The sequence below is a fragment of the Pseudarthrobacter sp. MOO13 genome, from assembly GCF_058267655.1.
Genome location: NZ_CM177848.1, coordinates 1,300,531 through 1,415,873 on the forward strand (window position 1 = coordinate 1,300,531; position 115,343 = coordinate 1,415,873).

The window sequence follows — 115,343 nt, forward strand, 5'->3', positions numbered from 1 at the left end:
GGCAGGGGATCGGTCATCCAGCGGCGCTACGTTTTTGAAGCGATGCCCAACCAGACCAAACCCCGCAACCGCTGGGTGGAGTCCCGCGCCTCTGACCAGCTCACTGTCAGCGTCATCCCGCCGGACCTGCGCAAGGCTGTACAGGAATCGGGCAAGGAACAGTTCTGGGCGTCCACCGTTATTCCGGTGGGCACCGAAGACCGGCCGGGAATCGCCGTCGGAAACAAAGTGACCTTTAACGGCACCGTCTATGAGCTCTACCTTATTTACGACCTGAACACGGCACAGCAGACGCTCAATGAGATCCAAAGCGTCCTTTGGGCAGGCGGCGCCGTCCTGGTGCTCCTGATCGGCGCGGTCGCCTGGTACGTCACCCGCAATGTGGTCAGCCCGGTCAGCCACGCCGCGATGGTGTCGGAAAAGCTGGCCGCCGGGCAACTGCAGGAACGCATGGTGGTCCGGGGCGAGGACGAGGTGGCCCGCCTGGGCGCCTCCTTCAACCACATGGCCGCCAGCCTGCAGGAACAAATCACCCAGCTAGCCACCCTTTCACAGATGCAGCAGCGCTTTGTTTCGGACGTCTCGCACGAACTGCGGACACCCCTGACCACCGTGCGCATGGCGGCCGAAGTCCTGTACGACGCGCGCGACGACTTCGACCCCATCAACAAGCGCTCGGCCGAGCTGCTCTACAACCAGGTGGAGCGTTTCCAGTCCCTTCTCTCGGACCTGCTTGAGATCAGCCGCTTCGATGCAGGCGTCGCGGTGCTGGACGCTGAACCCGAGGACCTGCTCCATGTGATTTCGCACGTCATCGAAGGTGCGGCCCCCGTGGCTGCCGAGTACGGCTCGGACATCGTCTTCGCGGCCCCGGAAGGCTCGATGGTGGTGGAAATGGATGCCCGCCGGATCGACAGGATCCTGCGGAACCTGATCCTGAACGCCGTGGAGCATGGCGAAGGAAAACCGGTGACGGTGACGGTCGCGGCCAACGAGACGGCTGTTGGCGTTTCCGTGCGGGACCACGGTATCGGGATGGACCCGGCTGAAGCTGCCCGCGTCTTCGACAGGTTCTGGCGGGCGGACCCCGCCCGCGCCCGGACGACGGGAGGCAGCGGACTGGGCCTGTCCATCGCCATGGAGGACACCAAGCTGCACCACGGCTGGCTGCAGGCCTGGGGCCGGAAAGGCAGCGGGGCGAACTTCCGCCTGACCCTGCCGTTGCGCCAGGATGGCGCGATCACCGAGTCACCCGTGCAGCTCGAACCCAGGGACGTCACCATCCCGGGCGCGCCAGGGAACATCCCCGCAGAACAGGACAACAAGAACATGCTGGTGCTGCAGACAGATGCCGCCAAGCCCGCTCCGTCCCGGGGCCCCGAGGAGACACCATGACCCGGCACGGACGGCACGCACAGTACGCTGCGGCTTTCCTGGTTCTGCTGATCGTCCTCCTGTCCGGGTGTGCCCGGATCCCGACGTCCGGGCCGGTGGGAAAAAGCAGCGAAAGCAGCGCCGGAAATGTCAGTGCCCCGGTGTTCCTTCCTGCAGCGCCGCAACCGGGCGCCACACCGGAGACGATCATCGACTACTTCTACCGGGCGGGCAGCGGCTACGAGGACGACTACGCAGTGGCCCGGCAGTACCTCACCCAGGCATCGGCGGTGTCCTGGAAACCCGACAAGCGGGCGCTGGTTTACCGGGAAGCGCGGGTGGTACCGACCGGCACGGAAAACGTCTACAACTATGAGCTCGATGTCGCCTACACCGTGGACGCCGACGGTATTGCCACCCAGTCACCGCCGGGAACGGTGGAACGGATTCCCGTCACCGTGACACAGGTTGACAGCGAGTGGCGGATTTCCGCGATACCGGATGGGACCGCCATCGCCGAGGAAACCTTCAAGGTGATCTACGGCGCCTACCCGATCTACTTCTACGACCCGACGTTCACCTATGCCGTACCGGACGTGCGGTGGTTCCTGAAGAACAAGACGGTCAAAGCCATGACCAGTGCCCTGCTGGCCGGGCCCGCTCCCTACCTTCGCGGCGCCGTCGTCAGTGCCTTTCCTTCCGGGATCAAACTGGCCCGTGAATCGGTGCCGGTGGTGTCTGGAGCAGCCCAGGTTGATTTGACGGCAAAAGAGCTCACGGAAACATCAGCCGAAGACCGGCTCCGCATGCAAATGCAGTTGACGTTGACGTTCCGGACCCAGCCTGATGTGGTCAACGTGGAGCTTCGTGCCAACCAGGACCTGGTGCGCGTGGAGGACAACGGTTCGGTTCTTCCCCCGGTGCTGGATAAGACGGTGCCGTCCCGCCAGATTGCCATCAGCGGCGGCGAACTGGTGCGGTACGAAAACAACCGGGTTTCCCCGTTGCCCGACATGCAGTCCGTCTCGGCCCTCAACCCGCGGTTCCCCGCGGAATCACCCGTGTCCCAGGCTGCCGCGTTCCTGAACGAAGGACGCACCACGCTGTACAGCATCAGCCCGGGCCAGCCCGCCCGCGCCCTGACCACACGGAGCACCCTCAGCCGTCCGTCCTTCAGCCTCAATGACTGGGTGTGGACGGCGGGCCCCGGCGCCACCGGGGCAACCGAAGTGGTGGCGTTCCGTCCCGGTGGAGTGGCTGAAGGTGCACCCGTCCCCTCCGTGACGTTGGCGCCGTCGTGGCTTGCCGGCCGTACGGTGAAGGAATTCCGGATCTCGCGTGACGGTGTCCGTGCCCTGGTGATCTCCGAACAGAACGGAAAATCCAAAGTGCAGGTGACGGGCGTGATCCGCGGCGGCGACGGCACCCCGCGCGAACTGACGGCGCCCATCACGCTGGTCGCCGCCACCGATCCCGACCAGGGGGTCTGGGTCAACAGCACCTCGGTCGCCGTGATGAAAGCGGCAGCTGGCTCCAACGTTACGCCGGAGCTGCTGTCCCTGACCTCGGGCCAGCCGCAGCAGCTTGCCCCCTGGCCAGGGGTGGTGTCCATCAGCGCAGGCAACGGTGCCGATGACATTTACGTGCAGTCCGGCGAAGGGATTTTCCAGCGCCTGGGCAATGGCTGGTCACCGCAAATCAAGGGCCCGGTGGATCCCTCGTTCCCCGGCTGAGGGCGGGCGGACCTGGCCCACCTGGTATCCACATAGGTGGGCCCGGTCCTTCCCCATGCGGAACCGACCGGTGATGGTGGAAAGGTGAACGGCACCAGACGACCCGCCGGAACATCGAGGTCCCCTGACAGGGAACCTGCGCGTGACCCGGACCTTCATCCGCCGCCGCGGTGGGCTGCAAAGCACCGCGCGAATCAAGCGAGTGCCCTTTTGCGGCTTGTCGACTGGGTGGCGGGGGCCGGAGGTGAACTCCTGGCCTTGGCCGTCCCGGTGGACTGTGTGTGCTGCGGTGCGGAGGACAGTGCCCTCTGCCCAGCCTGCACCAGCCGTATCCGGCACCTGGCCAGGGAGCCGTTCCGGGCTGAGGGCGGCGCCCCCGCGCTGATGGATGTATCCGGGACCATCCTGCTCCCCGTCGTGGCGGCCGCTGTTTACCGGGACGAGGTGGCGCAGGGCCTGCTCTCGTTCAAACGGCACGGCCAGCACCAGCTTGGTGCAAGCCTGGCCCGGGCTTTGGCCGGGGCCGTCCGGGCGGCAACAGCGGACGCTGACGGGTTCGTGCTGGTGCCCGTCCCCACCAGCACGGCGGCCTACGTCAACCGGGGCTTCAGCCCGGTCCACCTGCTCCTCAAGAAGGCGGCCGGGCACCTGCCGGGCGTTGCCGTCGTCGATGCCCTGCGAAAGGTCCGGCCGTCGGGGGCCCAAGCGCTCAGGTGGACAGGACTGTCCGGCGGCCAGAAGGGGCTGGGCAGGGGCGCCCGCTCCCAGCGGGTCAGGGGGTCCATGCGGGTCGGCGTCCGGTCCCGTCCAGCGGTTGCGGGGAGGCCGTGCATCATCGTCGACGACGTCCTGACGACGGGTGCCACGATCGGGGAAGCAGCCCGTGCCTTGCACCAGGCAGGGGCCAAGGTGAGGGGCGCCGTCGTGCTTGCCGCGACACGCCCGCCGGATGCTGCGGACCCCGCGCCCGGCGCCCGCATGGAACCGCCGAAGCGACCATGACTTAGAAAAAAATAAACCGGGAAAGGATGAATAACAGGTGGCTATGAACTAACGTCGAAGGTGGGTACCAAGAACAGAATGTACCTTTCGATGGCGGCTCGGAGAGGGGCTCGACTGTCAGACAGCTGGGCCCAGGGAAGTGCCGCCGTCGTGTCACCGAAGTCATTTGGAGGGCACCATGGAGTTTATGATCAGCGGACGAAATCTGACCGTTTCAGACCGGTTCCGCGAATATGCCGGGGAAAAGATCGCAAAAATCGAATCGCTGGGTGACAAGGTCCAGCGTGTCGACGCGAAAGTCTCCAAGGAGACCAATGCCCGGCAAACCGGCGACCAGCTGACCGTAGAGGTGACAGTGCTGGGCCGCGGACCCGTGATCCGTGCCGAAGCGAGCGCCGCAGACAAATTTGCTGCCTTTGACCTCGCCTACAACAAACTTCTTGAGCGGCTCCGCCGGGCCAAGGACCGCAAGAAGGTCCACCACGGGCGCCACACCCCCAAGGCCGTTCGCGAGGCCACCGCATCGCTTGAACCCGCCAGCGCGCACGAGCCGCTGTACCTTGAGGCAAACCACCGGGATGAAACCGTACAGGCCGCCGACAACAAGTCTCCCTATGATGTTGACAACGACATCCCGGCGGGAAGCTCACCGGTGCTGATCCGGCGCAAGGTCTTCCCCGCGGCGTCGCTCTCCCTCGATGACGCCGTGGACAACATGGAACTGGTGGGACACGACTTCTACCTCTTCGTGGACAAAGCCACCAACACGCCCTCCGTCGTGTACCGCCGTCGTGGCTGGACCTACGGGGTCATCACCCTGGACCACGAGTGCGAGCCCGGCGACACCGTCGTGGAGGAAAAGATCCTCGCGTACCGCTCCGACGACGCACCCGCCAACGCGTAAGGTGGAATACACCACCACGTGAGAGGACTGAATGTCAGCATCGCTGAGCCTTGACCAGGCACGGCGCATCGCATTGGCAGCACAGGGACTCCACAAAGGACGGCCCGCCGGCCCCGTGACAGCACGGGCGGTGGGCCGTACCTTTGCCCGTCTCCAGCTCGTCCAAATCGATTCCGTCAACGTCTTGGTCCGCAGTCACTACTTGCCCTTCTTTTCGCGCCTTGGCAATTACGACCGCGAAATCCTGCACCGCATGTCCGCGCAGCGGCCACGCCGCATGGTGGAGTACTGGGCGCACGAGGCCAGTTATATCCGGCCCGAGCACTACGGTGACCTCCTGCAATGGCAGAAGCGGTCATGGGTGGGTGCCTCACGCATGGACCCGGAGCTCCGCAGCGACCTGGCCGGCAGGATCCTTTCCGTCCTCGCCACGTCCCGGCCCATGACGGCCTCGGAACTTACAGCCAGGATCGGCCACGTCGAGGAACGGCAGACCGAGAACTGGGGGTGGAACTGGAACGCTGTGAAACGGGTCCTGGAACACCTTTTCGAAGAAGGGGCAGTGTCAGCTGCCGCCAGGACCGGGCAGTTCGAGCGCAAGTACACCCTGACGGCCAAGGTCCTGCCATTTTCTTCGAACGAAGCCACGGCGTCCGATCCGGCCGCCGCGCTCCAGCGGCTGACAGAGGCGGCGGCCATGGCGCACGGGATCGGAAGCGTCCGTTGCTTCGCCGACTACTTCCGGACACCTGTGAAGGCGACCGCGCTGGCCGTCGAGAACCTGGTGTCGGAAGGCAGACTGGAACGCGTCAACGTGAACGGCTGGAACCGCGAAGTCTTCCGGCACGTGGAAGCCGCCATGCCAAGGCGCGCCAACGGCCGGGCCCTGCTGAGCCCGTTCGACTCCCTGGTCTTCGAGCGGCGGCGCCTGTTGGAACTGTTCGGCTTCCACTACCGGATTGAGATCTACACCCCGGAGCCCAAACGGCGTTTCGGGTACTACGTGCTGCCTTTTCTGCTGCGGGACAGAATTGTGGCCCGGGTGGACGTGAAAGCGGACCGCGCCGGGGGCAGGCTGCTGGTGAGGTCCGCTTTTGCCGAGCCGGACGCCCCCGGGGACACCGCCGCCGAACTGGCTGCAGAGCTGAAGCTCATGGGCCAATGGCTTGGCCTGCCCGACGTGGAAGCCGGCCCGGCGGGAGATCTCGCCGCATGCCTGACACAGGAGCTTGGGCGGCTGCAGGACTATCCGCTCTCAGGGAAAAGGGAGTAACGGCCGGGTGTCTCTCCCGTAGACTGAACACGCCAGAATTCGGCGGCATGAGACTGGGAGCATCTTCACGTGGCATCACTTATCGAAAAAATCCTCCGCACGGGTGACAAAAAGACACTCCGGCAGTTGCGGAACTATGCCGACTCCATCAATGCCCTCGAAGACTCGTTCAAGACGTTCACCGACGCGGAACTGCGGGAGGAGACCGACCGCCTCCGCGAGCGGCACCAGGATGGCGAGAAACTCGACGACCTTCTTCCCGAAGCCTTCGCCGCCGTCCGCGAGGCCTCCTCGCGGACACTCGGAATGCGACACTTCGACGTCCAGCTCATGGGCGGCGCCGCCCTGCACCTGGGCAACATCGCGGAAATGAAGACCGGTGAAGGCAAGACCCTGGTGGCGACCGCTCCCGCTTACCTGAACGCGCTTTCCGGCAAGGGTGTCCACGTGGTTACCGTGAACGACTACCTCGCCGAATACCAGTCCGAACTCATGGGCCGTGTGTACCGCTTCCTGGGCCTGACCAGCGGCGTCATCCTGGCCAACCAGGATCCGGCCGTACGCCGCCAGCAGTACGCCGCGGACATCACCTACGGCACCAACAATGAATTCGGCTTCGACTACCTGCGCGACAACATGGCGTGGGACAGGAGCGAACTGGTCCAGCGCGGCCACCACTTCGCCATCGTCGACGAAGTGGACTCCATCCTTATCGACGAAGCCCGTACGCCGCTGATCATCTCCGGCCCGGCGCAGGGTGACACCAACCGCTGGTACAGCGAATTCGCCAAGGTAGTGCTCCGGCTGCAGCCCGAGAAGGACTACGAAGTGGACGAGAAGAAGCGTACGGTGGGCGTCCTGGAGAGCGGCATCGAAAAAGTCGAGGACTACCTCGGCATCTCAAATCTGTACGAGTCCGCGAACACCCCGCTGATCGGGTTCCTGAACAATGCCATCAAGGCCAAGGAACTCTTCAAGCGGGACAAGGACTACGTCATCCTGGACGGCGAGGTGCTGATCGTCGACGAGCACACCGGACGCATCCTGGCCGGGCGGCGCTACAACGAAGGCATGCACCAGGCAATCGAGGCCAAGGAAGGCGTCGAGATCAAGGCGGAAAACCAGACCCTGGCTACCGTCACGCTCCAGAACTACTTCCGCATGTACGGCAAGCTGTCTGGCATGACCGGCACCGCCGAAACGGAAGCTGCCGAGTTCATGAGCACCTACAAGCTCGGTGTCGTGGCGATTCCCACCAACCGGGACATGCAGCGGATCGACCAGCCTGACCTTGTGTTCAAGAATGAGGTCGTCAAGTTCGACGCCGTCGTGAAGGACATCGCCGAGCGGCACGAAAAAGGCCAGCCCGTCCTGGTGGGCACCACCAGCGTGGAGAAGAGCGAGTACCTCTCCAAGCTGCTCGCCAAGGAAGGGATCCGCCACGAGGTCCTGAACGCCAAGAACCACGCCCGTGAAGCGGCCATCGTTGCCCAGGCCGGCCGCAAGGGCGCCGTCACGGTGGCCACCAACATGGCCGGCCGCGGTACTGACATCATGCTGGGCGGCAATGCCGAATTCACCGCAGTGGCCGAGCTCGCCAAGCGCGGCCTGGACCCGGAGGAGAACTCCGAAGAGTACGAAGCCGCGTGGCCGGCAGCCCTTGAGGCAGCCAAGCAGTCCGTAAAGGACGAACACGAGGAAGTGCTGGATCTGGGAGGCCTGTACGTCCTGGGCACCGAACGCCACGAGTCCCGGCGCATCGACAACCAGCTTCGCGGCCGGTCCGGCCGCCAGGGTGACCCCGGAGAATCCCGTTTCTACCTTTCCCTGACGGACGACCTCATGCGGCTTTTCAACTCTGGGGCCGCCGAACGACTGATGAACAGCTCGGTTCCGGACGACGTTGCGCTGGAATCCAAGCTGGTGTCGCGGGCCATCGCCTCGGCCCAGGGCCAGGTGGAAGGCCGCAACGCCGAACAGCGCAAGAACGTCCTCAAGTACGACGACGTCCTGAACCGCCAGCGCGAAGCCATTTACAGCGACCGCCGCCGCATCCTTGAGGGCGATGACCTGCACGAGAAGGTGCAGTTCTTCGTCGAGGACACCATTGTGGCCCTGATTGATGCCGCCACGGCGGAGGGCAACGGTGACGACTGGGACTTCCACCAGCTGTGGACCAACCTCAAGACGCTCTACCCCGTCAGTGTCACGGCGGAAGACATCATCGAAGAAGCCGGCGGCAAGGCACGGGTTACCGTGGAGCTGCTGAAGGAGGAGATCCTCTCTGACGCCCGCCTGGTCTACCAGGCGCGGGAGGAAGCGATTGGCTCCGAGAGCATGCGCGAACTTGAGCGCCGTGTGGTCCTGTCGGTCATAGGACGCAAGTGGCAGGAACACCTCTACGAGATGGACTACCTCAAGGAGGGCATCGGCCTGCGGGCCATGGCTCAGCGCGATCCACTCGTGGAATACCAGCGTGAAGGCTTCGCCATGTTCCAGGCCATGATGGAAGCCATCCGGGAGGAAAGCGTCGGCTTCCTCTTCAACCTCGAGGTGGAAGTCACTCCCGCCCAGGACGTCGTGGTCCAGGATGCTTCCGGCGGCCACACCGAGCACGTGGATCCGCAACTGCGGGCGGCCGGTCTCGAAGCACCCGAGAAGCCTGCCCAGCTCCAGTACACGGCACCCAGCGAAGGCGGCGGAACCGAGACACGCGTGGAAACCCGCTCAGGCGGACGTTCCGGCAATCCGGCCAAGGCGGCCGCCCAGGACGCAGCAAAGCGCCCCGCAAAGAAGAAGAAGCGTTAGCCCGCCGGGCTTACCAAGGGCGCTGGCATCCGCCGACAGGGCAGGGAACCTCTTGTTCCCTGCCCTGTCGGCTTCTCCGGGCGCTCTCTCACCCGATGACAAGTTCGACCACCCGCCACACCTGTTTGCTCCGTTCGATGCGCACAGCAACGGCGCGGGCGCGCACGTCATCCACAACGACGGCGCTGGCCTCGTAGATTCCATCGGACACCTCACAGACGCGTACCGAGCGGACCACTGAATTCCGGTGAAGCCGGGCCAGTGCCGGATTGCCAGTCCGGGTCAGTTCACGCCTGATCAATGCTGCCCGGTGTTGAAGGGCCGACAGGCACCGTGGATCCAGCCGGCGTGCAAGCTGGTGGACGGGCCGGATTCCGGCCAGGACCTCCATGGAGGCCTGGATGGTCCCGCGGGTGATGGCCCGCACTTCCGCGGCCTCGTCGACTGGTCGCAGCGGTGCCGGACGTACTCCCCGGAAACGCCCTGCGGACGAGGTCCCGCTGGCGGCAATCCCGGGCCCACCGGTCTTGTTCCCGGGAAGCGCCGTCAAGTCCTGCTTGGCGCGAATTGGTGTCACAGCAATCATTGGATTCCCCTTCATTTAGTTGGCTGGTTCCACTGCCAGGTAGCAAAAAGGCAGTTACGACGGCTGTGGCGCCCGGAGGATTTGGCCTGGCAGCAGGACATCCGGGTTCCCGCCGATTTGCCCGCGGTTCACCGAGTACCAGCGCGGCCATTCGAGGGCTATGTCCACATCCGAGGCACCGGGGCCAAGCTGGTTGGCTACGATGGCCCATAGCGTGTCCCCGGACAGTACGGTCACGGTTGCAGCCCCGGTCCCGGGAGCAGCTCCACTTGCTGCCCTGCTCCCTGGCGCGGCGAGCAGGCCGGGTTCCACTACCTGAGGAGCGGGACGCCATCCGGGTGCCGGCATGGCGGCGGGCGGTTGGGGCCCAGGTTGTCCTTCCGTTGCGGCGATGCTCCCTGGCGGTTCCACTGCGGACTGTTCCTTCACGGTTCCTCCTCCCGTGTCTGGAATGCTGCTCGTGGGTGGTGGGCTGAAGGGGGCCGACGACGAGTGGCTGGGTGTGGGGCCCCATGCGGGCCCCGGATCGGTTGCGGCGGCTTGCGCGGCCGCTCCTGCGAGGAGCTGGATCGAAAGGGCGGCAACCAAGGCCCGTTGCATGAATGCAGGAGAGAACCTGCGCACGGCTGCCGCGGACCGACGCCGGCCAAGGCGCTCGAGTAGGACTCCTGAACCGGCGCATACGATCGCAAACGTCCACCACAGCAAAATGCCGGCACCGGCCGCTGATGCGGCGGCCGCCAACAGGACTTCCACGGATGGTTCCTGGTTGCGCGCTGCGGAAGCCTGCCATTGGGCGACAAGTCCGGAGCCCAGGAACCAAAGTGCGACGCCGAGCACGAGCAAGGCAAATGCCGACACGATGTCCGACCACCGTGCTTCTTCCCTGCAATTCATTATCGTCCCTTTTGATGTCATTTGATGTTGTTTGATTCAGTTTGGACCGATGTACGATCTTTTGTCTAGACGTTGGAGAGAAAATCCTGGCTGCGTTGACCGGGGCGGAAGGGCAACTTACGCTGGCGGAATGCGCTGGGATGCACTCTTCAATGACATCGAAAGCCAACTTGCTGAAATTGACCGGTTGTCGTTGGACGCCGAAATCAATGAGCGGGCCCGCGCCGAGTTGGTAAGCCTGCCGGTTGAGGACAGGCTGCGGGCATCGGTGGGCTACCGGATTGGCGTCCATCTTCTCTGCGGGGAATCCGTACACGGTGAGCTCACACATGCCGGGGCCGATGCGCTGGTCCTGGACGATGAGCAGAGCCAAGTGCTTGTTCCCTACGCGGCCGTGGCGCGTTATGTCGGACTGGGGCGGCACGCGCAAGCAGAAAATTCCGCGGTTCGCCGATCGATTGGGCTCGCGCATTCCTTGCGTGGCCTTGCACGCGACAGGGCGGAGCTGGCGGTGACCGTTGGCGGTGCTGCAGGTCTCGTCCGCCTGGCAGGAGTGATCGACCGCGTGGGCAGTGACTACATCGACCTGGCCGTGGTCACGCCCGGCGAGGTCCGCAGGAGCCAGGGCGTGAGCCAGGTCTCTGCCATACCCTTCGCCGGGCTTGCCATGATCAGGTCACGCAAGATGGGCGGTCTGTAGCGGCGGCGCAGTCGGTCCTGCTGCTTTTGCGGCTGGAAGGTGCGCTAGCCGGTCACATCGACTTGGCGCGGGACTCCTGGATCATGCGGCTGGCCTCGGCATAGCGTTCCTGGATGTACTGCTCCAGCATCTTTTCTTCGACCCGCCACTGGCCCCTGCCACCCACCTGGATGGCCTTCAGCTCGCCGCTGCGCACCAAGGCATACGCGGCTGGAGAATTAATCTGAAGCTGCTCAGCGACGTCTGCGAGCGTGAGAAACCTTGGCATGGACTCATTTTGCCATCAAGTGGCGCAGTTTGTTCCCGTTATCCACATATTGGCAGGTTTTAGCCAAATGACTTTTGTTCCATCGGCCTTCCGGTAACAATGAGGAGTCCGGCCCCCGTGGGGAGGGTCCGGGATGCCAAGGGGGAGGACGGTATGGTTCCTGATTCAAGCGTCGGTGCTGCACGGCTCAAGCGTCCCTCGTGGAGAGACCCCCGGCTGTTGGTTGGCGTACTCCTGGTCCTGGTATCCATAGCGGGTGTCGTCTTTCTCGTAGGCAGCGCAGACCGGACAACCGAGGTCTACGCCGCCAGGGACGGCATTGCGGTGGGCGAACGCCTCACTCCCGAGAACGTGGTGCGCGCCAAGGTCAGGCTGGGAGATACCGAGCAGCATTACATCACCGTGGCGGACGGGTTGCCGCAGGACGTGGTTGCCATGCAGCGCATTGGGAAAGACCAGCTCGTTCCGCGGTCAAGCCTCGGCGAAGTGGACCGGCTGGACCGGAAGCCTGTAGCTCTCACCATTGATCAGACGTTGCCGGCACAAGCCGTTGCCGGCGCCCGCGTCGATGTTTGGGTGGCGCAGCCGGATGCCAAGAACGGTTTCAGTGAGCCGAAGCTCCTCCTGCCCGGTGCGGAGATCACCGAAGTGGCCACGGGGTCCACGGCCCTCGGATCGTCGAAGACGACGGTTCTGATGGTATTGGTGGAGGACAAGCAGATGCCGGCGTTGCTGGGCGCGCAGGCAAATGAAGCAAAGATCTCGGTCGTCTGGAACCCCGGTGGCGCCCGATGAGCATTCCGGTGGTCACTGTGGGCCAAAGCCGGGAGGATGTGGTGGGCGGCCTGGAACGGCTGCACGGCCCCGTCACTGTGGTTCGGCGATGCGCTGAACTTCCGGAATTGCTGGCAGCCTGCCAGAGCGGCCTCGCCAGGGCTGCCGTCGTGGCCGAAGGTTCAGAAGGGCTGACTGCGTCCCTGGTTGACCGCCTTGGCGCGGTGGGGGTGGCAATCATTGCCCTGACGGACAACGCCGATGAGGCGGACAGGCTCCGCAAGATCGGGGTGGCCTCTGCACTGACCGGGGTTCATTCCGCGGAGCTTTCGGACAGGATAGCGGACGCTGTTGCCCGCCTGACCGGTCTGGGTCGTCCTCCGGCGTTGAGCGCGGAAGCTGATACTGGAGCTGCGCTCGCCATCACTCCGGTTGAACCCAAGCCCGGCCCGGAGAATGCCGGGACGGGGAAGATCATCGCCGTATGGGGTCCGGCGGGGTCGCCCGGAAGGACCACGGTTGCAGCCAACATCGCTGGAGAAATGGCGGCTGACGGCCGGGAGGTCCTCCTTGTCGATGCCGACACCTACGGCGCAAGCGTAGCGGCAGTCCTGGGATTGCTGGATGAGTCGGCCGGGCTTGCCCAGGCGTGCAGGCTCGCCGACCAGGGGGCGCTGGACGCTGATGCGCTTCGGAAAGTGGCCTCAACCGTTGCCACCGCGTCAGGGACGTTCAAAGTCCTGACGGGGATAACCCGCGCTGACCGGTGGACCGAACTCAGGGCCACAGCTCTGGCCTTGGTCCTCGAGCGGGCCAGGCACATGGCGGACGTGGTGGTGGTCGATACCGGCTTCTGTCTTGAGGCTGATGAAGAACTCAGCTTCGACACCATGGCGCCGCGGCGGAATGCGGCGACGCTTTGCCCCCTTGAAGTGGCTGACACGGTCTATGCGGTCGGGGCAGCGGATCCGGTAGGGGTGCCCAGGCTGGTGCGGGCGCTCGCCGAACTGGAAACAGCGGTCCCACAGGCCGCGCCCATCGTGATCATGAACAAAGTGCGGGCCTCCTCCGTTGGCAGAAGTCCCGAGCGCCAGCTGAGGGATGCCTGGGAACGATACGGCCCGGCTTCCGGGCTCACCGCGTTTCTGCCCTACGACCCCGCTGCAGCCGACGCAGCGCTCTTGGCTGGATCCCTGTTGCACGAAGCTGCGCCGGAGTCGACGCTCCGCAGGGCGATCAGGGAACTGGTTTGTGCACCCGTCCAGCAAAAGTCCAAATCCTCTGTATTTTCTTCCACACCACGGCGCAAGGCAAAGGACTAGGCTCGCCATAAGAGCTGCAAAGGTGCGGCGAATTTCTCAAGTGGAGGCGTTGTCGATGTCGTCTGGATCCGGTGTGGAGGATCAGCCCCTCTCCATTGAAGGCCTTGAAGGTTTCATGGGGGACTACTACCAGCACTTGGCGGAGGAGGACGCCCGGAGCTACCCTCGCGAGGTACTGGAGTCCCGGGCACGGGAGCACCACACGACGGCGTCGGTCCGGCTGCCCGGGCAGGCAAAGATCTCAATCGCCGACGAGGAGGACAGCACCGTCATCTTCGTCGTTACTGACGACATGCCCTTCCTCGTCGATTCCGTGAACGCGGAACTGGTCCGGCAGCACGCAGCCATCAAACTGGTGGTCCACCCGCTGTTTGTCGCCACCAGGAATCGGGAAACCGGCGAGTTGGTAGAGGTTAACAGGGTCCCGGCCCACCTGGGCATTTCAAGTGGGGACACGGCCGCCATGCCGAACCTGTCGCACCTCATCGCCCAAGGTGAAAACGCCTCCCACATGGAGTCGTGGATCGCCGTCGAAATCCAGCGTATTCCGGACGACGCGAAGTCGTCCCTGCTTGCCGGGCTGACCAGGGTACTCAAGGACGTCCGGGCCGCTGTCGAGGACTGGCCGAAGATGCGCCAAAAGGCGCTGGAAATCGCCAGAAGCCTGGACCAGGTGGCCAACCCCGCACAGATCGCCGAATTGCGCCAGGCCAAGGACCTGCTCCGCTGGCTCGACGACGGTAACTTCACGTTCCTCGGCTACCGCGAATACGACCTCTTGAACGTCGACGGGGAAGATGTCCTCGAGCTGCGCGAAGACAGCGGGCTTGGACTGTTGCGGGCGTCCGCCGATTCCCCCCACATCCAGCACCTCACCGATACCGGCCGGAAGAAGGCACGGGAAAAACGCGCCCTGGTCATTACGAAAGCCAATTCCCGCTCGACCGTGCACCGCTCGGCTTACCTCGACTACATCGGAATCAAGAGTTTCGATGCCGCAGGCAACGTCAACGGCGAGCGCCGCTTCATCGGACTTTTCGCCACGAGCGCTTACGCCGGCTCCGTCCGGGATATTCCGATCGTCCGCGAAAAGGTCGACGCTGTGCTGCAAACCGCGGGCTTCCCGCCGGACTCGCATTCCGGGAAGGATTTGCTGGGGATCCTCGAGACTTATCCGCGCGATGAGCTGTTCCAGATCGAAATTCCCGACCTCGCCGCAACGGCTTTGGGTATCCAGAAGCTTCAGGAACGTCGCCGTACCCGGTTGTTCCTCAGGCCCGACATCTACGGCCGCTTCATGTCCGCCGTCGTCTACCTGCCCCGTGACCGGTACACCACCAATGTCAGGCTGCGCATTGAGCAGGAACTGCGGGAAACGTTCCAGGCGGTTTCGATCGACTACGAAGCACGCATGACGGAGTCGGCCCTTGCCCGCCTGTTCTTCCGCATCCGCTTGCCCAAGAACGCCGATGTCAGCCACGTCAACAGCGAGGAGCTGGAAACGCGGCTGGTCCGGGCCGCGAGGTCCTGGAGTGAGGGCATCACCGAGGTCCTGCGCGAAGGGCGGGACCCGGCCGAGGCCAAGGAACTCGCCGCCATCTGGGCCGAGGCGTTTCCCGCCAGCTACCGGGTGGACTACGAGGTAGAGGACGCGCTTGAGGATATTGCGCGCTTCGAGAAGTACGGAGCCGCCGCCGAACGGAGTGCGGACGCGCGGCAGGACCGTCCCGGCGTCCACGTCTACCTGCCCGAGGGGGCAGGCGCGACCTTGGAAGAGGACGCCCGGGTCAAGCTCTACATGCTGGAGCCCAAGAGCCTGAGCCAGATCCTTCCCTACTTCCACAACCTGGGTCTGGAAGTCCTGGACGAACGCCCGTTCGAGATCGAAACCGCCGACCACAGGGACTTCTTCCTTTACGACCTTGGGTTGAAATACCCTGCCGGCGTGGATCCGGTCAGCACGGGGGAACTCCTGGCCGAATCCTTTGGCGCCGCCGTCACAGGAGCGGCGGAGTCTGACAGCTTCGACCGCCTGGTGCTGCGGGAGGGCCTGCACTGGCGGCAGATCACGGTGCTGCGGGCTTACGCACGCTACATGCGCCAGATGGGCAGCAGCAGTTCCTTCGGGTTCATGGCGGACACGCTCCTGGCCAACGCCGACGTGACCAAGGCCCTGATCGCGCTTTTCGCTGCCCGCTTTGACCCGGCCATGGACGACGACGGCCGCGCCGCCGCCCAGGCGTCCGTACGCCAGGACCTGGCAGCTGCCATTGAGAAGGTTGCCACACTGGACGCAGACCGCGTGCTGCGCACATTCGGCAACCTCATTGAGGCCACCCTGCGCACCAACTTCTTCCAGGACAAGCCGCATCTGAGCTTCAAGCTGGACCCGCCGCAGATCGAGGGGCTGCCGTTCCCGCGGCCGATGTTCGAAATCTGGGTCTATTCGCCCCGGGTGGAGGGCGTGCACCTGCGGTTCGGCAAGGTCGCCCGCGGTGGCCTTCGCTGGTCTGACCGGCGGGAGGACTTCCGTACCGAAGTCCTGGGCCTGGTGAAAGCGCAGACGGTCAAGAACGCCGTCATCGTTCCCACCGGAGCCAAGGGCGGCTTCTTCGCCAAGCAGCTCCCGGATCCGGCCGCCGACCGCGCGGCCTGGATGGCGGAAGGCGTCGAAAGCTACAAGACCTTCATCCGCGGCCTGCTGGACCTCACCGACAACCTGCTCACGGAAGGTAGCGGCGAGCGGCTTGTGCCGCCGTCGAACGTTGTCAGGCATGACGACGACGACTCCTACCTTGTCGTGGCGGCGGACAAGGGGACGGCTACTTTCTCGGACATCGCCAACGGGCTGTCGGCAGAATACGGATTCTGGCTGGGGGACGCGTTCGCTTCCGGCGGCTCCGTAGGCTACGACCACAAGGCCATGGGGATCACCGCCCGGGGCGCCTGGGAGTCGGTCAAGCGGCACTTCAGTGAGCTCGACCTCGACACCCAGACCGAGCCGTTCACGGTGGTGGGTGTGGGGGACATGTCCGGTGACGTGTTCGGAAACGGGATGCTGCTGTCCCGCCACATCAGGTTGCTTGCGGCATTCGACCACCGGCACATCTTCCTCGATCCCGCGCCGGACGAGGCATCCTCCTTCGCTGAGCGGCAGAGGCTGTTCGAGCTGCCCAGGTCCTCCTGGGACGACTACGACAAGTCGCTGATCAGTGAAGGCGGCGGCGTCTTCGCCCGGCAGGCCAAGTCCATTCCCGTATCCCCGCAAGTGCGCGCTGCACTCGGGCTGTCGGCCGAAACCACCGAACTCAGCCCGCCGGAGCTGCTGAGGGCCATCCTGCTGGCCCCGGCCGACCTGCTGTACAACGGCGGTATCGGCACCTACGTCAAGGCCAGTTCAGAATCCAACGCAACGGTGGGGGACAAGGCCAACGACGCCATCCGCGTCAACGGCCGGGATCTGCGCGTGAAAGTGGTGGGCGAAGGCGGAAACCTCGGCATGACCCAGCGCGGCCGCATCGAGGCGGCGTTGCAGGGGGTCATCCTCAACACTGATGCTATCGACAACTCTGCCGGCGTGGACTGCTCCGACCACGAAGTCAACATCAAGATCTTTGTTGACCGCATGGTCGCCGCGGGCAAGCTGCCGGCGGCCGAACGCGCGGACTTCCTGGCCTCCATGACCGACGAGGTGGGCCGGCTGGTCCTGGAAGACAACATCGACCAGAACATCCTGCTCCTTAACGACCGCAGCCGGGTGGCCGAGTGGAGCCCGAGCTACGAGCGGCTCATGGACTGGCTGGAGAAGAGTGCGGACCTGAAACGCGACCTGGAAGCATTGCCGACGACCGAGACCCTGCGTGACCGGCTGCAGCAGGGGCAGGGCCTGACTTCCCCTGAACTGTCGGTGCTGGCCGCCTATGCAAAGATCGAGCTGGCCTCGGCGCTTCGGGACAGCGACCTTGCCGACGATCCCTGGTTCCGGGACACGCTGCGCTCCTATTTCCCGCACCAGCTGCGCGAACGCTTCGATGCGGAGCTGGACACGCATCCGCTGCGACGCGAAATCATCGCCACCGTGGTGGCCAACGACATGATCAACCTTGGCGGGATCACCTTCGCCTTCCGGGTCATGGAAGAAACGTCGGCCAGCGAAGTGGCCGTCGCCAAGGCGTTCGTGGCATTGCGGGAGGTGTACGAACTGGATGCGATGGTGGCCGAGTTGAACAGCCTGCCGGCTTCGTTCCCGACGGAGCACTGGAGCACCGTCCACCTGGACATCCGCCGGCTCCTGGACCGTGCGGTCCGGTGGCTGCTGGGCCAGGAAAGCGTCTCCCGCCCGATCGCAGAGGTAGTGGCGGAGTTCAAGCCGCTCATGGATCCGATGCGGGCCCGCCTGCTGGACTACCTGCGCGGGGATGACCGCGAACGGGTGTCCGAATGGCTGGCGAAGGGTCGCGAATGGGAACTCCCGGAAAGCCTGGCGTTGCGTTGGGCCGAGCTGTTCGAGAGCTTCGTGCTGCTGGATATTGCCAAGATCGCCCGATCCCGCAAGGACCCGGTAGAGGACATTGCGGCCACGTATTACACCGTGTTCAACCGGTTCCACGCGGATTCCTTGCTGGAACGGATCAGCAGCCTGCCCCGCCAGGACAGGTGGCAGGCGCTGGCGCGGGCCGCCTTGCGCGACGATCTGTACTCGACCGTGTCGGACATGACGACGGCGGTGCTGGACGCAACGTCCACGGCCGACTCACCGGAGGCGCGGCTCAAGGACTGGGAGGCGCAGAATGCCGAACAGCTGGGCAGGGCAAAGAGCATGTTCGACGAAGTGAACGCCCTGGAGGCCGACGACATGGCCTCACTGTCGGTAGCATTGAGGCTCTTGAGGTCAATCGTCCGACGCTAGCCTTGCGGCGTCGCAACTGGAGGTGCAGTGGCAATCTTTACGGACCCCATCAGGGAACACGCTGATTTCGGGCCGGGCGATGCCGAATGGCTGCACCTCCTGGTGGGGGACTGGCAGATGGTCGCGGACCTGGCGTTCGCCGACCTGGCACTGTGGTTCCCCCACCCGGAGCTTGGCTATGTCGCCCTGGCCCACGTGCGCCCTTCCACCACGCATACCGCCTTCCACAGCGACTTCGTGGGGGAAGGGATCCGCTCCGACCTGCAGCCGCTGGTGGACAAAGCCTGGAACAGCCGCTCCATTGAGCGGTCCAGCGAGACCAACTGGAACAGTGAGATGGCGCTTCGGGTGGAGGCGGTCCCGATGGTCCGGAACGGGCGGACGCTTGCGGTGGTCACCACGCATATGGACTTGTCCAGTTCGCGGATGCCGTCGCGGCTGGAGCTGACCTACCGGCAGTGCGCGTATGACCTGTTGCGAATGGGCACCCTGGGATTATGGCCGGACTTTGCCTCGCCTACCGGGTCGCGCCGGGGTGCACCCCGCGTGGGGGACGGCCTGATCCGGCTTGATGCCGATGGCGTGGTGCAGTATGCCAGCCCGAACGGTGTCTCCGCGTTCCGCCGCCTTGGCGACGGTGAATCCCTTGAAGGGCGTTCCCTTGCCGAGGTCACGGCCGGCCTCCTCAAGGACCGGCGGATGGTTGACGAGACCCTGCCGCTGGTGGTTACCGGGCGGATGCCGTGGCGCAGCGAGATCGAATCCCGCGGTGTCAGCCTGTCCCTGCGTGCCATCCCCCTGCGCGATGAACAGCAGCGCTTCGGTGCGTTGGTGCTCTGCCGGGACGTCTCGGAGCTGCGGCGGCGGGAAATGGAGTTGGTGACCAAAGATGCCACCATCCGAGAGATCCACCACAGGGTCAAGAACAATCTCCAGACGGTGGCTGCGCTGCTGCGGATGCAATCCAGGCGGATGGTGAGTGATGAGGCCAAACAGGGACTGGAACAAGCGATGCGCCGTGTGGCCACCATCGCCCTTGTGCATGAGACCCTGTCGCAGGGCTTGACCCAGAGCGTTGATTTTGACGAGCTGATTGGCCGCCAGTTCAGGCTGTCCGCCGAGGTTGCGTCCCCGTCACAGCAGGTACGGACTGAACGCTCCGGCACGTTCGGTGAGCTGCCCAGCGACCTGGCCACACCGCTTGCCCTGGTGATCAACGAACTGGTGACCAATGCCGTGGAGCACGGTCTTGAGGGGAGGGCCGGGACAGTGTGGCTCCTGGCCGACAGGTCCGAGGGGGAGGATGGCGAGGAACTGACGGTAACCATCGCAGACGACGGCGTGGGGCTCCCGGAGACCCCGCATGTCGAGGGGCTTGGATTGCAGATCGTGCGGACCTTGGTCACCAGTGAACTGGGCGGCACCATCACGTGGGAACGCCGGGAGGGCGGCGGAACCGAGGTCAAGATCAGGCTCAGCCTGCACGGGAAGTAGGCCACGGACCGTACGCGCCGATATGGCGCCCGGTGGTGGGTAAAACCAAACGACAGAGGCCCCGGACCGATCCTTGGGATCGATCCGGGGCCTCTGGTTGTAAGGTCCGTTTTAACGGTGCCGGCTGCCCGCCTTCTAGGACGCCCGGCGGGCGCGGGCGGCACGCCGCTTCAGGGCGCGGCGCTCATCTTCGCTCATGCCGCCCCAGACACCGGCATCCTGGCCGGATTCCAGAGCCCACTGGAGGCACGTGTCCACTACGGGGCACCGGCGGCAGACGCTCTTGGCTTCCTCGATCTGCAGGAGGGCCGGGCCTGTGTTTCCGACGGGGAAGAACAGTTCCGGGTCCTTGTCGAGGCACGCTGCGCGGTTACGCCAATCCATGCTGATCAGTTGCTCCATTTCTGGGAAGTGCCCTTTGTGAAATTATTCACTAGTGGCTACAAAGGAAAGGGGCCCTCTGGGCCCCCTTGGTCATCTGCATCAAGCCTGTCATGTTAACGCTGTGTAAACAAGGGGTAATAACGCCTGATATCAGTGGAAACCTGAGCGATGCATCACAGTGGCGGCTCCTGCCCTCACCAGTGTCCGACTATGTCCGGTAGGGTGCCAGTGTGTCAAGACCCCCGGTAAACCCAGCAGGTGTCCCAGCGATTCCGGACGAGCCCGGCAACGGACCCGGCCGCCCGGCCGACCAGCGTTCCACTCCCGCACCCGTTGCTGCCACCGTGGTGGCGTTGATTGCCGGTGCCGAAGCCCTTGCCCTGCTGGTTGCTGCAGGCTGGTACGGGTACGAGCTGTTCACCGGCAGCCCCGTGCTCTCTTTCTGGGGAGCTGTCTTCACTCTGGGCCTCCTGCTGGCCTTTTCGGCCTGGCTCTTTGCGGTATCCGTCTTCCTCTATCGCGGGTACCGGTGGACCCGGGCAGCGGCGCTGGTGGCCCAACTGTTCGTCCTGACGATTGGTGTCCCAACCTTGACCAGCGGCCTGGTCCTTGCGGGCGCGGCAATGGTGGTACCAGCGGCGGCCGCCATAGTTCTGCTGTTCTCCAACAGGGTGATCGGCCACGCGTCCCGAACGGGCAGTCCTCCCCCTGCTCTCTGACGCCCCTGCACCAGGCGCCACTGGTTCGTTCCTTGTAAACGTCCGGACTGGGTAACGAACGCCCGGATCTGGGGCAACGGCAGGGAACACCCGGCAGTTCAGGGTGCGGCCCCTGCCCACCCCACCTGCAGGGCACACGATCGTCCCTCAGAAATCAGGATGCCACGCCCGCGCGGCAGATTCGCCTCCACCTCAAACCGGACCCCGAACAGGTCACCCTCGGCCATCGTCCGCGGGCACATCAGAAGACCGAGGCCGGCCGCCCGGGCGTTCATGATCAAAGGAACGCGTTGTGGCAGCAACGGGCTGTACCTTGCGGTGACCACCATCGAATAGCCCAAACCGCTCAGGTGGCCCAGGTCCTTCACTGCCGCGGGGTCCAGAAGGTCTACATCGTCGACGAGCAGCAGCGTGTCGGGCGAAAGCTCTCCGGCCTGGGCCTGCTCCAGCACGCCCCGCCAAAGGTTTCCGGCTTTCATGTGCGGCACGGGGCTTGACAAAACTCCCTTGCCGGAATTGAGCGTTTCTATAGCGTGCAGCACGTTGCTCTTGCCACTTTCGGGACCGCCGAGGACTGCCATCACGGCGCCGGCTGGAATCCGGACGGCGATCGCATCGAGCTCGTCGCCTGCCACGCCCAGCAGGACGGCCCGGGCTTGCCCGGTTCCTGCCGAGGCGTCTGCAGTGCCAGTTTGCCCGTTCTCGGCACCAGTCCGGAACGCTGTGCTGCGCCCGGCACGTGCCGTGACCTCGACGGCGGTGATCATAGCCGGGAGGGGTTCGACCCTGAACGGCGGCGATGCCGCAGGCAGGCCGTCCCTGCAGGGAGATGGTTGCCCGTGGCCAGCGAGGGATTCTCGGTAAAACTGGCAGACCGTCGGGCCGCCGGCGGCTGCAGGCCCAAATGCGACAGCCCTTCCCGCCACCGGGGGAACGGAGGGCATCCGGGGCCATGCGGCACGGCTCTCTTCGGTGGAGCCGGACGGAAAATAGAAGCGGTTGGGGATGGATGCGTAGAACCTCGCTGCGACCAGTTCGCGTTCACCGGAAAGCAACAGAGTTATTCCAGCCTTGCTCCCGTCGCGGGCGAGGTCCTGGACCAGGTCTTCGGCCCAGGCCAATGGGCCGGACCGGAACGCTGAAACCCAGGAGCCCCAGCCAGACACAATGAGAACCAGGGGTACCTCCCCAACGGCCGGCCGGCTAAGTCGCCTCCCTAGTTCGCGGGTAAGACGTTCCAGGATTCGGACTCCCCGGCGCAACTCGTGGATACCGGCGTGGGCCCCGGTCCGGCCGGCGTGCGCAAAGGGCAAAAAGCTTCCCGTACTGTCCAGGACATAGAAGTGGGCTTCGGACGGGCTGGCCATCAATCTTCCGGCCGTCAGTTCAAGGGCTTCCGGCGCGCCGGAGGTGGAACTGCCAAGGAAGGCGGCATGCCCATCGATGGCAGGGCTCCAGGCCAGAGTCACCACCTTCTGCTTCTGGGGCAGATCCATCAGTCCCAGGCGCACACAGCCTTCGTCGTCGCCAGGTCCAGCGGGCATGGACCGTGCTGCCTGGTATCCGTCGGATGAAAAATCCTGCCCCGGTTCTTCCAGGTCTGCCGGCAAGGGAGGAGCCACCGGTCTCCGGGGGACTTGTTTGCCATGCGCCGTGCACAGGGATTCCACGAGTGCCACCAGGGGAGCCGCCGCCGTGGCAGGGGTTGGCGCAGGGGACGGCGGGGACGGGGCCGCCGCTTCCCGGGGAGCAAGGTACGTGGTTGTCGGCTGGATGACGACCGGACCGTGCAGCTGATCCTCGGAAATGGGTGGCAGGGACGCGGCCTGGAACGCTTCAGCAGGTTCCGCGCCGCGGGCGAGGAACGCACGGCCCGGAGTATCCACTCCGATGGCCGCCGCGGCCTTCGAATTGATGATGTCCACTGACTCCATGTCCGACTGCACGCGGAGGGCAATGCTGGAGGTGACGTTCGCCCGGATGTCGGCCGTCAATGCACCCTGTGGCCGTTGCGTGGCCATCACAAGATGGATACCCAGCGACCGCCCTATGGAAGCGATCCGCAGCAGCTCACGCAGCACTTCCGGAGCATCGTCAACAAGCATCCTGAACTCGTCGATGATGACAACAAGGTGGGGGAGGTTGAAATCCTTGGCCGCGTGCGAGGACCTGTACGCTGCGAGGTCCGGTACGGCGGCTGCCGAGAGGTGCTCCTCACGGAGTCTGACTTCTGCCCGCAGCGACATCAGGGTGCGTTCCATTTCGGCGCCGGTCAGGTCGGTTTGAAGTCCGACACAGTGGACCAAGCCGTGGAGTGGACCCAAGCCGGAGCCACCTTTGAAATCGACGAAGAAGAAGTTGACGCGCTCAGGCGGGTAGCTCAGGGCGAGCGCCAGGGTAAGGGTCCGGAGCAATTCCGATTTTCCTGAGCCCGTGGTGCCTGCTATGAGCACATGGGGACCGTCGGCCTGCAGGTCCAGGGTCCTCGGGCCGGCCGCACCCAGGCCCAGTGGCACCGCGAGCCCCGGGCTTTCCGCTGCGGCTTCCCAGCGTCTCGCGGTCTCAGCCGCCGTCATGGGCAGGATCTCGCTGAGGGCGACGGTGGCCGGAACGGAGCGCACGTGCCCGTCCTCCCGTTTGGGCGCCTTCGCCAGGCGTCGGCAGAGCGTGGTGAACACTGCCTCAGGTAGAAGGTCCGGGACAAAGACCGGCTTGTCGTGGTCAAGGAGCATGACCGACCTGCCCTCGGACAAAAACACGTCAGCTAAAGGGGATTCGGTGTGCTCCGGACGAAAATGAAGAACCTGCCAACCCCGTTCCACAGCGGCTTCACGGACTTTGACGTCGCCCTCGTCCGCCGGGTCCGTACTGCGGATCAACAGGACACTTCGCTCTGAACCTGATGGGCCACCTCCTTCGATGACCCGGAGGGCGGCATCAGTTGTTCCGGTGAGGATTGCCCTGGGAAGATACCGGGCGGCCAACGGCAGATCCTTCGGCCGGCCGTGGACGACCACCCCCGTCGTGTCAGCCAAGGGGTAGCCCGCAAGTTGCATGACGAGGGACCTGATGGCGCCGTCTATGACCGCCGAAGAGCCCGCAATAATGGTGAGCGGCCGGCGCGGGTCAAGGACGATGGGGACCCGCCCAACCGGGTGGATGGACTGGACGGCGCGTGCCGGCTCAATTCGGACATTGGCGTACTGGTCCATTTCGCCCAACCTCAGCCACACGCCGTCGGACGCCAAATGGGGCACCGGCGTCTGGGTGCTCCGGTGCGCTGCCAGGGCAACGAGGGCAAGGGACGGGGCGCACCGGCGCCGGCGTTCCCTGTCTTCCCGCACTGCCGCTTGAACAGCAGCCGCCAATTCCTGCCTCTGCCGCCGGCCGCTGATGACGGGCACGAGAACAGAAAACGCGGACGCCGCCGAGAAGGCAAGGAACATCCACATCCCGGTAACCACCGCAAGCCCCACGCCAATCGCCAGCGGGAGAACTGCGGCCAGCAGCAGCAGTGCGCGGTTGCCGGCCTCAGCCCCGCCGGAGACAAGGATGGGTTCGGCCACGGATTTTCCGGCATCGGCCAGGACCCTCTCCGACTGGTCAGAAAACATCAGCGACATGGTGGACTGCCCGCACCTGATACCGGAATCCGTGGAGATGGCAGTATTCCGGATCCTCTCACCGTCGACGTAGGTGCCATTTGCACTGTCCAGGTCGATCAGGATGATATCCGTGTCCGTGACGACAAGGCGTGCGTGCTCGCGCGACAACTCCGGATCCGGTATGACAACGCGCGTACCGCTGCGACCTATGGTGTAGCTGCCTCGCCGGATCGGGATGACTGTTCCCGCAGCAGCGCCGCTGTGAATGGCGAGTGCCAGCGGGGCCGCGGTATCAGCGGCCCGGAGACGACGCGGCCGTTGCCCTGACTGCGAGGTGCCGCCGTCGACAAGAATTGCCGCGCTTACCAGCGGCGGAATTCCGGAGACCAACGAACGGAGATCACGTCCGTCCACAGTGACCGGCCCGGTGCCGAATTTTGTCGACAACTGTTCGTTGATGTCCGCTCCCGGCGTGCCGGGCGGGGCCTCGATGGAAAGTTCGAGAGGAGCCCGGAGATGTGGGGAGCCCGGACCACCAACCAAGGTGCAATGCAGGGTCATGGGTGCCAATCCTTCGTGCGTATTGCGTCACGCTATCCATGAAGGGAAAGCCTGGGGAGCCGTTTCGGGCTCTATGTGGAAAACCCTGCCAGGGAGTCCTGCTTGCACGGAAGGAGCTCGGCTAGGATCGCTACACCCGGTCCCCTCAAAAGCGGGCCATGAGCAGCAAGGGAGAATCCTTTGGGCACCATCGCGGACAGTGCTGACGTTGATGCAGGCGCGAGTATCGGAGCGGGCACCAAAGTGTGGCATCTGGCGCAGGTCCGGGAGGCGGCGCGCTTAGGGGAGAACTGTGTCGTGGGCCGCGGCGCCTACATCGGCCCCGGCGTGGTTTTGGGGGATAACTGCAAGGTGCAGAATTACGCCTTGGTATACGAACCGGCGGTTCTTGGGGCGGGGGTCTTTATTGGTCCAGCAGTCGTCCTGACCAATGATGTCTTTCCCCGCGCTGTTACTCCGGACGGGACCATCAAGACAGAGGAGGACTGGGAAAAAGTGGGCGTGACCATCCTCGAGGGAGCTGCTATTGGTGCCCGCGCAGTCTGCATAGCGCCCGTAACCATTGGGGCGTGGGCGATGGTGGCGGCCGGCGCTGTGGTCACAAAGGACGTGCCCGACTTCGCTCTCGTGGCGGGAGTCCCCGCCCGGCGCATCGGCTGGGTGGGCAAGGCCGGCCAACCATTGGTCAGCGAAGGTAGCCAATGGCTCTGCCCCGAAACACGGGATGCGTATATCGAGCGGAGCGGGGTCCTGCGGCCGGCCTGAGGTCGGATGTGCGACGGACCACAAGGGCCCGGCGGATTCGACGGACGTTATGGTCCCTCGGGTAGGCTAGAACAGCAGACGATGCACTCCATTGTGCTGCCCGTATTCAAACCAGGAGATTTTGTGACCGCTGACCTCGTCATTGTAGGGTCCGGCTTTTTTGGCCTGACAATCGCAGAACAGGCCGCTAGCGAGCTCGGCCTGAAGGTCGTCGTCCTCGACCGCCGCCACCATATCGGCGGCAACGCCTACAGCGAAAAGGAAGAGCAGACCGGTATCGAAATCCACCGGTATGGCGCCCACCTTTTCCACACGTCCAACGAGCGTGTGTGGGAATACGTCAACAGGTTCACCACCTTCACGAATTACGTGCACAAGGTCTATGGCGTCCACAAGGGAGAGGTGTACTCCCTCCCCATCAACCTGGCGACCATCAACCAGTTCTTCCGCGCCAACCTGACTCCCGGCCAAGCGCGGGATCTCATCCAGGAACAGGCCGGCGAGCTGGCGCGCACCGATCCCCAGAACCTCAACGACAAAGGCATCCAGCTGATCGGCCGCCCGTTGTACGAGGCATTTATCAAGCACTACACCGGCAAACAGTGGCAGACGGATCCGAAGGACCTGCCAGCGGGCATCATTTCCCGGCTGCCCGTGCGCTACAACTACGACAACCGGTACTTCAACGACAAGTACGAGGGCCTGCCCACCAACGGCTACACCGCGTGGATCGAGAAGATGGCCGAGCACCCGAACATCGAGGTGCGCTTGAATACCGACTTCTTCGACGAATCGCACGAATACAGCAAGAACAAGGTTGTCGGCAAGATCCCCGTGGTCTACACGGGTCCGGTGGACCGCTACTTCGACTACGCCGAGGGTGACCTGTCCTGGCGCACCATCGACTTCGAAGAAGAAGTACTTGATGTCGGCGACTTCCAGGGCACTTCCGTCGTCAATTACAACGACGACGACGTCTCCTACACCCGCGTCATCGAACCCCGCCATTTCCACCCCGAACGCGACTACCAGACCGAAAAAACGGTCATCATGCGGGAGTTCTCGCGATTTGCCGAAAAAGGCGACGAACCGTACTACCCCGTCAACACCTCCGCCGACAGGGAGCGACTGCTCAAGTACCGCGACCTCGCAGCCGCCGAAACCGACGTCTTGTTTGGCGGCCGGCTGGGCACCTACAAATACCTGGACATGCACATGGCTATTGGATCCGCGCTAAGCATGTTCGATAACAAGATCCGGCCGCACTTCCAAAGCGGCGTGAAGCTGGAAAGTGGAGGCGTAGACGCATGAGCGTGTCAACTGCGAACCAGAAAAAAGCCGCCGTTGGGGCAGCTGACGAGTCGTCGGCGAACTGGAATACCCTTCAGCGGGTCATCCTGCCCAGCGCAAGCCAGATGGACACGGCCCCCCTGTATATGGACATGGGCACGGCAACCGGCATCCAACTCCCCACAATCGGCGACGGGGACGGAAAAGACACCAAGCCCCGGACCATCAGCAGCCCCTCGAAGGAGGCGCACGTCGAGGACTTCCTCTCGCGGCACTCCACTTCCGTGAGGTCGGGGGAGCGGGTCTCCTTCGGCACCTACTTCAACGCATTCCCCGCCAGCTACTGGCGTCGGTGGACAACCGTGGACAAAATCCGGTTGCAGGTCCGCACCCAAGGCGCCGGTTCAGTCATCGTCTACAAGTCGAACGCCCGCGGATCACTGCAGCGGGTGGATACCCGCCGTGTCGAGGGAATCTCGGAAAGCCATTTTGAACTGTCGCTTGCTCCGTTTGGGGACGGTGGATGGTACTGGTTCGACCTGTTGGCCGGAACCGAGCCTCTGATCATGCTCGACGCCGAATGGCAAGGGCCCGCAGTCGAGAGTACGCCGGGGTCGGTTACTCTCCAGATCACCACACTCAACAAGACGGACTTCTGCCTGAACAACCTCCGTCTCCTGGCCGACAGCGTTGAAGCCTTGGCGCATGTGCAAGAAATCCTGATCGTTGACCAGGGCACACAGAAACTCTCCGACGCACCCGGATTCGATGAGGTCAAAGAGGCCCTTAACGGCAAACTCAGGATCATCAACCAGTCCAACCTGGGCGGCTCCGGGGGATTCGCACGCGGAATGTTCGAGGCCGTCGAAAACGGCAGCGACTACGTCCTGCTGATGGACGACGACATCGTCGTTGAGCCGGAAAGCATCATCCGCCTGCTCACCTTCGCGGACCGGTGCAAGACGCCGACCTTGGTTGGCGGACACATGTTCGACCTGTACAACCGGACAGTCCTGCATACATTTGGCGAAGTCGTCAACCCTTACCGGTTCCAGCCCGCACTCCCCAGCGAGGACATGATCCTTGGGCACGACTTCCTGTCGTCCAACCTGCGTCAGACGTCGTGGCTGCACCGGCGCTGCGACGTCGACTACAACGGCTGGTGGATGTGCCTGATCCCCACCAAGGTCATCCGGGACATCGGGCTTTCGCTTCCCCTGTTCATCAAGTGGGACGACGCTGAATACGGTCTGCGCGCAAAGGAACACGGCTACCCCACGGTCTCGCTGCCGGGGTCCGCGGTTTGGCACGTCTCCTGGATTGATAAGGATGACCTGGTCGGTTGGCAGGCCTACTTCCACTCCCGGAACCGCGTCGTGGCCGCACTGCTTCACAGCCCATATGAGTTTGGCGGCGAAATTGTGAGGTCGTCTCAGTCCGGCGACGTCAAGCACATGGTGTCCATGCAGTATGCCACCGCACAAGGACGGCAATGGGCATTGGAAGATGTGCTGAAGGGCCCAGAGGCACTGCCCGGCCTGCTGGCTACCAAGCTACCGGAAATTCGGGAAATGATGTCGGGGCACTCCGACGCTGTGTTCCGGCCCGATCCGGAAGACTTTCCTGCCCCAAAGATGGACAAGCCTCCTCGACGCGGCCACGGCCCGTCCCAGCCTTCGAGGATCACCCTCCTGCCCTGGGCAGCCAAGACCATCGCCCGGCAGTTGGTCAAGCCGGTCACGGGCACCAGTGCCGAACGGCCGCAGACGACAGTGGCGCATCAGGACAACCGCTGGTGGCGGATGGCGCAGTACGACAGTGCGGTGGTCTCGAATGCCGAAGGAACAGGTGCCTCGTGGTACCGGCGTGATCCCAAGCGGCTGAGGAAAATGCTGGCCGAAAGCGGGCGCCTCCACGCGGCTCTGTTAAAGGAATGGCCTGCACTCAGCAAGAAATACAAATCAGCCATGAACGATCTGACATCGATCGAGTCGTGGAGGAAGACGTTCGAGCAGCATACGCAGAATGAGATCAAGTGAGCGTAATTTCCACCAGTGACCTGACCACGCCAGGGCTGGGCGGGGGACTGCGGGACATCAAGCAGTCGAGTTTCCTGCTCAAGCTGCTGGTGCGGAAAGAACTCAAAGTCCGCTATCGGGGCTCCGTTCTTGGACTTCTCTGGTCCTATGTCAAACCGGGCGTTCAATTCATCGTCTTTTATGTGGCGTTGGGAATCTTCCTCGGATTGGAGCGAAGTCCCAGGAATCCAGACGGATTGGCAAATTATGCCGTCTACTTGTTTTCCGGCATTGTCCTGATTAATTTCTTTTCCGAGGCATTGGGCAATGCGGCACGGTCCATCGTCATGAACGGAAACCTGATCAAGAAGATCTACCTTCCACGCGAATTGTTCCCCGTGGCCTCCGTCTGGGTGTCTGCGGTTCACTTCTTCCCCCAGCTCGTGGTTCTCGTCGTCGGCTGCATCTTCGCGGGATGGCATCCGAACCTGGTGCAACTGTTGGCTGCCGTTGCCGGCTTTATTATCGTGGGACTACTTGCGACCGGCTTGGGCTTGCTCTTCGGTGCAGCCAACGTATACTTCCGCGATTCGGAAAACCTCGTGGACATGCTGTTGATGGTTGCCACCTGGGCTTCCCCCGTCATGTACGCGTGGTCCATGGTTGAGCAGAAGCTTGGAAGCACCGCGTTTGCCATCTACCAGGCAAACCCGATCACCATCGGGGTGGAGCTGTTCCACTACGCGTTTTGGTATCCGACGACGGACGGTTCAGCAGCCATGCCACCGAACCTCTTTGGTCTGTGGCTGCCCGTCGGGCTCGTGGTTGCGGTGGTCATTGTTGTTTTGGGTCAGTACACCTTTCGGCGCCTCGAGGGCCGTTTCGCACAGGAGCTCTAAGTGGTCACGGCGATAGAAGTTTCGAATATCAGCAAGCAGTTCGTGTTGCGCCACACCAGGTCCCTGAAAGAGGCTGTGGTGTGGTTGGCCAAGGGCCGAAAGGGTGATCTGTCCGAAAAGTTCCATGCTTTGAAGAACGTTTCCGTTGAGGTCCAAGCGGGCGAAACGGTAGCGCTGCTGGGACTGAACGGCTCGGGTAAATCAACGCTGCTGAAACACATTTCGGGAGTGATGCTGCCCGACACCGGCACGGTCAAGACGAGGGGGCGGGTAGCCGGGCTGATTGAGGTTGGCGCCGGTTTCCACCCTGACCTGTCGGGGAGGGATAACGTTTACCTCAACGGGGCGATCCTCGGTATGACTGAACAGCAGGTCAATGACCGGTTCGACGAGATCGTGGAGTTCTCGGAGATCGGCCAGTTCATCGACACCGAAGTTAAGTTCTACTCCTCCGGGATGTATTTGCGGCTCGCGTTTTCCGTAGCGGTCCACACCGACCCCGAAGTGTTCCTCATTGACGAGATCCTTGCCGTAGGCGACGAGCCCTTCCAGCGAAAATGCATCGACAAGATTCAAGAACTGGCTCGTGACGGGAAGACCCTGGTAGTCGTGAGCCACGACCTCGACCTTGTGTCCAGGATTTGCGAACGGGGCATACTGCTGGAGCACGGCAACGTGAAGTTCGACGGCTCCATCCACGACGCGGTTGCGCTCCTGCGGTCCTGATCCTTCGCACCCGACAGGCCCTGCAATGACTACGCGCGTGAGATCGCGGCGCTGATGCCCCGAACAGTAGAGATGCTGGTTGGCCGCCATGTCCGGACAACTCCAGTCGGTCGAAAACTCAGATCGGTCCGTTCTGACATTCAGGGCCTCCGTGCGGTCGCTGTGGGCCTGGTCATCGTTTACCACGTCTGGCCGACTATTCTCCCCGGGGGCTTTGTCGGCGTTGACGTCTTCTTTGTGATCTCCGGATTCCTGATCGTAGGCTCACTCGTTCGGGAGATTTCTAAATCCAACAGCCTTGACCTGTTGTCCTTTTACGAACGAAGGATTGTGCGGCTGCTTCCGGCAGCGACCCTCGTGCTTCTGGTCATCGTCCTGGGGACGGTGATGCTCCTTCCGCAAAGCCGATGGCAGTCGGTCAGCCTGGACGTGATTGCCTCAGGGCTCCAGGTCCAGAACTGGAACCAGGCGTTTAGTGCCAACAGCTACGCGCACGCCACAGCCTCGGTTTCGCCGGTCCAGCACTACTGGTCCCTGGCCGTTGAGGAGCAGTTCTACATCTTCGTGCCCATTTTCCTGCTCGGCGGCGTCTTCCTCGCCCGGAAGTTCAAGTGGGCTGCTGCATCCGTTTGCGTCGCTGTCATCGGCGGCCTCACCGTCTGCTCGTTCGTCCACAGCATCTTCCTGTCCAGTTCCGATCACGACGTTGCCTACTTCGCCACGAGCACCCGTATCTGGGAGCTGGGGGCAGGAGGCTTGGTCGCCGTGCTCCTCAAGGGCGGCCTGCCGGGACGCACACCCAAGCTGGTGGCAGGGTGGGCCGGCCTGGCAGGTATTCTTTTCGCGGCCCTGACGTTCTCCACGTCCTTGGCCTTTCCGGGGTATGTGGCCTTGATCCCGGTCGCAGCTACGATATTGATTCTATGTGCGGGAGGCCAGGATCCGGCCCCGGGTTTCCTCTCCGTGCCCGCACTACTAAGTTGGCGGCCCGTAACCTTTATTGGCGACATCTCGTATTCGCTGTACCTGTGGCACTGGCCGATTGTCGTCTTTTACGTGTACTTCCTCGGCCGCGGACCCGGGATCCTGCATGGTGCCGCGATCCTGGTACTCAGCATGCTCTGCGCAACGCTTTCCTACTATTTTGTCGAGCAGCGTTTCAGGCATGTCCGTCACAGTCCCAAGACGAACCAGGCCAGGACCATGAGGGTCCGTTTTCGTTCCGCTGCCACCTTCCTCGTGGCAGCCGGTGTAGTGGTCGCAACCTCGGGGTCCGCATTGGTTCCGTGGGGCATCGTGGAAGCCAAAGCCCAAGAGCTCCAAAGCTTGCTCAACACCCGTGAATACCCGGGTGCCATGGCCTTTGACCCCGGCCATGAGAAGCCGGTCCCCTCCGGACTCCCGATTCGGCCGGAAGCCTCCCTGGCATTGAAAGACGTTCCAACGACGGCGGGAGATGGCTGCGGGGTATACGATCCGGCGGCTATGGGGCCCGAAAAGTGCGTCTACGGGTCCGCGGACCCATCCAAGCACATGGTGATCGTGGGTGACTCCCACGCTGCCCAGTTCGTGGACCCTATGGTGCTCGCCGGGAAACCGGCTGGCTGGCAGATCCATGCAATGGTCCGTAACGGGTGTCCGTTTAGTGCCGTGCCACCCGCCGATGATTCAACGGTCTACTCAAACTGTTCGGCGCAGAATCAAGTGTCCCTGCAAAGGATCCTGGACCTCCGGCCGGACCTGGTGGTGATTGCCGGGATGGTGCCCCGTGGTTACGAGGAGGCCCTCCACTGGAGGTGGGACACGCCGGATGCCTTGGTGAAGGGCTACGTCGACCTCATTAGGCCGCTCAGGAACGAGGGCCTGAGGGTGGCTGTCATCCTCGACAATCCGTACCCGACCTTCTCAGTCCCCGACTGCGTGCAGCGCAGAAGCCCGGCGTCTCCGGAGTGCCAGGTGGCCAGGACCGCAGTGGACGATCCGCTGCAACGTGCAGCTGACCAGGTGCCCGGCGTTGAGGTGATAGACATATCCGACTACCTTTGCCGCCAGGAAACCTGCCCGGCCGTCATTGGAAACGTGCTCGTGTACCGCGACAACCACCTGACAAACACGTTTGCCAAGTCCTTGGCTCCGGTCCTTTCGCGGAAGCTGAGGCTGTAGGCAGGGACCAGCGTTCCCGGTCCGCGACTCTGTGGGAACCACAGCAGCGATCCCGAACGCCCAGTACCACTGGTTGCAGTGGGGCTACCGGCCGGGGGCTACCCGGATGTCACTGGCAAGCAGTGACTTGGAACAGCTTCGCGTCGCCCTTTTGGTCCAGGAGCTTGAATCCCGGAGCCGCGTCGGGGATTTGCAATCCCTGGAAGCCGTGATTCCCACCGTGGACTTCACGCGTGCCGAAGTCGAGGACATACCGGACATTGCCGTCCCGCGCAGCCGCGCACACTGAGGGGTCGGTGGCTGCTTCGCGGAACTTGTCGTTCAGCAGCTCGGTGGCCTTGGTGTAGGTCGTGAGGGTGTGCTTCGACGTGGTGTTGCGGTCCGCAATGGCAAAGGCCATGGCCCCACCGGTCCAGGGGTTGACCGCGACGGTTGCATCCGTCGGGACATAGTTGTCGAGTTCCTGGATGATGGCCATCTCGTCGGAACTGACCAATGGGGAATCCGGCGTCGTCGAGTAGTTCGCCTGCGCGGACAACACGGGCGTAACCATAGGCGGTGCCTGCAGCAGGCCCACGACCACCAGCGCAATGATTGGCCCTGCGCTGTCCAGGAGTCCCGGGGCGGCCCCGGGGGCCGCTTTGCTCCGAAGCCGGAGGGTGCGTTCCTGCAAGCGTTCGATCAGCCAGGCGGCACCGATCGCTGCCAGCGGCACTCCGACGACGGGCAGCAGGGCTGCGAGTCGGTAGCTGTCGTTGTACCAGACGCCGGTCAGCAAGTCCCTGTACCGGCCCGCCGGGCCGGCTGACACGACGACGAAGAGCAGTGCGACGACGATGAATGATCCCGCGAACCAGGCTGTGGCGCGCCGCCGGAACACAATTGCCAGTCCCACTATCGCAAGGGCGCTCACTGCCCATGCGACGGGACGTTGCATGGCTGAGTTGGTTAGGACTTCCCCAAGGGCCTGGCCCTGAGTCTGGATTGGTGGCCAGAACGCCGCTACAGCGGGAGGCCTGATGATCTTCCACAGGACAGCCATGACGCCGAACGTGGCCAGCAGGCCTGCCCCGGCAGCCAAGGTGAGCCTAATGGGACGTCCGGCCCTGCGCCGGTCGATGGCAAAGAAGGCCCAGGCCGCAAGCAGGACGGGTACGGAGAGCGCGAGAAGTGACATGACCCCGTTCGGGTGTGCTATCGCCACGCCGAGGGCCGTCATGGGAGCCAGGAGGAACCGGGCTCCGGGACCGATGTTTACGAACTGGCGGCTGCCGAAGAAGATGCTCACGCAAGCCAAAGCTGCAGGCAGCATGCTGACGGCAAGGAAATTAGGGTAGAGGACACCAAAATCCAGCAGCAGTATGGGGAAGGAGCCAAACCCGGCTGCCAGGACGCCTGCTGCCCCCACGGCATAGGGGTTCGGCCCGACCAAGGTACGCACCAGAAACATGCAGCCCAAGGTCCAGACGCCGGCGGCGATACAAAGGTTCAGGATATTGACGGAGGCCGGCAGCGGGGCGCCCGTCAGCTGGATAAGGAGCGAGGCCAGCCCATGCCATGCCGCCGGGTAGAAGTACGGCGGATTGTCGCCGTTGGTCATCCCCGTCAGCGTCATTGACGACGCATTACCGGTATCCAGAACATACCGGATGGCGTTGAGGTGGAAGACGTTGTCAAACGTCTGGGAGATGTTGTCCGGCCTGCCGAAGGCGGTGCGGAGTTGGATTGCTATGGAAAGGGCACCAATGCCAAAGCCAACACCTCCAAGGAGCAGCATCCGCTGCGATCCTGCCAGCGCAGTACGCCAGGGAAGTACGGGTTGGCGGAGTGCCGGGATTCTTCGGATGGCGAAGAGGACCGCCGCGAGGAGCACCGTTGCCGCCCCCACGGGCAGGAGCGACCATCCGATGCCGAGGTAAGGGGCAACGATGGCGCTTACCGAGACGACGCTTACCGTAAGCAGCGGAGCAACTGCCAGGAATGCTGGATTCCGCAACCCCAGTGCCACGATCAGGAGCGTGCCGGGCGCAAATAACAGCAGCAGGCACGCCAAGGCAGTCGGCAGGACGGAAAACCAGCTCATTAATACTCCAGGGACGACGACGAGAAAAGGGCCAGGCGCATCGCGATGGCCATCACCATGTGCTAGTCCTCCAGAAGTCCAAGAAGGTAGCTGCCGTAGCCGCTCTTCACCAGGGGCTCGGCACGCTGGCGGAGGTCGTCGTCGGTCAGGAAGCCCTGGCGCCATGCGATCTCCTCAGGGGCACCGATCTTCAGCCCCTGACGGTTCTCGACCGTGCGGATGAAGTTGGAAGCATCGCTGAGGTCATTGAAAGTTCCGGTGTCCAGCCAGGCAGTCCCGCGGGGGAGTATCTCGACCTGCAGCTTGCCCCGCTCAAGGTAGGTCCGGTTAACATCTGTGATCTCAAGTTCGCCGCGGGGGGAAGGCTTGAGGTCCCGCGCAATTTCCACGACATCGTTGTCGTAGAAATAGAGGCCGGGCACCGCATAGTGGCTGCGGGGCTTCTCCGGCTTTTCCTCCAGGGACAGTGCCTTGCCGTCGCCGTCGAACTCAACAACGCCGTAGGCTTTGGGGTCCTTCACCCAGTAGCCAAACACGGCGCCGCCGTCGATGTCCGCATGCTTCCGAAGCTGGGTTCCCATGCCCTGTCCGTAGAAGATGTTGTCGCCGAGGACAAGCGCTACTGTTTCGTCGCCGATGTGGTTAGCACCAAGGATGAAAGCTTGTGCGAGTCCATCGGGTGAGGGCTGCTGGACGTAGGAAAGGTTGATGCCGAACTGCGATCCGTCGCCCAGCAGGCGCTGGAACTGCTCGGCGTCGTGCGGAGTGGTGATGATCAGGATGTCCCTGATCCCAGCAAGGATCAACGTGGAGAGAGGGTAGTAGATCATTGGCTTGTCGTACACCGGGACGAGCTGCTTGCTGATGCCAAGGGTAATGGGGTGCAGCCGCGATCCAGTTCCGCCGGCCAGAATAATTCCACGCATGGGATCAATCATTCCCCACGACGCAGCCACGGCCAAAACGGGATCAGGTGCCGGGCTGCCGTTCGGGTCCCGGGCCCGACTTCCGCCGGAGCCCGTCGGCGAGGCCTTTTCGGGCCGCTACGAGGCGCTGGCGCCTGCCGGGGGCGAGGACGCTGACGACAGTCAGGTGCCGGAGGTCCGTGAGCAGTCCCCGCGCGGTCCAATAGGGTTCCCTGAGCGCAAACCTGGCCGCCAACAGGACGCGGTTGCGGACAATGAAGTAGTAGCGCCAGGTGGAGGCGGTCCTCACCATCAGGGGCTTTCCGCGCCATGTGACAGGCCACGGACCCAGGCGCGCCGGAACCATGGTGCCGAGGGAATGGTGCAGTGAGCAGTCAAGGGCAATGACGCAGTGCAGTTGCCGGGCCTTGGCGCGCAGGTAGAACTCGCTGTCCACCCCGTCGATGAACAGCTGTTCGTTGAAGGGCCCCACGGCGTCGAGGCTGGCCGTTGGAATCAGGAGACCCGACTGGACCGGCTCGTCCCCGATGGTCACTCCGTGGTGAGTCCGCACCACCCGCCGCGGCAGTCCGCTGACTTCCCCTGGCGCCACCATGCCCACCCCGAGCCCGGCGCCGGTTGCCGCACCAGCAGCGCCCTCAAGGCCTTGGACAAATCCGGGCTGGACCAGCGAGTCCTGGTCCATGGTGAGAATGAATGCAAGCGACGGGTTACGGGACCGTGCAAGTGCGATGCCGCTGTTCAGGGCCGCCGCAATTCCGGAGTTTTGCGGGAGTCGCAAAACCGTACAGCCGAGCGCCTCCAGTTCGGAATAGACGGACTCGTCGGCGGCAGTGCTGCCGTCGTCAACGACAACGACGTCGACGCACTGGTCCAACAGTGCCGCGCAGTTTTCCAGAACATTGTGGTGAGGATTGAAGGTGCTGACGACGGCGGCTGTCCGGGTGCTTTGGGACGTGTCGGCCATCAGGCACCCAGCCCGTGCTTGGCCATGGTGCGGATTGCTCCGAGATTACGGGATTTCACCAGGCCGGGCATCAGCGACAAGGCATGAAGCCTCGACGTCAGCCGAAGCTTGGCGGCCCGTTCCGCCCGGCGCCAGCCCCGGGACCGGGTGAGCGTGGCTGCCAGGCTGAAGTACTCGCGTTCGCCGTCGAAGCGGGAGCCGTCCTGGAGCAGGAGCGAAGATGCGCTTTCGGTATGCCTCCGGTAGGCAAAGGCAACAGTGGGCACCACCAGCAGCGAGCGGTCCTGAAGGATCATGTCGATGATGAGGGCAAGGTCCTGGATGATGCGGAACTCATCGCGGAAATCGACGGTGCGGACTGACGAGGTTTTGAACGTGAGGGACGGCCAGTACAACCAGTCTCCATGCAGGAGGCTCGTGGCGAGCCTTTCGCCGGACAGGAGGAGGGGAGCGCCTGCCGACGGCCTGAGGAGCCGCTGTTTGACGGTGTCCACGAGGGTGCGTGCGGGGTCGCCCGCCGCATCAATGACCTGGACCCCCGGCTGGATGATGTCCGCCTCCGGGTTGTCACGGTAGGCCTGCAGCACTGTCTCCACATAGTTCGGCAGGAGGATGTCGTCGCAGCCAACTACGGCGACCAGATCCTGCCGGGCCATCTGGATGGAGGTCCTGAAGCTCTCGGTGATGCCTTCGTTCGTGGCTTTCTTGACGTACGTGATTCTGGGGTCATCGATGTTCCGTACGTAATCTTCCACCGTGGGATCCGGGTAGGCGTCGTCCACCACCGTGAGGAACCAGTGCGGATCCGTTTGCGCAAGGACGCTGTCAACCGTGATTTTCATGTAGTCGGGATCGCCCCAGTAGGGCACGAAGATGTCCAGCGAGGGTTCCACCACTAGGGCTCAACCTCCGGGTCCTGGCTGCCTCCGGGCCGGCCGGCAACCATCACCTCGTTAATCCGTTCAATCTGGATCCGCAAAATGGCAACTTCTTCGGCCAAGGCGCGGGTCTCTTCTTCAACGACCGATATTTCCCAGGACAGGTGCAGGCAGACGCCCAGGAGCATCAGGATGCTGAGGATGAACAGCAGATTGGAGGGGAGCTGGACTCCGACTGCCTGGGCCACGTAATCCAGGAGCTGCGGGAACGCGGCAAGAACCAAGGTGGCAATTCCGACGACGAGCCACCAGATCGCGTATTTTTCGCGCAGCTTCTTGCGTCGGAGCATCTCCGCGACCAGCCCGACGATGGCCAGGGCCAGGAAGAATGCGGCAATATTCGGCATCAGTTCTTTCCTGCCATCAGGGGGAGGGGCAAGGCAACATTGGATCGCTTGCGCGTGAGGGCGAAGGCGAGTGCGAAGAAGGAACGGCCGAGGTATACGGCGGCTTTGATGGGGTGGTGGCTCGGCGTGCCGCCCTGCCGGGGCCGCATCGCCACGGGAACCTGCGTGACCTTGAGCCCGGACCGAATGGCCACCACCAGCGAATCGATCGTGTCTCCAAGGTATTCAGCCGGGTAGTGGTCAAGGTACTGCGCGATCGCGCGGCTGTTTCCAGCGCGGAATCCGGAAGTCACATCAGTAAGCGGCGTCTTGGCAAGTCTGGTGAGGACAGTCGCCAGGAGTTTCATTGCCCACTTCCGGGGGCCCTTCACGGCATAGTCGCCGCGGTCGGCAAACCGGGCGCCGATGGAGATGTCGGCTGATTCCAGGCCGTTGAGTACTTCGCGGATATTTCGCGGGTCATGCTGCCCGTCGGCGTCAACCTGGATGACTTGCCGGTAGCCCAGGCGCTGGGCGTACTTGAATCCAGCACGCATCGCGCCCCCGACACCCAGGTTGAACGGCAGGTTCAGGACAGTTGCCCCTGCCGCCGCTGCGAGGTCCGGTGTGCCGTCGGTCGAGCCGTCATTCACTACCAGGACGTCGTAGGGCTCATCGAGGCTCAGTACTTCGGCCACGGTTGCCCCTACGCAATCAGCCTCATTCCACGCCGGCATGATGACCAGCACACGGTTGTTTTCCAAATTGCGCATAATGTCCCAACTATATCAACGCGGCGATTGCGCACTGTCCGGAGCCTGCACGGACAGTCGGCAGGCCGCGGCTGCCCCGCCAGCCAGTTGGCCAGTGGTTCGCATACTAGCGCGTGCCGGCCGGCGCGGCCGAGTCCGCGGCGGACTTGGCAGGGGCGCACATCGCCAGCCACCACCAGAGGCAGGGGTGAATCAGTTAGTGTCGGTTGCATGACCAGCATCCCACCCAGCGTTCCTTCCGCCACCCGTGTCAGCGTTTGCATGGCGAGCTACCGGGGTGCGTCCTTCATCGCGGACCAAATCCGTTCGATACTCGACCAGCTGGATGCCGCGGACGAGCTAGTCATCTACGACGACGCATCCCCCGACGACACCGTTGACGTCATCAACGGGTTCAAGGACCCGAGAATCCGGCTAATTCGGGGAGCCAGCAACGTGGGGTACGTCCGCGCCTTCGAAGCCGCTATCGGCGCGAGCAGGGGCAGCTTCATCTTCCTGTCCGACCAGGATGACGTCTGGGTTCCCGGCCGGGTCGCCCTGATGCTGGACGGCCTCCGGAACGCCGCCGTGGTAGCCACGAACTTTGCAATGCTCGGCGGCGGCCCGCGGCCATGGATCCCGCCACTGACGGGGAAAATGGACGGCCGGCGCATGGCGAACCTCGTGGGAATCATGGTCGGTTACCGCGCCTATTACGGTTGCGGAATGGCGTTTCGGCGCGACTTCGTTGACGTCGTCACCCCCATCCCGTCCTACGTCCGGGAGTCGCACGATCTTTGGATCGCCATCTGCGGCAACCTTGCACAGTCAATTGCCCACCTCGAAGCGCCGAGCTTGCTCCGGCGCCTTCATGAACAAAACGAGACGCCGGCCGGCTTCCGTTCGCTCCGGCGCATAGCGGCCGCACGGTTCATGCTTGCCCGGCTGGTCCTTGAGGCGTCGCGCAGAGTCCGCGGTCGGTGAGGGGGAGGGCCGAGACGCTAAGCTGGGCTCATGCAGAATCTCCTTGTCACCGGCGGCGCCGGCTTCATTGGTTCCAACTTCGTCCACTACGTTCTTGAGAACACGGATGACCGTGTAACCGTCCTGGACAAGCTGACATACGCAGGCAACATGGAATCGTTGAAGGGGCTGCCCGAGGGCAGGTTCGAATTTGTCCAGGGCGACATTGCCGACGCAGAGCTGGTGGACCGGCTGGTGGCTGCCGCCGACGTCGTGGTCCACTACGCGGCCGAGTCGCACAACGACAACTCACTGCACGACCCCCGTCCTTTCCTGGACACGAACATCATTGGCACGTACACGCTCATCGAGGCTGCGCGAAAGCACAACAAGCGCTTCCACCACATCTCCACGGACGAGGTCTACGGAGACCTTGAGCTGGATGACCCCGAGCGGTTTACCGAGCAGACGCCGTATAACCCGTCCAGTCCCTACTCGTCCACGAAGGCAGGTTCGGACTTGCTGGTGCGGGCATGGGTGCGGTCCTTTGGCCTTCAGGCGACCATCAGCAACTGCTCGAACAACTACGGCCCCTACCAGCACGTGGAGAAGTTCATTCCGCGCCAGATCACGAACGTCATCGATGGCATTCGTCCCAAGCTCTACGGCAAGGGCGAGAACGTCCGCGACTGGATCCACGCCAACGACCACTCTTCTGCTGTCCTGGCGATCATTGCCAAGGGCAGGATCGGAGAGACTTACCTCATCGGTGCTGACGGTGAGAAGAACAACAAGGACGTTGTCGAGCTGATTCTCAAGCACATGGGTGAATCGCCGGATGCTTATGACCACGTGGTGGACCGCCCGGGTCATGACCTGCGCTACGCCATCGATTCCACCAAACTGCGCGATGAGCTCGGCTGGTCACCCCAGTTCTCCAACTTTGACGCGGGCATCGAGGACACCATTGCCTGGTACCGGGCCAACGAGGACTGGTGGCGTCCGCAGAAGGCCCAGACGGAAGCGAAGTACAAGGAACAGGGCCAGTAACCGATGACCATCGAGTTCTCCAAAAAGCTTGCTGCCCACCGGACTCCAATTCCCGGCGTCGTCGTCTATGACCTGCCGGTCCACGGGGACAACAGGGGATGGTTCAAGGAAAACTGGCAGCGCGAGAAGATGCTCGCCCTTGGGCTGCCCGACTTCCGGCCGGTGCAGAACAACATCTCGTTCAACGAAAAGGCCGGTACCACGCGTGGTATCCACGCGGAGCCCTGGGACAAGTTCATCTCCGTTGCCACCGGGCGCATCTTCGGTGCCTGGGTCGATCTTCGCGAAGGCCCGTCGTTTGGCAGCGTGTTCACGGCCGAACTCGACCCCAGCCAAGCGATCTTCATTCCACGCGGCGTCGGGAACGCCTTCCAGACTCTGGAAGACAATACGGCGTACACCTATCTGGTCAATGACCACTGGTCAGCCGATGCGCAGGGACAGTACACGTTCCTGAACCTGGCCGACGAGTCCGCAGCCATCCAATGGCCGATTTCGCTTGAACAGGCAGAACTGTCCGACAAGGACAAAGCCCATCCACGGCTGGCCGACGTCGTGCCCATGCCGGCGAAGAAGACGCTGGTGGTGGGGGCGAACGGTCAGTTGGGGAAGGCCCTGCGGACGCTTTACGCCGAGGATCCGTCCGTCGAGTTCGTCGGCCGGGCGGAGTTTGACGTCACCGATCCTGAAGCGTTTGCAGCCAGGAACTGGAAGAACTATTCGACCATCATCAATGCGGCGGCGTACACGGCCGTCGATGCGGCCGAGACCCTGGAAGGCCGGATCGCCGCCTGGGCCAACAATGTGACCGCCGTCGCGCACCTGGCAAAGACCGCCGTCGAGCATGGCCTGACCCTGGTCCACGTTTCGTCCGATTACGTCTTCGACGGTTCCCAGTCCATCCATTCGGAGGACGAGCCTCTCAGTCCGCTGGGGGTGTACGGGCAGACCAAGGCGGCAGGGGACGCGATTGTCAGCACGGTGGCTCGCCACTACATCCTTCGCACGAGTTGGGTTATCGGCGATGGCAACAACTTCGTCAGGACGATGGCGTCGCTCGCCGCCCGGGGGATTGAGCCGTCAGTGGTCAACGACCAGATCGGCCGCCTGACATTCACGGAGGACATTGCGGCGGGCATCCGGCACCTTCTCGAGAGCGCAGCCGACTACGGGACGTACAACCTGACAAACGACGGTGAGCCGCAGTCGTGGGCCGACATCGCAAAGGACGTCTACGCGCTGTCCGGTGGATCCCGTGATGCTGTTTCCGGTGTGAGTACGGCAGAGTATTTCAAGGGCAAGGATGCTGCGCCGCGACCGCTCAGCAGCGTGCTAGACCTTTCGAAAATCAAGGCATCAGGTTTCGCTCCCAGGGCTGCGCGTGAGGGTCTTGAAGCCTACCTTACGCAGCAGTCGGCGACTGTCTAGACGTTCACCATGCCCTTTGACTCCTCTTCCTTTGGAATCATCGCCCTGGCGGCGTACAAACCTGATTGGGACCTTTTCAGGGCTCAGTTGCTTTCGATACAGGCGCAGACGCATGCCAACTTCGAGTGCCTTATTTCAGCCGACGGCGGCCACGCTGAGGTCCAGGAATTTGTCACCCGGGAGATGAATGGGGATCAGCGTTTCAAGGTCCTCGGTTTTCCGGACCGACTGGGATTTTACGGAAATTTCGAGCGGGTACTCCAACACGTACCGGAGGACGCCGAGTGGGTTGCTTTGTCCGACCAGGACGACTCGTGGTACCCGGCAAAGATCGAAACGCTCCTTCCACACCTGCATGATGTCAGCCTCGTTGCTGGTCAAGCCCGTGTGGTCCGGCGCCCCGGGAATGACGTTGTGGCCGACTCAACGCACCGCAAAGACGTCAGTCTGGGATCGCTGATCGCCCAGAACCAGGTGACGGGAAGTCTCTGCCTTTTTCGCCGTGACCTCCTGGACGTGGCCCTGCCGTTTCCGCGGTTCGCGGCGGTTACCCAGGTCCACGACCATTGGCTCGCTGTGTGTGCGAAGGCCACGGGGGGAGCGCTGGTCGTCGACGACATCCTCCAGGATTACGTGCAGCATGCCGCCAACGTCCTGGGCGAGGTCGAGGCCCGCCGGAGCGTGGCAAGGTCCTTGGCGAACGTCTCGGCCATGTCCCGCAAGTACCGCGGCGGGAGCGGCCCCCTTGACCTGCTTCGCACTGCGAATGACTTGAGTTTCGGCTGGCGCCGGACGATGGCAGACGAACTGGCGCGACGGGTGGGGCCTGCCGGCGTGCATGCCGGCGAGGAGCTGGCTCCTTTTGAATCAGGGCATTCCTGGGCCTCGACCATGCGGACGCTTTTTTCGGGGTTGCGCCGCGGCGAGATCGCGAGGCCATGCTTCCTCGAATTCGTCGCCGGCAGCCCCGTCGAGCTTTTGCGCCTGGGTGCACGCAGGAGCTGATTACAGCCTGCCGGAGCCTCCAGCGCCAGGCACCCGTTGCCCTCAGGCGTTCAGTGCGTCTTGCTTGCGTTGTCAGTAACAGAAGTCGAACTGCGGAGACTGTCGTGGACGACCCTGAGCTGGTAAGCCGCCACGATGAGTTCGGCAACGCCAACTGCCCATGCGACGCCGGGGGCGCCCCAGGCAATGCCCAGGGCGAACATGAGCGGAACGTTGAACGCGGCCCCGACGGCTGTTGATTTTGCCAGGGCGGCGCCCCTACCCAGCGGGATGAGGCACGCCAGGCCCACAACCTGGGCCACGATCACACCCCCGAGTATCAGGCCGAACGGGACGCTGAGGCTGTAGCCGATGAGGATTTCCCCGCCTGAAAACAACGCACTGGCCCACGGCGTCAACGCTGCCAGAAGTACTCCGGCGCCCAGGCCAGCCACGGGAGCCAATTTGGCAACGGTGCGGATGCGGTGGTCCCGTTGGCCTGGGCCCGCCTCAGGGATCCAGCCCTGGATAACCTGCAGCACGGGGCCGAACCCGGCCACGGCAAACCGGAAGAGCTTATCTGCCAGTGCGTATTGTGGGAGCGCGGCCGTTACGACTTGGTTCACGGCGAGCATGGGGAGGTTACTGTTAAGGCTGCCTGTCCCTGCAGCGATGACCCCATATTTTTGGCTCTTCAGCCGCGCCATGGCGGCTGTGAATCGAAAGTCGGCTTTCACGCGGTGCCCGGTTCTGGCAGTGGCTCCGGCTGCGCCCAGCAGAACGGCGAGGAGATTGAACAACAGGAGGCAGGCCACAAAAAGGATCGGTTCGGGGATGAACTGGATCAGCAGGACGCCGGAGACGATGCCAAGACCTTGGGGCAGGACGTCCAGCAAGAACAGTTTCCACGGCTTGGCCTGGCCGATGAAGAACCACGATGCGCCTACGAACGGCAGGACATAACTGACGGATGCCAGCGCGGCCACTTGCGGGTTGTTTTGCGTGATCAGAAGCATGACCACATACATCACCGGGGCCGCCATCAGGAACAGGTAGGTCCGGCTGACCAATGAGTCGATGTACATCTGCGGCCGCTGCGCGGGAGCCAGCGACGCGACGAGCGCCGCTCCGACGGTTCCCCATCCGAACGCAACGATGATCCCGAAGATCGCCGCAGTGGCTTGGGCCAGTGCGAGTTCACCCCATGTCTCCTTGCCAAGAGTGACAATGACGAACGGGATTGCCAGGAGATTTATGGCCGTCGAGAAGACGAGTGACGCCGCGAATCCTCCGAAGCGGGTCAGCAGGGCGGGAAGGGCCTTCACAGCCACGGTGGGGACTCCGATCATGGGATGGACATTGCCCGTCGGCGGGTGCCGACGGACAAAGTACAGTCCTGAATCCTATCGCGTGTTGCGAACGCTCCGGTCGTCCCTCCCATGTTCCAGGGGTCCCTGGCTGACCGTCTGTCATCCCGGGAGATGCTCTAGTACACGAGGCTGCGGCATCCCAGTTGCGTATTGAGGGTACTGAACACTGAGACTGCCACGCCGTAGGTGCACACGCTGTACCGTCCACGTGCAGTAATCGGCACGGTGGTGGAGTATCCGTGGTCCCCGATGGTCTGAAGGGCAGAATTAACGTCCGGCCGTTTGAGGTTGGCGGTGAACGGATACCCCTTCGTGGTGCCGTCAGGATAGGTGATGTAGACGTGCACGGGGTTTGAGACGCCGGGCATGGCCGGGTCCAAGGTCCACCCCTGGGTGGTCAGTGACGCCTGGCCGTTCGAAACCTGTATGCCGGCCGTGTCGAGGCTCCCCATGGTGGGAGGAGTCGGTCGTACGGTGATGTCGCGGCAGCCCAGCGGGGTAGGCCCTGCTGCGAGGGGGGCAACCCCTACGGCTCTGGCGCACACGGTGTAGTTGCCGGGGGCGCTGATCGCGATCTGGGCTTGGTACCCGTGGTTGCCTATCGTATTCAAGGCGGCGTTCACGTCAGGCCGGGCAAGGTTCGCCGTTGCCGTTGCCATAACTGGTTTGGCTACGGGTGTGCCGTCTTTGGCGGACACGTAGACGCTTACCGTGTTGTTCTTTCCCGGGTAGCTCGGATCCAGGGTCCAGCCGGTCAATTGGAGGTTCGCGGAATTGGGTGCCTGTACGAGGGAGAGTCCATCGTAGGAACCCATGGGGGCGGGGCTTGGTGCGATGGAGATGCTCTTGCAGCCGAGCGGGACATTCGAATTTTGCCCGATGGCATATGTGCACGCTTGGTAGGCGCCTGGAGCAGTCAATGTCACCTGGTAGTCAAAGCCGTGATTCGATCCGAGGCCCGTCACGGTCTGGACATCCGGCCGGGATGTGTTTGCGGACATGCGGTAGCCGGTGGTCGTGCCGTCCGGACCTGTGATGTATGTGTCCGCATAGGTGCTGGCGGCCGGGTTGGCAAGATCGATTGCCCATCCCCGCAACTGGACGGCGACCTTGTCGGCTGTCCTGACCTCGCTGAGGCTGTCGAAGTTTCCTACCGGGGCTTCGACGCCGGAAGCGGTGATGGACTTACAGCCAAGAGAGGTATTGCCGAAGGATCCGATGGAGAAGGCGCAAGCCGTGTAATTTCCCGACTTGGTGATAGGTACCGTCCCGTCAAAGCCATGGGACGAACCGTATCCGAAGACGTTGTTGACGTCGGGTCGGTAGGCATTTGCTGTCCAGGGATAGCCTGTTGTGGTTCCGTCCGGGCCGGTGATGTAGACATGCGTTTGGTTCGACGCCGGAATGTTGGCCAGATCCACCGACCATCCACGGGCTCGAAGGCTGACCTCGCTCCCGTTCTTGACTACGGAGATATCGTCAAAGTTGCCGGTGGGCAAGGCGACTCCGGCGAACCGTTGCAGCGATGCGTAGTCGCCGTTCCATACGTTGGAGTCTCCGGCCAGCGGGCCCGTGCTGCTGTACTGCCAGACGCTGTAGGTTGCCCAGCTTGCTGGAACTGCGCCCGCGTCGTTGGTCGGCGAACCGGGGTAGGCGGCAACCCACAGCGGGTAGTCACCGAAACCTGTCTGATTGCCGAGGCATTGATTCCACCAACTCGTGTTGGTGTAGATCATGGGCAGCCTGCCGGTCATCGACCTGACCGTGTTTCCAAAGTCCTGGACCCAGGCAGCCAACTGTCCCGGGGACATGTTGTAGCACGTGTTGCCGAAGTAGAAGCCGTTGATGGTCCTGCCCTCGTAAGGGTTGAATTCGAAGTCGAGGACTGGTGGCAACGTATATCCGTCGGGGGACCACCCCCCGCCATTGTTGACAAAGTATGTGGCTTGGTCTGCTCCGGACGACCAGTTCGGAATTGCGAAGTGGTACGCTCCGCGGATCATCCCTACGTTTCGGGATCCCTGGTACTGGGAGCTGTAGGCGGGGTTTGTGTAGTAATTGCCCTCAGATGCCTTCACATAGGCAAAGCGCGCGCCCATGTTCCATTGCTGCTGCCAGTCAACGGATGCTTGGTAATAACTGACGTCCAGCCCCTGGACTCCGAAGGTGGGCATCCATGAACCCTGCGCGGACAGAGTTTCGATGCTGTTGGGCTTGGTGGCGGCAGCAGACGCGGCGGACGTTACCCGGGCTGATCGCTGACCCATCTGCGCGCCGCCGGGTCCGATGGCATCTGCCATCGACTGGGGCTTTGGTGACGGTGTGGCCACCGGGCTTTGGGTCGGACTGGGGGAGGGCTGTGCCGTGGTGGGCGCAGCGGGCTCTGTCGTGGGCTGGGGCGCAATCGGCGGTGCGGCGGCCGGCGACGAGGAAGGGGCAGGGGCCGGACTCGGTTCAAGCCCGACCGCGGGGCCTGTGAGGCCCGGGCCCGCCACCAGTGCAAGCGCAAGCGGAACAACCCCTAGGTACTTTAGGAATTGGCTACGGGACTGAGACAGGTTCCGCTTCATATTGGCTCCGGACGGCAATGCGCGCTCCCCCGAACGCTCATCTGGTTTGCTGTGCCGTGGTCCCCCCAGGGGCCTGTCGAACACAGTTACTGACACTTAACGCGCTCACCATAGCATCGTGGTGCGTGGGGGACCAGTGGTATGGGTGTTTCTGTTGGGGCTCCTGTGAGGATTCAGCGTCGAGTCCGTCCGCACCGGGGCTTTGATTGAATCGTCGGCGTATCCGGTAGCATTCATGAGGCGCGTCCGGAGAGAGCATCCGTTGACCGCGCATCCATTTCTAGCCGGCTTCGTACGCTCAACGCCGCGGGCCTTAAGGGACGATGAACAGCAATCAGGGCTCTTACGCTTCCACGGCGCTTGGCTGGAGGATGTCAGCAGCTCCCGTCGCTGTTTTAGGGGCCAGTCTCATTGCCTTTGCCCGCCTTAGCCCAACAGCCCAAGGGACCATCTGGGCAGAGGACGGAGCGGTATTCCTTCAGGATGCACTGGCCCGTCCTGGAATTCTGGGAGCATTTGCTCCATATCAAGGCTATCTGCACGTGGTGCCGCGATTTGCAGCCGCGTTCGTCGTCCGCCTGTTCCCTGTGGACGCTTATGCCGTGGCCATCTCACTTTTGAGCAGCCTGATCGTTGGTCTCGTCGCCTTCATGGTCTTCCATTGTGCCAGCGCCATCTCGACGCGCTTTGTACCTAGGCTGGCGTGGGCATCGATCACCATTATGGTGGCACCGGCAGCGTTGGAGACGCAGGGCAATTTTGCCAATCTGCATTGGTACCTCCTCTGGCTCGCTCCCTGGCTGCTTATCAAACCGGCGCGGAACAAACCTGAGGGCATTCTTCTGTTCGCAGTGGGCGCCCTCTCATCATTGACCGAAATACTGACGCTGATGTTTGTTCCGATTTTCCTTTTCCGGTTTCGGGACCGTTGGTTATGGCCTGCCAGGGCCGGGTTGTTGCTGGGTATCGCATGCCAGGTCTTCACGACCTTAAGTTATCCGCGTTCTGCTCCGTTTGAGCCGGCAAACCTTTTGTCCGTGGTGGTTGGGTGGTTCCTCAATAGCAGCTCGGCCGTAATGTTCGGTACCTCCAACCAAGTTGCGCTGCTCATTCTGAACTTTGGTGCCATCCCGATCGTGTTGGCGGCGCTCCCTTTCTTCGCGGCTTTTCTCTTTCTCCTGTTTCGAGGCACAGCTGTCCAGCGCGTCATTGCCGTCGCCGCAGTTGTCGCTTCGGTGGGCGTTTGGGCTGCGGCTGTGCTCTTTAACTTCTCCAAAGAGTTCAACTATGCGGAATTTCAGGCCCCGCAGTGGCGTGAATTCCTGTTGGGCAGATACAGCGTAGTTCCGTCCATGTTTCTTCTTGTCCTCCTTCCTCTCCTGGCAGTGGCTTTGGAAAAAACTTCTGCCAAGGCCGCAACCTCGGTGCTGGCCGTCTTCGCCCTTTTGCAGTGCTTGTATTTCTTCCCCTCTTTTTCATTCCGCCAAGACGGTCCCGTCTGGGCCGAAGGTGTAGCTGGGGCCCGCGCAGCCTGTTCTGCCGATCCCGCATTGGCTTCACACGCGGTCGCAACGGCGCCAGGGAAGTGGAAAGTCGACGTCGCTTGCACCATATTGCGACGGTAAAAGGTCGACTAGTCCTGCTGCCCATATTCTCTGGCTCATGAGACGGCAATTGACGGTCGGGTCGTCTGCCCTTGCGCTGCCGTTCAACGTGGTCCTGGTGCTTGGCATCGTTGTGCCGTTGTCGGCACTAACCTGCTTTGCCATCGAACGGCCCGCGATGATGTTGAAGAAGCGGCCTGCCAAGCGATCCGGCCCGGCAACTAAAGATCGAGTTCCCAGCGCCCGCTAGCGCGTCCACCGGCACCTTGCGCTGAAGGATGGGCGACTTTGTCCACAGGGGACGCCCATATGACTTGGCAGCGTGGTGTACGCTCCCTAGGCTGTAAGCCAGTCGCAGTGCCTCCGACGGAGGCGGCATTTGTATGGGGGAACATATGGACGCGCTGGGAATAGTCGAGGACGAGGTCCGCGAACTAATCCGCCGCCGTGGGTTGGATCCGCTCAAGCAAGCGGGTGAGGTCCGGCGACTGGTGGAGGCCGCGGTCACCGATTACGACGAACGGGCACTGATGGGCCCGCTTCCTCCCATCGGCCCGCTGGACGCAGCGCGCAGATTCCTGTTCGATGCCGTGGCAGGGTTCGGTGTGCTCCAGCCGCTGCTCGACGATCCTTCGATAGAAGAGATTTGGCTGAACGCGCCAAACGAGATCTTTGTAGCGCGCAACGGCGAGTCGGAACTGACATCACTGAGCCTGACGGAGCAGCAGGTGCGTGATCTCGTGGAGCGCATGCTGAAAAGCTCCGGCAGGCGGCTGGATATGTCCTCGCCTTTCGTCGATGCTGCCCTGCCTGACGGGTCCAGGCTCCATGTGGTCATCCCGGACGTCACGCGCCGCCACTGGGCGGTCAACATTCGAAAATTCGTGGTGAAGGCGAGCCGCCTCGAGCACCTGGTTGAGCTCGGAACGCTGACTCACCAATCCGCGCGGTTCCTCGGAGCGGCGGTTGCCAGCGGCCTGAACATCTTGGTCTCCGGCGCAACACAGGCCGGCAAGACGACCATGCTGAACTGCCTGGCCGCCAGTATTGGAAGCCGGGAACGCGTGATCACGGTTGAAGAAATCTTCGAACTCCAGTTCCCGCTGCGCGACGTCGTGGGCCTCCAGTGCCGGCAACCCAACCTGGAGGGTGAAGGCGAGATCCCGCTCCGGCGCCTGGTCAAGGAAGCGCTGCGGATGAGGCCAGACCGACTGGTGGTGGGGGAGGTCCGGGAAGCCGAAAGCCTCGACATGCTGATTGCACTAAACAGCGGCCTTCCCGGAATGTGTACCGTCCACGCAAACTCTGCCCACGACGCCGTCACGAAGATTTGCACGCTGCCGTTGCTGGCCGGAGAAAACATCTCCAGCGCATTTGTAGTTCCCACCGTCGCATCGTGCATCGATCTTGTCGTGCACTGCAGCAGACAGGCAGATGGGCGGCGGCAGGTCACCCAAATCCTCTCTCTGGGGCGCCGGGTGGAGAACGGAATCATTGAATCGTCCCTCGTCTTCGCCCTGGAGGGCGGCGTCCTTCAGCCCAGGGCAAACGCGATGCCGGCCGCGGAAAAATTCTCCCGGGCGGGATACGACGTCGCCGCTCTGTTGGACGCACGATGATTTCAGCGATGGTGGGAGCTGCGGCCGGGGTGGGGTTCTTCCTCATCTGGTGGTCCTGCTGGGAGACTCCTGATGCCGGACGCCGGGAGCGGAAGCCAGGACGTATCAGCGACCTGCTCGTTGCGGCGGGCGTGGAGAAAGTTTCGGCCCGTGGCCTGGTCGGGACCTGCCTTGGTCTGGGGCTGTTCATTGCCCTTGTCTTCTTCGCGCTCAGTCGTTCATGGCCGATTGCCGGCTGCTTCGGCCTCTTCGGATCGTGGCTGCCTGTCACGCTGCTTCGCTGGCGGGCACGAAAAAGGTCAGCGTTGCTCCGCCAGCTCTGGCCAGACGTCGTTGATCACCTTCGCTCGGCAATCCGCGCCGGCCTCCCGCTGCCTGAGGCCCTCATTCAACTCGGCGACAAAGGGCCCGAGGAACTCCGGCCCCTGTTCCGCGATTTCGGAGCCGATTACCGGGCCGGCGGCCAATTCGACGGCTCCCTGAATAAACTGAAACACCGGCTTGCCGACCCCGTCGCAGACCGCATTGTGGAAGCATTGCGCCTCACCCGTGAAGTGGGCGGCTCGGATCTGGGGCGGCTGCTCGGCACCCTGGGAGAGTTCCTTCGTGAAAGCGCCCGCACGCGCAGTGAGCTGGAAGCGCGGCAATCCTGGACGATCAACGCGGCCCGGCTTGCTGTCGCCGCACCGTGGATTGTACTGGTGCTGCTGGCAACCAGACCGGAAGCAATCCAGGCGTACAACACACCCCTGGGCGCTGCAGTCCTGCTTGGGGGCCTGGTGGTCTCGCTCATTTGCTACACCATCATGTTGAAGATCGGCGCGCTGCCCCAGGATGAAAGGGTGCTCCGATGATGGCCGTCCCGGCCGCCGCCGTTGTCTGCGGAATCGGCCTTGGCCTCGGCTTGTGGCTTGTGATCTTCAGGTCCCCGCCGATGCGTGCTATGACGCTCTCTGAGCGGATCGAGCCCCAGCTTAAGTCGCAGAACCTGGAGTCGCGGCTCCTGAGCACGGGCGATCCGAATCTGACACCATTCGGCCCGCTGGAGCGGATTTTCCGTCCGGTCATCCGCGACTGGCTTTCCGCATTGGCCCGGCTAAACCCATCACCGGGAGCAATGGAGCGGCGGCTGGCCCAAGCGGGAATCGGCAAGTCACCCATTGACTTCCGTGCGGAACAGCTGCTTTGGGCAGCGGCCGGTTTTGCCATCGCCGTGACGGTCGTACTTTTGGGAGCCGCCGCAGGAAGGTTCAGCCCGATCTTTGCAGTGGCCGCAATCATTGGCAGCGCGGCGGCAGGTTTTGTTTTGCGGGACTACTGGCTGGGCGCCCAGGTGCGACGCCGGGAGGCGCGCATGATGGCCGAATTCCCCAGCCTGGCGGAGCTGATGGCCTTGGCTGTCAGCGCGGGGGAAAGCGCGACGGGTGCACTGGACCGGGTGTGCAGGAGCGCCCACGGGGAACTGTCAAAGGAGTTTGCGAAGATCCTCGCGGAGACGCGGGCAGGGAAGCCGCTCATCCTTGCCTTGGAGGAGTTTTCCGGACGTACTGACCTGGCGCCCTTGGTCAGGTTCGTTGACGGAATCATCGTTGCGGTGGACAGGGGAACACCCCTTGCGGAAGTGCTCCGGGCCCAAGCCCAGGATGTTCGTGATTCGGCCAAGCGGGACCTCATGGAGGCAGCGGGCAGGAAAGAAATAGCAATGATGGTGCCGTTGGTCTTCGGGATACTCCCGCTGACCGTGGTCTTCGCCGTATTCCCGGGCATAGCAGCGATCAATTTGGGCTTCTGAAGCTGTGGGCGGCCACTTGTCGTAAAGCAGCTCGTGCAAGGACACCGTATTCATCAGGAAAGGACGCAACATGAAAACAATGGGAAACCGTCTCGTGATGCTGTTTATCGGTATGGCCGCCGTCGTGCAGTGTGAACTGCACCGCCCGGCGGACGGGCGCCGATCCACAGGAGTCCCCGGAGACAATCCGGAACGTGGGGACGTGCCGGGTTGGGTAATGATCACACTGATGTCCGCCGTCCTGGTAGCGGCTCTCCTGGCGCTCGCCGGCCCTGCACTGGAAGCCATGTTCAACCAGGCCATGGACAAAGTAGGGAACTGACCCTTGGCACGCTCCGCTCCAGGGCCTGAGGCGCGTCCCGGGCTGCGGTCCGAGGGGGAGCGGGGCGCGGCCGTCGTGGATTTTGTTCTGGTCGGCGGGCTGCTCACGATGTTCTTCCTCGCGATCATCCAGCTGACCTTGGTCCTGCACGTTCGGAACACGCTCATCGATGCTGCCGCGTCCGGCGCCCGCTACGGGACCTTGGCAGACCGCAACTCCGCCGACGCCGAGGAACGGACCCGCAGCCTCATCGAAACTGCCCTGAATCCCGGATTTGCCGAGCAGGTCAGCACCCGGGAAGTAGATCTTCAAGGGATGCGCACGCTGGAGGTGACAGTCCGGTCCCCGTTGCCGGTCATCGGCCTGATCGGTCCCCGGGAGATGCTGGAGGTGAAAGGGCATGCGGCCATCCAGCCGTGATCCGTTAGCGACAGACAAGCCGCCCCGCACCGCCATCAGGTTCCGCATCAGGACAAGGCTCACGGAAGCACTCTGCCGGGAACGGGCACCGTACGCCGGACAACATCCGGGAAATGCAAACGCCTCCGGCCTGGCGGTGAACCCGCCGCGTCCCAACCGGGAGGACGTGCAGCGGCACGTGAGCGAGCACGAACGGGGGAGTGCAGTCGTCGAATTCACCTTCCTGGCACTCCTGCTGATGGTCCCGCTGGTGTATTTCGTCATCACCGTGTCCCAGATCCAGGGCGGCTCCTTCGCCGTGGTGGGCGCCGCCGACCAGGCAGCAAAGGTGTACGTTGCCCAGTCCGACCCCGTCACCGCGCAAGCGGCCGCAGAGCGGGCGGTAACCCTGGCTCTTTCCGATTTCGGGCATGAACCGGGGCGGGCAACCATGACAACAAGCTGCGAACCAGCAGACTGCACTGCTGCGGGAAGTGCCGTCACGGTGACCGTCAGCCTCAGCGTGCCGCTGCCCTTCCTCCCTTTTGCGGAAGGACTGTCGGCCACGGATGTCCAGGCCTCCGCCACCCAATTGGTGGGGCGGTACCGGTGACACCCCGTGCGCAAAATAGCGAGGAGGGCCAACTGATGGTGATGATCGTCGGCTACGTGGCCCTCGCCTTGCTGGTGGCAACGGTCGTCATCGGAATATCCAGTGTTTACGTCGAACACAAGCGGCTGCTCTCCCTGGCTGACGGAGCATCGCTGGCGGCTGCCGACAGCTACACGCTCGGCGACGTCTCATCGCAGGGCGGAACTCCATCGGCTGTCCTCAACCCCGCCCGCGTGCGCAACGTGGCCTCCGACTTCGTCGACAGGAGCCCGGCCGCCCAACGGTTCTCCGGCCTCGCCGTCGCCCCCGGAACGGGATCGCCCGACGGTTCCACCGCCGTCGTAGTCCTCACCGCTGCGGTGCACCCGCCGGTGGTGAACTTCCTGATTCCCGACGGAATCCGCATCGAGGCCACCTCCACGGCACGTTCCCGGTTGACCCGTTGATGCCTGGCCCGGCGGTCCAATCTCCGGTGGCGGCCGGCGCCGGGCCGTAAGCCCCAATAGCGTAGGGTTAAACCACCATGGCCAATATTGATTTTTCCGCTGAAATCCGCGCCCTCCGCGCCACCTACGAGTCCATCGAACGCGTCTCCGACGTGGATGCACTCCGTGAAGACATCGCCGAGCTCAGCGAGCGGGCAGGGGAGCCGGACCTGTGGGACGACCCTGCAGCGGCGCAGAAGATCACCTCCCGTCTCTCCCACCGACAGTCCGAGTTGGAACGCCTTACCAACCTGGCCTCGCGTATCGACGATCTCGAAGTGCTGGTGGAACTGGGCCAGGACGAGGACGACGCCGCCTCGATGGGGGAGGCCGCGGCCGAACTCGAATCCATCAAGAAGGCCCTCAAGGACCTGGAAGTGGTCACCCTGTTGTCCGGAGAATATGACGAGCGCGAAGCCGTGGTGTCCATCCGTGCGGGAGCGGGCGGTGTCGACGCGGCAGATTTCGCCGAGATGCTGATGCGCATGTACCTCCGCTGGGCCGAGCGGCACGGCTACCCCACGACGGTCATGGACACCTCGTACGCGGAGGAAGCCGGCCTGAAATCGGCCACCTTCGAGGTCAAGGCGCCCTACGCTTACGGCACCCTCAGTGTCGAAGCAGGGACCCACCGCCTGGTCCGGATCAGCCCGTTCGACAACCAGGGCCGGCGCCAGACATCGTTCGCGGCCGTGGAAGTCATACCGCTGATCGAACAGACTGATTCCATCGACATCCCGGACAACGAAATCAGGGTTGACGTATTCCGCTCGTCCGGGCCCGGCGGCCAGTCGGTGAACACCACCGACTCCGCGGTGCGCCTTACCCACATTCCCACCGGCACCGTCGTCTCGATGCAGAACGAGAAGTCACAGCTCCAAAACCGGGCCGCCGCCATGCGCGTGCTGCAATCCCGGCTCCTCCTGCTTAAGAAGGAACAGGAAGACGCGGAGAAGAAGGCCCTGGCGGGAGACGTCAAAGCCTCCTGGGGCGACCAGATGCGTTCCTATGTCCTCAATCCCTACCAGATGGTGAAGGACCTGCGCACTGAACACGAGGTGGGCAATACATCAGCTGTATTCGACGGCGAGATCGACGACTTTATCGACGCCGGCATCCGCTGGCGTACTGACAACCGCAACGCCGAAAAGTAGCCGGGCGGCTGCCGGGCGCGATCGGATCCGGCGACACGCCCCCGAAAGCCCGCCCTAGCGCCGGGCATCCTGCGTATAGTCGAGGGGCCGGGGCCCTACTTCCCCCAAACGAAAACCCGTGCACCGGCTGCAGAACTGGGCTGCATCAGAACAATCAGCCATGCCCTGCAGGGTACTTAGGGCCATGATCCGATTCGAAAATGTCACCAAGGTCTACGACCAAAAAGCCCGGCCTGCGCTGGACTCCGTCAACCTTGAGATTGATCGCGGCGAATTCGCCTTCCTGGTGGGAGCCTCGGGCTCCGGGAAGTCCACCTTCCTCCGGCTGGTGCTGAAGGAGGACCGCGCAACTTCGGGCGCCGTCTACGTCGCCGGCCAAAACGTTGCCAGGATTTCGAGCTGGCGCGTGCCGCGCCTCCGCCGTGGCATCGGCGTCGTCTTCCAGGACTTCCGCCTCCTGCCCCAAAAGAACGTCTTCGCCAACGTGGCGTTCGCCATGCAGGTCATCGGAAAGAGCCGCAGCGTCATCCGCGATACCGTCCCCGAGGTCCTCAAGACCGTTGGCCTCGAAGGCAAGGAACACCGCATGCCGCACGAACTGTCCGGCGGCGAGCAGCAGCGGGTGGCCATCGCCCGGGCCGTGGTCAACCGGCCCGGGATCCTCCTGGCCGACGAACCCACAGGAAACCTGGACCCCACAACGTCCATGGGCATCATGGGTGTGCTGGACAAGATCAACCAAAACGGAACCACGGTAGTGATGGCCACCCACGACGACGACATCGTCAACGAAATGCGCAAGCGGGTGGTCGAGCTCAAGAACGGCGTGGTGATCCGGGACGAAGCCAGGGCCCTGTACACCTCGATGATTCCCGTCGTCGGCCAGTCCAGGCGGCTCAAGGACGCCAGCGGCAGGGAAACGCCCGACGACGGCCTGCCGGGCAACGGTGCCGAAGGTGAGGCACGGCAATGAGGCTTGCATTCATCCTTTCCGAGATCGGCAGCGGCCTGCGCCGCAACCTTTCCATGGTGGTTTCGGTCATCCTGGTGACCTTCGTGTCCCTCACCTTCGTGGGCGCCGCCGGGATGCTCCAAATGCAGATCAACCAGATGAAGGGGTACTGGTACGACAAGGTCCAAGTAGCCATCTTCCTGTGCAGCGACGGTTCGACCGCGCCCGGATGCGCGTCCGGGCCGGTCACCCCCGAGCAGCAGCAGGGCCTCAACGCTCTCCTGGAATCACCCGCCGTGGCGCAGTACATCAACGACTTCCAGTTCGAGTCCCGGGATGAGGCGTACAAGCACTTCAAGGACCAGTTCTCCAACTCGCCCATCGTCGATTCGGTTACCCCGGACCAGCTGCCGGCATCATTCCGGATCAACATGAAGGACCCCGAAAAATACCAGATCATCAGCGAGACCTTCTCATCGCAGCCGGGCGTGGAGACCGTGATCGACCAGCGACAGCTCCTCGAACGCCTCTTCTCGGTGATGAACGGCGCCTCCCTGGTCGCAGTGGGCATCGCCGGCGTGATGATCGTCTGCGCGATCCTGCTGATCGCCACTACAATCCGGCTATCCGCCTTCAGCAGGCGCCGGGAAACCGGCATTATGCGGCTTGTGGGCGCGTCAAAGACCGTGATCCAGTTGCCCTTCATCCTTGAAGGGGTCATCGCCGCAGTCATCGGTGCTGCGCTGGCCTCCGGCACGCTGTGGGCCGTGGCGCAGTTCTTCCTGGGTGACTACATGTCCCGCCAGTACCCGGACACCGCTTTCATTTCCTCGGGCCAGACACTGATGCTCGCGCCGGCGCTGTTGATCCTTGGCGGATCCTTGGCAGGAATTTCGTCTCTCTTGACCCTTCGCAGATACTTGCGCGTTTAGGCTATGCAAACCGACCAAGGAATGCTCATGAACGTAACCGATCAAACCTCTCCGCGCCGCCGGTTCCGCCGGGGGCGGGCCGCTGCCCGCCGCATGGGGATCGTCAGCGGTGTACTGGCCGTCCTCCTTTCCGCCGGGATGGCCGTGGCAACTCCCGTGGCCTTCGCCGACGACCTCGAGGACCGCAAGGCCGCGCTCGAGGCCGAAGCGGCCCGCGTCCAGGCCTCCCTTGAGTTCGTCGATTCCAGGATCGCCAAGGCCGCCGGTGACCTGGTGATTTACCAGGGCCAGCTCCCCGGTGCGCAGCAGGCCCTCCTCGACGCGCAAGGCCGCGTGGCCAGTGCTGTGAAAGAATCGGAAGCCCTGGCGGCCCGGGTGGACATGGCCCAGCAGAACAAGGCCAAGATCACCCAGCAGCTCGAAACTGACAAGCAAAAGATCGCCGGTACCAAGAAGCTGATCGGCCAAATCGCCACCCAGGCCTACAAGTCCGGCGGCGTACCCTCCAATCTCTCCCTGTTCTTTGGGTCCAGCGGCGGCGGCAGCCTAACCGACACCATGGACCTCGCCGACCAGGCCATGCGCAGCCAGAACGCGGCGATGGACAAGCTCAACCAGCAAAACGCCACCAACGTCAACTCCGAAGCCCGGCTGCAGGCCGTGGAAGGTGAGATCAAGGACCTCAAGGCCAAAGCCGATGCGGCACTGGAACGTGAGAAGGCCGCCCGGGACGAAGCCGCGGCGAAGAAAGCCCAGGTTGACCAGCTGATCGCCGATACCACCCGCCTTGATGCGGAGCTCCAGGCGGCCAAACCCGGCATTCAGGCCCAGCTTGCGGGCGTCCAGGCCAACCAGAACCAGGTGGCCAACGAAATTGCCGAGCGCGACCGGAAGGCTCGTGAGGCCTGGGAAGCCGAACAGCGCAGGCAGGCCGCGGCTGCGGCAGCCGCAGCTGCCGCCGCAGCGGCGGCAGCGAACCGCCCGGCCCCGCCTGTGCAGCCGTATGTTCCGCCCGCAGCAGGGTCGCCGTCGGCCTTTGGCCTCCGCCACCCCTTCGACGGCAGTATCCCCATCACTTCCGGCTTTGGCTACCGCACCACCCCGCCGGGCACCATCGACTTCTATGGCACCGGCGGATACATGCACACCGGTATCGACTTCGGCGCGGCCTGCGGCACTCCTGTGTACGCTGCGGCAGCCGGTGAAGTCTTCAGCTCAGGCTGGAACTCCGCCGACGGCGGCGGCTGGCGCGTCAAGATCGACCACGGGGTGGTGCAGGGCAACACCCTGACGACCATTTACTACCACAACTCCAGCATCGTGGTTTCGAATGGACAAAGGGTCTCGCAAGGCCAGCTGATTGCCTACTCCGGCAGCACGGGCAACTCCACTGGCTGCCACGCCCACTTTGAAACCTGGCTCAACGGCGTCGCGGTTGACCCCATGGGACTGCTCTAGGGGCATGCTGCCCCTGCCGTAGACTGGTATAGCTCCGCGCCGCGGGCACGGAGCAGCCAACCTGAACCTGAGGAGTTTCCCCGTGCCTAAAGAAAGTGGCCGTAAGGTGGTGGCCACCAATCGCAAGGCCCGGCATGACTATCACGTGCTGGACACCTACGAGGCCGGCATCGCCCTGATGGGCACCGAAGTAAAGTCGCTCCGGGAGGGCCACGCCTCCATGGTGGATGGATTCTGCACGTTCTACAACGACGAACTGTGGATGGAAGCGATCCACATTCCCGAATACAACCAGGGCAGCTGGACCAACCACGCTGCCCGCCGCCGGCGAAAGCTGCTGCTGCACCGCGAGGAGCTCATCAAGATCGCCCACAAGGTCCGGGAATCCGGCTACACCATTGTCCCGTTGCAGTTGTACTTTGTGGACGGACGGGCCAAAGTGGAAATCGGCGTGGCCCGCGGCAAGCGCGAATACGACAAGCGGCAAACGCTGCGTGAGCAGCAGGACAACCGCGAGGCCCAGCGCGAGATGCGCGAACGCAACCGGCGCCGGTAGGAATTATTTCCGCAGGGCATGCGTTAGTATTGATAGTCCGGCAGGCTTGCCAGCCGGTTTGGTAACAAAATACGGGGATGATCGGTTTCGACGATGTTAGTCGCGACAGGTGAAGCGGGCCGAGGATGCAGAATTATCTCGTAAACGCTGTCTGCAAACCAATAAGTGCCGAATCTAAGCGCACTGACTTCGCTCTCGCTGCCTAAGCAGTAAGACAGTCCGTCAGCCCGGGGTTGCTATCGCCCCGGATCCTGGCGTCATTTAGATAGCCACTGCTGTTTGCTCCCGTCACCGGAGTAAACGGGACTCTTAGGTGACTGGGCCCGGATCAGCCAGCTGTTTGCAGCATGGCTGGGGCCGAGAAAATCCGACGCAAACTGCGCCCGGAGAAGCCCTGACAACACGACATCGGACGGGGGTTCAATTCCCCCCATCTCCACCCACGGCAAAGGCCGGGACATCCCACGGATGTCCCGGCCTTTGCCGTAACGCCCCGGTCCCAGGACCGGGGCGTTTTCGTTTGTTCGGCGAGGGCACCAGCAGCACCCCTCAGGACGCCGGGAACTACTGCCGGGCCTCGTTGAACCGCTGGGACAGGACCGGGACCAAGGACCGGATATAGCTGCGGGCGGCATGGTCATTGTCGAAATAGACCTGCAGTCCGCCAATGACCGCGTAGCAGCGCTGGCCGTCGCAGAACTGATCCGAGAGGTCGAGGACCTTTACATTGGGCTTGCCCATGCTTTTGGCGGCCTCCGCAACCGGGTCCGGCGCCAGCGCCTCCTCACGTGCGTTGGTGCAAGTGACGGGTTGCTGCGGGTTCAGCGACACGCAGTCGGGGCTGGTGCGGTGAAGGGTCAGTGGCGGATCCCGGAAGACGAAGACCCGGCTGCCTGCCGCTGTCCAGTCACCGAACCTTTTCGTCACGGAGTCCTTGTATTGATCCATTTGCGGCCGGCCTGTGCCGTCGTCGATGGTTTCACCTGCCCCGAAAGAGGAAACGAAGATCATGTCTGGCTTTTCCTTGACGATCCGGTCGGAGACCTGGGTGCTCCAGCCGAGGCACCGCTGCTGTGCATGCGGGTCCGTGGCGGGCGCGCCCGCCACGGCCACCCGCTTTACGTCGACGAACGGACAACCGCCCAGCAGGGATTCCTTCAGCTTCCACTTGTGCAGCCGTGCGAGCTCGTACAGCCCGGCCTTCCACTGCTCGGCATGCGAGTCTCCTACCAGCCAGACATTCGCCTCCGGCTGCGCCCCTCCGGTGAAGTCGCACTCGGCGAGGACCTGCAGGTCCTCGTAGACAACCGGATCCGCGGACGGGTGGCATTCGGGCGCGCTGAACCAAGGCGCTTCGTTCTGCCCCACATTGGCGACTTTGGCTGCACCAAAGGGGTCGCTGCAGTTGTTTCGCGGGTCGAGGCTGCGCGCCCCGTGGCAGGGTTCGCCGATGAGGCTCTCCAGCTTCGCCGCTTCAGCAGCCTGGGCTTTCCCAAAGTTCAGCAGGAGCCCGCCGCAGAGTGCGGCGACCACTGCTGCAGCGACTGCCATTGCCGCAAAGACACGGATGGGTTTGGCTCCGCGGAGCAGCTTCGTGCGGCCCGGATCTTCAATGAATTTCTTGGAAAGGTACGCCAGCGCAACGGCCGCCACCAGGAGGACCGCCTTGTCCCGTGTCCCCAGCGAGTGGCCCACGAGCGCGGGTGCCAGGACGATCAGCGGCCAATGCCACAGGTAGAGGGAGTAGGACACGTCACCCATAAGCTGGATGGGCCTTGCGGACAGGAGCTGGTTGGGGGACCAGAACGGACTGTTGGGCCCGGACGCGATCACAAGGACCGTGCCCGCAACTGGGACCACCGCGGCGAAGCCTGGGAAGAAAGTCTGCTCGTTGTAGGCCAAGGCCGAATACGCGATCAACCCGTATCCGAGATATTGGGCGGTGCCGGAGATGGCCAGGTGGTGGTCGGGCAGCCGCAGTCGCAAGGCTGCCATTGCGTGGGGGCCTCCGAGGGCTATCAGTGCGCCTGCGCCGAACTCCCAGGCACGTGCGGGCGTGACAAAATAGGCCGGGCTCCGGTTGGAATAGGTAAACCAGATGCAGAATGCCAATGCAAGGGCACAGACCAGAACGACACCCAGTGCCAGTAACGCCCGCCTGCGGAGGCGGAAGCGGATCGCGGCCAGGGACAGCCCCAGGAACAGCAGGGGCCAGACCAGGTAGAACTGTTCCTCCACCGAGAGGGACCAATAGTGCTGCACCGTCGAAGCGGCTTCGTTGTGGGCCGAGTAGTCAACCGACTTCGCCGCCAAAACCCAGTTTTCCACGTACAGAACCGACGCAATGGTTTCCTGCGCAATGGCGAGCCAGCGCGAAAATGGCAGCAGTGCCCATGCAGCCAGCAGGGAAACCGAGGCAACGAGGGTTGCGGCAGGAAGCAACCGCCTGATGCGCCGGGAATAGAACTGTCCGAGATTGATGCGGTTTGACCGCTCCAGTTCGCCGAGCAGGTGCTTAGAGATCAAATAGCCTGAGATCACGAAGAACACATCGACGCCGACGTACCCGCCGGGAAGCCGTGCCGGCCACAAATGGTTCAGGACCACAAGCCCCACCGCCAGTGCGCGAAGTGCCTGGATATCCTTGCGGGTTGCGTTGACGGCCTCTGTCCGCCGCATTTCCGCGCGGGTTCGCAGGACAACGTGTCCGGTCACAGGTACTCCTTGTCGATCTTCGTTTAAGCGCAGCGCGCCTGCCGTGCCGCTGGCGGCATGCGTGGAGGGCCTCCAGGCTGTGCACACAGTGCTTGGCGTGTTCAGGCGACATCCGGAGATGGAATGGCGCCGGCAGCTTCTCGATGCCCGCGTGCGGTGTCCTGCGCGCGGAAAAGCCTGGACGAATACCGGCCGCCTGGCGGCGGCGGAGTCGGTGAGGTCATGAATCAAGCGAGCCCTGCGTCTGGGCCGCTGTTGCAACCCCCCGGGGTACTCTAGCACCGCGGCATGCCTGCGCCGGTGCCCACCGGCTTCCAAGGGGTTCCCACCCGCTACCCTGCCACCGGGACAGCGCCCGGGCCTAAATGCTCTAGTGGCATGCTCCGGCACACGGCTACTGTCGACTTTATGCACAACGATCCGCCGCAAACGCCCACTGAGCTCCTGGACCCAGGCAGCTGCTGGGACCTCCTGCGCGGTGTCTCGGTTGGGCACCTTGCCGTGTTCGTCAACGGCCACCCGGAAGTCTTCCCCGTCAACTACAAAGTGGATCAGCAGTCGCTGGTCTTCCGCACGGGCGAGGGAACCAAGCTGCGCGCCGCCGGCGGCCCACTCGCGGTCGCGCTTGAAGCCGACGGGCACGACGACGCCAAAGCCTGGAGCGTGCTGGTCAAGGGAAAAGCCGTCGTCCTGGAGCCCTCCGATGAACTCCTCGCCGGAGCAGGCCTTACCCTGTTCCCTTGGCAGGCCGGGCAGAAGGACCACTTCGTCCGGATCGTCCCCACTTCGATAACCGGCAGGCGCTTCACCATCACGTCGCCGCTGACCTGGTGGAACCACGTGGGGCACGGCACCCGGCACGAACCCGTATAGGCCCTGGAAACGAGGGGCGGGCCCAACGGCCCTGTCCGGATTCCCGTGCGTGCTGGTACGACTGACCTATGATTGGGTCGCCAACCGCCGCTGCCGCCAAGCCCCCTTTTGACGCCGTCATTTTCGACCTGGACGGGGTGGTAACCAACACGGCGCTGGTCCACCAGGCTGCGTGGAAAGATGCCTTCGACCGCATCTTCCAGGACCCGCGGATGCCCGCCGGCGCCAACCGTGCTCCGCTGACCCGGGCGGAGTACCTCTCTTTCATCGATGGCATGCCGCGTGAGGACGGCGTGGTCCGGTTCCTCGCAGCGAGGGGGGTAGAGATCGCCAGGGGAGCCGAGACTGACGAGCCGGGAGCCTGGACCGGGTTTGGCCTGGGCGCTTGGAAGAACGAACTGTTCCACCAGCGGCTGCGCCGGGACGGGGTGCAAAGCTACCCGGGAACGCTGCAATTGCTGCAGCGGCTTGCCGGCGCTGCAGTCCCCACCGCGGTGGTCACCGCCAGCCGGAACGCCGCACTGGTCCTGGAAGCCGCCGGCATCGAGCACCTGTTCACTGTGGTCATGGACGGCACGACGGCGGCTGGCCTGGGTTTGCGGGGGAAACCGGCACCGGACGTCTTCCTCGCCGCCGCCGTCCAGCTGCGCGTCGCACCGGCACACGCCGTGGTCATAGAGGACTCAGCGGCGGGAGTGGAAGCAGGGCGCCGGGGCGGCTTCGGCCTGGTGGTCGGAATCGACCGCAGCGGCAGCCGCCGCCAATTGGAGGCCGCCGGCGCAAGTACTGTGCTGAACGATGTGGGTGAGCTGGACCTGGGACTGGTCATCGGCAACGCCTGGCACCTCGTGTATGAAGGCATCGACGCCGGCCACGAGGGGCACCGTGAAGCCCTGACCACGTTGGGCAACAGCTACATGGGCGTCCGGGGGGCGGCCCCTGAAGGGAGCCCCTTCAGCTACGCGGGCATGTACCTTGCCGGCGTGTACAACAGGGTTACCGTGAAGGCCGCAGACGAGACGCTGGTCGAGGAGCACATGGTCAATGCGCCGGACTGCCTCCCGCTGGACCTCCGGATCGCCGGGCTGCCGTGGTGGTCGGACGGCGGCCTGGCCGTGGTGCGTGAGCGCCGTGTCCTGGACCTCCGACGGGCCGTGCTGGAAAGGCGCCTGCTGCTCGAAGGCGCGGACCGCCGTCGCATGGAGGTGGTCCAGGTCCGCTTCGTTTCCATGGCCGAACCCCACCTCCTGGCGCTTGAGACCACCATCACCGCCTTGGGGTGGAGCGGCGCCGTGGAAGTTCGCAGCGGCATCAACGCCGGCGTCCGCAACGCGAACCTGCCGGAGCGTGCCCAGGGCTCGGACATCCACCTGGCCGATCTGACGCCGTCGGGCGGCACCGCCGTCGAACTGCCCCTGCACGCTCCATCCGTCGTCGAAGTCCAAACCACCCAAAGCCTCATCCGTATCGCTGCGGCGTACCGTACGCACGTGTCCGTGGCGGCAGAGTCGTTAGGGGAGGGCGGAGAAGGGGCCTTCCACTACAGGACGTTCCAGATTTCCCTCACGCCGGGTATCCCTGTCAGGCTGACCAAGACGGTGGCGGTGGTGACGTCCCGTGACCGGGCCATTTCCTCCCCGGAAACCGGCGCCCGCGCGGTGCTGGAACGCGCCGGCGATTCCTTGCCCCGGCTCTTGGCATCCCACGAGGAAGCATGGCGGAGGGAACTCCGCCCGTTCCTCGTGGAAATCGACGCCCCGGTCCAGGTACGCCTGGTCCTCAACCTGCACATTTTCCACCTGTTGCAGACACTGACGCGCCACACGGCCGAACTGGATGCCGGTGTCACTGCGCGTGGACTGCACGGCGAGGGCTACCGCGGGCACGTTTTCTGGGATGAATTGTTCGTCCTCCCGGTGCTCACCTCCAGGACCCCGGTGGTGGCCCGCTCCGTCATTGAGTACCGGTGGCGGCGGCTGCCCGCTGCCAGGCACGCTGCCGCCGCGGCCGGCCTGGCAGGGGCGAAGTTCCCGTGGCAGAGCGGCAGCGACGGGACTGAGGAAACGCCGAAGTGGTTGTACAGCGAGCGTTCCGGACGGTGGGTCAGGGACTACTCCCATCTTCAGGTGCATTCGGGCCTCGCGGTGGCCTTCAACGCCTGGCAGTACTTCCAGGCCACCGGTGACAAGATCTGGCTCCTGCAAAAAGGTGCGGAGCTGGTGATCGAAGTGGCCCGGTTCTTCCAGTCCCTGGCCTCCCTCGACCGGCGCGATGGCAGATATCACCTGCGCGGTGTTGTGGGCCCGGATGAATACCACACAGGATATCCGGGCCGGGCCGACCCCGGCCTGGATGACAACGCGTACACCAACGTCATGGCGGCGTGGGTGTGCCTGCAGGCGGCGGAAATCCTTCGCTACCTGCACGGAAGCGAGCGTGCCGGGCTGATGGAATCACTCGGCGTTGACGACGAGGAGGCCGCATGCTGGGAAGCCACGGGCGCTGCCATGTATGTCCCGTTCCACAGCGACGGCGTCATCAGCCAGTTCGAGGGGTACGAGCAGCTCAAGGAACTGGACTGGGAGCACTACCGCGACGCCTATGGCGACATTGAGCGGCTGGACCTGATCCTGGAAGCGGAGGGGGACGGAACCAACGGATACAAGCTGGCTAAGCAGGCGGACGTTCTGATGCTCCCGTATCTACTGGGACACGAAGGCCTGCTGGGTATCCTCGAGCGGCTGGGCTACGGTTTCACGAGGGAGCAGCTGAACCGGACCATCGAGTACTACCTGTCCAGGACGGCCCATGGCTCCACGCTGAGCCGGGTGGCCCACGCCTCCGTCCTGGCCGGGGTGGATGCCGACCGTGCCTGGGACAGTTTCCGGGAAGCGCTCGACGCCGACCTTGACGACACCCAGCACGGCACCACCCGGGCGGGTATCCATTTGGGGGCCATGGGAGGAACCATCGACGTGGTGCAGCGCAGCTTTGCCGGCCTGCGCTTCAGCGGGGACAGCATCCTGTTCGCCCCCAACCTGCCAACACGGCTGCGTGCCGTGGCCTTCGAGGTCCTCTACCGGGGACACCGGCTGCGGGTCCACCTCAAGGACGGGCAGATGAGCATCGCGTCGGCCCCCGGTGACGCCGGCCCCATCACCGTGCACGTTAATGGCACCGATGTGGTCCTGCCGCCAGGCCAAACCCGGCAGTTCCCGCTACCCGCCCGCACCGCCGGAGTGGCGGCATCGTGAGGCGGCTGGGGATCCTGACCAGCGGCGGCGACTGCCCCGGCGTGAATGCGGTCATCCGTGGAGCGGTGCTGGGCGGCGACGTCGTCCATGGGTACGAGTTCGTAGGATTCCGCGATGGATGGCGGGGCGTCCTGGAGGACGACGTCGTTCCCCTGCCCAGGACGGGTGTCCGCGGGATCGCGCGCCTTGGCGGGACTATCCTGGGGACGTCGCGGACCAATCCGCTGGCCGCGGGCGGCATCGACGCAGTACGTGCCGGCTTCCAGCGCAGCGGGCTGGACGGCCTGATTGCCATCGGGGGAGAAGGCACCCTGGCGGCGGCCCGGGAGCTGTGCGGACAGGGGCTCAACGTCCTGGGTGTCCCAAAAACCATCGATAACGACTTGGGCGCGACGGATTACACTTTTGGTTTCGACACCGCAGTCCAGACTGCCACCGAGGCAATTGACCGGTTGCGGACCACGGGGGAATCACACCACCGGTGCATGATTGCCGAGGTCATGGGCAGGAACGCCGGCTGGATAGCGCTGCACTCAGGCATGGCGTCCGGTGCGCACGCCATCCTGATCCCGGAACATCCCGTCCCGATCGAGCAGATCTCCGCCTGGGTGCTGTCGGCGCGGGACCGTGGCAGGGCTCCGCTGGTGGTGGTGGCTGAAGCTTTCGCGCCGGAGGGGCGGCAGGCACCTTACGCGCCGCGCGGCCTGGACACCTTCGGCCGGCCGCGCCTCGGCGGGATCGGGCTGCTGCTTGAAGACCAACTGCAGGAACGGACCGGCATCGAAACCAGGGCCACCGTGCTGGGCCATATCCAGCGCGGCGGCGAGCCCACCGCCTTTGACCGTGTCCTTGCCACCCGGCTTGGCCTGGCTGCCGTTGAATCAGCCGCCGCCGGACGGTGGGGCACGATGGTTTCGCTCCGGGGCACGGACATCGTGAATGTGGGCCTGGATGAGGCCCTGGGCGAACTCAAGAGCGTTCCCGAGGCCCGCTACAGGGAAGCCGCCGTGCTGTTCGGGTAACTCGACCGCCAGAAGGGGCCGGAATAGGGCTGGGCTTAACCAGGCTGCTCCGGGCGGACGCGCAGGACGGCGGACCCGGTGATCCTGTCGGCTGCCAGGTCTTCCAGCGCCTCATCGGCAAAGTCGAAGGGGTATGCGGTTGTTTTCAAGGTCAGCGACAGCCTCGCCGCCAGGGCCAGGAATTCACGGCCGTCCGCCCGGGTATTGGCGGTGACGCTACGCAGCTGGCGCTCGTAGAAAAGCTCCCTGCCATAATTCAGGGACGGAATATCGCTCAGGTGGATGCCCGCGACGGCAAGGGTCCCGCCGCGGTCGAGGGCCGCCAGCGCCACCGGGACAAGATCGCCCACCGGGGCGAAGAGGATGGCCGAATCCAGGGGGACGGGCGGCCGCCCGTAGGCGTCGCCGGCGTACTCCGCCCCCAGTTCCAGTGCGAGTGACCGGGCCTCCTCCGACCGGGTCATGACGAACACGGAGGCGCCCTGCCTGATGGCCAGCTGAGCGGTGATGTGGGCGGAACTGCCAAAGCCATAGATGCCAAGGCGGCCGCCAACCGGCAATGCGGCGCGTTTCAGGGCGCGGTACCCGATGATCCCGGAGCACAGCAACGGTGCGGCCTGCTCGTCGGAAAAGGCCGCCGGGACCGGGTAGGCGAAGTCTTCGGCGATTGCCAGCCGTTCGGCAAATCCTCCGTCCTTGTCCCACCCGGTGAACACTGGCGATGAGCACAGGTTTTCGTCGCCGCGCCGGCAGTAATCGCACCGGCCGCACACGCTGCCGAGCCAGGCGATGCCTACCCTGTCGCCGGCGTGGAACCGTGTGCAGTCCGCGCCCGTTTCGATGACGACGCCGACCGCCTCGTGCCCGGGGACCACGTGCGGATGGCGTGGTGCCAGGTCTCCTTCAGCGAGATGGAGGTCCGTGCGGCACACGCCGCAGACACTGACCTGCACCAGGAGCTCATGCGGCCGCGGCTTCGGCGTGGCCCTGTGCCCCTGGACCAGGGGATGCGTGGATATGGGGCCCGGGGCGCCCACCCACCATGCACGCATGATGCGTCCGGTTCGGTGGCGGCTACTCGAAGCCCGCGCGGGTCGCGTCGTCCAACGGCGTCTGCCACAGCAGCGGTGCGGTCATGGTGAAACGCCGGCCCGTAATGGATTCCGGCGTGATGCGGATGAAGTATTCCTTGCCCACGCCCTGCCAAGGGAAGAGCGCCCGCCGGATATTGTCCAAGTCAGGGCCTGTGGGGGTCGTCTCTGCGGCTTTGCCCTTGACCACGACGCTCCATGCCAGGCCGAACTGGGAACTGACTGCATCTGCCTCCAAAGCGACCACAGCGTCCGCCTCAATGGCCTGCTGTTTGGTGCCCCCGCCCGTGCGGAAGACCAAGGTATGGCCGTCCACCTTGTAATTGACCGGAAAGACGTCCGGATGGCCATCCGCCATCACGGCCAGGCGTCCCACCCCGGTCTGCGCGAGAAGCGACCAGCACTCTTCCGCATCGAGGATTTCAGCTGCAGGTACGTTTGGGTTCTCTGTCATAGGGCACAGCGTAGGGAAGTCCACCGCCCCCGGAAAGGGCACAAAGGCCCGGCCTTGGGCGGACGCATGTGCTGCGGCTAGAGCCAATCGGCGGCGAAGTCCACAGGCGGCCACCACCGGGTGGGCGGCGTGACCGCGAACCGGCGGCCGGTGAGTTCGGTGGGGGAGATGGCGATCAGGTGGTCCTTGATCCCGGCCTCCCACGGTTCACGGTCGGCGTCGATGGCCGGCAGGCTCATGCGCGTTTCGTCGAACGGTTCCGGCCTGCCCTTTGCAACCACGCTCCACACCTCCGTGGCGTATGGATTGAGTCCATCAACCTCCAGCGCTGCCACCGCCCCGCGCAGCAAGGCACGAAGCTTGGTTCCCGGAGCCGTCCGGAAGAACAGCGTGTCGCCGGAGACAGAGAAATTCACCGGAAAGATTTCCGGAATCTCGCCGTTGATGACCGCCAGCCGGCCGATATAGGAAGACCTCAGGTACTGCCAGCACGCATCAGCGTCCAAAATTTCCGTGGGAGAGCCCGCCGGGGAACCAGTCATGCTACCGATCCTAAAGCCTGGGCAGCACCAGCGCACCGGTGGGAAGGGGAATGCCGGACGCCGCGGTGCTGTTCACCGACGGCGTAGCAGCACCGGGACTGGAATCTGCCACTGCGTCGTTGACTAGCGTAAGGATCCCGATGGAAACCTGCCACGGCCGGCAACGGACCGGGGACCGCACCGGGTGAACCGGCACGAGGGCTGGAGGTACCCCATGGAGCAGGCGCGGAAAATCATGCCGCCGGATGACGACGACATCCTGGACTCGTACTCGCAGACGGTCATGCGGGTGGCGGCGACGGTTACGCCGCACGTGGCGGCAATCGAGATGACCGCTAACCGGAGGAACAGCAGGGTCAGGGTGGGCGCCGGCTCGGCAGTGCTCTTCACCGAGGACGGATACCTCCTCACCAACTCACACGTCGTGGCAGGCACCCGGCACGGATTTGCGGTCTTCGGCGACGGCAGCAGGATGGAACTGGAACTGGTGGGAGCCGACCCCCTGTCTGATCTTGCAGTGGTCCACGGTTCGCGGCCCAAGGTGCCACCGGCTGAATTCGGCGCGGCTGAAAGTCTGCGCGTGGGCCAGCTTGTGGTGGCCGTCGGAAACCCACTGGGACTCGCGGGATCAGTCACCGCGGGCGTGGTCAGTGGTTTGGGCCGGGCCATTCCGGTCTGGGCCGGGGGTAACCGGAGGGTGATCGAGGACGTTATCCAGACGGACGCCGCACTGAACCCCGGTAACTCCGGTGGAGCGCTGGCAGACACGCACTCCAGGATCGTCGGCATCAACACGGCAGTGGCGGGCGCCGGCCTGGGGCTCGCCATACCGATCAACGCCACCACCCGCAGGATCATCGCCGCGCTGCTGTCGGACGGCAGGGTACGCCGTGCCTACCTTGGCCTTGTCAGCACACCGATCCAGCTCAACCCCAGCGCTGTGATCCGCAGCGGGCTCCGCGAAGGGCTGCGCGTCGTGGAGGTGCTGCCCGGTTCTCCGGCGGACAAGGCAGGGCTGGCGGCCGGGGACATCCTGCTGACGGCGGGAGGCCGTCCCGTCAGCAACGCCGAAAGCCTGCAGCGGCTCCTGTTTTCCGATGCCATCGGCGAGCCGCTTGACCTGAAGGTCCTGCGGGACGGCACCGAAGTGCACCTCACCGCCGTTCCGGAGGAAATGACGGGCAACGGGACGCCGTAGGCGCCGGGGGCGGTGCGTCCGGAAGCGCTATGCCCCCGCTGCCGGCGCTTCTACGTCCGCGATGCCTGTGAAACGCGTCCCGACGCCGTCGTACTCGCCACGGACGCAACCGGGCTGTACCGGTGGGATCTCTTCCGGTGCGTGGTGCCCGCACACCACATAGGTGAAGTCCGGCCACCACTTCTTTGGGCGGGCCGCTTCCTCATACCCGCACACGGCGCACTCAAGATGGACCCACACGGGCCGCTTGCCTGTCCGGTTGGCCCGTGACTGCACCAGCCACGGGGGAGGATTGTCCAGGATGCCGCGGAGCTCAGCTTCGGGCATCCATTTCGGCAGGCCATGGCGCTGCGCCATTTCGAGGGGTACGTCCAGGGCTATTGCGGCGTCACGTCTGCTGATCATCACCATCCACCATACGGGAGCCCGCCAAATCGGGACGCTGCCCCGGAGCCCCGCAGCCGGCTGTCCCGGCAATCCGCTGGTCAGGACAGATCAAGGCTGCAGCCGGGATGCGGGGCGTCGCTGGAAACCCACAACGCCGTGGCGATCTCATCGGCGAGGTCGTATTCCCGGGCACCGCCGATCCGCACCACCAGCGCGCCGCCAAACGGCCGCCGCCCCAGCACTTCCACGCGGGCGTCAAGCTCGATGTCCTGCGAGGCAAGGTAACGGAGCAACTCAGGGTTGTCGTCGCTGATCCGGGTGATCCTGCCGGCGTGGCCTTCGTCCAGTTCGGCGAGGAGATGGGCGCGTGGCATCAGCACCTGGCCGTCCGCCGTGGGAATGGGATCGCCGTGCGGATCCCGGCTGGGGTCCCCGAGCTTGGCGGCAACGCGCTCGATGAAGGTGTCCGACACCGCATGCTCCAGCTGTTCGGCTTCATCGTGCACTTCATCCCAGCTGTAGCCCAGGCGCTCCACGAGATAGGTTTCGATCAGCCGGTGGCGCCGCACCATGGCCAGCGCGAGCCGCAGTCCCGCCTCGGTCAGGGTCACGGCGCTGTACGGTTTGTGGTCCACCAGGCCCTGGTCCTTGAGCTTGCGGACCATCTCCGATACTGACGAGTTCGCAACCCCGAGCCGCTGCGCCAGTTGGGAGGACGTGATGGGCTTGTCCTGCCATTCAGTGAATGAATAGATGACCTTGACGTAGTCCTCGATGGAGGAGGATGGCGCGCTGGTCTTCACAGGCTCAAGCCTACCGGGTTCCCTGCCGTGGCCGGGTCCGCGGGGCCTGCGGCGTCGGGCAAACCCATCCCGTTACGCCTTCACGGCGCGCCACGCCAAGGTGAGGTAGGGAAGATCGAGTTCCTGGTCGGGCGGGTAGGCCAGATGGTCGTGGAGGTACCAGTCCAGGTTCGCCAGGACCTTGGCCCTGGTTGCCTCGCCGGCGCGCAGGTAATAGCTCCGGGACTTGGTGAGTTCCATCAGGTCCGTGGTGGTCACCTTGTCCTGCCAGTGCGTGACATGCCCTTCGAGCCCGGTGAATTCGGGCCCCACCACCGGCTTGTGGCCCGGGCGGTACACATCGCCGGCGTGCATGATCCTGGAGAGCCTGTGCACCCACGGCACCGAGGTATCCAGTTGGTTCCAGATGAGTCCGAGCGTTCCGTGCGGGCGCAGGACGCGGGCAAGTTCGGTGCTCGCAGGCAGCGCGTCGCACCAGTGCCAGGCCTGCGCCACGGTGACGACGTCGAAGGAGGCTTCGGCCAGCCCCGTCGCCTCCGCGGTCCCCGCCACGGCCGTGGCAGCAGGGCAGTGTGCCGCGAGTTGGGCGAGCATGTCCGTGGAAGGGTCGACGGCGGTTACCTCCAGGCCAAGCTCCAGCAGCAGGGCCGTAAACTTCCCGGTACCGGCCCCGACATCGAGTGCGTCACGGGCCTGCGCCGGGACCAGCCACCGGGCTGATTCCACGGGGTAGCCCGGCCTGACGCGCTGGTAGTGCCGTCCGCCGTCGCGGAAACTGCCGCCAAGTTCCCGCCGGCGCCCGTGATCAAGCTTGGGGCCACCCCGAACCACGCGTGGACTCCTTCAATTCCGACTGTTGATGCCCCTCGAATTTACCGCACCCCCTTTGGACATGTGCTGGGGGAGCAGGAGCGGGAGGTGCCCTAGTCGTCGATACAGGGGGCCGCACCGGCCGTGCCCGGGGTGTTGGGTGCCCAGTGCGGGTAGGTGCGGGAGTCGTTGGCGGGCACCCAACGGCCTGCGTCAACCACGTAGTCCCAGCCCAGCCCGTTGCTGCGCAGTGCGCGGATGCCGGCAAGAAGGCGTTCGGCATCCTCCAGCCGGGATCCGACGCCGAAGCTCGCCCGGAGTGATCCGTTGGGCAGGCCCAGGCGTTTCAGCAGTGGGTGGGCGCAGAAGCGTCCGTCCCGCAGGCCCACGCCGTGCTCCGCCGAGAGGTAGGCGGCCACCAGCCCGGCGTCGTAGCCTGCAACCGAGAAATTGACCACGCCGATGGTGTCCGTTTCCGGATTGGTGTCCTTGAAGATCTGGTGGACGGTGACGCCATCGATGCCCTGGAGGCCCTCCACCAGGAAGGAGCGGATGGCGGACTCGTGGGCGTGCCAGCGTTCCTGGTCCAGTTCCGCGATCACCTGGGTGGCGCGGGCCAGCGTGGCGGCTCCCAGGACGTTGGGCGATCCCCCCTCATGGCGGGCCGGGCCGGTGGCCCAGCTGACGCCGTCGAGCCTTGCTTCCTTGACGGCACCGCCCCCGGCCAGGTGCGGGACACCGGCGTCCAGCCAGTCAGCACGTCCCACCAGGACGCCTGCGCCGAACGGCGCGTAGAGCTTGTGCCCGGAGAACGCAAGGTAGTCGACGTCGTCCGTGCTGATGTCCACCCGGCGATGCGGCGCAAGCTGGGCGGCGTCCACCACGATCCGTGCGCCGTACTGGTGCGCCAGCGCGGCCAAGGCCCGGATGGGGAGGATCTCGCCGGTGACGTTGGAAGCGCCGGTGACGGCCAGCAGGCTGACCCCGCCCTGCTCAAGTTCGGTGCGGACTGCCTCCAAAGTGCCGCTGATGGTATCCGCGGCGACAATGCTGCGGTGCGGGACGCCCTGCCAGGGCAGGAGGTTGGCGTGGTGTTCGATGTCCAGGTAAAGGACATCTCCGGCGGGGCGGCCGTCCGCCAGCGGCAGGCAGCCGGCCAGCAGGTTCAGGGAGTCGGTGGTGTTGCGGGTGAAGATGACCGAATCGCCGGGGCGCCCTCCCACGAAGTCGCGGACAATGTTGCGTGCGTTTTCGTACACTGAGGTGCTGATCTGGGATGCGTAGCCGGCGCCCCGGTGGACACTCGCGTAGTACGGGAGGATCTCGTTCAGGTACGCGGACACCACTGACAGCGCCGGTGCGGAGGCGCCGTAGTCGAGGTTTGCGTAGCGGACGTGGCCGCCGGAGATCAGCGGCGCCTGGATCTCGGCGCCGGTGACCGCGGCGAGGGGCCGGCCGGCGACGGCCTGTCGCGGATCCGCCGCGGCGGCGTTGGCGGTGGCGGAAAGGGGGGAGACGGTGGCAGTTGTCACAGAGACCTCACTTGGATACAGGACTCCGGCACAGTGGAATCCGCGCTTGCCGTATCCGCTCCGGACCGGCCTGGTCGTCACCCGGGGCACCCCACCGCGAATGGAGGGTTGCCGGCCAGCAAACCGGGGTTTTGCGCTGGCACTCGTGACCTGGATAAAAGCGTAGAACATGGAATGGGCAGGACTAAAGCCGCGGCAATTGTTAAGGCTTTTGTTACGCCCTGCCGAAGAAACGGCCGCGGACGCCCCCTCAAGGAGGCGTCCGGCGTCGTATTGTTCGATTATTGTGCCGCTAGGGCGACTGCTGGAGCAGGTCGTCGAGGTCCGGGTTCAGCCGGTGCAGCACCTCTGAATGCAGGATCGAGTTCGTGGCCAGGGCATTGCCGCCGAACGGGCCATCCTCGCCTTCGAGGGACGTGAAGCGGCCGCCGGCCTCCACCACGATCGGTACCAGGGCAGCCATGTCGTACAGGTTCAGTTCGGGTTCGCAGGCGATATCCACCGAGCCTTCCGCCACCATGCAGTAGGACCAGAAGTCTCCGTACGCCCGGGTCCGCCACACGTCTTCCGTCAGGCCGAGGAAGTCGTCAAGGTTTCCGCGTTCCTTCCAGCCGCCCAGGCTGGAATAGGAGAGGGAGGCGTCGGCCAGGTTTGAGACGTTGGAAACCCGAAGCCGGGTGGCGGCGGCCAGGGACCTGCCCATGTACGCGCCCATGCCTTTGGCAGCCCACCAGCGCTTGCCCAGTGCCGGAGCGCTGACGACGCCCACCACCGGCTCGCCCTCGTCCACCAGGGCGATCAGCGTGGCCCAGACCGGGACGCCGCGGACGAAGTTCTTGGTCCCGTCGATGGGATCGATGATCCAGCGCCGCGAGCCGTGGCCGGTGCTGCCGAATTCCTCACCCAGAACGGCATCGCGGGGCCGGGAGCGGGAGAGTTGGCCTCGGATGGCCTCCTCGGCCGCCTTGTCGGCGTCGGTGACCGGCGTCAGGTCCGGCTTGGTCTCGACGTGGAGGTCCAGGGCCTTGAACCGGCTCATCGTCTGGTCGTCCACGGAGTCGGCCAGGACGTGGGCCAGGCGCAGGTCATCGTTGTAACTCGAAGCGGGTTGGATCATGGTTCCAAACTACCGTCTGCGGGCGTTTCTGCCGGGAGAACGCGTCAGTTGACGCTGCCAAGCTCCTTCGTTTCCTGTGCTTCCATCCTTGGATCGGCGCCGAGCAGCCGCCGCAGGGACGCCAGGCGGGCGGCGCCGGTAGGGCCGGCGTGTCCGCCGTCCACCCACTCGTCCAGCCCGCAGTTGACCGCCGTTGCCGTGTGCTTGCAGCCCCGCTCGCAGTTTTCGATGCCCGGGGAGAGATCCGGGAACGAGCGCAGGATCCTGTCCGGGTCCACGTGCGCCAGGCCAAAGGACCGGATCCCCGGGGTGTCGATGATCCAGCTGCCGGGCGGCGCGTCCGCGAGCCGAAGTGCCAGCGCCGACGACGACGTGTGCCGGCCGCGCCCGGTGACGGCGTTGACGCCGCCGGTGGCGCGCTCGGCGCCCGTGAGTGCGTTCACCATAGTGGATTTGCCCACCCCGGAATGCCCCAGCATCACGGTGACGGTGCCGTCGAGGTGTGCGCGGAGGGCGGCCACCGCAGCGCTGTCCAGCCGGGCGGAGAGGCCGTCGTCGGACCGCGCGTCGATCCCGGAGGCCTGTGCGTCGGCGGTCTTGCTGATGATGACGGGGAAGTCCAGGTGCGTGTAATTGGAGAGGAGCTCGGCGGGATCCTTGACGTCGGCCTTGGTCACCAGCAGGATCGGCGCGATCCCGGCGTCGTAGGCCGCCACCAGGGCGCGGTCAATGAAGCCTGTGCGGGGCTCGGGGTTGGCGGCCGCCACGACGATGACCAGCTGGTCCGCGTTGGCCACCACGGCGCGCTCCACGGGGTCGGTATCGTCGGCACTGCGGCGAAGCAGGGTGCGGCGGTCCTGAATTTTCACCAGCCGGGCCAGCGTGTCCGGGGCTCCGGAGACATCCCCCACCAGGGAGACGAAGTCGCCGGCCACCACGGGATTGCGGCGAAGCTCGCGGGCCCGCGCAGCGATGACCACCCGCTCATTGTCCGAGTCCTCACCCACCACCGCGGTGTACCGCCCACGGTCCACCGTGATGATCCGGCCGGTTACGGCGTCATCGTGGCTGGGGCGGTCTTTGGTGCGTGGCCTGGAGCCTTTCTTGCTCGGGCGGATCCTGACGTCCGATTCGTCCCAGGAATCAGTGCTCCGCGCCACTGCCGCGCCCTTCCGGTCCGGCAGCGGACGTGCCCTCCTGGGCCAGCATGCCTGCCCACAGCTGTGGGAAGTCGGGCATGGTCTTGGCTGTGGTGGCAATATCCTCCACCTGGACGCCCGGTACCGCCAGTCCCAGGATCGCCCCGGCCGTGGCCATCCGGTGGTCCGCGTAGCTGTGCACGACGCCGGCGTGCAGCCGGGCGGGGCGGATGAGCAGTCCGTCCGGAGTTTCCTCGGCGTCTCCGCCGAGCCGGTTGATCTCTGCCACCAGGGCAGCCAGCCTGTCGGTTTCGTGTCCTCGCAGGTGCGCGATCCCGGTGAGCCGGGAGGGCTCCGAGGCCAAGGCGCACAGCGCGGCGACGGTGGGGGCGAGTTCGCTGGTGTCCGCGAAGTCCCCACCCTTGATTTCCGGACCGCCGGTGACGGTCAGGACGCCGCTGTCCAACGTGACCGTGGCACCCATGCTGGTGAGGATGTTGCGCCACAGGTCGCCCACCTGCCGGGTCTCCGCCGGCCAGTTGGGGATCCGGACCGTTCCCCGAGAGGCGAGGGCCGCCGCCAGGAACGGGCCCGCGTTGGAAAGGTCCTGTTCGATCCGCTGGTCGAAGGCACGGATCGGTCCGGGCGCTACCACCCAGTGGTTGGGCACGGAATCGTCCACGGACACGCCTGCGCCGCGAAGGACCGAGACCGTCATGTTGATGTGGTCCAAGCTTGGTACCGGTTTGCCCACGTGCTCAAGATGCAGGCCGTCGTCGAACCGTGCCCCCACGAGCAGGAGCGCGGAGACAAACTGGGACGAAGCGCTGGCATCAATCACCAGGTGGCCGCCGCGGACGGAGCCCTTGCCCGCCACGGCGAACGGGAGGGACGACGGGGCGTTGCCGTCTTCGGCTGAGACAGCCACACCCAGGGCCTTGAGGGCCTCGATGATGGTCCCCATGGGGCGCTTGCGTGCGTGCGGGTCGCCGTCGAACACGCTTATCCCGTTGCGGAGTGCAGCGAGCGGCGGAACGAACCGCATCACCGTACCGGCCAGCCCGCAGTCGATCCGGGCCTCCGTCACGGGCGCGGACGCAGGCAACGGAACCACTTCGAGGTCGGGACCAAAGGTTCCGTCGCCCGGGACCTCCGTGATCGTGGCGCCAAGCTGCCGCAGCGCATCGATCATCAGCACGGAATCCCTGGAATGCAGGGGCGCCCGCAACCGGGACGGCCCATCCGCCAATGCCGCCAGAACGAGGTACCTGTTGGTCAGGGACTTCGAGCCAGGCACCGTAACGGTGGCGTTGACGGGCCGGGAAGCGAAAGGGGCGTCCCAGTGCTGGACAGGTGTTCCGGAAGCGTCCCGGGCGGCAGTTGCTGCGGTCATTCGTGCTTAGGCTCCCGTGGCGTGGTCGACGGCGCGGCGGACAGCCTTGTCCGCCTTGTGCAGCTTCTTGTTCGTGGTCTTGCGCGCGTCGGCGGCCAGGTGCGAGGCGTTCCGGCGGGCACCTGCGGCAAGGTGCTCGGCGCGCCAGGCCAGTCCCGGCTTTCCTGCGGTGTCCACCGAGGCGAGCAGCGCACCGCCGCTGAGGGACAGGTTCTTGAGCAGCTGGTTCCGGCGGGTCTCGCGCCCTTCCTTGCTGCTGATGTCCGCGCTGCGCCACTCGACGAACGTGTTGAGCAGGGAAACCACCGTCAGCAGCGACGCGGAGAGCCTGGAGAACTTTCCAAGGCCGAACAGGACGCCGGCGCCCACCTGGGTACCGCCGATAACACGCGCGAGGGTCTTCTCGCTGGCCTGGAACGGAAGCGAGGCCGCGGCCTTGCGGAGCAGGGGTGAGAGTTGCTGCGCAGTGTCGTCGGAGTTCTTGAGCTTATCCAGTCCGGCAATGACAAAACTGGAGGCGAGCATGGGCCGTGCGAGCGTGCGGACAAAGGACATGGATTTCCTCCTGGATGGACGAACCGCGGAACGCGGCGGAGTCGGTCCTAGTCTTGCACTTTTGGGGAATATTTGCCTGCGGGAAGGGGTTATGGCTGACGGGTCACCGACATGCGGCCCGATGATCATTCACCCGATACAGAGCGGAGTTGGCCCTTGGGGAAGGTGTTGGACGGAACGAGGCCCGCGGGTCCGGTGGCAGTGGAAGCACTGGCTGCCGATCCCTTGGAGTACGGCACGCCCCGGGCAGGGCGCCTGACAGTAGACTTGAAGGCAATGAGCACCCTGGATCCGGCCGTCGCGGCCATGTATGAGGCTTCACCTGGCGCAGCGAACGGCTCGGCACCGGCCCCGCCGGCTTCTGCCGCGCCGGCGGGGGAGGTTGGTCCGGCCGCAGGGCCGGACACCGAGGACGCCGCCCTGGACGTTGCGGCGGAGACCGTTGAGGACCGCCGCCTGCGCTTCGAGCGGGACGCCATGCAATACGTCGACCAGCTGTACTCGGCGGCGATGCGCATGGCACGGAACCCCTCAGATGCCGAGGACCTGGTCCAGGAGGCCTACACCAAGGCATTTTCGGCGTTCCACCAATACAAGCCGGGCACGAACCTCAAAGCGTGGCTGTACCGGATCCTGACCAACACCTACATCAACCTCTACCGCAAGAGGCAGCGCGAGCCGCTTCAGTCCAATTCGGACACGATCGAGGATTGGCAGCTTGCCCGCGCGGAGTCCCATACTTCAAGCGGACTTCGGTCGGCCGAGGCCGAGGCGTTGGACCACCTCCCGGATTCAGACGTCAAGCGGGCGCTCCAGGACATTCCGGAGGAATTCCGGCTGGCAGTGTACTTCGCCGACGTCGAGGGCTACGCCTACAAGGAAATCTCAGACATCATGAACACGCCCATCGGCACCGTGATGTCCCGGCTCCACCGCGGCCGGAGAATGTTGCGGGACATGCTCGCGGAATACGCCGCCGAGCGCGGATTCAAAACGGCCGCAGATGCATCGGAAGCGGCAGGAAGCAAACCACAGGAGAACAGGAAATGAGCGACTGCCAGGGATTGGGCGATTGCGACGACACCCGGATGCAACGCATCTACGAGTACCTTGACGGGGCGTTGACCCGCGAGGACCTTACCGAAATCAAGAACCACCTTGACGACTGCCCCGAGTGCGCGCAGCAGTATGACCTTGAGTGCGTGATCCGCAACATGGTCAAGCGCTCCTGCACAGAGTCCGCTCCGGACAACCTGAAGAACGCCATCCTGGACCGTATCCACGCCATCCGGCCGGTGGAGGCGTAGGAACGCCCCACGCCGGCGGACAATGGCCGCAGACAGCAAAGGACCCCGAAAGCCGAATGGCTTCGGGGTCCTTTGCTTGAACCGTAGTCCCTGGCATTTGCCTAGGTGTTGGGGCGCTTCCCGTGGTTCGCGCCGCCACGCTTACGGTCACGACGCTTGCGTGCACGCTTGCTCATAGCTGGCCTCCTTACTGTTGGTACTCAAAAGAGCTGCCCTCCAGTCTCCCACATGATGTGGCGGCCCGCGAACCGGAGCGGGCCGGTGGCCTGCGGCGGTGCCGCTGGTTGCCTGCGCCTACCCGTGGAGCGCAGCGCCGATTGCGGCGCGGGCATCTTCCAGGACAAGCCGGACATGATCCAATGCCACCGCGTTGAGGGGCGCGGGCGGGCCCTGGCGTTGCAGGTCGGCGCGGATGCCATCGCGGAATTGTTGCAGCATCCGGTCTATGGCGAGCTGCTGTACGGAGGCGGTGATCCCGCGTTCCACTGCTGCCAGGTCCACCTGGCGGTGGTTCAGCTCGGCAAGGCCTTCTGCCGTGATGCGGTACGTCGTGCGTCGTCCGGACGGCTCAGTGGCCACCAGGCCGTCCGCTTGAAGCTTGCCCAGCCGTGGATAGATCGTTCCCGCGCTGGGGGAGTAGGCGCCGCCAAAGCGGTCCTTGAGCGCCTTGATGAGCTCGTACCCGTGCTTGGGACCGCCTTCGAGCAGGGAAAGCAGGTACAAGCGCAACGCACCGTGTGCGAAGACGGCAGGCATCAGCCGTGCGCTTCCCCGCTGCCGGGTTTCGGGGCGTGGACAATCGACGTCCGGCCGGACACCGAGTTGGTCCTGACCAGCATGAGCTGTTCATCCGGGCCGGCAATCGTTTCCACTCTTCCGTTGGCCAGGAAGCACTGCTGGCCGTCAAGGACCACCGCCCCGCCGGCCGACTTGGCCACGATATCGACGCCGACATCGTGCGGAAGTTGAATGGTCAGGTCCCCGGAGACGGAGTTGGAGCCGAAATCATGGGTAAAGCCAAGCAGTTCGAAAGCGAGGTGGCCGCTGACGGTGTTCGTGCGCACGTTGGTGAAGTGCCCGTCCGCGGTGACTGCCCCGGAGACGGTCTTGACCGTGAGGACGCCACGGTGGTTCCTGACGGCGGCCGTGCCGCTCACGGTGTTGACCTGCAGCTCACCGGAGGTGCCGTCGGCGACGACGGAGCCTGACACTGTGTTGAGGCGGACGTGGGCGGCGACGCCGGAGACCAGTCCCTCGCCACTGACGGTGCCGGCCTCCACCTCGACGCCGGGTGGAACGGAAATGCTGATCATGGCCGAGTTGTCGCTGGTGTGGTTGACGGACTCCATCAAATTCTTGAACCATCCCTGCGGACCATTCAGTTGATGCCGGACCTCCACCCTGCCGCCGCTTGCTGATACCGCCACGGGGTCGCCGTGGACTTCCGAGATCTCAACCCGCACATCCGGCCCGGCATGGGCCGCCACGGTGAACTTGCCGCGCACCATGCCCAGCTTCAGGGCGGTGGCGTCCCCGATTTCAATGGTTTGCGGGCCTTGCACAGTCCAGTTTCCGTCAGCCATGGTCCCCTCCAGAGGCGATATATCGCGTTGGGCTTCAACCTAGCCGCGCCGGCTTGCGCCGGTCAAGGCGTCCTGTCGGGGCTTACTGTGGCGCGTCCACGCCAAGCCATTGGAACCAGCCTCGGTGGAGCACCAGCCAGGCCATGAGGCCATAGCCTGCCTGGCCCGGCGTCCCCCCGTTCGCAGCCAGGTCCTGGCGCCACTGTTCATGGTTCAGCAGGGGCGAGAAGGTATCGACGTACAGATGCTTACGCCGGGTGGTGACGTCGGCGAAGGCGGTGTTCAGCTCATCCAGCCTCCGGTTTTGGGTCGGATCGAGCGTGGGCGGTGGTCCAACGACGAACACCTCTATGCGGTTCTGCGACGCCGAGTCCAGGATGTTGGCAAGGTTCAGCCTGCTCCGCGCGGTGGAAAGGCCGAATTCGATGTCGCGCCCGGACAGGCCGATGACCAGCCTGTTCTCGGCCTGGTCGCTGAAGCGCCTGCCGGCTTCGTCCAGCCACCGGGCTGCAAGCCCTTCGGTACCTTCCTGCGGACAGGGGAGGGCATAGCTTTCCAGCAGCATGCCGTCCTGGGGAGTGCGGGCCAGGACGCGGCCGAGCCAGCCCAGCGCCCGGGGATCGCCCAGTCCGGCCAGCAGTTCGTCTCCTACAGCTGCGATCCGCAGCTTCCTGTCTTCCACGCGTTCCTCTTCACTTCCGAACCGGCCGCAGCCTCCGTCGCCGCCGCGGCTGCGGAGGTACGGGGCGGCGCTGTCCAACCATTAAACAGAACTGCCCGGCCGGAGTCTGGTATTTCGACGTCCGGCCGGGCAGCCTTACGGTTTACTTCTTTGCAAATGCCTGCTTCAGCAGCAGGTCCTGTTCAGCGGCGTGCCGCTTCATGGAACCTGCAGCCGTTGAGGCGGACGCCGGCCGGGACACCAGGCGGACGCGGCGGTCCAGTGCCTCCGGCAGGTTCAGACCGATGAACGGCCACGGACCCTGGTTGGCGGGCTCGTCCTGCGCCCACACGACCTCGGCGTTCGGGTACTTGGCAAGCTCCGCGGCGATCTCCGCGTGCGGCAGCGGGTAGAGCTGCTCGACGCGCACGATCGCGGTGGTCTTGTCTCCGGTCTTCTGGCGGGTGGACAGGAGATCGTAGTACAGGCGGCCGGATACCAGGATGACGCGTTCGACGGCGGTGGCCGGCAGCTGCTCGTGCTCGCCGATGACCGGGCGGAAGGCGCCGGTGGTGAAGTCCTCCACGGACGAAGCGGCAGCCTTCAGGCGCAGCAGCTGCTTGGGCGTGAAGATGATCAGCGGCTTGCGCGGGCGGCTGTACGCCTGGCGGCGCAGCAGGTGGAAGTGCGAGGCCGCCGTGGTGGGGTTGGCCACGATCATGTTGTCTTCGGCGCACAGCTGCAGGAAGCGCTCAATCCGTGCCGAAGAGTGGTCCGGGCCCTGGCCTTCGTAGCCGTGCGGGAGCATCAGGACAAGCGAGGAGCGCTGGCCCCACTTCTGCTCGGCGGAGGAGATGAATTCGTCGATGATGGTCTGCGCACCGTTGACGAAGTCACCGAACTGGGCTTCCCAAAGGACCAGCGCGTCAGGGCGCTCCACGGAGTAGCCGTACTCGAAGCCCATGGCAGCGTATTCGGACAGCAGGGAGTCGTAGATCCACAGCTTGGCCTGGTCATCGGAGAGGTTGCCCAGGGGCAGCCATTCCTTGCCATTGGCGCGGTCGTGGAAGACGGCGTGGCGCTGCACGAACGTGCCGCGGCGCGAGTCCTGACCGGCGAGGCGGACGGGCACGCCTTCCATGATGAGTGAGCCGAACGCTGCGATCTCGCCGAAGCCCCAGTCGATGCCGCCTTCGCGGGACATCTGCTCGCGTTTCTCCAGCAGCTGCTTGAGCTTGGCGTGGACGGTGAAGCCCTCGGGAACCTCGACGTGGGCCTTGCCGATCCGGGCCAGGGTCTCGGCGCTGATGGCGGTGGCGACCGGTGCACTGACGTTGGAATCGGACTGCTGGGCCATGGGGCGCTCGATATCGGATACGGCGGCGGAGTCGGCTGTCACGATCGGGATCGGCGAGGTCTGCGCGGCGTGGGTCTCCGCGAAGACCCGCTCCAGCCGTTCCTGGTAGTCGCGGAGCAACTGCTCGGCTTCTTCCTCGGTGATGTCCCCGCGTCCGATCAGCGATTCGGTGTACAGCTTTCGGACGGAGCGCTTGGCTTCGATCAGGTTGTACATCAGGGGCTGGGTCATCGAGGGGTCATCGCCCTCGTTGTGGCCGCGGCGGCGGTAGCACACCATGTCGATGACGACGTCCTTGTGGAAGCGCTGCCGGAACTCGTAGGCGAGTTGGCCGATGCGCACCACTGCCTCCGGGTCGTCGCCGTTCACGTGGAAGACGGGCGCCTGGATCATTTTGGCGACGTCGGTTGAGTACGTGGACGAACGCGAGGACGACGGGGCGGTGGTGAAGCCCACCTGGTTGTTGACCACCACGTGGATGGTGCCACCGGTGCGGTAGCCGCGCAGCTGGGACAGGTTGAGCGTCTCCGCCACGACGCCCTGGCCTGCGAAGGCGGCGTCGCCGTGCACCATGATGGGCAGCACTGGGAAGGATTCGCCCTGGTCCAGGCGGTCCTGCTTGGCGCGGACAATGCCCTCGAGGACGGAATCGACGGCTTCAAGGTGCGACGGGTTGGCGGCGAGGTAGACCTTGGTCTCCCTGCCGTTGTCGGAGGTGAAGGTACCCTCGGTACCCAGGTGGTACTTGACGTCGCCAGAGCCCTGGACGGAACGCGGATCCTGGGTGCCTTCGAATTCGCGGAACACCTGGGCGTAGGTCTTGCCGGCGATGTTCGTGAGCACGTTGAGGCGGCCGCGGTGGGCCATTCCGATGGCAACTTCGTCCAGGCCGTCGTCGGCAGCGTTGGACATGATGGCGTCCAGCAGCGGGATCAGCGATTCGCCGCCCTCGAGCGAGAATCGCTTCTGGCCTACGAACTTGGTCTGCAGGAACGTTTCGAAGGCCTCCGCGGCGTTCAGCTTGGAAACGATCCGGATCTGTTCTTCGCGGCTGGGCTTGGAGTAGGGGTGTTCCAGCTGGTCCTGGAACCACTTGCGCTCGGCCGGCTCCTGGATGTGCATGTACTCGATGCCGGTGGTGCGGCAGTAGGCATCGCGCAGGACGCCCAGGATGTCGCGGAACTTCAGCATCGGCTTGCCGCCGAAGCCGCCGGTGGGCCACTCGCGGTCCAGGTCCCACAGGGTCAGGCCATAGGTGAGGACGTCGAGGTCGGGGTGCTTGCGCTGGACGTATTCGAGCGGGTCCGTGTCCGCCATGAGGTGGCCGCGGACGCGGTATGAGTGGATCAGCTGCTGGATCCGGGCCACCTTGTTGATCTCGTCGGCGGGATCCACCTGGAGGTCGGGGCTCCAGCGGACGGGCTCGTACGGGATGCGCAGTGCTTCGAAGATCTCGTCGTAGAAGTTCTGGGCCCCGAGCAGGAGCTGGTGGACCAGCTTGAGGAACTCGCCGCTGCCTGCGCCCTGGATCACGCGGTGATCGTAGGTGGAGGTCAGGGTGAGGACCTTGCTGATGGCGTTCTGCGCAATGATCTTTTCGCTGGCGCCCTGGAACTCGGCGGGGTAGTCGAGGGCACCGACGCCGATGATGGCGGCCTGGCCCTTGGAGAGGCGGGGTACCGAGTGGACGGTGCCGATGCCGCCCGGGTTGGTCAGGGATACCGTGGTGCCCTGGTGGTCCTCAGCGGTCAGCTTGCCGTTGCGGGCGCGCTTGATGAGGTCCTCGTAGGTGTGCCAGAACTCGGCAAAGTTGAGGGTTTCGGCCTTCTTGATGTTCGGGACCATCAGCAGGCGGGTGCCGTCCGGCTTGGGCATGTCGATGGCTATGCCGAAGTTGACGTGAGCGGGCTGGACGGCGACGGGCTTGCCGTCCACTTCGTCGTAGTACACGTTCATGGACGGGAACTGGGAGAGCGCGCGGATGACGGCGTAGCCGATCAGGTGCGTGAAGGAAACCTTGCCGCCACGGGCGCGGGCAAGGTTGGAGTTGATGACCACGCGGTTGTCGATCAGCAGCTTGGCGGGGATGGCGCGGACGCTGGTTGCGGTGGGCACCTCGAGGCTGGTCACCATGTTGGTGGCGATGGCCTTGGCAGGGCCGCGCAGGATCGAGACGACGTCCTCTTCGGGAGCCGTGGGGGCCTTGACGTTCTTGGGCAGCTGGGCCGGGATGGGCTGGGCGCCGGTGCCTGCACCGGTCTTCGTGCCGCCGTCGCGGGCCTCGGTTGCAGGAGCCTTTTTGACCGGCGCAGGGGCCGGGGCGGCGGGTGCGGCAGCAGCGGGTGCTGCCGGGGGAGCGGCGGGGGCTGCTGCCGGCGACGGTGCCGGCGCGGCGGGAGCTGCCTTCACGACGGGGAGTTCCCGGGTGGCGGGGTGGGCTGCGTGTGCGGAATTTCCATTGGAAGAAGAACCGTTGCGCGAGTCGAAGGATTCAAACAGCGGCCACCACTTGGCATCCACAGCGTTCTTGTCCTGTTGGTACTGCTCGTACAGTTCGTCAACGAGCCACTCGTTTCCGCCAAATTCCTCTGGTAGACGGTGGCTTGGCTGCTCTGGCACTTGAAATACGCCTCTTCCATGAGTTTGATTTCTCTCCGGCCCCCCGGTGCTTCAGCACTGCGATCGAACCAGTCTCTGCGTCCTCTGAACCCAGACCTTTGCAAGTCTAGTGAGCATCGTGTGTTAACTGCCAATAAGGGTGACCCAAATCATGAAGTGACGATCGCCGGCCCTATCGAGGGCATTCCGGGAGGCACAGCAAGGCCTGCCGGATCACCGGGAGAGGCATGCCTGTGACCGTGTTTCAGGGGCCGGCGACGGACTGGTGCCGCGTGGTTGCGCGGGGCCGCTCCTGTAGACTGAAATTCTTATGGACAGTAAATCTAGGTGCCGGCCTGGGCGCTGTCAGCGGAGCTCGAAGAGAAGCGCCGCGCAGTCCGCCCCCAGAGCCGGCAAACCCCGACAACGCGCCCATCACCAGAAGACGGCCCAGCTTGCCGCAACCCGCACGGACCAGGCGTCGGTTTCGGCCGATCATCCTCCGCCGGGACGACACATCCTCCCCGTTCCAGGTTTGACTGCCCATCCCGCGCACCGGGCGGGGTGCTGAATGGAATGGCTCCTCCTCGCAGCAGGTTTGCTGCTGATCGCCGGCACGGGCTTTTTCGTGGCCGTCGAGTTTTCCCTCATCGCGTTGGACCAGCCCACGGTCCAACGCGCCATTGACGACGGCGATGCCGGCGCGGTACCGCTGCTCACCTGCCTGAAGTCGCTGTCCACCCAGCTCTCGAGCTGCCAGCTGGGCATTACCCTGACCACCCTCCTGACCGGTTACGTCATGGAACCCTCCGTGGGACATATCCTCAAAGGCCCGCTGGCCGCCGCCGGACTGCCCCCCGTGGTGGTCGAATCGGCCTCGCTGGTCCTGGCCATGGTGGTGGCCACCCTGCTCTCCATGCTCCTGGGGGAGCTGGTGCCCAAGAACATGGCGATCGCCCTGGCATTCCCTGTGGGCCGTGCCCTGGCCGGCCCGCAGCTGGTCTTCACCACCATCTTCAAGCCTGCCATCCTGGTCCTCAACGGATTCTCCAACCGGGTCCTGAACGTGTTCGGACTGGAAGCCAAAGAGGAAATTTCCGGCGCCCGCACCCCGGCGGAGCTGGCCTCGCTGGTCCGCCGTTCCGCCGCGATGGGAACGCTCGACGCCGGAACCGCCAACTTCATTGCGCGCACCCTGGACTTTTCCACCCGGACGGCGGCGGATGTGATGACGCCACGCATCCGGGTGGAGACGATCGACGCCGACCAGCCGGTGTCCGACGTCGTGGATGCCGCGCGCCGGACCGGGTACTCCCGGTTCCCCGTGATCGGTGATTCGGCCGATGACATCCGCGGGCTGGTCCACGTCAAGAAGGCCGTCGCCGTCCCGTGGGAACGCCGGCGGAACCTTGAGGCGGGCGCCATCATGACCGAGGTCCTGCGCGTGCCCGAGACCATCCACCTCGATGCCCTGCTGGCCGAGCTGCGGGAGGGCAACCTCCAGCTGGCAGTGGTGCTGGACGAATACGGCGGGACCGCAGGCATCGCCACGCTGGAGGACCTCGTGGAGGAGATCGTCGGCGAAGTGGCGGACGAGCATGACAAGGTCCGCCCCGGGCTGCTGCAAAGCGCCTCCGGCGATTGGTACTTCCCGGGCCTCCTGCGTCCGGACGAGTTGTCCGAACAGATTCCCGGTCTCAGTGTGCCCGATGAGGCTGCGTACGAGACCGTGGGGGGATACGTGATGAGCAAGCTGGGCAGGATCGCTGCCGTGGGGGACGCCGTTCCTGTCGGCGGCGGAACACTCAGCGTGACCAGGATGGACGGCCGCAGGATCGACCGCATCTGCTTCCGGCCCGACAAGGAAACCGGAATGCCGGACGCCAGTGACGGGAGCAACCCATGAGCGACTGGGCCGGAATAATGTGGCTGGGCGTACTCCTGCTTGGCAATGCCTTCTTCGTGGCGGCGGAGTTCGCCATCATGTCGGCGCGCCGCAGCCAGATCGAACCATTGGCCGACGCCGGGTCCAAGCGGGCCCAGACCACCCTGCGGGCCATGGAGAACGTCTCGTTGATGCTCGCGTGCGCGCAGTTGGGCATCACTGTCTGCTCCCTGCTGATCCTGCTGGTGGCCGAACCCGCCATCCACCACCTGCTGGCTGTTCCCATCGAGACGGTTGGCCTGCCGGCCGAGGCTGCGGGCGTGGCTGCCTTCGCGGTGGCCCTGCTGCTGGTGACGTTCCTCCATGTCACCTTCGGCGAGATGGTGCCGAAGAACATTTCCGTCTCCGTGGCGGACAAAGCCGCGCTGCTGCTGGCGCCGCCGCTGCTCTTCGTAGCCCGGCTGGTCCACCCGGTGATTTCGGTCCTCAACTGGTCGGCCAACCACATCCTCAAACTCCTGAGGATCGAGCCCAAGGACGAGGTAACTTCCTCGTTCACGCTTGAGGAAGTCCAGTCGATCGTCCAGGAGTCCACCCGTCACGGCCTGGTGGACGACGACGCCGGGCTGATCAACGGCGCCCTTGAGTTTTCCGAGCACACCGCCGAGGACATCATGGTGCCGCTGGAGAACCTGGTCATGCTTGGTGCGGCCACCACCCCCGTGGAGTTCGAGAAGGCGGTCAGCAGGACGGGGTTCTCCCGGTTCCCCATGCTGGATGACGAGGACATGCTGTACGGCTACCTCCACGTCAAGGATGTGTTGTCCATCCCGGAGTCCGGCTATGAGTTGCCGATCGCCGAGGGCCGTGTCCGGTCGCTGGCCAACCTTGCCTTGGATGACGAGATTGAAAAGGCCATGTCCGTCATGCAGCGCACGGGCTCCCACCTTGCCCGGGTGATCGGCCCGGATGGCAGGACGCGCGGGGTCTTGTTCCTCGAAGACGTGATCGAACAGCTTGTCGGTGAAATCAGGGACGCCACGCAGGCAACCGGGATCCGCCGGCTGGGCCAGCCCAACGGAAGCCAGAAGGCTAAATAGGAATCATTCGCATTTAGGTATAGGCTGGCACTGTTGACGTCCCCTCCTGTGAACTGAGGTATCCCCCGTGCGCCGTAATGCCGCTGCCCGCTCCTTCGTTGCCGCCCTCGCAGGGCTTGGCCTCCTGCTGAGTGCATGCAGCACGCAGTCCGCATCGACGCCCGACACCGGGGCGGGCGTCAATGTCGTAGCGTCGACGAACGTCTACGGGGACATCGCCAGGGCGATCGGTGGGGACAAGGTGAAGGTCACCGCCATCATCAACAACACGGCCCAGGATCCGCACTCCTATGAGGCAACCGCGCAGGACCGGCTCGCCGTTTCAAAGGCGCAACTGGTCATCGAAAACGGCGGCGGCTATGACGATTTCCTCCACACCCTGGTGGAGGGGAGCAAGCTGGACAGCGCGGCCGTCCTCACCGCCGTCGAGGTCTCGGGCCTCGCCCACCCGGAGGACGCCACGGCCCATGCCACGGCGTCCGCAACTGCCGCCGCCGACACGCATGACCACGGCGATTTCAACGAACACGTCTGGTACAGCCTGGCGGCCATGGAGCGGATGGCCGACAGCATCGCCGGCAAGCTCGGCACGCTGGACCCGGCCTCCGCCGCCACGTTCACGGCCAACGCAGCCTCGTTCAAATCCGGGTTGTCGGCCCTGCACAGCCGGCTGGACGCTGTGAAGGCCTCCGCGGCAGGAGGCAAAGTGGCCGTCACGGAGCCCGTTCCGCTGTACCTGCTGGAGGACGCGGGCTTGGAGAACGCCACGCCGGAGCAATACACTGCTGCGATTGAAGAGGGAAGTGATGTTCCGCCTGCCGTCCTGAAGGAAGCCACTGACCTGGTGGCGTCCAAGAGCGTGCGGCTGCTGGCTTACAACGCCCAGACCGAAGGGCCGCAGACCGAGGCGCTGAAGAAGGCGGCGGAGGCTGCCGGCGTTCCGGTGGTGGATTTCAACGAAACCCTGCCCGAAGGCAAGACCTATCTGCAGTGGATGACGGACAACGTGAACAACATCAACAATGTCGTGGAGGCCAACCGGTGAATTCCGTTGTCAGCCTCAAGGGTGCCGGGCTTGCGTTCGGCCAGCGGACGCTTTGGTCCGGCCTTGACCTGGACATCCGGCCGGGCGAGTTCTTCGCCGTGCTGGGCCCGAACGGCAGCGGCAAGACCAGCTTCCTGAAAGTCCTCCTGGGCCTGCAAAAGCTGCACGCGGGACAAGCCACGCTGGGTGGCCGTCCTGTGGAACGCGGCAGCAGCCTGATCGGCTACATCCCGCAGCAAAAATCGTTCCCGGTGGACACGCCCATGCGCGCCCGCGACCTGGTGGGCCTGGGGGTGGACGGCCACCGCTGGGGCGTCCGGCTGTCCGCGGCGAAAATAAACCGGCGCGTGGATCAACTCCTGGAACTGGTAGGGGCCACCGACTACGCCAAGGTGCCGGTAGGCCAGCTCTCCGGCGGCGAGCAGCAGCGGCTCCGGGTGGCCCAGGCGCTGGCCACCGATCCCCAGGTTCTGCTCTGCGACGAGCCGCTGCTGTCCCTGGACCTGCACCACCAGCAGGCGGTCAGTGCGCTGATCAACAAGCAAAGCCATGAGAAGAACAGCGCGGTCGTCTTCGTCACCCATGAGATCAACCCGATCATCGATTACGTGGACCGGGTGCTGTACCTGGCCGGCGGTCGTTTCCGGGTGGGAACGCCGGAAGAGGTCATGACCACGGAAGTGCTCTCGGACCTGTACGGCAGCCATGTGGAGGTGATCCACGCCAACGGCAGGATCGTCGTCGTCGGCCTGCCGGATGCCACCACGCACCATCATCATGCCGGGGCGGACGCACTGGCCGGGGAGGTGGCGTGATGGACGCCAACAGCATCCTGGGGGCCATCTTCAACTTCGACAACTACGGCGAGCTCCTGGTCCTGGTCCAGAATTCGATCTGGGCCGGCGCCGTCCTCGGACTCCTCGGCGGGCTGGTGGGGACGTTCGTCATGAAGCGCGACCTTGCCTTCGCGGTCCACGGCATTTCCGAGCTCTCCTTCGCAGGTGCGGCCTTTGCCCTGCTCATCGGCGCCGACGTGGTCTTCGGCTCGCTGATCGGATCCGTGGCGGCAGCACTGTTGCTGGGCCTGATGGGCGTCCGGGCCAGGGACAAGAACTCGATCATCGGCGTGATCATGCCGTTCGGGCTGGGCCTGGGAATCCTGTTCCTGTCCCTCTACCAAGGCCGCGCAGCGAACAAGTTCGGGCTGCTCACCGGGCAAATCGTCTCGGTGGACACCGTCCAGCTCCAGGCACTGGCCGGGGCGGCCCTCGTAGTGATGCTCGCACTGGTGGCCATCTGGCGGCCGCTGAACTTTGCCAGCATCGACCCGGAACTTGCGGAGGCGCGGGGAGTTCCCGTGCGCAGCCTGGCCATCGTGTTCATGATCCTGCTGGGCGTCAGCGTGGCACTGTCCATCCAGGTGGTGGGGGCCCTCCTGGTGCTCGCACTGCTGATCACACCTGCCGCTGCTGCCCTGCGGGTCACCTCATCGCCGGTATGGGTGGTTATCCTGAGTGTCCTTTTCGCCGTTACGGCGACCGTGGGCGGAATCCTGCTGGCCTTGGGTGGCCGGATCCCGATCAGCCCTTACGTCACCACGTTGTCATTCCTGATCTACGTTGTGTGCCGCGTCATCGGTTCCGTGCGGGCGGCCCGCGGAATCAACGGCAGGGTCCTCACAGCTGCCCGGCAGCCTTAAGGGCAGTGCAGTCCGGGCACAGCCCGAAGATCTCCACCGTGTGGTCCACCTCGGTGAAACCATGTTCGGACGCTGTCCGCGCTGCCCAGGTTTCGACGGCGGGTGCCTCCACCTCCACGGCCTTGCCGCAGTTCCTGCACAGCAGGTGGTGGTGGTGCACGGTCACGTTGCAGCGCCGGTACACGGCCTCGCCGTCGCCATTGCGCAGTACATCCACCAAGCCCTCATCCGCGAGGGACTGGAGGATCCGGTAGGCCGTGGCGAGGGATACGGACACGCCCTGGTTGTGCAGGATCCGGTAGAGCTCCTGCGTACTGACGAAGTCATCAAGGTCGTCCAGGGCTGCGCTGACGGCCTTGCGCTGCTTGGTGACGCGCTGCTCCTTGCCGCCTCCTGCCGGGGATGGGGCGGCGGAATCAGCCTTGACGCCGATCGGCATGGACAAACTCGCTTCCGTGGGGGGGCAAACACCAAGATTACCAGCCGGCGCCTCGTGGACACGGTTCCGGGACGCGCCCTAGGCTGGCGCCATGAAGCTGACCAAATACACCCACGCCTGTGTCCGGCTTGAGAAGGAGTCCGGGGTCCTGGTCCTTGATCCGGGCACCTTCTCCGAATCAGCCGAGGCCCTTGCCGGGGCTGACGCCGTCCTGGTGACCCATGAGCACCAGGACCACCTGGACACCAAAGCCGTGGTGGAGGCCCTCGCCAGCAACCAGGACCTGGCGCTGTACGCGCCCGGGTCCGTGGCCGCCCAGCTGCGCGGGGAAGCTGCCGGCGCCGCCGGGAGGATCCACACGGTTGACCCGGGGTCCTCGTTCCAGGTTGCAGGGTTCGAAATCCGCAGCTTCGGCGGACAGCATGCCCTGATCCACCCCCAGATCCCGATGGTGGCGAACATTGGCTACCTGGTGGACCGCAATGTCTACCACCCGGGAGATTCATTCATCATCCCTGACGGCCTCAGCGTGAAAACCCTGCTGGTGCCGCTGCACGCACCGTGGAGCAAGTCCGCCGAGGTGGTGGACTTCGTCATCGGAGTGCGGGCACCGCAGGCGTTCCAGATCCACGACGGCCTGCTCAATGAGATCGGACTGGGCATCATTGAGGGCCATGTGCAGCGGATCGGTGCGAAGTATGGCACCGAGTACAGGCACCTGGCTGCCCGCGAGTCCGTGGAGGTCTAGTCCGCCGTCCACTCGCCGGTGTCGAGGAAGCGTGAGATCACGGCCTCGTAGGGCGCCGGATCCAGCCCCTGCGACGCCAGCCACTCCGGGTTGTAGTAGTTGCCCGCATAGCGCTCGCCGCCGTCGCACATCAATGACACAATGCTGCCTCGCCGGCCATCGGACAGCATCCGTGCCACTGTTTGCCAGACACCCCAAAGGTTGGTGCCGGTGGAGGGTCCGGCGTGCAGGCCGGCGTAGGAGTCCAGGTGGCGCATGGCGCCGACGGACGCCGCGTCCGGCACCTGGACCATCCGGTCGATGACGGTGGGGACGAAGCTTGGCTCCATCCGCGCCCGGCCGATGCCTTCGATGCGTGACGGCAGGCCGGTGGGCTGTTCAGCCGTGTCCGCCAGCCAGCCGGGGTAGAAGGCCGAGTTTTCAGGGTCCACCACCAGGAGCCGGGTGGGATGGCTGTGGTAGCGCAGGTAGCGGCCGATCGTGGCACTGGTCCCGCCGGTCCCCGCGCCCACCACGATCCAGTCCGGCACCGGATGCTGTTCCAGGCTGAGCTGGCCAAAGATCGACTCGGCAATGTTGTTGTTGCCGCGCCAGTCGGTGGCCCGCTCCGCATAGGTGAACTGGTCCATGTAGTGTCCGTTGCAGGTGGCCGCCACGTCTTCGGCCACGGCGTAGACATCCGAGGCGTTCTCCACCAGGAGGCACGTGCCGCCGAACTGTTCGATCAACGCGATTTTTTCCTGGCTGGTGGTACGGGCCATCACCGCGATGAAGGGCAGCCCCAGCAACCGGGCGAAGTAGGCCTCGGATACTGCGGTGCTGCCGCTGGAGGCTTCCACGATGGTGGTGTCCTCGCGGATCCAGCCGTTCACCAGCCCGAACAGGAAAAGGGACCGCGCCAGCCGGTGCTTGAGGCTGCCGGAACGGTGGGTGGATTCGTCCTTGAGGTAGAGCTGGATGCCCCACTGCTCCGGCAGCGGCACCGCGTAGAGATGGGTGTCTGCCGACCGGTTGTTTTCCGCCCTGATGGTCCGGATGGCGTTGTCTGCCCATTCCCGGTCTGCCCCGCTGTGGCGGCTGCCGTCCCCGTCTGCGCTGCCCTCGATCTTCACCGGACCAGCCTACCCGCGCGGGCGGCCGCGGCGCGCTTAGAGTGGGATCCGTTGGCAAGATCCACACACCAAGCCTGAGCCGCGGCCCGGATCCGCAGAAGGAGTGCACATGAACCCGCTGATGGATGTCTCCCGCCTTGAGTCGCGGCGGGCCGCCGGCCACCGAACAGTCCTGCTGGATGTCCGCTGGGTGCTCGGCGACCCCCGCGGGCACGAGCATTACGTGCGGGAGCACCTGCCGGGAGCTGTCTTCGTTGACCTGGCCACCGAACTTGCGGACCCGGCCATCCCGGACCGCGGGAGGCACCCGCTGCCTGGCGCCGGGCAGTTCCAGGAGGCGGCGCGGCGGTGGGGGATCCGGAACGGCGACGTCGTGGTCGCCTACGATGACAGCGCCAACATGGCGGCCGCCAGGCTCTGGTGGATGCTGCGCAACGCAGGGTTTGCCGAGGCATACCTGCTCGACGGCGGCCTGGCCGCCTGGCGAAAGGCCGGCCTGCCCCTTGAATCCGGCCCCGTCCAGCCCGTCCGCGGCGACGTAGACCTGGGCGGCGGCGGGATGCCGGTGCTCGACGCCTGCGCTGCCGCCACCTGGTCCGGCCACGGGTTGTTGCTCGATGCGCGGGCGGGGGAGAGGTACCGGGGCGAGGTGGAACCCGTTGATCCGCGGGCCGGGCACATTCCGGGAGCGGTCAGCGCGCCCACGGCGGACAACGTGGACGATTCCGGGTACTTCCGGCCACCGGCAGAGCTGCGCCGGAGGTTCGAGTCCCTCGGGGCCGGCGGTGACCTGCCCATCGCCGTCTACTGCGGGTCCGGCGTCACAGCGGCCCACCAGGTGGCCGCGCTGGAACTGGCCGGCTTCACGGCTGCGCTCTATCCGGGGTCGTTCTCGGAATGGTCCAACCGCCCCGGCCTGCCGGTGGCGACCGGTCCGGAACCGGGAGGCACCGGCGCCCCGGCTGGAAACTTCGCCGACGGCAAGGGTAGCGTCGGACCATGACACCTGGACGCCCCGTGCCGCCACCCCTCGCCCAACCTATTGCGGCCGCCGCCGACCCGCGGCCGGCGGAGGACGGCGGACGGCTGGCCGGCGCCTACGGCGCAACCTCCGGGGACAGCGGGCTCGTGCCCCTGACCGTGGCCCGGCGCATTCCCAAACCGGACGACGTCGAGATCGCCATTGAATTCTGCGGGCTCTGCCATTCGGATGTGCACGCCACCCGCGGAGAGTGGGGCACGCAGGCCTATCCACTGGTTCCCGGGCACGAGATCGTGGGAACGGTCAGCCGGACTGGTGCCGGCGTCACCGACTTCGCCATCGGCGATCGCGTGGGCGTGGGCTGCATGGTGGACTCCTGCCGCGAATGCGGGAGCTGCCTGGACGGCCTGGAACAGTACTGCGAAAACGGGATGACCGGAACCTACGGCGCCAAGGACCGGAGGAACGGCGACGCCATCACCCAGGGCGGATACTCCTCCTCCATCGTGGTGGACAAGCGGTACGTCCTTCATGTCCCCGCTTCCCTGGACCCGGCCGCCGTCGCGCCACTGCTCTGCGCAGGCGTCACCACGTTCTCCCCGCTGCGGCATTTCGGTGTGGAGGAAGGCGACGTCGTGGGCGTGGTGGGCCTCGGCGGACTGGGCCACATGGCCGTCAAGCTCGCCAAAGCCATGGGTGCCACCGTGGTGGTATTCACCACGTCCGAGGCGAAAACTGCTGCCGCCCTGGAACTGGGTGCGGACCGGGTTGTGCTGTCCCGGGACGACGCGGCCATGGCTGGTGGCGACCGGAGCATCGACCTCATTATCGATACCGTTGCCGCCCCGCACGACCTGAACCCGTACTTCCGGACCCTGAGGGTCGACGGGGCGCTGTTCCAACTGGGCCTGCCGTCCGAGGCCATGCCCCCGGTCAATCCGGGCTCACTGATCCGGCGCCGGATAGCCTACGCCGGATCGCTGATCGGCGGCATCGCCGAAACCCAGGAGATGCTGGACTTCTGCGCCGAGCACGGTGTGGTGGCCGACATCGAGCTGGTGGCCGCCGGAGAACTCAATGACGCCTACGACCGAATGGTTGCGGGAGACGTAAAATACCGGTTCGTGCTGGATACCGGCACGTTGCAGCCAGCCGCCGAGGAGGCAGACGCATGAGCACCCTTTTCACCCGGATCCTGAATGGTGAGATCCCCGGCAGGTTCGTTTGGCGTGAAGACGACGTGTCCGCATTCCTCACGACCGGACCGCTCGCCGATGGGCACACGCTGGTGGTTCCCACCGAGGAAGTGGACCGCTGGACCGACGCATCGCCGGAGACCCTGGCCCGTGTCATGGAGATTGCCCGGTGCATCGGGGCCGTGCAAGTGGACATTTTCAACGCCCGGCGGGCCGGCTTGATCGTGGCCGGGTACGAGGTCAACCACCTGCACGTCCACGTATGGCCCTCCCGGAGCATGGCCGACTTTGACTTCGGTTCTGCAGACCAGAACCCGGACCCCGCTGTCCTGGACGCCAACGCGGAAAAACTCCGTGAAGGCCTCCGCGCGGCCGGCTACGGGGAGTTCGTACCCGAAGGGTAGGTTCAGCTCCTGCGGGGAGTCATCGCCACCATCCCCGCGTAGGTGAAGCCGCCGCCGAACCCGAACAGCAGTGCGGGGACATCCTCCGGGATCCGCCCGGCATGCCACCATTTGCTCAACCCGAGGGGCACACTGGCCGCGGAGGTGTTCCCGGACTCGGTGACGTCGGTGATGACGATCCGGTCCGTCAGGCCGAGGGCTTCAGCGAGCGGCTCGATGATGCGCAGGTTGGCCTGGTGTGCTGCCAGGACCTGGATGTCGTCCATGGCCAGGCCGGCGCGGGCCACCACTTCGCGGGCGCGCTCCGGGGCCCTGGTCAACGCCCACCGGAGGACCTCCCTGCCGTTCTGCGAGAACCTGCCCGCCGGCGGGGAGATCCGGACGGCGTCCGCCATGCCCGCCTCCGAACCCCAGACCACCGGCCCAACCCGCGGTGTGGCGGACGGACGGACGACGGCGGCGCCGGCACCGTCGGCGGTGAGCACCGCCGTCGCGCGGTCCGTCCAGTCCGTGACCGCGGAAAGGGTTTCCGCCCCGACCACGATTGCGTGCGTGGCGCTTCCGGTACGGATGGCCTGGTCAGCCACGCCGAGGGCGTATTCGAAGCCGGAGCACGCGGTGTTGATGTCCATGATTCCCGGGCCGCGGCCGTCCCTGCCGAGGCCCAGTGCCTCCGCGATGCGGCCCGCGGTGTTGGGGGACCGCTCCGCCGCCGTGGTGGTGGCGACCACCACCAGGTCGATGTCGGAAGCGTCGACCCCGGAATCAGCGAGGGCCATGCGCGCAGCGGGAACCGCGAGGTCCACCACCGTTTCTCCCTCGGCCACAATGTGCCGGGTCACGATGCCCGTACGCTGCCGGATCCACTCGTCGCTCGTGTCCATCATGCCTTCCAGTTCATGGTTGTCCATGACATGCGCCGGCTGGGCGTGGCCCAAGCCGGCGAGCTCTGTCCCGGCAGGACCCTGGGCAAGCGTGATCTTCATTGAGTTCCTCTTCTCTGGACGGGCGTCGTCAGGCCGGTGCGAGCGCCTTGTTGAGCACCGCGCGGATGCGTTTCTCGGACACCGAATACGCGGTTCCCAGCTCGACGGCGAACAGGCTCACCCGAAGCTCCTCGAGCATCCAGCGCACCTGGGTTAACTCCCGGCCGGCGCGGCGGCCGGGCAGCAGCGCCGAGACGGCGTCGTCGTAGTCGTCTTCGAGCCGCTGGATCACGGCCATATTGACGGCGTCGCGCTGGACGTTCCCCGGCAGCCGCTCCAGCCGCTTTTCGATTGCGGCCAGGTACCGCGGCAGCTGGCTCAGCTGGGCGTAACCCGTGCGTGCTACAAAACCCGGGTAGACCAGCTGTTCCAGCTGGCTCCTGACGTCGTTCAACGCGCTGATCAAGGCCAGGCTGGTAGTGCCTTTGAGCTGTTTCTCAATCCGGCGGGTGCTCGCCAGGATGCGTTCGACCACCGCGGTCACGGTAAACACCGTATCGATCAGTTCGGCGCGGACCACCTCATACAGTGAATCGAAGGCCGTGCGGTCCCATGGCAGGTCCACCGGCGTGAGCTTGTCGATGGCCGCCAGCGCGCAGTCAGCGATCAGGGCCGAGACCGAACCGTGCGGGTTCTGGCTGAAGGTGAGCTTCTCCGTGTTGCTCAGGTGCTCCAGGACGTAGCGGTCCGGGGCTGGAACGCGCAGGGCCAGCAGCCTGATGACGCCGCCGCGCATCGCCTCGAGCTGTTCCTCCGGGGTTTGGAAGACGCGGAGGGAAACAGACTGGCCCTGGTCCACGAGCGCCGGATAGCCGGTGACGGTGTGGCCTTTGACCATGCTGCTGACCTGGCGCTCGATCGCGCCGAAACTCCACTCCGTCAAGCCGTCCTGCTCCACGAACCCGGCCGCGGCGTGCTGCCCCGGCACTCCTGGGGCCTGCTGCCGGGCCGCCGGGCCGTCGTCGGACGCCTTGCCGCCCCGGCGCTGCGCAGGGCCTGTACCGCCTGGCGCTGTGGTCGCGGGAGTGGCGCCGAGCGATTCGGCAATGGCACGCCGCGTTGCCGGTGCCAGCTGCTCCTGCAAGGCGGCAAGGTCCTTGCCCTCGCCGAGGACCTTGCCCTTGCTGTCCACCACCTTGAAGCTGACGCGCAGGTGCGTTGGCACGGAATCCCAGTTCCAGGAGCCGGGCGGGATGACCGCGCCGCGGAGGCGCCGCAGTGCCAGCTCCAGCGACGGCTCCAGCTCATCCGTGGCGGGGTCGAAGTCCGCTTCGAGGAGCGCCACCGCCTGGCGGGCAACGTCAGGGGCCGGAACAAAATTCTTCCGGACCTGCTTGGGCAGCGACTTGATCAGGGCAGTCACCAGCTCCACCCGCTGGCCCGGGATGAGCCAGCGGAAGGGAGCATCGTCGAGCTGGTTCAAGAACAGGACAGGCACCTCGGCCGTGACACCGTCGGAGGGGTCGGGCAATCCGCCCGGGGCCACCGGATGGAACTCGTACGTCAACGGGAGTTCGAAGCCCTTGTGCAGCCAGGTCTTCGGATAGGCGGACTCGTCCAGGTCCTCGGCATCGTCGCTGAGCAGCAGCGACTTGTCGTAGTCCAAGAGGTCCGGGTTATCGCGCCGGGCGTCCTTCCACCATTTGTCGAAATGGCGCTCGGACACCACGTCGGCGCCGATCCGGGCGTCATAGAAATCGAACAGCGTCTCATCGTCCACCATCAGGTCCCGGCGCCGCATGCGCGCCTCGAGTTCCTCGACCTCATGCAGCAGTGCCCGGTTGCGGTGGAAGAACTTGTGGTGGGTGCGCCAGTCGCCCTCCACCAGTGCGTGCCGGATGAACAGCTCCCTGGCCACCACCGGGTCAACGCGGCCGTAGTTGATCCGCCGCTGGGCGATGATGGGCACGCCGTAAAGGGTGACCTTTTCGTACGCCATGACGGCGCCCTGCTTGGTGGACCAATGCGGTTCGCTGTAGCTGCGCTTCACCAGGTCCGGCGCCACCTGCTCTGCCCAGACCGGATCAAACTTCGCTGCCACCCTGGCCCACAGCCGGCTGGTCTCCACCAGCTCCGCCGCCATCACGAACGTGGGGGACTTCTTGAACAGCGCTGAGCCCGGGAAAATGGCGAACCGGCTGCCGCGGGCGCCGGCGTACTCGCGTTTGCGTTCGTCCAGGATTCCGATGTGGCTCAGGAGCCCGGAAAGCAGGCTGATGTGGATGCCGTCATGGTTGCCCACCGGATCCGTGAGGCGCTTGTTGTCCAGGGTGATGCCCAGCGGCCGGGCGAGCTGGCGCAGCTGGGCAAAGAGGTCCTGCCATTCACGGACCCGAAGGTAGTTGATGAACTCGGCGCGGCACAGGCGGCGGAACGCCGACGAGGACAGCTCCTGCTGCTTCTCCTGCAGGTAGTTCCAGAGGTTCAGGAAGCCGGTGAAGTCGGAATTCTCATCGCGGAAGCGGTTGTGCTTTTCCGCTGCCAGCTGCTGTTTGTCCGTGGGCCGCTCCCGCGGGTCCTGGATGGTGAGGGCGGCGGCCAGGACCATGACTTCGCGGACACAGCCGCGTTTCCCGGCTTCCACGATCATCCGGCCGAGGCGGGGGTCCACCGGCAGCTGGGCGAGTTTTTGCCCGACGGCGGTGAGGCCGCTGCCCCTGGCCCCGCCCTTGGTGCCGGCCTCCGGGGTGCCGGATGCGTGCTGCGGCCTGGCCGGGGCCAGTGCGCCGAGTTCGCGCAGGAGGGTGACGCCGTCGTTGATGGCCCGCGTCTCCGGGGGCTCGACGAACGGGAAGTCCTCAACGTCCTTGGGGCTCTTGGCCACGCCCATGGCCGTCATTTGCAGGATCACGGCGGCGAGGTTGGTCCGGAGGATCTCCGGATCCGTGAACTTCGGCCGGGACTCGAAGTCTTCCTCGGAGTAGAGGCGGATGGCGATGCCGTCGGACACGCGTCCGCACCGGCCGGAGCGCTGGTTCGCTGACGCTTGCGAGACACGCTCGATGGGGAGGCGCTGGACCTTGGTGCGGTGCGAATAGCGGGAGATACGGGCAGTTCCCGTATCCACCACGTACTTGATGCCTGGAACCGTCAGCGATGTTTCGGCCACGTTGGTGGCCAGGATGATCCGGCGCTTGCTGCCCGGGTGGAACACTTTGTGCTGCTCCTGCAGGCTCAGGCGGGCAAACAGGGGGAGGATCTCGGTGTTGGCCAGCCTGCGGTTGGCCTGGATGCGTGGCTGCAGCGCCTCCGCTGCGTCACGGATTTCACGCTCCCCGGAAAAGAACACCAGGATGTCCCCGGGAGCCTCCGCCGCGAGTTCGTCGACGGCGTCGCAGACAGCATCCAGGGGATCGCGGTCTTCCTCAAGTTCGTCGTCCGAGGCGTCGTCCTCATCGGATTTCGGCTGCGACAACGGACGGTATCGGACTTCCACGGGGTACGTGCGGCCGGAGACTTCGATGATGGGAGCCGGTGCGTCCGCACTGCCGAAGTGGTTGGCAAACCGTTCAGGATCGATGGTGGCCGAGGTGATGATGACCTTCAGGTCCGGCCGCTGCGGGAGGACCCGCTTGAGGTAGCCCAGGATGAAGTCGATGTTCAGGCTTCGCTCGTGGGCCTCATCAATGATGATGGTGCTGTACTTGCGCAGCAGCCTGTCCCGCTGGATCTCGGCGAGGAGGATGCCGTCGGTCATCAGCTTGACCTTGGTGTCCTTGCTGACTTCGCCGGTGAACCGCACCTGGAAGCCGACCTCCTGGCCGATCTCCACGCCCAGTTCCTCTGCGATGCGCTCGGCCACGGTGCGCGCGGCCAGCCGGCGGGGCTGCGTGTGCCCGATCAGGCCCTTCTCGCCCAACCCCAGTTCCAGGCACATCTTGGGGATCTGGGTGGTTTTTCCGGAGCCGGTCTCGCCGGCGATAATGGTCACCTGGTTGGCGGCGATCGCTGCCATCAGGTCCTCGCGGCGCTCGGAAACCGGCAGCTCGGCGGGATAGGAAATATGAAAAGTCATGGCTGCAGACAGTCTACTGCTGCGTGGCGGAGCGATCGGCCGGGGCCGGCCCGCAGCCCGGCGGTCAGGCGGGCTCTTCCGGACTGTCCGCGGCACGTGCGCCGGCGCCGCCACCGGACTCCTCCGCCGCAGCCCGTGCTGTGTCCACCAGGATCCGCCAGGGACCGGTGAGGGCCTGTTCCGGAAGGGCCGCCCTGCGCCGGCCGGCAGTGATGGCGTAGATGAAGCGGTCCGGCTGCGGCGACTCGATGGCGGCGGCCGCCGCCCGCCTGGTGCTGGGAACGGTATCCCACGGGCAAGCCTCAAGAATGGGCTGCCATTGGCTGAGGTCGCTGTCCGTCCGGGCGTCGACGGTCCACACCCTGGTGGCAGCCGCGAGCCCGCCGCTGCGCTCCACCTTGATCTTCATTGCAGGCCCCCGGGCTTTCGGACGTTCCGGCGGCCGGAGGACGGCGCGCCGGAACAGTGGCTAAACCTTGACCCTCACAGTTTCCCACGCGCCGCGGACGGCGTCATGTTCCTTGGTTCCGGCGCCGAACAGGTCCACGGCCCCGCGCACCGTGGCACGGGCAAAGACGGTGAACGTGGCCGCCGCAGGCAGCGCGCCGTTGGTCAGTGTCTCGTACCAGATCCGGCCCGGCGCCTCCCATGCGTTGCCTCCGAGTGCGCTGGCCACCAGGTAGAAGGCGCGGTTGGGGATGCCGGAGTTGATGTGGACACCACCGTTGTCCGCGCTGGTCCGGACGTAGGAATCCATCGAGTCCGGCTGTGGATCCTTGCCGAGCACGTCGTCGTCGTACGCTGTTCCGGGCGCTTTCATGGAGCGGAGCGCTGCCCCCCGCACCTGGGGCGTAAAGAGGCCTTCGCCGATCAGCCAGCTTGCCTCGGCGGCCGACTGTTTCCTGACGAACTGCTCAACGAGCGCGCCGAAGACGTCGGACAGCGATTCGTTCAAGGCGCCCGCCTGGTTCCGGTAGGCGAGCCCGGCAGAGTACTGGGTGACCCCGTGGGCAAGTTCGTGCCCGATGACACTGACGGATTTGGTGAAGCGTTCGAATACCTCGCCGTCCCCGTCACCAAAGACCATCTGGCTGCCGTTCCAAAAAGCGTTGTCGTAGAGCTTGCCAAAATGCACCGTGGCATCGAGCTTCATTCCGCGGCCGTCCACTGAGTCCCGTCCAAAGGCCTCGGCATACAAGCGGTGCGTATGTCCCAGCCCGTCATAGGCCTCGTCCGCTGCGGCGTCGCCGGACGGAGCGGTACCTTCCGCGCGGACCAAGGTGCCAGGCAGTGTTTCGGTACCTCCGGCGTCGTAAATGCTGCGCGCCACCGGTTCCGGCGGTGCCTGGCGCAACCCGGCCGTTGGGGTGGCCACCCCCTGGGCGCGGGCTGCCTGGAACGATTCGACGTGTCCCAGGGCTTTCCTGGCGGCGCTCGCCGCGGCGGAGTATTGCGGTGCGGCCTCCCGGGCCAGCCGCCGCAACAGGTAGGGCGGAACGATGGAACAGAACGGAACATGCATGGCGTACCCCCTCAGTTAGGTCTTTTCAGACTACGAGCGGGCACTGACAATCGGCCGTAGGCACGGTACCCGGACTTGATGGGCCGTGCCGGCGCCCGGAAGCCGTGCGGTTGGGTACGGTAGGCCCATGGCGCAAACCGAAGAGCGATCCAAGTCCAGTTCAACGCTGCTGACGGTCATCATCGCGTTCGCGGCCAATATCCTCGTGGCGGCGGCCAAATCGGTGGCGGCCGTCCTCTCCGGATCGGCCTCGATGGCTGCGGAGGCAGCGCATTCCTGGGCGGACACCGGAAACCAGGTATTCCTGTTCTTCGCGGAGCGGCGGTCCGCCCGGCCCCGCGACAAGGGCCATCCCATGGGTTACGGGCGGGAAGCGTACGTGTGGTCGATGTTCGCAGCGTTTGGGCTTTTCACCGCCGGCGCGGTGGTTTCCATCATGCACGGCATCCAGGAGATTATTCAGCCCGAGCCTGCCGCAGACTTCATGGTGGCGTACGTGGTCCTGGCCGTCGCCTTTGTATTTGAGGGGATTTCGTTCATCCAGGCCTTCCGGGAAACCCGCAAGGCGGCCCACGAGCTGGAACGGCACACCCTGGAGCAGGTCCTCATCAGCTCCGACCCCACCCTGCGCGCCGTGTTCGCGGAGGATGCGGCCGCGCTGATCGGACTCGTCGTGGCCTTCGTGGGCGTGTTCCTGCACCAAGTCACCGGCTCGCCGCTGCCCGATGCCATCGGTTCGATCGTCGTGGGGGTGCTGCTCGCCGTCGTCGCCGTCCTGCTGATCGACCGCAACCGGCGCTTCCTCGTGGGCCAAGGCGTCACCCCGGACATCGAACGGTCCATGGCACGGCGGATGCTGGAGCACCAGGACATCGCCAGGCTCACGTACCTGCACCTCGAGTTCGTCGGGCCCCGGAAGCTGTACCTTGTTGCCGCCGTGGACTTGCAGGGCGACCACCCTGAGCACGAAGTGGCGGTGGCCCTGCGCCGGATCGAGCGCGAACTGGAGGACCACGAATCGGTCGAGGAAGCCGTGCTGACGCTGGCCACACCGGATGAGGCCGCACTGAGTTTTTAATGACGCGAAAACCAAAAACCCCGCCGCTTCAGTGAAGCGGCGGGGTTTTCCTGTGGTGCCCTCGATAGGATTCGAACCTACGACCTTCTGCTCCGGAGGCAGACGCTCTATCCCCTGAGCTACGAGGGCAATCCGGACTTCCTGCCGTTGCCGGCGGGACGTCCTAGAGCTTAGCAGGAAGGTGGCCCGCAAGGGAAAACCGTCCTTGGCGGCACGCTTGGGGCCGGCCGCGGTGCCTGTTCAGTAGCCCGAAAAGGAGTCGGTGTGGACGCGGCGCGCCCCCGCCCGGCGGGCTTCGCGGCGCAGCGCGGCAACGCTCGCCGGGGACCCGGACACATAGACCTCCCGGCCCGCGATATCCGGGACCAGCGCGGTCAGCATCCCTGCGTCCAGCCTGTGGCCCGGTGTGTGGGCGCCGGCACCCTCCGAAGCGGCACCTTCAGGCCCGGGGAACGCCGGAGCCAGTCCCGACGGCGGCCCGGAACCATCGGCCACCCGCACCAGGACCCTGACGCCCGAGTTGCGGAGTTCGTCCGCATACGCCACCTCGTCCGCGCTCCGGGCCAGCAGCAGGAGCACGGCATCCCGGTCCCGCAGTCCTCCGGCGGACAGATGCGATACGAACGGGGTGATACCGATGGCCGCCGCGACCAGGAGCACGGGCCTGTGGGGGTCGCGGGGAAGGACGAAATCGCCACCCACGGACGTAGCCGTGACTTCATCGCCCGGGCGCAGGTCCAACAACGCCTTCTTGGCCCCGGACAGCGGCCCGGCGGTCCGCACCCCGAACCGGACTAACCGGTCGCGCGGAGAACCCGTCAGGCTGAACACCCGGCGCCGCCCCTTGCCGTCACGCTTCCCGTGCGGAAGATCCAGTTCCATGTATTGCCCGGGCACGAACCGGACCGGCCGGGACGGAACAAATGAGAACTCCGTAGTGCTGGGAGTGAGCGGCCGGGTGCCGGCGAGCCGCAGCTTCACCGCGCCGCGCTGGCCCGCCAGGAAGGCCAGGAGGTTGCCGGCCAGGAGGGCCGCTTCCGGCGAATTCGCAAAAGTTCCCAGGTTGTAGGGGACGGCAAACAGGATCCCCACCACGGCGGCCAGGGACAGTTGCTGCCAACGCCGCGGAGGCAGGGTCAAGGGTTCGGTGAGCATGAATCCCACGAAGAACAGCACCGGCCGCTGGGCCAGGGCCTGGTAAACGGCCATGCCGGCGGTCATGCCCGCACGGATCAGTTCACCCGTGATGATGGCGGTGGCCACCACGGTGAACACCGATGCCATCAGCACCTTGCGGGTCCGGTACAGGACCAGCAGCACGCCGGGAACCACCAGCCACAGCATGGCGGGGGTGGCGGCCCACCAGGTGGCGATGTTCATCCCGGTGAGCCCGGTGACGAAAGCACCTGCCGCGGCGGGATTGAAGATGTGCCGCCCCCGCCATGCCAAGGCATATTTCGACGCCGACGCCAGCACGCACGCCAGCGCCACCCCTGCGAGATCCATCGGTTGCAGGGACGGCCAGAACAGGAAGTACAAGAGGAGCCCCGTGATCAGCGAAGACTCCGAATGGGGGTTCACCCGGAAGACCGCTGCCAGTCCACGGTTGGTGGCGTAGGTCAGTCCCAGGCACAGGGCCAGGTGCGCCAGCATCTCCGGAATGCCGAACGTCAACCAGCCCAGCACGTCGAGCAGCAGGCTGTAGGCCGCAAGGGCGGCCAGGACCAGCAGGATCAGCCGGTACATGGTGAGCTTGCCCACGGCAGAACCCACCCGGCCGGCCAGGGAGGGAAGCGGGCCTGCTTGCGGTGTTTCCACGGGCTTCATGCGAACAGTGTCCCTTCGAAGGCGGCTGAATAGGCTGCGCTGCCGTCGGAAAAAACGGTCAGCCAGGAAAACTCGAACTCATCCTCAAGCGTGCCGCCCGGAACGAAGAAAAGCGCCGTCGCCAGAGCATCGGCCAGCACCGCGGTGTCCGCCAGTGCCCAGGTGGCGACGGCGGTCCGGACCGGCTGTCCGGTTGTTCCGTCGAGCACGTGGTGCAGTCCGTCGCCCCAGGCACGCCGGTTGGCCGCGGAAGCACACAGGGCCCGCCCGGCCAGCTCCACGACGCCGATGGCCTGGGCCGGGTTGTAGGGGTGTTCGAGGGCAACACTGACGGGGTCCGGGCCGCGGACCAGCAGGTCGCCGCTGGCATCAATGATGAAGGATCCGGCGCCGGCGCCTTCCAGTTCGGCGGCCAGCAGGTCCACCAACAAACCCTTGCCGGCGGCGCCGATGTCCAGCACCACCGGCTCGCTGGCCGTCAGGCTGGTCCCGGACCAGCTGAGGACCGACTCCCAGGCGGGCGCGGGGAGTGGCGGACCTGCCGGCCGGAGCGAGTAGGCGGGATCGTAACCCAGCCGTTCCAGGCTGCCGCCGATCAGCGGCGTCATGGCGCCACCGGTCAAACCGTACAGTGTGGAATACAGCGGGCCGAGCGCTGCGGCCTCGTCGGGAAACCGATAGCGCCCCGGTGCGCGTGCCATCGCCGCCACCAGCGAGTCGGCCCTGAACCTGGACCACGCGGCGTCGAACCCTTCAATGCGGTCCAGGAGGCTCTCCCGCAGCGCCGCCGTCAAGGGCAGGGGAGTGGAGATCTCCCAGTCGGTGCCGATCCCCTGGAACGCAAAGCCCTCCCAGTCCGTTCCGGACACCGCCTACTGCGCCTCCGACTTGATCTTGCCCACGGCCTGGTTGAAGCCTCCGCTGGTCAGGGACGAGCCGGCGACCTTGGACACATTGAGTTCGTCGAGGTTCTTGCCCACCACCTGCGCCGCGATGCCGCCGGCGAACTCGCCCTGGAACTTGCGGGTATTCGGGTTGGACGGGTGCTGGGTGATCTGCACGTCGGTGACTTTTCCCGCGGCCAGGGTCAACTGCACGCCGACCGTTTCCGTGCCGTTGGGGGAAACGTAGTTGCCGTCCGCGCTGTAGGTGCCGTCCTTGTAGCTGCCACCGCTGCCGGCCAATGCGGTGGAGCCGCCCGATGCCGCGGCGGAGCTGTTTCCGGCGGCGCCGTTGGTGGCCGGCGGGGCTTCGGCCGCCGAGGGTGCGCAGCCCGCCACGGTTCCGGCCAGTGACAAGCCGGCGATTCCGGCGTAGAGGGTCCGGCGGAGGGCGCCGCCCGCTGCCGGCGGGCTTGCGGGTACGGACGGGCTTGTGCGGGTGGAGGGTCTCATGAAGGCTCTCGTTTCACTCGGAGGTCATGCCGTGCGGCAGTGGCTACGCTCTGGACAACGCCGGATCTGCCCGAAAGGTTCACCCGGGGGCTCCGGCCGGCGTTAAATTCTTTGCTGTCACTGGCCCCCGGTAGGCTAGGGGGGTGACTCCCGAAGAACTTTCCCTCGCCATATCCGCCTGCCTCAAGGACGCCGTCGCCGCCGGCGAAATCGCCCTTGCGGAATCAGCAATTCCTGCTGAGGTGCGCGTGGAGCGACCCAAGAACAGGGACCACGGCGACTGGGCCACCAACATCGCCCTCCAGCTCGCCAAGCCGGCGGGGACCAACCCGCGTGAATTCGCTGCCATCCTCAGTACCCGGCTGAAGTCCATCAATGGTGTTTCCGCGGTGGATATCGCCGGCCCGGGCTTCCTGAACATCACCGTTGACGCCGCGGCAGCCGGTGCCCTGGCCAAGGCCATTGTCGAAGCAGGCCGGAGCTACGGCACCAACACCGCGCTCGCCGGGCACACCGTCAACATGGAGTTCGTCTCCGCGAATCCCACCGGGCCGCTGCACATCGGCCACACCCGCTGGGCAGCGCTCGGGGATGCCATCGCGCGCGTGCTGCGGGCCTCCGGGGCCGATGTCACGGCCGAGTACTACATCAACGATGCCGGGTCGCAGATGAACACCTTTGCGCACTCCGTCTACAACCGGCTGCATGGCCTCCCGGTGCCAGACGGTGGCTACCCCGGGCAGTACATCGCCGATCTCGGCCACGAGGTCCTCACCGCGCACCCGGACATCCGCGAGCTCACCGAGGTAGCCGCGCTGCCCGTCATCCGTGCTGCGGCCTACGAAGCCCAGATGAAGGACATCAAAGCGACGCTGGCGGACTTCGGCGTCGAGTTCGACGTCTTCTTCTCCGAGCAGGAGCTGCACGACGCCGGCGCGATCGAGAGTGCCGTGGCACGCCTGCGCGAACAGGGCCACGTGTTCGACGACGGCGGTGCGGTCTGGCTGCGGACCACGGACTTTGGCGACGACAAGGACCGGGTGATGGTCCGCGCCAACGGCGAGCCCACCTACTTCGCCGCCGACGCCGCCTACTACCTGTCCAAGAAGGACCGCGGCTTCACCGAGAAGATCTACCTGCTCGGCGCCGACCACCACGGTTACATCAACCGGCTGAAGGCGATCGCCGCCGCTGCCGGTGATGACCCCGAGGTGAACATCGAGGTCCTGATCGGCCAGCTGGTCTCCGTCAACGGAGCCAAGCTGTCCAAGCGCGCGGGCAACATCATCGAGCTCAAGGACCTGATCGAGTGGCTGGGCAAGGACGCGGTCCGCTACTCGCTGGCCCGGTTCCCGGCCGATTCCCCGCTGACCCTGGACCCCGAGCTGCTCAAGAAGCACAGCAACGAGAACCCGGTGTTCTACGTCCAGTACGCCCACGCCCGTTCCCGCGGCGCCGCGCGCAATGCGGTGGCCGCCGGCGTGGAACGCCAAGTGGACGGCCGCGACAGCTTCGAGGCCTCGCTGCTGGACCACGCCACGGAAAACGAACTGCTCTCCTACCTGGGCAGCTACCCGTCCATCGTGGCCAAGGCCGCGGAACTGCGTGAACCGCACCGCGTGGCACGGCACCTCGAAGCCATCGCCGGGGCCTACCACCGGTGGTATGACGCGTGCCGGATTGCGCCCATGGGTGACGAACCGGTCACCGACCTCAACCGCACGCGGCTGTGGCTCAACGACGCCACCAGCCAGGTGCTCGCCAACGGACTTGACCTGCTGGGCGTTTCGGCGCCGGAACGGATGTGAGCACCGTGACGGTATCCTCAAGCACCGCATCCCCGCTGGCCCCCGAGTGGCTGCAGGTCCCGGCCGACCTGAACGCGCTCCACCAGCCCATGTGGGCCGGCAGCGTGGTCCGGAACGGCGCCGGCGCCCTCACCGTGGGCGGAGTGGACGTCCACGCCCTGAAGGAGCAGTTCGGGACGCCGCTGTTCGTCATGGACGAGGCCGATTTCCGTTCCCGCGCCCGGGCCTTCAAGGACTCTTTCGACGCCGCCTTTGCCGATATTTGCGGCGGCGTGGACGTCTACTACGCAGGGAAGTCCTTCCTGTGCACCGCAGTGGTGAAGTGGGTCGAGGAGGAAGGGCTGCGCCTGGACACCGCATCGGGCGGAGAACTGGCGGTCGCTGCACGCGCCGGAATTCCCGGCGAACGGGTGGCACTGCACGGAAACAATAAATCCGATGACGAGATCCACCGCGCGCTGGACATGAAGCTCGGCCGCATCGTGGTGGACAGCCTTGACGAGCTGGTCCGCGTCGGGGCCATCGCGCAGGCCCGCGGCGAACAGGCCAAGGTCATGCTTCGGCTGACGCCCGGCGTGCACGCCCACACGCACGAGTTCATCGCCACCGCGCACGAGGACCAGAAGTTCGGCCTCTCGATGGCAGCGGACACCACCGCGGAAGCAGGCGTCTCCGCAGCCGAAGAAGCAGTTGCCGCGGCGTCAGCCCACCCCGGCATCGAGTTGCTGGGCCTGCACTGCCACATCGGGTCGCAGATCTTCGAACCCGATGGCTTCGCGCTGGCTGCCGAAAAACTGCTGCGCTTCCTGGCGGCCATGCAGGGGAAATACTCCATCACCATGCCGGAACTCGACCTCGGGGGCGGTTACGGGATCGCCTACACGCCGGTGGACACCCCCCGCCCCGCAGCGGAGATCGCGACGGCGATGGCCGCCGTCGTGCGTTCAACCTGCGCCGAGCTGGGCATCGACGCGCCGCGGATCTCGATCGAACCCGGGCGCGCCATCGTGGGCAGCACCACCTTCACCCTGTACGAGGTGGGTACGCTCAAGACCGTTCGCGTGGACGCTCCCTCCGGGGCCGGCGGTGACGCCGGCAACAACGTTACGTATCCGCGCCGGTATGTTTCGGTGGACGGCGGCATGAGCGATAACGCCCGCCCGGTGCTGTACGACGCGGATTATTCGGCTGTCCTGGCCTCCCGCACCTCCGGCGCGGCCCCGCAGTTGTCCCGCGTGGTGGGCAAACATTGCGAGAGCGGCGACATAGTTGTTAGAGATGTATATCTGCCCGGGGACGTGGCAGCCGGTGATCTGCTTGCCGTACCGGGGACCGGCGCCTACTGCTGGGCCCTCTCGAGCAACTACAACTATCTGGCCCGGCCGGGCGTTGTCGCGGTGCGCGACGGATCTGCCCGGCTGATTGTCCGCGGGGAAACCGAAGAAGATCTTTTGAACCGCGACATGGGAGCCTGAATGACGGAAATGCGAACCCTGAAAGTGGCCCTGCTGGGCTGTGGCAACGTTGGGGCCCAGGTTGCGCGGATCCTGCTTGAGGACGCCGATGCCCTTGCCGCCCGTGCCGGGGCACGACTCCAGCTCAGCGGGATCGCCGTGCGCAACGTCAACGGCCACCGCGACGTCGAACTGCCCCAGGAACTCTTCACCACCGACGCCGGGACCCTGGTCAAGGACGCGGACCTGGTGATTGAACTGATGGGCGGCATCGAACCGGCGCGTACGCTGATCCTCTCCGCGCTGCAGAACGGTGCCTGCGTGGTGACCGGCAACAAGGCACTCCTGGCGCAGGATGGCCCCACGCTCTACGAAGAGGCAGACAAAGCCGGCGTCCAGCTCTCCTACGAAGCCGCCGTCGCCGGAGCCATCCCGATCCTCCGACCCATCCGCGACAGCCTCTCCGGCGACCGGATCACCCGGGTGCTGGGTATCGTCAACGGCACCACCAACTTCATCCTCGACCAGATGGACAGCACCGGCGCCCAGTTCGCGGACGCCCTCGCCGAAGCCCAGCGCCTCGGCTACGCCGAAGCGGACCCCACCGCCGACGTCGAAGGGCACGACGCCGCGGCGAAGGCCGCCATCCTGGCGTCCCTGTCGTTCCACACCCGGTTTGCCCTGGAGAACGTCCACTGTGAAGGCATTTCCGCCGTCACAGCTTCGGATATCGCCGCGGCCAAAGACGCCGGCTTCGTGATCAAGCTGCTGGCCATCGCGGAGAAACTGACCGGTGCGGACGGCAAGGAAGGCGTGTCCGTCCGCGTCCACCCCACCCTGCTGCCGCGCGAACATCCGCTGGCGGCCGTCCGCGGCGCCTTCAACGCCGTCTTCATCGAGGCCGAAAACGCCGGCGAGCTGATGTTCTACGGCCAGGGCGCCGGCGGTACCCCCACCGCGTCCGCCGTGATGGGAGACCTCGTTTCCGCTGCACGGCGACTGGTCCTGGGCGGACCGCAGCGCACCGAGACCACCACCGGCCATGTCCCGGCGCTGCCCATCGAGGCCGCGACCACCAGCTACTACATCGGGCTGGACGTCGCGGACCAGCCAGGCGTGCTGGCCCGGATCGCCCAGCTCTTTGCCGAGCACGGCGTATCCATCGAAATCATGCGGCAAACCATCCACCGCGACGCCGAATCCAACGTGGAGTCGGCCGAGCTGCGGATCGTCACCCACCGCGCGTCAGAGGCTGCCCTCGCAGCCACCGTCGAGGCCGTGAAGGGCCTGGACGTCATCAATTCAGTTACATCCGTTCTGCGGGTAGAAGGAGTCTAAGTGGCTCACCAATGGCGCGGCGTCATCCGCGAATACGCTGACCGTCTGCCCGTGACGGAGTCCACCAGGGTCATCACCCTGGGCGAGGGCGGCACCCCGCTGGTGCACGCGCAGAAGCTCTCCGAACTCACCGGCTCCCAGGTCTACCTGAAGGTGGAGGGGATGAACCCCACCGGATCCTTCAAGGACCGCGGCATGACCATGGCCATGACGGCCGCAGTGGCTTCCGGCGCCAAGGCCGTGGTGTGCGCCTCCACCGGCAACACTTCGGCTTCCGCTGCCGCCTACGCCACCGCCGCCGGGCTGAAGTGCGCCGTCCTGGTGCCCGAAGGCAAGATCTCCATGGGCAAGCTCAGCCAGGCCATCGCGCACGGCGCCACCTTGCTGCAGGTTGACGGCAACTTCGACAACTGCCTGGACATCGCCCGCAAGCTGGGGGAGTCCTACCCTGTCTTCCTGGTCAACTCCGTCAACCCTGCCCGCATCCAGGGCCAGAAGACCGGCGCCTTCGAAGTGGTGGACGCCCTGGGCGACGCCCCGGACATCCACGTCCTGCCAGTGGGCAACGCCGGCAACATCACCGCCTACTGGAAGGGCTACAAGGAGTACTCCGCACCGTTTGAGTCGGAGACCGCCGGGACGCTGCCCGCCGTCTCCACCAAGACGCCTGCCATGTGGGGCTTCCAGGCCGCCGGAGCCGCACCCTTCGTCGCCGGACACCCGATCACCGAGCCGGACACCATCGCCACTGCCATCCGCATCGGCAACCCCGCATCCTGGGACGGTGCCGTCGGCGCACGCGACGAGTCCGGCGGCCTCATCGACGCCGTGACGGACGAGGAAATCCTGCACGCCCACCGCTGGCTGTCCGCCAAGGAAGGCGTCTTCGTCGAGCCCGGCTCCGCAGCCGGCGTGGCGGGCCTGCTCAAGAAGCACGCCGCAGGCGAAGTTCCCGGCGGGAAGACCATCGTCATCACCGTCACCGGGCACGGCCTCAAGGACCCGCAGTGGGCCCTCCGCACCGAGGACGGCAGCGACGTGCAGCCGGTCAAGGTGCCCAACGACGTCGTCACCGTGGCCGCTGAGCTGGGACTGGAAGAAAAGTAGCCTTGGACGCCACCTCGCAGGCCGCCGTCGGGCTGCACCTCATTGAGCCCGGCCAGAGGGTCACCGTCCGCGTCCCCGCGACGTCGGCCAACCTGGGCCCCGGGTACGACAGCCTGGGGCTTGCCCTGGCCCTGCACGACACCCTCACCGTGGAAAGCCTGGACACCGACGAACTCCTGTTCGAGCTCCGCGGCGAGGGCGCCGACACGCTGCCCCGCGATGCCAGCCACCTGGTCATCCGCGCCATGGATGCGGCGTTCGAGCGGCTGGGTTACCGCCACGGCGGCCTGAAGGTAACCGCCGAGAACGTCAACCCGCACGGGCGCGGGCTCGGGTCCTCCGCCTCTGCCGTGGTGGCCGCCGTCACTGCCGCCAACGCCATGGTGCCTGCCGGCAGCCGGCGCGGAAAGGACTGGATCCTCCAGCTCACCAGCGAACTGGAAGGCCATCCGGACAACGTCGCACCCGCCATATTCGGCGGACTGGCGCTGTCGTGGCAGGACAGTGAGCAGTACAGCAGCACCAGTGCCACCGTGGCCGGGGACGTCATTCCCATCGTCGCCGTACCGGACTTCGAACTCTCCACGGAGGCCGCGCGGGCCCTGCTCCCGGCGTCCGTGGGACACCACGCCGCCGCGATGAATTCCGGCCGTGCAGCACTGCTGATCCACGCGCTCACCCAAAAACCCGAATTCCTGTTGCCGGGCACCGAAGACTACCTGCACCAGAGCTACCGCGCAGAGGCCATGCGGCCCAGTGCGGCGCTGATCGGCGCCCTGCGCAAAGCCGGCTACGCCGCGGTTGTCTCCGGCGCCGGTCCCACCGTCCTGGTGCTGGCAAACGGCGCGGCCCAGGCAGGGGATGCCCTGGCCTTCATCGAGTCCTTCACCGCAAACAACACGCCGGATATTGGCTGGCGCGTACTGAAGCTCGCAGTGGACGTTGAAGGTGCTAAGGTGGACATGCACCGGCGGTAATTCCGCCTATCTGATCTGCTCGTGCATTCAGTTGCTGTTTTGATCTACCGACTGTGAATGTATTCCGGTGCCGCCTGCTTGGTCTGTCGCAGGAAATTGCAGCATCCAACTGCCCCTGAACCGTCAGCCCGGCGTTGCTCCAAGAGTGCAGCGCAAGGTGAATCAGTATCCGGCCCTGCTGGCCGAAATCCAACCGGCAAGGCCGAAAAATCCCGGCTGCAGATCTGAACTGCGGCCCAGATCAAATCATCGCGTCCAGCTCCTCGTCTGGACGCCGTCGAGGGGGAAGGATCCTTCGTGACCGAAACCACTGAGCTGTCACCAGCTGTGGACCACACATCTTCTGCTGCCGAATCATCGGCTGCACCCGCCAAGAGCAGCGGCCTTGCAGGCCTCAAGCTCGCCCAGTTGCAGGCCCTGGCCAGCCAGCTCGGCATCTCCGGCGGCTCCCGCATGCGCAAGGGGGACCTGGTCTCGGCCATTTCCGCCCACCGTGCCGGAACCCTCACCGCCAAGGCTCCTGCCAAGGCAACCGTCAAGGCACCGGAGAGCGTCGAGGCCCCGGCGGCTACGGAAGCCCCCGCCGCCGAGGCCCCCGCCGCAGAAGGCAGCCGCGCCCGTGGCCGCGGCCGCAGCCGCCGCGCGGTCAGTGACGGTGTGGTTGCCCCGGCAGCCGCGGCTCCCGTCGTCGAGACCGCTGCTGCACCGGCCGCCGAAGCGCCGTCTGCGGTGTCCGCAGAAGCCACCGAGGGCACGGAAGGCGCCTCGGAGCGCCGCCAGCCCCGAACCCGCAACCGCCGTCGCAGCGAGGCCGCTGCAGCCTCCGTCCAGGAGGCTCCGGTGGAAACCCCGGCAGAGCAGCCGGCCACGGAACAGCGGGCAGGCGAGCAGCGCACCGAAACCCCCGCAGCCGAGTCCGGCGACGCCGGCCAGCGCACCGAGCGCCGTGACGGCGGCCGCACCCGCGGCGGCCGCGACACCACCGCCCGGGATTCCGACGGCGGCCGGGACAACGCAGGCAGCCGCGACGCCGGCCAGCGTGACGGCAACCGCGACAACAACCGCGACAACGACGACACCGACGGCGGCAGCCGCCGGAACCGCCGGAACCGCCGGGACCGGAATGACCGCAACGACCGCTCCGGCGGCCAGGACCGCGACAACTCGCGCAACGACCGCTTCCGCGACCGCAACGACCGCCGCCGCGGGCGCAACCAGGGACCCGACGTCGACGACGTCGAGGTCACCGAGGACGACGTCCTGCTTCCGGTCGCCGGCATCCTGGACGTCCTGGAGAACTACGCGTTCATCCGCACGTCCGGCTACCTGCCCGGCCCCAACGACGTCTACGTCTCACTCGCCCAGGTCAAGAAGTACAACCTGCGCAAGGGTGACGCCGTCGTCGGCGCAATCCGCGCC

General features: G+C 65.1%; 97 protein-coding genes, 1 tRNA gene, 1 other RNA gene and 1 riboswitch (2 of these 100 only partly in view). Of the genes, 59 read left to right on the forward strand and 40 right to left on the reverse strand.

Annotation, left to right across the window (positions count from 1 at the left end; genetic code table 11):
• The 6 genes from mtrB to secA form a co-directional block, all read left to right on the forward strand.
• Positions 1-1,395, forward strand: the 3' portion of a protein-coding gene (mtrB, locus tag AC4EEO_RS06130) for an MtrAB system histidine kinase MtrB (RefSeq protein ID WP_196803307.1). 378 nt of this gene lie to the left of the window's left edge; only the last 1,395 of its 1,773 coding nucleotides appear in the window; its start codon lies off the left edge, out of view; the stop codon is at positions 1,393-1,395.
• Positions 1,392-3,107, forward strand: coding sequence for an LpqB family beta-propeller domain-containing protein (locus AC4EEO_RS06135; protein ID WP_491340105.1), 1,716 nt, complete (start codon positions 1,392-1,394; stop codon positions 3,105-3,107). The genes mtrB and AC4EEO_RS06135 overlap by 4 nt, the downstream gene beginning before the upstream one ends.
• A 210-nt stretch (positions 3,108-3,317) precedes the next feature.
• A complete protein-coding gene (locus AC4EEO_RS06140) occupies positions 3,318-4,109 on the forward strand; it encodes a ComF family protein (protein ID WP_133830975.1) in 792 nt (263 codons plus the stop codon).
• Between the two features lie 178 nt (positions 4,110-4,287).
• Complete coding sequence (hpf, locus tag AC4EEO_RS06145; RefSeq protein ID WP_026264258.1) at positions 4,288-5,013, forward strand: ribosome hibernation-promoting factor, HPF/YfiA family; 726 nt, start codon at positions 4,288-4,290, stop codon at positions 5,011-5,013.
• Positions 5,014-5,044: 31 nt separating this feature from the next.
• Positions 5,045-6,286, forward strand: a complete 1,242-nt coding sequence (locus AC4EEO_RS06150; RefSeq protein WP_285319972.1) for a winged helix-turn-helix domain-containing protein — start codon at positions 5,045-5,047, stop codon at positions 6,284-6,286.
• A gap of 69 nt (positions 6,287-6,355) precedes the next feature.
• Positions 6,356-9,094, forward strand: a complete 2,739-nt coding sequence (secA, locus tag AC4EEO_RS06155) for a preprotein translocase subunit SecA (protein ID WP_018760224.1) — start codon at positions 6,356-6,358, stop codon at positions 9,092-9,094.
• A gap of 88 nt (positions 9,095-9,182) precedes the next feature.
• On the opposite strand, the gene AC4EEO_RS06160 is transcribed toward secA, so the two are convergent.
• Together AC4EEO_RS06160 and AC4EEO_RS06165 are read right to left on the reverse strand one after the other, a co-directional pair.
• Positions 9,183-9,680, reverse strand: coding sequence for an Rv3235 family protein (locus AC4EEO_RS06160; protein ID WP_491340106.1), 498 nt, complete (start codon positions 9,678-9,680; stop codon positions 9,183-9,185).
• Between the two features lie 54 nt (positions 9,681-9,734).
• A complete protein-coding gene (locus AC4EEO_RS06165; protein WP_491330192.1) occupies positions 9,735-10,109 on the reverse strand; it encodes a LysM peptidoglycan-binding domain-containing protein in 375 nt (124 codons plus the stop codon).
• Positions 10,110-10,707: 598 nt separating this feature from the next.
• On the opposite strand from AC4EEO_RS06165, the gene AC4EEO_RS06170 reads away from it, so the two are divergent.
• Positions 10,708-11,277: a hypothetical protein gene (locus tag AC4EEO_RS06170; RefSeq protein WP_018760221.1), complete on the forward strand. Its 570-nt coding sequence runs from the start codon at positions 10,708-10,710 to the stop codon at positions 11,275-11,277.
• Between the two features lie 52 nt (positions 11,278-11,329).
• On the opposite strand, the gene AC4EEO_RS06175 is transcribed toward AC4EEO_RS06170, so the two are convergent.
• Positions 11,330-11,545: a helix-turn-helix domain-containing protein gene (locus tag AC4EEO_RS06175; RefSeq protein ID WP_018760220.1), complete on the reverse strand. Its 216-nt coding sequence runs from the start codon at positions 11,543-11,545 to the stop codon at positions 11,330-11,332.
• 153 nt (positions 11,546-11,698) lie between these two features.
• On the opposite strand from AC4EEO_RS06175, the gene AC4EEO_RS06180 reads away from it, so the two are divergent.
• From AC4EEO_RS06180 to AC4EEO_RS06195, 4 genes are read left to right on the forward strand one after another with little or no spacing between them, the layout of a single operon-like run.
• Positions 11,699-12,340 carry a hypothetical protein gene (locus tag AC4EEO_RS06180; protein ID WP_109045138.1) on the forward strand — a complete coding sequence of 214 codons (642 nt, stop codon included), beginning with the start codon at positions 11,699-11,701 and terminating at the stop codon, positions 12,338-12,340.
• Positions 12,337-13,641, forward strand: coding sequence for a CpaE/TadZ family protein (locus AC4EEO_RS06185; protein WP_491330191.1), 1,305 nt, complete (start codon positions 12,337-12,339; stop codon positions 13,639-13,641). Before AC4EEO_RS06180 ends, AC4EEO_RS06185 begins: the two co-directional genes overlap by 4 nt.
• 55 nt (positions 13,642-13,696) lie before the next feature.
• A complete protein-coding gene (locus AC4EEO_RS06190; protein WP_491340107.1) occupies positions 13,697-18,550 on the forward strand; it encodes an NAD-glutamate dehydrogenase in 4,854 nt (1,617 codons plus the stop codon).
• A 27-nt stretch (positions 18,551-18,577) separates the two neighbouring features.
• Positions 18,578-20,044 (forward strand): sensor histidine kinase, encoded by a 1,467-nt coding sequence (locus tag AC4EEO_RS06195; protein WP_018760216.1) that lies wholly within the window; start codon positions 18,578-18,580, stop codon positions 20,042-20,044.
• A gap of 135 nt (positions 20,045-20,179) precedes the next feature.
• On the opposite strand, the gene AC4EEO_RS06200 is transcribed toward AC4EEO_RS06195, so the two are convergent.
• Complete coding sequence (locus tag AC4EEO_RS06200) at positions 20,180-20,428, reverse strand: WhiB family transcriptional regulator (protein ID WP_003804966.1); 249 nt, start codon at positions 20,426-20,428, stop codon at positions 20,180-20,182.
• 230 nt (positions 20,429-20,658) lie between these two features.
• On the opposite strand from AC4EEO_RS06200, the gene AC4EEO_RS06205 reads away from it, so the two are divergent.
• Positions 20,659-21,147: a hypothetical protein gene (locus AC4EEO_RS06205; RefSeq protein WP_109045121.1), complete on the forward strand. Its 489-nt coding sequence runs from the start codon at positions 20,659-20,661 to the stop codon at positions 21,145-21,147.
• Between the two features lie 98 nt (positions 21,148-21,245).
• Here AC4EEO_RS06205 and AC4EEO_RS06210 read toward each other — a convergent pair whose 3' ends face one another.
• Positions 21,246-25,313: a type VII secretion EssC family protein gene (locus AC4EEO_RS06210; RefSeq protein WP_491340108.1), complete on the reverse strand. Its 4,068-nt coding sequence runs from the start codon at positions 25,311-25,313 to the stop codon at positions 21,246-21,248.
• Between the two features lie 180 nt (positions 25,314-25,493).
• Between AC4EEO_RS06210 and AC4EEO_RS06215 the strand changes: the two genes are divergently transcribed.
• The 6 genes from AC4EEO_RS06215 (at position 25,494) to AC4EEO_RS06240 (ending at position 33,174) form a co-directional block, all read left to right on the forward strand.
• Positions 25,494-26,078, forward strand: coding sequence for an acyltransferase (locus AC4EEO_RS06215; protein ID WP_491340109.1), 585 nt, complete (start codon positions 25,494-25,496; stop codon positions 26,076-26,078).
• Between the two features lie 123 nt (positions 26,079-26,201).
• Positions 26,202-27,389 (forward strand): UDP-galactopyranose mutase, encoded by a 1,188-nt coding sequence (gene glf / locus AC4EEO_RS06220; RefSeq protein WP_491340110.1) that lies wholly within the window; start codon positions 26,202-26,204, stop codon positions 27,387-27,389.
• Positions 27,386-29,407, forward strand: a complete 2,022-nt coding sequence (locus AC4EEO_RS06225; RefSeq protein WP_491330186.1) for a glycosyltransferase — start codon at positions 27,386-27,388, stop codon at positions 29,405-29,407. The genes glf and AC4EEO_RS06225 overlap by 4 nt, the downstream gene beginning before the upstream one ends.
• Positions 29,404-30,285, forward strand: a complete 882-nt coding sequence (locus AC4EEO_RS06230; RefSeq protein WP_491330185.1) for an ABC transporter permease — start codon at positions 29,404-29,406, stop codon at positions 30,283-30,285. The genes AC4EEO_RS06225 and AC4EEO_RS06230 overlap by 4 nt, the downstream gene beginning before the upstream one ends.
• Complete coding sequence (locus AC4EEO_RS06235; RefSeq protein ID WP_018760208.1) at positions 30,286-31,011, forward strand: ABC transporter ATP-binding protein; 726 nt, start codon at positions 30,286-30,288, stop codon at positions 31,009-31,011. It begins immediately after the preceding gene.
• A 72-nt stretch (positions 31,012-31,083) separates the two neighbouring features.
• Complete coding sequence (locus AC4EEO_RS06240; protein ID WP_491340402.1) at positions 31,084-33,174, forward strand: acyltransferase family protein; 2,091 nt, start codon at positions 31,084-31,086, stop codon at positions 33,172-33,174.
• Positions 33,175-33,283: 109 nt separating this feature from the next.
• On the opposite strand, the gene AC4EEO_RS06245 is transcribed toward AC4EEO_RS06240, so the two are convergent.
• The 6 genes from AC4EEO_RS06245 to AC4EEO_RS06270 all read right to left on the reverse strand — a co-directional run bounded on the left by AC4EEO_RS06245 (position 33,284) and on the right by AC4EEO_RS06270 (position 39,187).
• Positions 33,284-35,257 (reverse strand): DUF6541 family protein, encoded by a 1,974-nt coding sequence (locus tag AC4EEO_RS06245; protein WP_491330183.1) that lies wholly within the window; start codon positions 35,255-35,257, stop codon positions 33,284-33,286.
• 62 nt (positions 35,258-35,319) lie between these two features.
• Positions 35,320-36,183: a glucose-1-phosphate thymidylyltransferase RfbA gene (gene rfbA / locus AC4EEO_RS06250; RefSeq protein WP_491340111.1), complete on the reverse strand. Its 864-nt coding sequence runs from the start codon at positions 36,181-36,183 to the stop codon at positions 35,320-35,322.
• A 43-nt stretch (positions 36,184-36,226) separates the two neighbouring features.
• The gene (locus AC4EEO_RS06255) at positions 36,227-37,150 is read right to left on the reverse strand and encodes a glycosyltransferase (protein ID WP_109045112.1); all 924 of its coding nucleotides are present in this window, start codon (positions 37,148-37,150) and stop codon (positions 36,227-36,229) included.
• Complete coding sequence (locus AC4EEO_RS06260) at positions 37,150-38,046, reverse strand: glycosyltransferase family 2 protein (protein ID WP_491340112.1); 897 nt, start codon at positions 38,044-38,046, stop codon at positions 37,150-37,152. Before AC4EEO_RS06260 ends, AC4EEO_RS06255 begins: the two co-directional genes overlap by 1 nt.
• Entirely contained in the window at positions 38,046-38,435 is a 390-nt protein-coding gene (locus AC4EEO_RS06265; protein WP_109045110.1) for a DUF2304 domain-containing protein, read from the reverse strand. The genes AC4EEO_RS06260 and AC4EEO_RS06265 overlap by 1 nt, the downstream gene beginning before the upstream one ends.
• On the reverse strand, positions 38,435-39,187 hold the full coding sequence (locus AC4EEO_RS06270; protein WP_109045109.1) for a glycosyltransferase family 2 protein: 753 nt from the start codon (positions 39,185-39,187) through the stop codon (positions 38,435-38,437). The genes AC4EEO_RS06265 and AC4EEO_RS06270 overlap by 1 nt, the downstream gene beginning before the upstream one ends.
• A 210-nt stretch (positions 39,188-39,397) precedes the next feature.
• Here AC4EEO_RS06270 and AC4EEO_RS06275 point away from each other — a divergent pair, with 210 nt between their 5' ends.
• Genes AC4EEO_RS06275 through AC4EEO_RS06290 form a run of 4 tightly spaced genes read left to right on the forward strand, consistent with a single transcriptional unit; the run spans position 39,398 to position 43,612 of the window.
• Positions 39,398-40,150, forward strand: coding sequence for a glycosyltransferase (locus tag AC4EEO_RS06275; RefSeq protein ID WP_018760198.1), 753 nt, complete (start codon positions 39,398-39,400; stop codon positions 40,148-40,150).
• Between the two features lie 30 nt (positions 40,151-40,180).
• Positions 40,181-41,179, forward strand: coding sequence for a dTDP-glucose 4,6-dehydratase (rfbB, locus tag AC4EEO_RS06280; protein WP_018760197.1), 999 nt, complete (start codon positions 40,181-40,183; stop codon positions 41,177-41,179).
• Positions 41,180-41,182: 3 nt separating this feature from the next.
• Complete coding sequence (locus AC4EEO_RS06285) at positions 41,183-42,607, forward strand: sugar nucleotide-binding protein (RefSeq protein WP_491340113.1); 1,425 nt, start codon at positions 41,183-41,185, stop codon at positions 42,605-42,607.
• A gap of 9 nt (positions 42,608-42,616) precedes the next feature.
• Positions 42,617-43,612: a glycosyltransferase gene (locus tag AC4EEO_RS06290; RefSeq protein WP_491340114.1), complete on the forward strand. Its 996-nt coding sequence runs from the start codon at positions 42,617-42,619 to the stop codon at positions 43,610-43,612.
• Between the two features lie 50 nt (positions 43,613-43,662).
• Here AC4EEO_RS06290 and AC4EEO_RS06295 read toward each other — a convergent pair whose 3' ends face one another.
• The gene (locus AC4EEO_RS06295) at positions 43,663-44,940 is read right to left on the reverse strand and encodes a lipopolysaccharide biosynthesis protein (protein WP_491340115.1); all 1,278 of its coding nucleotides are present in this window, start codon (positions 44,938-44,940) and stop codon (positions 43,663-43,665) included.
• 137 nt (positions 44,941-45,077) lie between these two features.
• On the reverse strand, positions 45,078-47,261 hold the full coding sequence (locus AC4EEO_RS06300; protein ID WP_491340116.1) for a GH25 family lysozyme: 2,184 nt from the start codon (positions 47,259-47,261) through the stop codon (positions 45,078-45,080).
• A 593-nt stretch (positions 47,262-47,854) separates the two neighbouring features.
• Between AC4EEO_RS06300 and AC4EEO_RS06305 the strand changes: the two genes are divergently transcribed.
• The 15 genes from AC4EEO_RS06305 to ssrA all read left to right on the forward strand — a co-directional run bounded on the left by AC4EEO_RS06305 (position 47,855) and on the right by ssrA (position 59,859).
• A complete protein-coding gene (locus tag AC4EEO_RS06305) occupies positions 47,855-49,156 on the forward strand; it encodes a hypothetical protein (protein ID WP_491340117.1) in 1,302 nt (433 codons plus the stop codon).
• A gap of 37 nt (positions 49,157-49,193) precedes the next feature.
• Positions 49,194-49,385, forward strand: a complete 192-nt coding sequence (locus tag AC4EEO_RS06310; RefSeq protein ID WP_491340118.1) for a hypothetical protein — start codon at positions 49,194-49,196, stop codon at positions 49,383-49,385.
• A gap of 145 nt (positions 49,386-49,530) precedes the next feature.
• Positions 49,531-50,754, forward strand: coding sequence for a TadA family conjugal transfer-associated ATPase (locus AC4EEO_RS06315; protein ID WP_491330841.1), 1,224 nt, complete (start codon positions 49,531-49,533; stop codon positions 50,752-50,754).
• Positions 50,751-51,608 carry a type II secretion system F family protein gene (locus tag AC4EEO_RS06320; protein WP_206073904.1) on the forward strand — a complete coding sequence of 286 codons (858 nt, stop codon included), beginning with the start codon at positions 50,751-50,753 and terminating at the stop codon, positions 51,606-51,608. The genes AC4EEO_RS06315 and AC4EEO_RS06320 overlap by 4 nt, the downstream gene beginning before the upstream one ends.
• Positions 51,605-52,546, forward strand: coding sequence for a type II secretion system F family protein (locus AC4EEO_RS06325; RefSeq protein WP_491340119.1), 942 nt, complete (start codon positions 51,605-51,607; stop codon positions 52,544-52,546). Before AC4EEO_RS06320 ends, AC4EEO_RS06325 begins: the two co-directional genes overlap by 4 nt.
• A gap of 70 nt (positions 52,547-52,616) precedes the next feature.
• Positions 52,617-52,868 (forward strand): hypothetical protein, encoded by a 252-nt coding sequence (locus AC4EEO_RS06330; RefSeq protein ID WP_491340120.1) that lies wholly within the window; start codon positions 52,617-52,619, stop codon positions 52,866-52,868.
• A gap of 3 nt (positions 52,869-52,871) precedes the next feature.
• The gene (locus AC4EEO_RS06335) at positions 52,872-53,288 is read left to right on the forward strand and encodes a TadE family protein (protein ID WP_491340121.1); all 417 of its coding nucleotides are present in this window, start codon (positions 52,872-52,874) and stop codon (positions 53,286-53,288) included.
• Positions 53,269-53,880, forward strand: a complete 612-nt coding sequence (locus AC4EEO_RS06340; RefSeq protein ID WP_109045099.1) for a hypothetical protein — start codon at positions 53,269-53,271, stop codon at positions 53,878-53,880. Before AC4EEO_RS06335 ends, AC4EEO_RS06340 begins: the two co-directional genes overlap by 20 nt.
• Before the next feature lie 35 nt (positions 53,881-53,915).
• Positions 53,916-54,326, forward strand: a complete 411-nt coding sequence (locus AC4EEO_RS06345; RefSeq protein ID WP_109045098.1) for a pilus assembly protein TadG-related protein — start codon at positions 53,916-53,918, stop codon at positions 54,324-54,326.
• A 77-nt stretch (positions 54,327-54,403) separates the two neighbouring features.
• Positions 54,404-55,519, forward strand: a complete 1,116-nt coding sequence (gene prfB, locus AC4EEO_RS06350; RefSeq protein ID WP_018760183.1) for a peptide chain release factor 2 — start codon at positions 54,404-54,406, stop codon at positions 55,517-55,519.
• A 184-nt stretch (positions 55,520-55,703) separates the two neighbouring features.
• Positions 55,704-56,492 (forward strand): cell division ATP-binding protein FtsE, encoded by a 789-nt coding sequence (gene ftsE, locus AC4EEO_RS06355; protein ID WP_491340122.1) that lies wholly within the window; start codon positions 55,704-55,706, stop codon positions 56,490-56,492.
• Positions 56,489-57,403, forward strand: coding sequence for a permease-like cell division protein FtsX (gene ftsX, locus AC4EEO_RS06360; RefSeq protein WP_491340123.1), 915 nt, complete (start codon positions 56,489-56,491; stop codon positions 57,401-57,403). The genes ftsE and ftsX overlap by 4 nt, the downstream gene beginning before the upstream one ends.
• A 27-nt stretch (positions 57,404-57,430) precedes the next feature.
• Positions 57,431-58,861 carry a peptidoglycan DD-metalloendopeptidase family protein gene (locus tag AC4EEO_RS06365; RefSeq protein ID WP_491340124.1) on the forward strand — a complete coding sequence of 477 codons (1,431 nt, stop codon included), beginning with the start codon at positions 57,431-57,433 and terminating at the stop codon, positions 58,859-58,861.
• Positions 58,862-58,943: 82 nt separating this feature from the next.
• Positions 58,944-59,417 (forward strand): SsrA-binding protein SmpB, encoded by a 474-nt coding sequence (gene smpB / locus AC4EEO_RS06370; protein WP_026264249.1) that lies wholly within the window; start codon positions 58,944-58,946, stop codon positions 59,415-59,417.
• A 73-nt stretch (positions 59,418-59,490) separates the two neighbouring features.
• Positions 59,491-59,859: a transfer-messenger RNA gene (gene ssrA, locus AC4EEO_RS06375) on the forward strand.
• 122 nt (positions 59,860-59,981) lie between these two features.
• Here ssrA and AC4EEO_RS06380 read toward each other — a convergent pair.
• Positions 59,982-62,132, reverse strand: coding sequence for an acyltransferase family protein (locus AC4EEO_RS06380; protein ID WP_491340125.1), 2,151 nt, complete (start codon positions 62,130-62,132; stop codon positions 59,982-59,984).
• A 408-nt stretch (positions 62,133-62,540) separates the two neighbouring features.
• Between AC4EEO_RS06380 and AC4EEO_RS06385 the strand changes: the two genes are divergently transcribed.
• From AC4EEO_RS06385 to AC4EEO_RS06395, 3 genes are all read left to right on the forward strand, one after another.
• On the forward strand, positions 62,541-63,005 hold the full coding sequence (locus AC4EEO_RS06385) for a pyridoxamine 5'-phosphate oxidase family protein (RefSeq protein ID WP_491340126.1): 465 nt from the start codon (positions 62,541-62,543) through the stop codon (positions 63,003-63,005).
• Positions 63,006-63,073: 68 nt separating this feature from the next.
• A complete protein-coding gene (locus AC4EEO_RS06390) occupies positions 63,074-66,259 on the forward strand; it encodes an HAD-IA family hydrolase (protein ID WP_491340127.1) in 3,186 nt (1,061 codons plus the stop codon).
• On the forward strand, positions 66,256-67,281 hold the full coding sequence (locus tag AC4EEO_RS06395) for an ATP-dependent 6-phosphofructokinase (protein WP_491330166.1): 1,026 nt from the start codon (positions 66,256-66,258) through the stop codon (positions 67,279-67,281). The genes AC4EEO_RS06390 and AC4EEO_RS06395 overlap by 4 nt, the downstream gene beginning before the upstream one ends.
• A gap of 35 nt (positions 67,282-67,316) precedes the next feature.
• Here AC4EEO_RS06395 and AC4EEO_RS06400 read toward each other — a convergent pair whose 3' ends face one another.
• The 3 genes from AC4EEO_RS06400 to AC4EEO_RS06410 form a co-directional block, all read right to left on the reverse strand.
• A complete protein-coding gene (locus AC4EEO_RS06400; RefSeq protein ID WP_026264248.1) occupies positions 67,317-68,333 on the reverse strand; it encodes a zinc-dependent alcohol dehydrogenase family protein in 1,017 nt (338 codons plus the stop codon).
• A 22-nt stretch (positions 68,334-68,355) separates the two neighbouring features.
• A complete protein-coding gene (locus AC4EEO_RS06405; protein WP_491330165.1) occupies positions 68,356-68,826 on the reverse strand; it encodes a pyridoxamine 5'-phosphate oxidase family protein in 471 nt (156 codons plus the stop codon).
• A 77-nt stretch (positions 68,827-68,903) separates the two neighbouring features.
• Complete coding sequence (locus AC4EEO_RS06410; RefSeq protein WP_018760172.1) at positions 68,904-69,368, reverse strand: pyridoxamine 5'-phosphate oxidase family protein; 465 nt, start codon at positions 69,366-69,368, stop codon at positions 68,904-68,906.
• A gap of 214 nt (positions 69,369-69,582) precedes the next feature.
• Here AC4EEO_RS06410 and AC4EEO_RS06415 point away from each other — a divergent pair, with 214 nt between their 5' ends.
• Positions 69,583-70,566, forward strand: coding sequence for a S1C family serine protease (locus AC4EEO_RS06415; RefSeq protein WP_018760171.1), 984 nt, complete (start codon positions 69,583-69,585; stop codon positions 70,564-70,566).
• A gap of 27 nt (positions 70,567-70,593) precedes the next feature.
• Here the strand turns inward: AC4EEO_RS06415 and AC4EEO_RS06420 are convergent, their stop codons facing one another.
• The 8 genes from AC4EEO_RS06420 to AC4EEO_RS06455 all read right to left on the reverse strand — a co-directional run bounded on the left by AC4EEO_RS06420 (position 70,594) and on the right by AC4EEO_RS06455 (position 78,302).
• Positions 70,594-70,971 (reverse strand): hypothetical protein, encoded by a 378-nt coding sequence (locus AC4EEO_RS06420; protein WP_109045089.1) that lies wholly within the window; start codon positions 70,969-70,971, stop codon positions 70,594-70,596.
• A gap of 80 nt (positions 70,972-71,051) precedes the next feature.
• Complete coding sequence (locus AC4EEO_RS06425; protein WP_018760169.1) at positions 71,052-71,756, reverse strand: metal-dependent transcriptional regulator; 705 nt, start codon at positions 71,754-71,756, stop codon at positions 71,052-71,054.
• Between the two features lie 72 nt (positions 71,757-71,828).
• Positions 71,829-72,587 carry a class I SAM-dependent methyltransferase gene (locus AC4EEO_RS06430; RefSeq protein WP_491330164.1) on the reverse strand — a complete coding sequence of 253 codons (759 nt, stop codon included), beginning with the start codon at positions 72,585-72,587 and terminating at the stop codon, positions 71,829-71,831.
• A 92-nt stretch (positions 72,588-72,679) separates the two neighbouring features.
• A complete protein-coding gene (locus AC4EEO_RS06435) occupies positions 72,680-74,098 on the reverse strand; it encodes an aminotransferase class V-fold PLP-dependent enzyme (RefSeq protein ID WP_018760167.1) in 1,419 nt (472 codons plus the stop codon).
• A gap of 37 nt (positions 74,099-74,135) precedes the next feature.
• A riboswitch (SAM riboswitch) is annotated at positions 74,136-74,249 on the reverse strand.
• A gap of 141 nt (positions 74,250-74,390) precedes the next feature.
• Complete coding sequence (gene hisN / locus AC4EEO_RS06440; RefSeq protein WP_018760166.1) at positions 74,391-75,215, reverse strand: histidinol-phosphatase; 825 nt, start codon at positions 75,213-75,215, stop codon at positions 74,391-74,393.
• Positions 75,216-75,259: 44 nt separating this feature from the next.
• Positions 75,260-76,375 (reverse strand): ribosome small subunit-dependent GTPase A, encoded by a 1,116-nt coding sequence (gene rsgA, locus AC4EEO_RS06445; RefSeq protein WP_285247522.1) that lies wholly within the window; start codon positions 76,373-76,375, stop codon positions 75,260-75,262.
• Entirely contained in the window at positions 76,359-77,747 is a 1,389-nt protein-coding gene (gene aroA / locus AC4EEO_RS06450; protein ID WP_491330163.1) for a 3-phosphoshikimate 1-carboxyvinyltransferase, read from the reverse strand. The genes rsgA and aroA overlap by 17 nt, the downstream gene beginning before the upstream one ends.
• A gap of 6 nt (positions 77,748-77,753) precedes the next feature.
• Positions 77,754-78,302 carry a DoxX family protein gene (locus AC4EEO_RS06455; protein ID WP_018760163.1) on the reverse strand — a complete coding sequence of 183 codons (549 nt, stop codon included), beginning with the start codon at positions 78,300-78,302 and terminating at the stop codon, positions 77,754-77,756.
• A 276-nt stretch (positions 78,303-78,578) separates the two neighbouring features.
• On the opposite strand from AC4EEO_RS06455, the gene AC4EEO_RS06460 reads away from it, so the two are divergent.
• Both AC4EEO_RS06460 and rsrA read left to right on the forward strand, forming a co-directional pair.
• Entirely contained in the window at positions 78,579-79,352 is a 774-nt protein-coding gene (locus AC4EEO_RS06460) for a sigma-70 family RNA polymerase sigma factor (protein ID WP_231369809.1), read from the forward strand.
• Complete coding sequence (gene rsrA, locus AC4EEO_RS06465; RefSeq protein ID WP_018760161.1) at positions 79,349-79,609, forward strand: mycothiol system anti-sigma-R factor; 261 nt, start codon at positions 79,349-79,351, stop codon at positions 79,607-79,609. Before AC4EEO_RS06460 ends, rsrA begins: the two co-directional genes overlap by 4 nt.
• Positions 79,610-79,710: 101 nt before the next feature.
• Here rsrA and AC4EEO_RS06470 read toward each other — a convergent pair whose 3' ends face one another.
• The 5 genes from AC4EEO_RS06470 to AC4EEO_RS06490 form a co-directional block, all read right to left on the reverse strand.
• Positions 79,711-79,785 (reverse strand): 50S ribosomal protein bL37, encoded by a 75-nt coding sequence (locus AC4EEO_RS06470; RefSeq protein ID WP_369299106.1) that lies wholly within the window; start codon positions 79,783-79,785, stop codon positions 79,711-79,713.
• 118 nt (positions 79,786-79,903) lie between these two features.
• Positions 79,904-80,365: a PadR family transcriptional regulator gene (locus AC4EEO_RS06475; RefSeq protein WP_018760160.1), complete on the reverse strand. Its 462-nt coding sequence runs from the start codon at positions 80,363-80,365 to the stop codon at positions 79,904-79,906.
• On the reverse strand, positions 80,365-81,192 hold the full coding sequence (locus tag AC4EEO_RS06480) for a DUF4097 family beta strand repeat-containing protein (protein WP_491340128.1): 828 nt from the start codon (positions 81,190-81,192) through the stop codon (positions 80,365-80,367). The genes AC4EEO_RS06475 and AC4EEO_RS06480 overlap by 1 nt, the downstream gene beginning before the upstream one ends.
• Positions 81,193-81,274: 82 nt before the next feature.
• Positions 81,275-81,874, reverse strand: a complete 600-nt coding sequence (locus AC4EEO_RS06485; protein WP_026264245.1) for a GDSL-type esterase/lipase family protein — start codon at positions 81,872-81,874, stop codon at positions 81,275-81,277.
• Between the two features lie 142 nt (positions 81,875-82,016).
• The gene (locus tag AC4EEO_RS06490) at positions 82,017-85,829 is read right to left on the reverse strand and encodes a multifunctional oxoglutarate decarboxylase/oxoglutarate dehydrogenase thiamine pyrophosphate-binding subunit/dihydrolipoyllysine-residue succinyltransferase subunit (protein WP_491340129.1); all 3,813 of its coding nucleotides are present in this window, start codon (positions 85,827-85,829) and stop codon (positions 82,017-82,019) included.
• Positions 85,830-86,379: 550 nt separating this feature from the next.
• Here AC4EEO_RS06490 and AC4EEO_RS06495 point away from each other — a divergent pair.
• From AC4EEO_RS06495 to AC4EEO_RS06515, 5 genes are all read left to right on the forward strand, one after another.
• A complete protein-coding gene (locus AC4EEO_RS06495; protein WP_491330159.1) occupies positions 86,380-87,714 on the forward strand; it encodes a hemolysin family protein in 1,335 nt (444 codons plus the stop codon).
• Positions 87,711-88,793 (forward strand): hemolysin family protein, encoded by a 1,083-nt coding sequence (locus tag AC4EEO_RS06500; protein WP_026264243.1) that lies wholly within the window; start codon positions 87,711-87,713, stop codon positions 88,791-88,793. The genes AC4EEO_RS06495 and AC4EEO_RS06500 overlap by 4 nt, the downstream gene beginning before the upstream one ends.
• Positions 88,794-88,860: 67 nt before the next feature.
• The gene (locus tag AC4EEO_RS06505) at positions 88,861-89,838 is read left to right on the forward strand and encodes a metal ABC transporter solute-binding protein, Zn/Mn family (RefSeq protein ID WP_491330158.1); all 978 of its coding nucleotides are present in this window, start codon (positions 88,861-88,863) and stop codon (positions 89,836-89,838) included.
• Positions 89,835-90,653 carry a metal ABC transporter ATP-binding protein gene (locus AC4EEO_RS06510; protein WP_018760153.1) on the forward strand — a complete coding sequence of 273 codons (819 nt, stop codon included), beginning with the start codon at positions 89,835-89,837 and terminating at the stop codon, positions 90,651-90,653. Before AC4EEO_RS06505 ends, AC4EEO_RS06510 begins: the two co-directional genes overlap by 4 nt.
• Positions 90,653-91,537, forward strand: coding sequence for a metal ABC transporter permease (locus tag AC4EEO_RS06515; RefSeq protein ID WP_018760152.1), 885 nt, complete (start codon positions 90,653-90,655; stop codon positions 91,535-91,537). The genes AC4EEO_RS06510 and AC4EEO_RS06515 overlap by 1 nt, the downstream gene beginning before the upstream one ends.
• On the opposite strand, the gene AC4EEO_RS06520 is transcribed toward AC4EEO_RS06515, so the two are convergent.
• A complete protein-coding gene (locus AC4EEO_RS06520) occupies positions 91,515-91,976 on the reverse strand; it encodes a Fur family transcriptional regulator (RefSeq protein ID WP_109045078.1) in 462 nt (153 codons plus the stop codon). The genes AC4EEO_RS06515 and AC4EEO_RS06520 overlap by 23 nt on opposite strands.
• Before the next feature lie 91 nt (positions 91,977-92,067).
• On the opposite strand from AC4EEO_RS06520, the gene AC4EEO_RS06525 reads away from it, so the two are divergent.
• A complete protein-coding gene (locus AC4EEO_RS06525) occupies positions 92,068-92,724 on the forward strand; it encodes an MBL fold metallo-hydrolase (protein ID WP_109045077.1) in 657 nt (218 codons plus the stop codon).
• On the opposite strand, the gene AC4EEO_RS06530 is transcribed toward AC4EEO_RS06525, so the two are convergent.
• A complete protein-coding gene (locus AC4EEO_RS06530) occupies positions 92,721-93,836 on the reverse strand; it encodes a PLP-dependent cysteine synthase family protein (RefSeq protein WP_491340130.1) in 1,116 nt (371 codons plus the stop codon). The genes AC4EEO_RS06525 and AC4EEO_RS06530 overlap by 4 nt on opposite strands.
• A gap of 109 nt (positions 93,837-93,945) precedes the next feature.
• Between AC4EEO_RS06530 and AC4EEO_RS06535 the strand changes: the two genes are divergently transcribed.
• Genes AC4EEO_RS06535 through AC4EEO_RS06545 form a run of 3 tightly spaced genes read left to right on the forward strand, consistent with a single transcriptional unit; the run spans position 93,946 to position 96,418 of the window.
• On the forward strand, positions 93,946-94,839 hold the full coding sequence (locus AC4EEO_RS06535; protein ID WP_491340131.1) for a sulfurtransferase: 894 nt from the start codon (positions 93,946-93,948) through the stop codon (positions 94,837-94,839).
• Complete coding sequence (locus AC4EEO_RS06540) at positions 94,836-95,993, forward strand: NAD(P)-dependent alcohol dehydrogenase (protein WP_491330154.1); 1,158 nt, start codon at positions 94,836-94,838, stop codon at positions 95,991-95,993. Before AC4EEO_RS06535 ends, AC4EEO_RS06540 begins: the two co-directional genes overlap by 4 nt.
• Positions 95,990-96,418, forward strand: coding sequence for an HIT family protein (locus tag AC4EEO_RS06545; protein WP_491330153.1), 429 nt, complete (start codon positions 95,990-95,992; stop codon positions 96,416-96,418). The genes AC4EEO_RS06540 and AC4EEO_RS06545 overlap by 4 nt, the downstream gene beginning before the upstream one ends.
• Positions 96,419-96,420: 2 nt before the next feature.
• On the opposite strand, the gene AC4EEO_RS06550 is transcribed toward AC4EEO_RS06545, so the two are convergent.
• The 4 genes from AC4EEO_RS06550 to AC4EEO_RS06565 form a co-directional block, all read right to left on the reverse strand.
• On the reverse strand, positions 96,421-97,404 hold the full coding sequence (locus AC4EEO_RS06550; protein WP_133830914.1) for a beta-ketoacyl-ACP synthase III: 984 nt from the start codon (positions 97,402-97,404) through the stop codon (positions 96,421-96,423).
• Between the two features lie 28 nt (positions 97,405-97,432).
• Positions 97,433-101,419, reverse strand: coding sequence for an ATP-dependent RNA helicase HrpA (hrpA, locus tag AC4EEO_RS06555; protein ID WP_491330152.1), 3,987 nt, complete (start codon positions 101,417-101,419; stop codon positions 97,433-97,435).
• 64 nt (positions 101,420-101,483) lie between these two features.
• Positions 101,484-101,828 (reverse strand): protealysin inhibitor emfourin, encoded by a 345-nt coding sequence (locus tag AC4EEO_RS06560; protein WP_491330151.1) that lies wholly within the window; start codon positions 101,826-101,828, stop codon positions 101,484-101,486.
• A 60-nt stretch (positions 101,829-101,888) separates the two neighbouring features.
• Positions 101,889-102,941, reverse strand: coding sequence for a M4 family metallopeptidase (locus tag AC4EEO_RS06565; RefSeq protein WP_285319930.1), 1,053 nt, complete (start codon positions 102,939-102,941; stop codon positions 101,889-101,891).
• Between the two features lie 127 nt (positions 102,942-103,068).
• Between AC4EEO_RS06565 and AC4EEO_RS06570 the strand changes: the two genes are divergently transcribed.
• Complete coding sequence (locus AC4EEO_RS06570) at positions 103,069-104,019, forward strand: cation diffusion facilitator family transporter (RefSeq protein ID WP_491330150.1); 951 nt, start codon at positions 103,069-103,071, stop codon at positions 104,017-104,019.
• Between the two features lie 53 nt (positions 104,020-104,072).
• On the opposite strand, the gene AC4EEO_RS06575 is transcribed toward AC4EEO_RS06570, so the two are convergent.
• From AC4EEO_RS06575 to AC4EEO_RS06590, 4 genes are all read right to left on the reverse strand, one after another.
• Positions 104,073-104,148: transfer RNA gene (locus AC4EEO_RS06575), tRNA-Arg, on the reverse strand.
• A 111-nt stretch (positions 104,149-104,259) separates the two neighbouring features.
• The gene (locus AC4EEO_RS06580; RefSeq protein ID WP_491340132.1) at positions 104,260-105,846 is read right to left on the reverse strand and encodes a ferredoxin--NADP reductase; all 1,587 of its coding nucleotides are present in this window, start codon (positions 105,844-105,846) and stop codon (positions 104,260-104,262) included.
• Positions 105,843-106,715 carry an FAD:protein FMN transferase gene (locus tag AC4EEO_RS06585; RefSeq protein WP_133830909.1) on the reverse strand — a complete coding sequence of 291 codons (873 nt, stop codon included), beginning with the start codon at positions 106,713-106,715 and terminating at the stop codon, positions 105,843-105,845. Before AC4EEO_RS06585 ends, AC4EEO_RS06580 begins: the two co-directional genes overlap by 4 nt.
• Positions 106,716-106,718: 3 nt before the next feature.
• On the reverse strand, positions 106,719-107,240 hold the full coding sequence (locus AC4EEO_RS06590; RefSeq protein WP_231369808.1) for an FMN-binding protein: 522 nt from the start codon (positions 107,238-107,240) through the stop codon (positions 106,719-106,721).
• A gap of 143 nt (positions 107,241-107,383) precedes the next feature.
• On the opposite strand from AC4EEO_RS06590, the gene argS reads away from it, so the two are divergent.
• The 6 genes from argS to rho all read left to right on the forward strand — a co-directional run.
• Positions 107,384-109,048: an arginine--tRNA ligase gene (argS, locus tag AC4EEO_RS06595; RefSeq protein WP_018760137.1), complete on the forward strand. Its 1,665-nt coding sequence runs from the start codon at positions 107,384-107,386 to the stop codon at positions 109,046-109,048.
• Positions 109,045-110,523, forward strand: coding sequence for a diaminopimelate decarboxylase (gene lysA, locus AC4EEO_RS06600; protein ID WP_491330149.1), 1,479 nt, complete (start codon positions 109,045-109,047; stop codon positions 110,521-110,523). Before argS ends, lysA begins: the two co-directional genes overlap by 4 nt.
• A complete protein-coding gene (locus tag AC4EEO_RS06605; RefSeq protein ID WP_018760135.1) occupies positions 110,524-111,840 on the forward strand; it encodes a homoserine dehydrogenase in 1,317 nt (438 codons plus the stop codon).
• The gene (gene thrC, locus AC4EEO_RS06610; protein WP_018760134.1) at positions 111,841-112,947 is read left to right on the forward strand and encodes a threonine synthase; all 1,107 of its coding nucleotides are present in this window, start codon (positions 111,841-111,843) and stop codon (positions 112,945-112,947) included.
• Between the two features lie 2 nt (positions 112,948-112,949).
• Positions 112,950-113,924: a homoserine kinase gene (gene thrB / locus AC4EEO_RS06615; RefSeq protein ID WP_491330148.1), complete on the forward strand. Its 975-nt coding sequence runs from the start codon at positions 112,950-112,952 to the stop codon at positions 113,922-113,924.
• A 297-nt stretch (positions 113,925-114,221) separates the two neighbouring features.
• Positions 114,222-115,343: the 5' portion of a transcription termination factor Rho gene (gene rho, locus AC4EEO_RS06620; RefSeq protein WP_491340133.1), read on the forward strand. 999 nt of this gene lie beyond the right edge of the window; 1,122 of the gene's 2,121 nt are visible here — the first part of the coding sequence; its start codon is at positions 114,222-114,224; the stop codon falls past the right edge of the window.

Excerpts from the sequence above, each read along its gene's own strand:
- AC4EEO_RS06135 (WP_491340105.1), top strand. The coding sequence starts at position 1,392 with ATGACCCGGCACGGACGGCACGCACAGTACGCTGCGGCTTTCCTGGTT.
- hpf (WP_026264258.1), top strand. The coding sequence starts at position 4,288 with ATGGAGTTTATGATCAGCGGACGAAATCTGACCGTTTCAGACCGGTTC.
- AC4EEO_RS06150 (WP_285319972.1), top strand. The coding sequence starts at position 5,045 with ATGTCAGCATCGCTGAGCCTTGACCAGGCACGGCGCATCGCATTGGCA.
- AC4EEO_RS06160 (WP_491340106.1), bottom strand. The coding sequence starts at position 9,680 with ATGATTGCTGTGACACCAATTCGCGCCAAGCAGGACTTGACGGCGCTT.
- AC4EEO_RS06170 (WP_018760221.1), top strand. The coding sequence starts at position 10,708 with ATGCGCTGGGATGCACTCTTCAATGACATCGAAAGCCAACTTGCTGAA.
- AC4EEO_RS06175 (WP_018760220.1), bottom strand. The coding sequence starts at position 11,545 with ATGCCAAGGTTTCTCACGCTCGCAGACGTCGCTGAGCAGCTTCAGATT.
- AC4EEO_RS06180 (WP_109045138.1), top strand. The coding sequence starts at position 11,699 with ATGGTTCCTGATTCAAGCGTCGGTGCTGCACGGCTCAAGCGTCCCTCG.
- AC4EEO_RS06185 (WP_491330191.1), top strand. The coding sequence starts at position 12,337 with ATGAGCATTCCGGTGGTCACTGTGGGCCAAAGCCGGGAGGATGTGGTG.
- AC4EEO_RS06190 (WP_491340107.1), top strand. The coding sequence starts at position 13,697 with ATGTCGTCTGGATCCGGTGTGGAGGATCAGCCCCTCTCCATTGAAGGC.
- AC4EEO_RS06200 (WP_003804966.1), bottom strand. The coding sequence starts at position 20,428 with ATGGATTGGCGTAACCGCGCAGCGTGCCTCGACAAGGACCCGGAACTG.
- AC4EEO_RS06210 (WP_491340108.1), bottom strand. The coding sequence starts at position 25,313 with ATGACCCTGCATTGCACCTTGGTTGGTGGTCCGGGCTCCCCACATCTC.
- AC4EEO_RS06225 (WP_491330186.1), top strand. The coding sequence starts at position 27,386 with ATGAGCGTGTCAACTGCGAACCAGAAAAAAGCCGCCGTTGGGGCAGCT.
- AC4EEO_RS06240 (WP_491340402.1), top strand. The coding sequence starts at position 31,084 with ATGCTGGTTGGCCGCCATGTCCGGACAACTCCAGTCGGTCGAAAACTC.
- AC4EEO_RS06245 (WP_491330183.1), bottom strand. The coding sequence starts at position 35,257 with ATGAGCTGGTTTTCCGTCCTGCCGACTGCCTTGGCGTGCCTGCTGCTG.
- rfbA (WP_491340111.1), bottom strand. The coding sequence starts at position 36,183 with ATGCGTGGAATTATTCTGGCCGGCGGAACTGGATCGCGGCTGCACCCC.
- AC4EEO_RS06255 (WP_109045112.1), bottom strand. The coding sequence starts at position 37,150 with ATGGCCGACACGTCCCAAAGCACCCGGACAGCCGCCGTCGTCAGCACC.
- AC4EEO_RS06265 (WP_109045110.1), bottom strand. The coding sequence starts at position 38,435 with ATGCCGAATATTGCCGCATTCTTCCTGGCCCTGGCCATCGTCGGGCTG.
- AC4EEO_RS06270 (WP_109045109.1), bottom strand. The coding sequence starts at position 39,187 with ATGCGCAATTTGGAAAACAACCGTGTGCTGGTCATCATGCCGGCGTGG.
- AC4EEO_RS06275 (WP_018760198.1), top strand. The coding sequence starts at position 39,398 with ATGACCAGCATCCCACCCAGCGTTCCTTCCGCCACCCGTGTCAGCGTT.
- rfbB (WP_018760197.1), top strand. The coding sequence starts at position 40,181 with ATGCAGAATCTCCTTGTCACCGGCGGCGCCGGCTTCATTGGTTCCAAC.
- AC4EEO_RS06285 (WP_491340113.1), top strand. The coding sequence starts at position 41,183 with ATGACCATCGAGTTCTCCAAAAAGCTTGCTGCCCACCGGACTCCAATT.
- AC4EEO_RS06290 (WP_491340114.1), top strand. The coding sequence starts at position 42,617 with ATGCCCTTTGACTCCTCTTCCTTTGGAATCATCGCCCTGGCGGCGTAC.
- AC4EEO_RS06295 (WP_491340115.1), bottom strand. The coding sequence starts at position 44,940 with ATGATCGGAGTCCCCACCGTGGCTGTGAAGGCCCTTCCCGCCCTGCTG.
- AC4EEO_RS06300 (WP_491340116.1), bottom strand. The coding sequence starts at position 47,261 with ATGGCAGATGCCATCGGACCCGGCGGCGCGCAGATGGGTCAGCGATCA.
- AC4EEO_RS06305 (WP_491340117.1), top strand. The coding sequence starts at position 47,855 with ATGAACAGCAATCAGGGCTCTTACGCTTCCACGGCGCTTGGCTGGAGG.
- AC4EEO_RS06310 (WP_491340118.1), top strand. The coding sequence starts at position 49,194 with ATGAGACGGCAATTGACGGTCGGGTCGTCTGCCCTTGCGCTGCCGTTC.
- AC4EEO_RS06315 (WP_491330841.1), top strand. The coding sequence starts at position 49,531 with ATGGACGCGCTGGGAATAGTCGAGGACGAGGTCCGCGAACTAATCCGC.
- AC4EEO_RS06320 (WP_206073904.1), top strand. The coding sequence starts at position 50,751 with ATGATTTCAGCGATGGTGGGAGCTGCGGCCGGGGTGGGGTTCTTCCTC.
- AC4EEO_RS06325 (WP_491340119.1), top strand. The coding sequence starts at position 51,605 with ATGATGGCCGTCCCGGCCGCCGCCGTTGTCTGCGGAATCGGCCTTGGC.
- AC4EEO_RS06330 (WP_491340120.1), top strand. The coding sequence starts at position 52,617 with ATGAAAACAATGGGAAACCGTCTCGTGATGCTGTTTATCGGTATGGCC.
- AC4EEO_RS06340 (WP_109045099.1), top strand. The coding sequence starts at position 53,269 with ATGCGGCCATCCAGCCGTGATCCGTTAGCGACAGACAAGCCGCCCCGC.
- AC4EEO_RS06345 (WP_109045098.1), top strand. The coding sequence starts at position 53,916 with ATGGTGATGATCGTCGGCTACGTGGCCCTCGCCTTGCTGGTGGCAACG.
- prfB (WP_018760183.1), top strand. The coding sequence starts at position 54,404 with ATGGCCAATATTGATTTTTCCGCTGAAATCCGCGCCCTCCGCGCCACC.
- ftsE (WP_491340122.1), top strand. The coding sequence starts at position 55,704 with ATGATCCGATTCGAAAATGTCACCAAGGTCTACGACCAAAAAGCCCGG.
- ftsX (WP_491340123.1), top strand. The coding sequence starts at position 56,489 with ATGAGGCTTGCATTCATCCTTTCCGAGATCGGCAGCGGCCTGCGCCGC.
- AC4EEO_RS06365 (WP_491340124.1), top strand. The coding sequence starts at position 57,431 with ATGAACGTAACCGATCAAACCTCTCCGCGCCGCCGGTTCCGCCGGGGG.
- AC4EEO_RS06385 (WP_491340126.1), top strand. The coding sequence starts at position 62,541 with ATGCACAACGATCCGCCGCAAACGCCCACTGAGCTCCTGGACCCAGGC.
- AC4EEO_RS06390 (WP_491340127.1), top strand. The coding sequence starts at position 63,074 with ATGATTGGGTCGCCAACCGCCGCTGCCGCCAAGCCCCCTTTTGACGCC.
- AC4EEO_RS06400 (WP_026264248.1), bottom strand. The coding sequence starts at position 68,333 with ATGCGTGCATGGTGGGTGGGCGCCCCGGGCCCCATATCCACGCATCCC.
- AC4EEO_RS06405 (WP_491330165.1), bottom strand. The coding sequence starts at position 68,826 with ATGACAGAGAACCCAAACGTACCTGCAGCTGAAATCCTCGATGCGGAA.
- AC4EEO_RS06410 (WP_018760172.1), bottom strand. The coding sequence starts at position 69,368 with ATGACTGGTTCCCCGGCGGGCTCTCCCACGGAAATTTTGGACGCTGAT.
- AC4EEO_RS06415 (WP_018760171.1), top strand. The coding sequence starts at position 69,583 with ATGGAGCAGGCGCGGAAAATCATGCCGCCGGATGACGACGACATCCTG.
- AC4EEO_RS06420 (WP_109045089.1), bottom strand. The coding sequence starts at position 70,971 with ATGATCAGCAGACGTGACGCCGCAATAGCCCTGGACGTACCCCTCGAA.
- hisN (WP_018760166.1), bottom strand. The coding sequence starts at position 75,215 with ATGATCCAACCCGCTTCGAGTTACAACGATGACCTGCGCCTGGCCCAC.
- aroA (WP_491330163.1), bottom strand. The coding sequence starts at position 77,747 with ATGACCGCAGCAACTGCCGCCCGGGACGCTTCCGGAACACCTGTCCAG.
- AC4EEO_RS06455 (WP_018760163.1), bottom strand. The coding sequence starts at position 78,302 with ATGTCCTTTGTCCGCACGCTCGCACGGCCCATGCTCGCCTCCAGTTTT.
- AC4EEO_RS06460 (WP_231369809.1), top strand. The coding sequence starts at position 78,579 with ATGAGCACCCTGGATCCGGCCGTCGCGGCCATGTATGAGGCTTCACCT.
- rsrA (WP_018760161.1), top strand. The coding sequence starts at position 79,349 with ATGAGCGACTGCCAGGGATTGGGCGATTGCGACGACACCCGGATGCAA.
- AC4EEO_RS06475 (WP_018760160.1), bottom strand. The coding sequence starts at position 80,365 with ATGCCTGCCGTCTTCGCACACGGTGCGTTGCGCTTGTACCTGCTTTCC.
- AC4EEO_RS06480 (WP_491340128.1), bottom strand. The coding sequence starts at position 81,192 with ATGGCTGACGGAAACTGGACTGTGCAAGGCCCGCAAACCATTGAAATC.
- AC4EEO_RS06495 (WP_491330159.1), top strand. The coding sequence starts at position 86,380 with ATGGAATGGCTCCTCCTCGCAGCAGGTTTGCTGCTGATCGCCGGCACG.
- AC4EEO_RS06500 (WP_026264243.1), top strand. The coding sequence starts at position 87,711 with ATGAGCGACTGGGCCGGAATAATGTGGCTGGGCGTACTCCTGCTTGGC.
- AC4EEO_RS06515 (WP_018760152.1), top strand. The coding sequence starts at position 90,653 with ATGGACGCCAACAGCATCCTGGGGGCCATCTTCAACTTCGACAACTAC.
- AC4EEO_RS06520 (WP_109045078.1), bottom strand. The coding sequence starts at position 91,976 with ATGCCGATCGGCGTCAAGGCTGATTCCGCCGCCCCATCCCCGGCAGGA.
- AC4EEO_RS06525 (WP_109045077.1), top strand. The coding sequence starts at position 92,068 with ATGAAGCTGACCAAATACACCCACGCCTGTGTCCGGCTTGAGAAGGAG.
- AC4EEO_RS06535 (WP_491340131.1), top strand. The coding sequence starts at position 93,946 with ATGAACCCGCTGATGGATGTCTCCCGCCTTGAGTCGCGGCGGGCCGCC.
- AC4EEO_RS06540 (WP_491330154.1), top strand. The coding sequence starts at position 94,836 with ATGACACCTGGACGCCCCGTGCCGCCACCCCTCGCCCAACCTATTGCG.
- AC4EEO_RS06545 (WP_491330153.1), top strand. The coding sequence starts at position 95,990 with ATGAGCACCCTTTTCACCCGGATCCTGAATGGTGAGATCCCCGGCAGG.
- AC4EEO_RS06550 (WP_133830914.1), bottom strand. The coding sequence starts at position 97,404 with ATGAAGATCACGCTTGCCCAGGGTCCTGCCGGGACAGAGCTCGCCGGC.
- hrpA (WP_491330152.1), bottom strand. The coding sequence starts at position 101,419 with ATGACTTTTCATATTTCCTATCCCGCCGAGCTGCCGGTTTCCGAGCGC.
- AC4EEO_RS06560 (WP_491330151.1), bottom strand. The coding sequence starts at position 101,828 with ATGAAGATCAAGGTGGAGCGCAGCGGCGGGCTCGCGGCTGCCACCAGG.
- AC4EEO_RS06565 (WP_285319930.1), bottom strand. The coding sequence starts at position 102,941 with ATGCATGTTCCGTTCTGTTCCATCGTTCCGCCCTACCTGTTGCGGCGG.
- AC4EEO_RS06570 (WP_491330150.1), top strand. The coding sequence starts at position 103,069 with ATGGCGCAAACCGAAGAGCGATCCAAGTCCAGTTCAACGCTGCTGACG.
- AC4EEO_RS06580 (WP_491340132.1), bottom strand. The coding sequence starts at position 105,846 with ATGAAGCCCGTGGAAACACCGCAAGCAGGCCCGCTTCCCTCCCTGGCC.
- AC4EEO_RS06590 (WP_231369808.1), bottom strand. The coding sequence starts at position 107,240 with ATGAGACCCTCCACCCGCACAAGCCCGTCCGTACCCGCAAGCCCGCCG.
- AC4EEO_RS06605 (WP_018760135.1), top strand. The coding sequence starts at position 110,524 with ATGACGGAAATGCGAACCCTGAAAGTGGCCCTGCTGGGCTGTGGCAAC.